Source organism: Pseudomonas pichavaramensis (assembly GCF_050473265.1).
Taxonomy (GTDB): domain Bacteria; phylum Pseudomonadota; class Gammaproteobacteria; order Pseudomonadales; family Pseudomonadaceae; genus Aquipseudomonas.
Genome location: NZ_JBJKFJ010000004.1, coordinates 280,670 through 368,110, shown reverse-complemented (window position 1 = coordinate 368,110; position 87,441 = coordinate 280,670). Strand labels below are relative to the sequence as shown.

The 87,441-nt window shown below is 61.8% G+C and carries 83 protein-coding genes and 4 tRNA genes; 44 read left to right on the top strand and 43 right to left on the bottom strand.

Going from position 1 to position 87,441, the window contains the following annotated elements; translation table 11 throughout:
- The 24 genes from ACJRW5_RS09455 to ACJRW5_RS09340 all read right to left on the bottom strand — a co-directional run.
- Positions 1 to 431, bottom strand: a 431-nt coding sequence (locus tag ACJRW5_RS09455; protein ID WP_484570256.1) for a terminase large subunit domain-containing protein, incomplete at its 3' end; no start/stop codon positions are given.
- Complete coding sequence (locus ACJRW5_RS09450) at positions 424 to 852, bottom strand: hypothetical protein (RefSeq protein WP_417703278.1); 429 nt, start codon at positions 850 to 852, stop codon at positions 424 to 426. The genes ACJRW5_RS09455 and ACJRW5_RS09450, both read right to left, overlap by 8 nt.
- Positions 852 to 1,478 (bottom strand): hypothetical protein, encoded by a 627-nt coding sequence (locus ACJRW5_RS09445; protein WP_484570255.1) that lies wholly within the window; start codon positions 1,476 to 1,478, stop codon positions 852 to 854. The genes ACJRW5_RS09450 and ACJRW5_RS09445 overlap by 1 nt, the downstream gene beginning before the upstream one ends.
- Positions 1,475 to 1,654, bottom strand: coding sequence for a hypothetical protein (locus ACJRW5_RS09440; protein ID WP_484570254.1), 180 nt, complete (start codon positions 1,652 to 1,654; stop codon positions 1,475 to 1,477). The genes ACJRW5_RS09445 and ACJRW5_RS09440 overlap by 4 nt, the downstream gene beginning before the upstream one ends.
- Before the next feature lie 45 nt (positions 1,655 to 1,699).
- Positions 1,700 to 2,095, bottom strand: a complete 396-nt coding sequence (locus ACJRW5_RS09435; protein ID WP_484570253.1) for a hypothetical protein — start codon at positions 2,093 to 2,095, stop codon at positions 1,700 to 1,702.
- Positions 2,096 to 2,105: 10 nt separating this feature from the next.
- The gene (locus tag ACJRW5_RS09430; protein ID WP_484570252.1) at positions 2,106 to 2,900 is read right to left on the bottom strand and encodes a hypothetical protein; all 795 of its coding nucleotides are present in this window, start codon (positions 2,898 to 2,900) and stop codon (positions 2,106 to 2,108) included.
- A 9-nt stretch (positions 2,901 to 2,909) separates the two neighbouring features.
- Positions 2,910 to 3,674: a hypothetical protein gene (locus tag ACJRW5_RS09425; RefSeq protein ID WP_484570251.1), complete on the bottom strand. Its 765-nt coding sequence runs from the start codon at positions 3,672 to 3,674 to the stop codon at positions 2,910 to 2,912.
- Complete coding sequence (locus tag ACJRW5_RS09420) at positions 3,674 to 3,841, bottom strand: hypothetical protein (RefSeq protein ID WP_484570250.1); 168 nt, start codon at positions 3,839 to 3,841, stop codon at positions 3,674 to 3,676. The genes ACJRW5_RS09425 and ACJRW5_RS09420 overlap by 1 nt, the downstream gene beginning before the upstream one ends.
- Before the next feature lie 96 nt (positions 3,842 to 3,937).
- A complete protein-coding gene (locus ACJRW5_RS09415; protein ID WP_396473836.1) occupies positions 3,938 to 4,228 on the bottom strand; it encodes a hypothetical protein in 291 nt (96 codons plus the stop codon).
- A complete protein-coding gene (locus ACJRW5_RS09410) occupies positions 4,228 to 5,400 on the bottom strand; it encodes an AAA family ATPase (protein WP_484570249.1) in 1,173 nt (390 codons plus the stop codon). Before ACJRW5_RS09410 ends, ACJRW5_RS09415 begins: the two co-directional genes overlap by 1 nt.
- Positions 5,401 to 5,462: 62 nt before the next feature.
- Positions 5,463 to 5,843 (bottom strand): virulence-associated protein E, encoded by a 381-nt coding sequence (locus tag ACJRW5_RS09405; protein WP_484570248.1) that lies wholly within the window; start codon positions 5,841 to 5,843, stop codon positions 5,463 to 5,465.
- The gene (locus ACJRW5_RS09400) at positions 5,827 to 6,108 is read right to left on the bottom strand and encodes a hypothetical protein (RefSeq protein WP_179527753.1); all 282 of its coding nucleotides are present in this window, start codon (positions 6,106 to 6,108) and stop codon (positions 5,827 to 5,829) included. The genes ACJRW5_RS09405 and ACJRW5_RS09400 overlap by 17 nt, the downstream gene beginning before the upstream one ends.
- 3 nt (positions 6,109 to 6,111) lie before the next feature.
- Positions 6,112 to 6,369, bottom strand: coding sequence for a hypothetical protein (locus tag ACJRW5_RS09395; RefSeq protein WP_484570247.1), 258 nt, complete (start codon positions 6,367 to 6,369; stop codon positions 6,112 to 6,114).
- On the bottom strand, positions 6,366 to 6,527 hold the full coding sequence (locus ACJRW5_RS09390) for a hypothetical protein (RefSeq protein ID WP_484570246.1): 162 nt from the start codon (positions 6,525 to 6,527) through the stop codon (positions 6,366 to 6,368). The genes ACJRW5_RS09395 and ACJRW5_RS09390 overlap by 4 nt, the downstream gene beginning before the upstream one ends.
- Before the next feature lie 281 nt (positions 6,528 to 6,808).
- Positions 6,809 to 7,030, bottom strand: coding sequence for a helix-turn-helix transcriptional regulator (locus ACJRW5_RS09385; protein ID WP_484570245.1), 222 nt, complete (start codon positions 7,028 to 7,030; stop codon positions 6,809 to 6,811).
- A gap of 85 nt (positions 7,031 to 7,115) precedes the next feature.
- On the bottom strand, positions 7,116 to 7,706 hold the full coding sequence (locus tag ACJRW5_RS09380; RefSeq protein WP_484570244.1) for a hypothetical protein: 591 nt from the start codon (positions 7,704 to 7,706) through the stop codon (positions 7,116 to 7,118).
- Positions 7,707 to 7,752: 46 nt separating this feature from the next.
- Positions 7,753 to 9,066: a tyrosine-type recombinase/integrase gene (locus ACJRW5_RS09375; RefSeq protein WP_484570243.1), complete on the bottom strand. Its 1,314-nt coding sequence runs from the start codon at positions 9,064 to 9,066 to the stop codon at positions 7,753 to 7,755.
- Positions 9,067 to 9,227: 161 nt separating this feature from the next.
- Positions 9,228 to 9,314, bottom strand: a tRNA-Leu gene (locus ACJRW5_RS09370).
- A 121-nt stretch (positions 9,315 to 9,435) separates the two neighbouring features.
- Positions 9,436 to 9,509 (bottom strand) — tRNA-Cys (locus ACJRW5_RS09365).
- Positions 9,510 to 9,547: 38 nt separating this feature from the next.
- Positions 9,548 to 9,623, bottom strand: a tRNA-Gly gene (locus ACJRW5_RS09360).
- Positions 9,624 to 9,690: 67 nt separating this feature from the next.
- The gene (gene pgsA / locus ACJRW5_RS09355) at positions 9,691 to 10,251 is read right to left on the bottom strand and encodes a CDP-diacylglycerol--glycerol-3-phosphate 3-phosphatidyltransferase (protein WP_484570242.1); all 561 of its coding nucleotides are present in this window, start codon (positions 10,249 to 10,251) and stop codon (positions 9,691 to 9,693) included.
- A 33-nt stretch (positions 10,252 to 10,284) separates the two neighbouring features.
- Positions 10,285 to 12,108, bottom strand: a complete 1,824-nt coding sequence (gene uvrC, locus ACJRW5_RS09350) for an excinuclease ABC subunit UvrC (protein ID WP_484570241.1) — start codon at positions 12,106 to 12,108, stop codon at positions 10,285 to 10,287.
- A gap of 2 nt (positions 12,109 to 12,110) precedes the next feature.
- A complete protein-coding gene (gene gacA / locus ACJRW5_RS09345; protein ID WP_484570240.1) occupies positions 12,111 to 12,755 on the bottom strand; it encodes a response regulator transcription factor GacA in 645 nt (214 codons plus the stop codon).
- A 162-nt stretch (positions 12,756 to 12,917) separates the two neighbouring features.
- Positions 12,918 to 13,005 (bottom strand) — tRNA-Ser (locus ACJRW5_RS09340).
- Positions 13,006 to 13,179: 174 nt separating this feature from the next.
- Here ACJRW5_RS09340 and ACJRW5_RS09335 point away from each other — a divergent pair.
- From ACJRW5_RS09335 to ACJRW5_RS09305, 7 genes are all read left to right on the top strand, one after another.
- Entirely contained in the window at positions 13,180 to 13,848 is a 669-nt protein-coding gene (locus ACJRW5_RS09335) for a Bax inhibitor-1/YccA family protein (RefSeq protein WP_484570239.1), read from the top strand.
- A 118-nt stretch (positions 13,849 to 13,966) separates the two neighbouring features.
- Entirely contained in the window at positions 13,967 to 14,359 is a 393-nt protein-coding gene (gene tusD, locus ACJRW5_RS09330; protein ID WP_484570238.1) for a sulfurtransferase complex subunit TusD, read from the top strand.
- A complete protein-coding gene (tusC, locus tag ACJRW5_RS09325; protein ID WP_484570237.1) occupies positions 14,360 to 14,719 on the top strand; it encodes a sulfurtransferase complex subunit TusC in 360 nt (119 codons plus the stop codon).
- Positions 14,719 to 15,018 carry a sulfurtransferase complex subunit TusB gene (gene tusB / locus ACJRW5_RS09320; protein WP_484570236.1) on the top strand — a complete coding sequence of 100 codons (300 nt, stop codon included), beginning with the start codon at positions 14,719 to 14,721 and terminating at the stop codon, positions 15,016 to 15,018. The genes tusC and tusB overlap by 1 nt, the downstream gene beginning before the upstream one ends.
- Positions 15,015 to 15,350 carry a TusE/DsrC/DsvC family sulfur relay protein gene (locus tag ACJRW5_RS09315; protein ID WP_484570235.1) on the top strand — a complete coding sequence of 112 codons (336 nt, stop codon included), beginning with the start codon at positions 15,015 to 15,017 and terminating at the stop codon, positions 15,348 to 15,350. Before tusB ends, ACJRW5_RS09315 begins: the two co-directional genes overlap by 4 nt.
- On the top strand, positions 15,347 to 16,342 hold the full coding sequence (locus ACJRW5_RS09310) for a glycosyl transferase family protein (protein ID WP_484570234.1): 996 nt from the start codon (positions 15,347 to 15,349) through the stop codon (positions 16,340 to 16,342). Before ACJRW5_RS09315 ends, ACJRW5_RS09310 begins: the two co-directional genes overlap by 4 nt.
- 73 nt (positions 16,343 to 16,415) lie before the next feature.
- Positions 16,416 to 17,417 carry a glutathione S-transferase family protein gene (locus ACJRW5_RS09305; protein WP_484570233.1) on the top strand — a complete coding sequence of 334 codons (1,002 nt, stop codon included), beginning with the start codon at positions 16,416 to 16,418 and terminating at the stop codon, positions 17,415 to 17,417.
- A 76-nt stretch (positions 17,418 to 17,493) separates the two neighbouring features.
- On the opposite strand, the gene cysG is transcribed toward ACJRW5_RS09305, so the two are convergent.
- The 6 genes from cysG to ftsK form a co-directional block, all read right to left on the bottom strand.
- On the bottom strand, positions 17,494 to 18,882 hold the full coding sequence (gene cysG / locus ACJRW5_RS09300) for a siroheme synthase CysG (RefSeq protein ID WP_484570232.1): 1,389 nt from the start codon (positions 18,880 to 18,882) through the stop codon (positions 17,494 to 17,496).
- A gap of 136 nt (positions 18,883 to 19,018) precedes the next feature.
- Positions 19,019 to 20,299, bottom strand: a complete 1,281-nt coding sequence (gene serS, locus ACJRW5_RS09295) for a serine--tRNA ligase (protein WP_484570231.1) — start codon at positions 20,297 to 20,299, stop codon at positions 19,019 to 19,021.
- 79 nt (positions 20,300 to 20,378) lie between these two features.
- Entirely contained in the window at positions 20,379 to 20,759 is a 381-nt protein-coding gene (gene crcB / locus ACJRW5_RS09290) for a fluoride efflux transporter CrcB (protein WP_484570230.1), read from the bottom strand.
- Positions 20,756 to 22,081 (bottom strand): replication-associated recombination protein A, encoded by a 1,326-nt coding sequence (locus ACJRW5_RS09285; protein WP_484570229.1) that lies wholly within the window; start codon positions 22,079 to 22,081, stop codon positions 20,756 to 20,758. The genes crcB and ACJRW5_RS09285 overlap by 4 nt, the downstream gene beginning before the upstream one ends.
- 3 nt (positions 22,082 to 22,084) lie before the next feature.
- Positions 22,085 to 22,711 carry an outer membrane lipoprotein periplasmic chaperone LolA gene (gene lolA, locus ACJRW5_RS09280; RefSeq protein WP_484570228.1) on the bottom strand — a complete coding sequence of 209 codons (627 nt, stop codon included), beginning with the start codon at positions 22,709 to 22,711 and terminating at the stop codon, positions 22,085 to 22,087.
- 124 nt (positions 22,712 to 22,835) lie between these two features.
- Positions 22,836 to 25,241 carry a DNA translocase FtsK gene (ftsK, locus tag ACJRW5_RS09275; protein ID WP_484570227.1) on the bottom strand — a complete coding sequence of 802 codons (2,406 nt, stop codon included), beginning with the start codon at positions 25,239 to 25,241 and terminating at the stop codon, positions 22,836 to 22,838.
- A gap of 194 nt (positions 25,242 to 25,435) precedes the next feature.
- On the opposite strand from ftsK, the gene trxB reads away from it, so the two are divergent.
- From trxB to infA, 4 genes are all read left to right on the top strand, one after another.
- Positions 25,436 to 26,386, top strand: a complete 951-nt coding sequence (trxB, locus tag ACJRW5_RS09270) for a thioredoxin-disulfide reductase (RefSeq protein WP_484570226.1) — start codon at positions 25,436 to 25,438, stop codon at positions 26,384 to 26,386.
- A gap of 57 nt (positions 26,387 to 26,443) precedes the next feature.
- The gene (gene aat / locus ACJRW5_RS09265) at positions 26,444 to 27,124 is read left to right on the top strand and encodes a leucyl/phenylalanyl-tRNA--protein transferase (RefSeq protein ID WP_484570225.1); all 681 of its coding nucleotides are present in this window, start codon (positions 26,444 to 26,446) and stop codon (positions 27,122 to 27,124) included.
- 54 nt (positions 27,125 to 27,178) lie between these two features.
- Entirely contained in the window at positions 27,179 to 27,886 is a 708-nt protein-coding gene (locus ACJRW5_RS09260) for an arginyltransferase (protein WP_484570224.1), read from the top strand.
- 137 nt (positions 27,887 to 28,023) lie between these two features.
- A complete protein-coding gene (gene infA / locus ACJRW5_RS09255) occupies positions 28,024 to 28,242 on the top strand; it encodes a translation initiation factor IF-1 (protein WP_002553999.1) in 219 nt (72 codons plus the stop codon).
- Positions 28,243 to 28,344: 102 nt separating this feature from the next.
- On the opposite strand, the gene clpA is transcribed toward infA, so the two are convergent.
- Both clpA and clpS read right to left on the bottom strand, forming a co-directional pair.
- The gene (gene clpA, locus ACJRW5_RS09250) at positions 28,345 to 30,615 is read right to left on the bottom strand and encodes an ATP-dependent Clp protease ATP-binding subunit ClpA (protein ID WP_484570223.1); all 2,271 of its coding nucleotides are present in this window, start codon (positions 30,613 to 30,615) and stop codon (positions 28,345 to 28,347) included.
- 29 nt (positions 30,616 to 30,644) lie between these two features.
- A complete protein-coding gene (gene clpS, locus ACJRW5_RS09245) occupies positions 30,645 to 31,007 on the bottom strand; it encodes an ATP-dependent Clp protease adapter ClpS (RefSeq protein WP_484570222.1) in 363 nt (120 codons plus the stop codon).
- A 231-nt stretch (positions 31,008 to 31,238) separates the two neighbouring features.
- Here clpS and cspD point away from each other — a divergent pair, with 231 nt between their 5' ends.
- Positions 31,239 to 31,508 (top strand): cold shock domain-containing protein CspD, encoded by a 270-nt coding sequence (cspD, locus tag ACJRW5_RS09240; protein ID WP_484570221.1) that lies wholly within the window; start codon positions 31,239 to 31,241, stop codon positions 31,506 to 31,508.
- Between the two features lie 75 nt (positions 31,509 to 31,583).
- Here the strand turns inward: cspD and icd are convergent, their stop codons facing one another.
- Positions 31,584 to 32,840 carry an NADP-dependent isocitrate dehydrogenase gene (icd, locus tag ACJRW5_RS09235; protein ID WP_484570220.1) on the bottom strand — a complete coding sequence of 419 codons (1,257 nt, stop codon included), beginning with the start codon at positions 32,838 to 32,840 and terminating at the stop codon, positions 31,584 to 31,586.
- A gap of 359 nt (positions 32,841 to 33,199) precedes the next feature.
- Between icd and ACJRW5_RS09230 the strand changes: the two genes are divergently transcribed.
- The 24 genes from ACJRW5_RS09230 (at position 33,200) to nuoN (ending at position 60,947) form a co-directional block, all read left to right on the top strand.
- The gene (locus ACJRW5_RS09230) at positions 33,200 to 35,428 is read left to right on the top strand and encodes an NADP-dependent isocitrate dehydrogenase (RefSeq protein ID WP_484570219.1); all 2,229 of its coding nucleotides are present in this window, start codon (positions 33,200 to 33,202) and stop codon (positions 35,426 to 35,428) included.
- Between the two features lie 73 nt (positions 35,429 to 35,501).
- On the top strand, positions 35,502 to 35,942 hold the full coding sequence (locus tag ACJRW5_RS09225) for an NUDIX hydrolase (protein ID WP_484570218.1): 441 nt from the start codon (positions 35,502 to 35,504) through the stop codon (positions 35,940 to 35,942).
- A gap of 186 nt (positions 35,943 to 36,128) precedes the next feature.
- Positions 36,129 to 37,241 (top strand): tRNA 2-thiouridine(34) synthase MnmA, encoded by a 1,113-nt coding sequence (gene mnmA / locus ACJRW5_RS09220; RefSeq protein WP_484570217.1) that lies wholly within the window; start codon positions 36,129 to 36,131, stop codon positions 37,239 to 37,241.
- On the top strand, positions 37,238 to 37,858 hold the full coding sequence (gene hflD, locus ACJRW5_RS09215) for a high frequency lysogenization protein HflD (RefSeq protein WP_484570216.1): 621 nt from the start codon (positions 37,238 to 37,240) through the stop codon (positions 37,856 to 37,858). The genes mnmA and hflD overlap by 4 nt, the downstream gene beginning before the upstream one ends.
- Positions 37,859 to 37,860: 2 nt before the next feature.
- On the top strand, positions 37,861 to 38,733 hold the full coding sequence (locus tag ACJRW5_RS09210; protein ID WP_484570215.1) for a DMT family transporter: 873 nt from the start codon (positions 37,861 to 37,863) through the stop codon (positions 38,731 to 38,733).
- Positions 38,734 to 38,883: 150 nt separating this feature from the next.
- The gene (purB, locus tag ACJRW5_RS09205) at positions 38,884 to 40,254 is read left to right on the top strand and encodes an adenylosuccinate lyase (RefSeq protein WP_484570214.1); all 1,371 of its coding nucleotides are present in this window, start codon (positions 38,884 to 38,886) and stop codon (positions 40,252 to 40,254) included.
- Between the two features lie 78 nt (positions 40,255 to 40,332).
- Complete coding sequence (locus ACJRW5_RS09200) at positions 40,333 to 41,499, top strand: ribosomal protein uL16 3-hydroxylase (protein WP_484570213.1); 1,167 nt, start codon at positions 40,333 to 40,335, stop codon at positions 41,497 to 41,499.
- Entirely contained in the window at positions 41,492 to 41,917 is a 426-nt protein-coding gene (locus tag ACJRW5_RS09195; RefSeq protein WP_484570212.1) for a GNAT family N-acetyltransferase, read from the top strand. Before ACJRW5_RS09200 ends, ACJRW5_RS09195 begins: the two co-directional genes overlap by 8 nt.
- A gap of 8 nt (positions 41,918 to 41,925) precedes the next feature.
- Positions 41,926 to 42,567 carry a DUF7931 domain-containing protein gene (locus tag ACJRW5_RS09190; RefSeq protein ID WP_484570211.1) on the top strand — a complete coding sequence of 214 codons (642 nt, stop codon included), beginning with the start codon at positions 41,926 to 41,928 and terminating at the stop codon, positions 42,565 to 42,567.
- Positions 42,564 to 43,373 (top strand): secretin N-terminal domain-containing protein, encoded by an 810-nt coding sequence (locus ACJRW5_RS09185; RefSeq protein ID WP_484570210.1) that lies wholly within the window; start codon positions 42,564 to 42,566, stop codon positions 43,371 to 43,373. Before ACJRW5_RS09190 ends, ACJRW5_RS09185 begins: the two co-directional genes overlap by 4 nt.
- Before the next feature lie 555 nt (positions 43,374 to 43,928).
- A complete protein-coding gene (locus ACJRW5_RS09180) occupies positions 43,929 to 45,524 on the top strand; it encodes an isocitrate lyase (protein WP_484570209.1) in 1,596 nt (531 codons plus the stop codon).
- 545 nt (positions 45,525 to 46,069) lie between these two features.
- Complete coding sequence (locus ACJRW5_RS09175) at positions 46,070 to 46,483, top strand: NADH-quinone oxidoreductase subunit A (RefSeq protein ID WP_484570208.1); 414 nt, start codon at positions 46,070 to 46,072, stop codon at positions 46,481 to 46,483.
- A gap of 10 nt (positions 46,484 to 46,493) precedes the next feature.
- A complete protein-coding gene (locus ACJRW5_RS09170) occupies positions 46,494 to 47,171 on the top strand; it encodes a NuoB/complex I 20 kDa subunit family protein (protein WP_037055875.1) in 678 nt (225 codons plus the stop codon).
- A 63-nt stretch (positions 47,172 to 47,234) separates the two neighbouring features.
- Positions 47,235 to 49,016 (top strand): NADH-quinone oxidoreductase subunit C/D, encoded by a 1,782-nt coding sequence (nuoC, locus tag ACJRW5_RS09165; RefSeq protein ID WP_484570207.1) that lies wholly within the window; start codon positions 47,235 to 47,237, stop codon positions 49,014 to 49,016.
- A gap of 1 nt (position 49,017) precedes the next feature.
- Complete coding sequence (gene nuoE, locus ACJRW5_RS09160; protein WP_484570206.1) at positions 49,018 to 49,512, top strand: NADH-quinone oxidoreductase subunit NuoE; 495 nt, start codon at positions 49,018 to 49,020, stop codon at positions 49,510 to 49,512.
- Entirely contained in the window at positions 49,509 to 50,855 is a 1,347-nt protein-coding gene (nuoF, locus tag ACJRW5_RS09155) for an NADH-quinone oxidoreductase subunit NuoF (RefSeq protein WP_484570205.1), read from the top strand. The genes nuoE and nuoF overlap by 4 nt, the downstream gene beginning before the upstream one ends.
- A gap of 58 nt (positions 50,856 to 50,913) precedes the next feature.
- Complete coding sequence (gene nuoG / locus ACJRW5_RS09150; RefSeq protein ID WP_484570204.1) at positions 50,914 to 53,622, top strand: NADH-quinone oxidoreductase subunit NuoG; 2,709 nt, start codon at positions 50,914 to 50,916, stop codon at positions 53,620 to 53,622.
- Positions 53,619 to 54,611, top strand: coding sequence for an NADH-quinone oxidoreductase subunit NuoH (nuoH, locus tag ACJRW5_RS09145; RefSeq protein ID WP_484570203.1), 993 nt, complete (start codon positions 53,619 to 53,621; stop codon positions 54,609 to 54,611). Before nuoG ends, nuoH begins: the two co-directional genes overlap by 4 nt.
- An 11-nt stretch (positions 54,612 to 54,622) precedes the next feature.
- The gene (gene nuoI / locus ACJRW5_RS09140; protein ID WP_484570202.1) at positions 54,623 to 55,171 is read left to right on the top strand and encodes an NADH-quinone oxidoreductase subunit NuoI; all 549 of its coding nucleotides are present in this window, start codon (positions 54,623 to 54,625) and stop codon (positions 55,169 to 55,171) included.
- 67 nt (positions 55,172 to 55,238) lie between these two features.
- Entirely contained in the window at positions 55,239 to 55,748 is a 510-nt protein-coding gene (nuoJ, locus tag ACJRW5_RS09135) for an NADH-quinone oxidoreductase subunit J (protein WP_125879260.1), read from the top strand.
- Positions 55,745 to 56,053 carry an NADH-quinone oxidoreductase subunit NuoK gene (gene nuoK, locus ACJRW5_RS09130; protein WP_003460477.1) on the top strand — a complete coding sequence of 103 codons (309 nt, stop codon included), beginning with the start codon at positions 55,745 to 55,747 and terminating at the stop codon, positions 56,051 to 56,053. Before nuoJ ends, nuoK begins: the two co-directional genes overlap by 4 nt.
- Positions 56,050 to 57,900 carry an NADH-quinone oxidoreductase subunit L gene (gene nuoL / locus ACJRW5_RS09125; RefSeq protein ID WP_484570201.1) on the top strand — a complete coding sequence of 617 codons (1,851 nt, stop codon included), beginning with the start codon at positions 56,050 to 56,052 and terminating at the stop codon, positions 57,898 to 57,900. The genes nuoK and nuoL overlap by 4 nt, the downstream gene beginning before the upstream one ends.
- 13 nt (positions 57,901 to 57,913) lie before the next feature.
- Positions 57,914 to 59,443, top strand: a complete 1,530-nt coding sequence (nuoM, locus tag ACJRW5_RS09120) for an NADH-quinone oxidoreductase subunit M (protein WP_484570200.1) — start codon at positions 57,914 to 57,916, stop codon at positions 59,441 to 59,443.
- 19 nt (positions 59,444 to 59,462) lie between these two features.
- Positions 59,463 to 60,947 carry an NADH-quinone oxidoreductase subunit NuoN gene (gene nuoN / locus ACJRW5_RS09115; protein ID WP_484570199.1) on the top strand — a complete coding sequence of 495 codons (1,485 nt, stop codon included), beginning with the start codon at positions 59,463 to 59,465 and terminating at the stop codon, positions 60,945 to 60,947.
- 129 nt (positions 60,948 to 61,076) lie between these two features.
- Here nuoN and tam read toward each other — a convergent pair whose 3' ends face one another.
- Positions 61,077 to 61,841: a trans-aconitate 2-methyltransferase gene (tam, locus tag ACJRW5_RS09110; protein ID WP_484570198.1), complete on the bottom strand. Its 765-nt coding sequence runs from the start codon at positions 61,839 to 61,841 to the stop codon at positions 61,077 to 61,079.
- 313 nt (positions 61,842 to 62,154) lie between these two features.
- On the opposite strand from tam, the gene ACJRW5_RS09105 reads away from it, so the two are divergent.
- On the top strand, positions 62,155 to 63,162 hold the full coding sequence (locus ACJRW5_RS09105) for a TRAP transporter substrate-binding protein (RefSeq protein ID WP_484570197.1): 1,008 nt from the start codon (positions 62,155 to 62,157) through the stop codon (positions 63,160 to 63,162).
- 48 nt (positions 63,163 to 63,210) lie between these two features.
- Here ACJRW5_RS09105 and ACJRW5_RS09100 read toward each other — a convergent pair whose 3' ends face one another.
- From ACJRW5_RS09100 to ACJRW5_RS09075, 6 genes are all read right to left on the bottom strand, one after another.
- Positions 63,211 to 64,719, bottom strand: a complete 1,509-nt coding sequence (locus ACJRW5_RS09100) for an efflux transporter outer membrane subunit (protein ID WP_484570196.1) — start codon at positions 64,717 to 64,719, stop codon at positions 63,211 to 63,213.
- On the bottom strand, positions 64,716 to 67,820 hold the full coding sequence (locus tag ACJRW5_RS09095) for a multidrug efflux RND transporter permease subunit (protein WP_484570195.1): 3,105 nt from the start codon (positions 67,818 to 67,820) through the stop codon (positions 64,716 to 64,718). The genes ACJRW5_RS09100 and ACJRW5_RS09095 overlap by 4 nt, the downstream gene beginning before the upstream one ends.
- Positions 67,821 to 67,953: 133 nt before the next feature.
- Complete coding sequence (locus ACJRW5_RS09090; RefSeq protein WP_484570194.1) at positions 67,954 to 71,046, bottom strand: MdtB/MuxB family multidrug efflux RND transporter permease subunit; 3,093 nt, start codon at positions 71,044 to 71,046, stop codon at positions 67,954 to 67,956.
- Positions 71,043 to 72,272: an MdtA/MuxA family multidrug efflux RND transporter periplasmic adaptor subunit gene (locus ACJRW5_RS09085; RefSeq protein WP_484570193.1), complete on the bottom strand. Its 1,230-nt coding sequence runs from the start codon at positions 72,270 to 72,272 to the stop codon at positions 71,043 to 71,045. The genes ACJRW5_RS09090 and ACJRW5_RS09085 overlap by 4 nt, the downstream gene beginning before the upstream one ends.
- Positions 72,273 to 72,434: 162 nt before the next feature.
- Positions 72,435 to 72,935, bottom strand: a complete 501-nt coding sequence (gene tpx / locus ACJRW5_RS09080) for a thiol peroxidase (RefSeq protein WP_484570192.1) — start codon at positions 72,933 to 72,935, stop codon at positions 72,435 to 72,437.
- Between the two features lie 98 nt (positions 72,936 to 73,033).
- Positions 73,034 to 73,924, bottom strand: coding sequence for a LysR family transcriptional regulator (locus ACJRW5_RS09075; RefSeq protein WP_484570191.1), 891 nt, complete (start codon positions 73,922 to 73,924; stop codon positions 73,034 to 73,036).
- Positions 73,925 to 74,058: 134 nt separating this feature from the next.
- Between ACJRW5_RS09075 and ACJRW5_RS09070 the strand changes: the two genes are divergently transcribed.
- From ACJRW5_RS09070 to ACJRW5_RS09060, 3 genes are read left to right on the top strand one after another with little or no spacing between them, the layout of a single operon-like run.
- Positions 74,059 to 75,261 carry an MFS transporter gene (locus tag ACJRW5_RS09070; protein ID WP_484570190.1) on the top strand — a complete coding sequence of 401 codons (1,203 nt, stop codon included), beginning with the start codon at positions 74,059 to 74,061 and terminating at the stop codon, positions 75,259 to 75,261.
- A 13-nt stretch (positions 75,262 to 75,274) separates the two neighbouring features.
- The gene (locus ACJRW5_RS09065; RefSeq protein ID WP_484570189.1) at positions 75,275 to 76,369 is read left to right on the top strand and encodes an alpha/beta hydrolase; all 1,095 of its coding nucleotides are present in this window, start codon (positions 75,275 to 75,277) and stop codon (positions 76,367 to 76,369) included.
- On the top strand, positions 76,366 to 76,818 hold the full coding sequence (locus tag ACJRW5_RS09060) for a cyclophilin-like fold protein (protein ID WP_484570188.1): 453 nt from the start codon (positions 76,366 to 76,368) through the stop codon (positions 76,816 to 76,818). The genes ACJRW5_RS09065 and ACJRW5_RS09060 overlap by 4 nt, the downstream gene beginning before the upstream one ends.
- Positions 76,819 to 76,822: 4 nt before the next feature.
- Here ACJRW5_RS09060 and ACJRW5_RS09055 read toward each other — a convergent pair whose 3' ends face one another.
- From ACJRW5_RS09055 to ACJRW5_RS09045, 3 genes are all read right to left on the bottom strand, one after another.
- A complete protein-coding gene (locus ACJRW5_RS09055; protein ID WP_484570187.1) occupies positions 76,823 to 80,503 on the bottom strand; it encodes a translocation/assembly module TamB domain-containing protein in 3,681 nt (1,226 codons plus the stop codon).
- Positions 80,500 to 82,227 (bottom strand): autotransporter assembly complex protein TamA, encoded by a 1,728-nt coding sequence (locus tag ACJRW5_RS09050; protein ID WP_484570186.1) that lies wholly within the window; start codon positions 82,225 to 82,227, stop codon positions 80,500 to 80,502. The genes ACJRW5_RS09055 and ACJRW5_RS09050 overlap by 4 nt, the downstream gene beginning before the upstream one ends.
- Positions 82,228 to 82,295: 68 nt before the next feature.
- Positions 82,296 to 82,940, bottom strand: a complete 645-nt coding sequence (locus ACJRW5_RS09045; protein WP_484570185.1) for a GNAT family N-acetyltransferase — start codon at positions 82,938 to 82,940, stop codon at positions 82,296 to 82,298.
- A gap of 121 nt (positions 82,941 to 83,061) precedes the next feature.
- Here ACJRW5_RS09045 and xthA point away from each other — a divergent pair, with 121 nt between their 5' ends.
- The 4 genes from xthA (at position 83,062) to ACJRW5_RS09025 (ending at position 86,692) form a co-directional block, all read left to right on the top strand.
- The gene (gene xthA, locus ACJRW5_RS09040) at positions 83,062 to 83,874 is read left to right on the top strand and encodes an exodeoxyribonuclease III (RefSeq protein ID WP_484570184.1); all 813 of its coding nucleotides are present in this window, start codon (positions 83,062 to 83,064) and stop codon (positions 83,872 to 83,874) included.
- A gap of 96 nt (positions 83,875 to 83,970) precedes the next feature.
- Entirely contained in the window at positions 83,971 to 85,353 is a 1,383-nt protein-coding gene (locus tag ACJRW5_RS09035) for a substrate-binding domain-containing protein (RefSeq protein WP_484570183.1), read from the top strand.
- 160 nt (positions 85,354 to 85,513) lie between these two features.
- Entirely contained in the window at positions 85,514 to 86,500 is a 987-nt protein-coding gene (locus tag ACJRW5_RS09030) for a TerC family protein (RefSeq protein ID WP_484570182.1), read from the top strand.
- A 12-nt stretch (positions 86,501 to 86,512) separates the two neighbouring features.
- Entirely contained in the window at positions 86,513 to 86,692 is a 180-nt protein-coding gene (locus ACJRW5_RS09025) for a hypothetical protein (protein ID WP_484570181.1), read from the top strand.
- The last annotated feature ends 749 nt before the right edge of the window (positions 86,693 to 87,441 follow it).

Sequence of the window (87,441 nt, the reverse complement as noted above, 5' to 3'; positions counted from 1 at the left end):
TTCGGGCCGCGCAGGTTCGAGCGCATCAGATCCAGCAAGTCAGGCGTCGGGTACTGGCCGGCCTCGTCCACCAAAAGCAGCGTGAACGATCGGCCCTGGTACTTGGTGTAGTCGGCGTGGCTTTCGAGCTGGCCAAGCTCCAGATAGCCGCCATTCGGGAAGCGCCAGACGTGCTCTGCTGCGTTGTAGCGAGCGGCAGTGCTGTAGACCGTCCCGAACAGCTCACGACAGACCAGCTCGAAGTCGGCCAGGCCCTTGTAGGTGCGTCGCAGATACAAGATCCGCGCCTTTTCATCGTACTGCTCAACGTGGCGTAAACACAGCAGCGCAAGCCCATAGGACTTGCCACCTCCCCGGCCGCCGCCGCAGAAAACGTCCAGCTCTTCAGGAAGCAGCATCAAGCGCTCTTGGAAGCCATTGAACTCAATCATGCCCAAGCTCCCCACCGCGAGGTGTTACGTCTTTCGTGAAGTCCTCCAGTTTCATGGCGCCGGGCATCTCGAACACCACGCTGACACGGTTGGCGATTTCCGCCTGGTCACCCTCGCGATAGCCGTGACGGGCCTTCAGCAGGAATATCGCCGCAGCGACATTTCCGCCCTTGGTGGCACTGTCGAACAGAGCGGTGAACAGCGCGTTGTGCTCACGCTCCCTCCCCTCATCTATGGCCTGCTTCAGCTCAGGATAGAGTTCTAGCCATTTGTTCAGGGTTTCAACCGTGGTGCCCAGCCGATAGGCCAGTCCCTTCTTGTTGTACCCGGCCGCAGCCAGTTCTAGAAGCTTCTCGGCAGCATCACGTGGCGGTTTCTTACGGGTTCCCGTGTACCCGCGAAGGTCTTTCTTCTCGCTCATCAGCCCACCTTTTCAGGTCGTGGCGGGAACTCGAAAGCCTGTTCTATGCGGGTGCTGTTGCATCTGGCCTCAGCGATGAAGAAGCGGCCGCCACACGCAAAGTCAGTTGGCCTCTCCTCTCGCGCCTTCCGGCACTGCTCCTTAGCCAAGACTTCCATCCCTTTCCGATCAGCACAGATGCCAAGAGACTTGAGGTGATCATCTCCCCAGTAAGGCGCATAGAACTGAGGAATAGAGCGGTGATGCTCAATCGGCTGCGTGTGCTGCGTCCGCTGATAGGCATGCAGCGTCATCGCGCCGGAGGACTCAGAAAAGCCCGCAAGCACGATGTCCGTGATTAGCTGCTCTTTGGGCTGGCCATGAGCGTTAATGCAATGTTCCTCGCACAGGCGCATCAGCTCGGGGACGTATTCGGCCAAAGCATCGAATGTGCCCTTCCAACCCGAGAAGACAGGCGCCGCAGCCATGTGCATCAGATCCAATCCACGGAAACCAACGACTGCGCTTAGCACCGGATTGACGACGATCTTGCATACCTGCTGAAGGTCGCCGTTAGGAAGCATCGCCTCGGTGTCGACCCCGATCAAGGCGAGGTCAGGCGTTACGAATGCGTTAAGGATGCTCATTGCGCCCCCTCCATGTCGTCACCTTCGTCCAAGGTTTCATCACTGCTGGCACTGAGAAGGTTGCTGACTCCACCGGCCAGCTCTGCGCTTGCATATGCCCCTTGGGGCGTCCAAGTGACGAGGAAGCCAACTACAGCCCCAACAACACCACCAATGATCTGACCATTGCTGCTCATGTCTCGTACTCCTGATGCGAATCGCTTCGCTCGAAATTGGTTGTTTCAGACTCGGAATTTCGCAACAGCCTGATCGACTATGCGGCGGACTCTGGCGAGGTTACGGCGCACCATGCCGGCTGGAGATTGCATCGACCGCCCGTTCTCAAGGCCCTCGATATAGGGCAGTGAGTTGGACAAGAAGACCTCACGCCCTGCCAGCTCGGGCGTTTCGGAGATGACCTCTGCAATAGCCAAGGAACCATCTGGATCTTCTCGCTCGATCACGCCCTGAGCTGGTGTGTCCACCTGGGTGACCCAGTTGCCCCTGGCGCGCCCGGTATCCACCGGAGTGTCGCGAATGGTGCCGCTGAACAGGTCAATCGTCGCAGTGCGCACGATCTTGTCGTGCCCCTCGATAATGCGGCGTGTGGCCGCTTTCATTTCATCTTCGAAGCTCATGGCTTGGCACCTAGCGTCTTTGCTCTTTCGCCATGCGGTCGCGCATCAGCGCTACCTGCTTGGAGTCGAAGCCGAAAATGTCGAAGCCATGGGCGACGGGCTCAAATGGCGACTTGATCAGGGTCTGCAGTATCGTTTCGGCCTTCCAGCCAGACACACGCCCGGCGATACCGGCAACATGCGCCAGGCCACGACGCGACGTTTCGACCAAGCGCCGGTCGTTGTCGATGGTATGGGCGGTGACAGGATCTGCAGCGCGCTTTGCCTCTTTCCACGTCTCGGCTACGAACTTGGTTTGCCAGTCCAGCAGGGCGAGCGGCGCGGGCACACGCATTAGGGCGATCATCAGGCGCTCATGCTTCACCGGATCGGCCCTTACCTCATCCAGCATCTTGCGCTGCTCCGGAACCTCCATTGAGCGCCACCAGTCGCGAATCTCGCGGTCTTCAATGGCAGCAACGGCATTGCCAGGATCGATGGTAGGGAAGGCGTAAAGCCGCGCCTCCATGTTCGCTATGTTTCCTTCGAAAATCCGCACCTGGCCGGCTGCCGCAGCCACTCGGCTGACCATCTCAGCCTTGACCGGGTCAGACTTCTGCTCGATGCCGAGCGGCGACAGGGTGCGGTCATCGGCAATGCTCTTGAGGCCCGACATAGCGTTCGCCAGTAACGGCAGAGAGTTGCTGAAGATCTGGATCGGGTAGGTATTCAGGTCATCGTCGGAGATAACCGGCAGGTCGAAGCGTGAGCCGCCTGGCAGGCTTACGGATGTTCCATTTTCGTTGCGCTCAATCTCAAAGCTCATGACGCCCCCTTATGCCACGCCGTAGCGTTCAGCCATTGCGTTCATGACCTTGTCCGAGCCTTCCTTGACGTAGGACTGCCAGGCATCTTTGCCAAGGGCTTGCATGCGCTCCTGAATGGTCAGGGCAGACGCGCCGACTATGCGGTCATACACGCGACGCATGATGAATTGAGCCAGGTTGACCCCTTCGCTCAGCTCGCGAAACTCGGCCACAGCACCGGGGTTTTTACGCTGCAACGCAGAGTTGCCTACCGCGATACGGGTCTCTTCGTTCAGGCCGAACAGGGAGGCCGGGAGACGCAGCGCGGCGTCTATCTCGCGCTCATACTCCCCGGAAATCATGCGGCTAATGAACTTGCCGCGATCATCGCCGGTAAGGGTGCGGAAATGGCGGGCGATTTCGCAGTCGATCACCGCATCAGCAGCAGCCGTCGAACCGCCGTAGGGCGTTACTGCCGCCAGTTTCATGAACTCGGTATTGAACCTGTTTACAGCGCCCAGCAAAGCCCGTTGGCTCTGCCCCAAGTCTTCCAGGGCGGCCACTACGGCGGCCTTGCTGTCCTCGCTTTGAGCGATCTCAGAAAGGCGGGCATCTGCCTTGATCGCGTCCAGCTTCTTGAGCAGCAGCGACAGAGTGCTGCGCGAGCTGTTCGCCGCATTCCACAGCGGGGCGAAATTGCCGTCACGCGGAAAACGCCAGCTAGCCAGCAGGATTCGGTGGTTGCCCTGCAGGACTTCCACAGCGTTAGGGTCGAAGTTAGTCGATTCGGTCATTAGCGAGCCTCCAGGGCTGATAAAAGCGGTTTGTTTTCGGCGAGCGCCACCAGCAAGGCCGTGGCCTGGATATCGCCTTGATCAGCAGCGGCACGTAGGCGTACCCAGGCTGCTTCCAGTTCGCGACGGGTTGGCCGGCATTGGCGCCCGCGTTGCGGTTTGTTCATCGTCGATATCTCCACTCGTGAAGATGGTGTTTCTGCCATATTTGGCCAAATTAGCCTTAATTAGGCCTAATATGTATATCCATACAGTATTTGTCACTACCGTACGTCGGAATCAGGCCAGCGCCATTGGGCGGCCTCCAAGGCTTCTTGGCGGCTCATGGGTTCACCGATCATCACGCAGATGACCTTCCCCTCCAGAAGCACGCGCCAGTTACTCGAGCGCATCTGGCCGTCATTGGCGGCCAGCTCTGCGAGCAGCTCCAGGCGGTGCAACTTGATGTATTGGCGGTCGTCTTCAGTCAGCTTGCTGGCCGGGGAAACGATCAGGCGCTTGCCGGATACGCGGGCGGAAAACCCGTGTTCGGTGAGGTAATCGATGGCAGCCATCACACTGCCTCCGAGTCAGATTCGTTGAAGCTCGATAGATGGCCAATTCCCCATTCGTGCCCTTTTCCATCATTCGTGCCCTCTTCCAAGGGTGGGCACGAATGGGAACCCGAGGGCACGAATGCAGACAGCGACCAGTAGGACTTAATGTCCTTGCCGAAGCCCTCGCGCGTGGTGACGACTCCAAGCTTTTCGCGTGCAGTACGAATCTGTTTTTGCGTATAGCCGTTGTCAGTCATCAACCGTTTAGCGTCCTTTCCGGACAAAGGTCCTGTACTGAGGATGCGGCGCAGTGCCTCGGCAGGATCATCGTCATCAGACTGATCGTCCCCTTCGATACGCTCCACCTCGGCCAGGATCTCTCGCGCGCTACCTTCGATCCTGTCGCCCCACAGCACTCTAGTCGTCTCGATACCATCACCGACGGTACAAGGCTCGATCACATACCCCACGCCGCCCTGATCGTCGGCGATGTTGGATTTCGCCCGGGCCAGGACGCGAACATCAGAGTCCTCCTGCTTGGCAGCGACCAGCACCGCACGAGCCAGGGCGCCAAACGCCTGGCTACCGATCACCCGATCTGCTGGTGAAGAAGCGCCGCTGCCCTTGCTGAAGCCGCTGCCCTTGCTGAAGTGGCTGATACCCAGCACGGCGCATTGATGCGCCTCGGCGAAATCGACCACCGACTGTAGGGAGCGGCGAACCTCATTGGCGCGGTGCATGTCGCCCTTGACCACGTTCACAACCGGGTCAAGCAGCAGCAGAGAGGCGCCGCCGATCTGCTCCACGGCATCACGCAACAGGTCGAAGTCTGCGGCCGGGTCGAAGGGCTCACGCTCACCGGCAGAGTTCACACGCCCCTCGATGATATGGACGCGGGCAAGGTCGGCACCCGCTGCCATCAGCCGCGGCACCAGGGTGTCAGCCGGATCATCCTCGGACGACCAGATCAGGGCATTTCCTGGCTCTGAGCAGTTCTCACCGTCAGGCCAACGGCCGCAGTTGGTCACCGTGCCGATCAAGCCAATCGCCAAGGTCGTTTTGCCGCTACCACCAGCACCGGCCAGGACGGTCAGCTTTCCTCGTGCGACCCAGCCAGGCCAGAGCCAGCGAATGGCAACCGGCCTGATGGTCGATGCTGGTGTCAGCTCAGCCCGCCAGAGCCGTTTCATGGGTTCCGGTACCGGGAGGGTTGCAACCCCCTCCCACTCTTTGGCAAATCGATCACCTCCACTCATGCAGTCACCCCCAAGCGCTGCTTGGCCAGCTCGAAGCGGGCCTGATCGTCAGCGCTGAGCCGGCTGCCGCTCTGCTGCATCGACAGACCGATCTGGTAAACGGTGTGCTCATGCTCAACCGCTGCCTTGCTTGGCCCTCGGCGAGTGGTCTTTTCACCAGGGAACAGGTCACGCAGCGCAAGGCCAATGGCGGCGGTGATATCTGTGGAGCTGCAGCCGGCCCAGCAGTGCAACAGCACCTTGCCGTCCTCAGCCTCGCGGATACTCAGGCTCGGGTCTTTGTCATCATGGGCCGGGCAGCAAGCTTTCCACTTGTTGGTACCTGCAGGCCGCACCTTGTCGAGTCGAGGCAATAGCTGATCAATTGGATTGGCCATCTTCAGCCTCCAGCTGCTCGCGCAGGGTCGTCGTGACGTGAACGATTTCCTTGTTCTGCTCGTGGTACGCCTCGGCATCGATCAGGCCACTCAACAGCAGTGCATCCGCGCAGCCGGCGCCGACGTAGGCGGCAAGAACCAGGTCATCGAGCGTCTTCGCAGCGCCAATCTGTTTCAGGCTGCGGCTGAAGATCTGGTTTGGAGTAAGCACTTTCTTAGGGCCGAGTTTGGCCACCGGCGCATTGGCGCCGTTTTTCGTAGTCATGGTTTAAGCCCTCAGTTGTGCGAGGCGATGACGCGCTTTGGCGTTATCCAGAGAAAGCGCTTTGCCACAGTCGCCCATCCAGCCACCTTGCTCGGTGTGGAAATGGGAGGTTGGGAAAGCAGCGATCACCCGAGTCATAGCTCGCTGCGCCTCTTCGGCAGTGGCGAAAGGGCCACATACTCCATAGGGATACCGAGGGCTGCTGTCTTCCTGAACGTAGTGGAATAGCGTGAAGCCGTGATGCTTAGAGAAGTTCTTCATGGCCGTACCTCCTGGGCTTCCAGGGCACGAGCGCGCTGCATGGCTTCGTTGTAGCGAGCCAGGCGGACAGACAGGGAGGAATTGCCGCGCAAAGCAGCGAAGGCACGAGCCTTCCAGGCAGCGGCATGAGACGCAGACGGATTGAGGGCGTGTTTCATAGGTGGAGCTCCTAGAGTTGAGGAGCCATCACCGCTTGCGGCCAAGCAAGAAATGGTGACAGCTGTACGCGGGTTGGCCGACCGGGACTCTAGGCACCCGGCACACCCGAAGGTGTCCCACGCACAGCCGCCATAACACGATGCTGCGGGCACAAAAAAAGCGCCTGCAATCGGATGGTGGGCGCTTGTGCGCCTAGAGGTTCTCGACCGGCCAAGGTCGGCCACGGGACTTACCGTGACACGCAAACCATAGCCCTGAGTGAGACGAAGTGCAAGCGCGATCATGCTGCATCCCTCGCCTGAATCTTGGACTGAAGCCAGGCGTCTACCTCGGCAGCGACATAGTAGGCCGCAGCCTGGCGTGCCTCGCCATCCTTGATGGGTTTGGGAAACGTGGGGTCTTTCTTGCGAAGCTTGGCGAGCCCGGAGCGGGTCAGGTCGAGCCGTTCACAAAGGGTAGTCTGGCGAATCAGTGACTTGCCGGTGGTGGTGTCTGTACGCATTTGGGCGCCTCCGTATTGGTGACGCCCCTAAGCTATTGTCCAGAAGCCAAACTAGGAGGAGAAAAAATCAAATCCATTTTTTCGCCTAGAACCTGGCATTTCCGACAAGGTCAGGAGGGCACGCAGGTATTGCGTCCGAAATTTCCTGCCACTGGCGATCCCAATCGGGCTGGGGATCCCTTTCCATTGACCTGATTAGATCTTGCTCAAGCCCCGACTTTCTGACTCTTTTGGAGTAGTAGCCCTCAAGGGTAGAGGCCTTTTTGCGTTTGAGATGCGGGTATCTGAGGCTGTAGAAGGAAGCTGCCATTCGAGAAGCTTCAGCACAGGTAGCGCCGCGGATAACCAAGTTGGCCATAAACAGGAGCGCAGCCCACTCGGCACCTTCGTTCTGTATGTTTTCGGCAGTACCGCTAGGGGAGCCATAGAACCTGGCCGTACGCGCCGCGAGATCTTCTTGAAGCATGGTTTCGGTGGGCTGCCCACCGAGGCTGGAAAGCATCATGAACGCTAGGTCAACGTAGTACGGATTCCTTGTCGCTTTCCAACTTCCAACGTATGCAGCAATAGCCAGAGCATGGTGCCTGGCGATGGGCACACCCATCATTTCATCGCATATTGCCTGGTAGACCTTCTGGCTCTCAGATACAGGTTTTCCAAGTTCTTCCGCGATCATCCAACAGCGCTGGGTCAACTCACTAGCAGCCACAAGAAGCTCCTTCCTAAGCCCGCTTCATGCCGATCACATTCACGCCCTTCTCTTCCGGGTGAGCGAAGTCATACGGAGTAACGTGGTGCTCCCGGTTGGCATCAAGATAATCGGCCCACCACTGCACCATCAGCCGGCGCTCTTCCAGGTGTTCCGCCTTGTGAATGTAGGCGGCACGCACGCTGTTGCGCTCCTGGTGGCTCATTTGCCGTTCAACGGCCTCCCGACTCCACAAACCTGACTCGACCAGCGCAGAGCACGCCATAGCGCGGAAACCATGGCCACACACCTCGGTTTTAGTGTCATAGCCCATGCGGCGCAGTGCAGCGTTTACGGTGTTCTCGCTCATTGGCTTGTGGTGGTAGTGATCACCTGGGAACAGCAGCTCATAGCGGCCGGACAGCTGATCGACTTGGGCCAGCAGATCCAGGGCCTGACGGCTCAGGGGCACGAGGTGCGGGGTACGCATCTTGGCGCCGCGGCTGGAGTGCTTCACGCCGTCGATAGCCTCACGCTCGGCCGGGATTGTCCAGAGGCTGTTGCGCGAGTCGACCTCTTGGCGGCGAGCAAAGCGCAGCTCACTGGAGCGGATGAAGACCAGCAGCGTGAGCCCTACGGCCAGCCGAGTCAGCGGGCGCCCCTTATAGTCGTCGATCCGTTGCAGCAGCTCGGGCAAGCGCTCCAGGGGCAATGCGGGCCTGTGTGCCGCCTTACGCGTGGCAGTGACGCCCTGTAGGTCACGGGCTGGGTTGCTATCGATGTGCCCGTGCTGGACGGCATAGCGCATGATGCCGTCGATGTACTGACGCAGCCGGCCGGCCAGCTCGAGGTGGTCATTCTTCTCAGCGGTCTTCAGGGGCTGGATCAGATCACGAACCTTCAGGTCAGCTACAGAGCGATCACCCAGCACCGGGAACAGGTGCTGCTCCAGGCGGGTCAGCACCTTGGCAGCGTGATCCTTCGACCACTTGCGGGCGCCTGCTGCGTGCCACTCCAAGCCCACCACCTTGAATGTGTTGGTGGTTGCAGCGACTACTGCCGCCCTCACCTGCCTGGCGTTCTCGATTGGGTCTACGCCATTGGCCAACAGCTCCAGCGCCTCAGCACGGCGCACCCGGGCAGCCTTCAGGCTCAAGGCTGGATAACTGCCAAAGGTGGCCAGCCCGCCCTTCCCGCTCGGTCTGGTGAACTTGAAGCGCCAGACCTTGCTGCCGTTGGCCTTTACCAGCAGGTACAGGCCCTGGCCATCGAACAGGGTGTAATCCTTCTCGCGCGGCTTAGCTGCCTCGCACTTGGCGTCAGAGAGCGGAGTAACGGTGCGTGCCATGGGTATACGATCCTCAATCGAACCGACGTATACCCAAACGTATACCTAAAATAGGTATATGTACAGACGCATGCGGGAACATACGGGCACAAAAAAACCGGCTACAGAGGCCGGTTTACTTGGATTTCAGAGTCATGTGGGAACATCTGAAAACATGTCATTGGTGCCCGAAGCCGGACTCGAACCGGCACGCCATTGCTGGCGAGAGATTTTAAGTCTCCTGCGTCTACCGATTTCGCCATTCGGGCGGTAGCGCTGTGCGAAGGGGAGGAATATATACAGCCCTCCGCTTCCCCGCAAGGCGCGCAAAAGCATACCTTCGGGAATGAAAAAGGCCTCGTAAATCGTTGATCTACGAGGCCTTTAGATTGGAGGCTGAGGTCGGAATCGAACCGGCGTTCACGGATTTGCAATCCGGTGCATAACCACTCTGCAACTCAGCCTTAAATCAAACGAGCCGCCTGGGCGACTCGTGTAAAACTGGAGCGGGAAACGAGACTCGAACTCGCGACCCCGACCTTGGCAAGGTCGTGCTCTACCAACTGAGCTATTCCCGCTTGTCTTGTCGACGGGCGCCATTCTATAGATTCGAATCGCGGCGTCAACCCTTTGATTCAAAAAAACTTATTTCTTCTCCACGGTGGTGCTGAGGTGCGGCCAGGCGGCCAACAGGTACTGCAGCATCGACCACAACGTCAGCACCGCGGCAACGATCAGCAGGATATAACCGAGCACGACCCAGAAGGTAAATTGTGGTGGATTACCTAACAGGATGACCAATGCCAACATCTGTGCAGCGGTTTTCCATTTGCCCAGGTTGGAGACCGCAACATGGGCCCGGGCACCCAGCTCAGCCATCCACTCGCGCAGAGCAGAAACCACGATCTCACGACCAATGATCGTGGCCGCGGCCAGTGTCAGCCAAAGGTTGGAGTGCTCAGCTACAAGCAGCACCAAGGCGACAGCCACCATCAGTTTGTCCGCAACTGGGTCTAGGAACGCGCCGAACGGCGTGCCCTGCTCCCAGCGTCGCGCCAGATAGCCATCGAGCCAGTCGGTCACGGCGGCGATCGCGAAGACGCCGCTGGCAGCCCAGTAACTCCAGGAGAACGGTAAATAGAACAGCAGGATGAAGACCGGAATCAGCGCGACCCGGAGCACGGTAAGCAAGTTGGGGATATTCATCGGCACAACTGAGCTGCGAGGTGAGCGGGCATTCTACTCGCTGTGCAGAGTCGCATAAATCAACTCAGCGAGCTTTTTGCTGATTCCAGGCGCTTTGGCGATTTCCTCGGCACTGGCACGCGTGAGCTCCTGCAGACCACCGAAATGATTGAGCAGTTCGCGACGCCGCTTGGGACCAATACCTGCAACCTCCTCAAGGGTAGAGGTACGTCGCGCCTTGCCTCGCCGTGCGCGATGGCCGGTGATGGCAAACCGGTGAGACTCGTCACGGATCTGCTGGATCAGGTGCAGCGCTGGCGAATTGCCTGGCAAGGTGAACTCGTGGGCTGCGTCGTTCAGATACAGCACCTCCAGCCCCGGCTTGCGCGTCGTCCCCTTGGCCACGCCCAGAAGAATCAGATCTAGCACCGCGAGTTCCTGCAGCACCTCGCGTGCCATGGCCAGTTGCCCCTTGCCGCCATCGACCAGCAGGACATCCGGCAGCTTGCCTTCGCCATCCTTGATCTTGCTGAAGCGCCGAGTCAGTGCTTGATGCATTGCCGCGTAGTCGTCACCCGCAGTGACGCCTTCGATGTTGAAGCGACGGTAGTCGGACTTCAACGGCCCCTCCGGCCCGAACACCACACAGGAGGCGACCGTTGCCTCGCCGCTGGAGTGACTGATGTCGAAGCACTCCATGCGCTGCGGCGGCTCATCCATCTCCAGCACGGCTGCCAGCGCTTCGAAGCGTTCGGCCATATGCTCGCGATTTGCCAGGCGTGCCGTCAGCGCTTGCTCGGCGTTGGTAACCGCCAGTTGCTGCCAACGCGCACGGGTACCGCGTACCCGGTGGCTGATCATGAGGCTACGCCCTCTAATCGAGTCGATAGCCTCGACCAGCGTATTGAAGTCTTCGTGCTGCACGTTGACGATCAACTCGCTCGGCAGATCGCGCTCCGCATTACCCAGGTAGTACTGAGCGAGGAAGGCCATCAGTACATCGCCGCCCTCCTCTTCAATGGCCACCTGCGGGAAGAAATTCTTGCTGCCCAGCACACGGCCGCCACGCACGCTGATCAGGTGCACGCACGCGCCGCCCGGATTGAGCATGACCGCGACGACGTCGACGTCGCCCGTGCCGCCCTCCATGCTCTGCTGGTCCTGCACACGACGAAGCATGGCAACCTGATCACGCAGTTCGGCAGCCCGCTCGAATTCCAGCGCCATGGAGGCTTTCTCCATGCTGGCGGACAGTTCCTCGCTCAGCGCATTGCTGCGTCCATCCAGAAACATCACCGAGTGACGTACGTCCTCTGCATATTCTTCCGGGGAAACCAGGCCTACGCAGGGGCCTTTGCAGCGCTTGATCTGATACTGCAAGCACGGGCGTGTCCGGTTCTTGTAGTAACTGTCCTCGCATTGACGCACGAGAAAAGTCTTCTGCAGCAGGCTGAGGCTCTCACGGATGGCCAGTGCACTTGGATAGGGACCGAAATAACGCCCCTTGGCCTTCTTGGCGCCGCGATGAATACCCAGGCGCGGAAAATCACCATCGGACAGAAATACGTAAGGGTAGGACTTATCGTCGCGCAGCAGGATGTTGTACGGCGGCCGCCATTCCTTGATCAAGGTCTGCTCGAGTAGCAGCGCCTCGGTCTCGTTGGCGGTGATGGTGGTCTCGATCTGCGCGATACGGGCTACCAGGGCGGCAGTCTTGGGCGCCTGACCGGTCTTGCGGAAATAGCTGGCGAGACGCTTCTTGAGGTTCTTGGCCTTGCCTACGTACAGCAGCCGCGCCTCGCCATCGAACATGCGATAGACGCCTGGGCGACCGCTGCAGGTCGCCAGGAAAGCACTCGAATCGAACGGGTTGGACATCTTCAGCTGACGGCGTCGACCATGCCGTGGCGCACCGCAAGCAATGCCAGCTCTACGTCGCTGGTGATGGAGAGCTTCTCGAAGATCCGGTAACGGTAAGTATTGACCGTCTTGGGCGACAGGCAGAGCTTGTCCGAGATGTTCTGCACCTTGTGGCAGTTGGCGATCATCAGCGCGATCTGGATTTCACGCTCGGACAACAGGTCGAACGGCGAGCCATTGTTCTGTGGCTGGAAGGACTTCAAGGCCAGTTGCTGAGCGATTTGCGGGTCAATGTAGCGTTGACCGGCGAATACCAGGCGAATGGCCTGAACCATCTCCTCGAGCGCCGCCCCTTTGGTCAGGTAACCGGCAGCACCGGCCTGCAACAGGCGAGTCGGGAACGGATCTTCTTCGCAGACGGTGACGGCGACGACCTTGATGTCGGGATGACTGCGCATCAGCTTACGTGTGGCTTCCAGACCACCGATGCCCGGCATCTTGACGTCCATCAGCACCACATCCGGCTTGAGCTCGCGCACTTTGAGCAAGGCTTCTTCACCGGTGCAGGCCTCGCCCACTACCAGCAAGCCGTCAATGTCGGCGAGCATGCGCGAGATTCCCGTGCGCACCAGATCGTGATCGTCGACCACCAGCACCTTAATCAATCGCCACCTCGTTGCACCTTGTCAGCCACCGCATATTGGCGGTGAGGTTAGACTTGCCGGCCACCTTAGCAAAAAGCCAAGGTCTGACCTAGCTTGGCGCACGCAAGTCAAAAAGCAAGCGCCAGATTAAGATCGGGAATTGCGCGGGGCAATATAGAGAAATGGCGGAAGCGGTGAGATTCGAACTCACGGATAGTTGCCCATCGACGGTTTTCAAGACCGTTGCCTTAAACCACTCGGCCACGCTTCCAAATTCTTTCTGCGGAGGGGATCAAGACTGCTGCCTTGAACCTCCGCGTCAGTGCGGGCGGCAATCTTACCGGAACGCAACACACTGTCAAACTCTCTGTCTTGGCACATGGACCTGCTCTGCTATGATCCGGGCATTCGAATACCGGAATCCTTGTGCCACAGGAGCGTCGCCATGCAAGAACGAGACTACGTCATCAACCATTCGCAGGCCGACCAGCAGGAAGTCAGCAAGGTGCTGCGCAACACCTATGGCCTGCTGGCAATCACCCTGGCATTCAGTGGCCTGGTGGCTTTCCTCAGCCAGCGCGCCAACCTGCCCTACCCGAACTTCTTCGTCGTGCTGATCGGCTTCTACGGCCTGTTCTTCCTCACCTACAAACTGCGTGATTCGGCCTGGGGCCTGGTTTCCACCCTCGCTCTGACCGGCTTCATGGGCTACACCCTCGGCCCAATCCTTAACCTCTATCTGGGCATGGCCAATGGCGCTGAGGTAATCAGCTCGGCGTTCTCCATGACCGCCCTGGTGTTCTTCGGTCTGTCCGCCTACGTGCTGACCACCCGCAAGGACATGAGCTTCCTCAGCGGCTTCATCACCGCCGGCTTCTTCGTGCTGCTCGCGGCTGTACTGGCCAGCATCTTCTTCCAGATCAGCGGCCTGCAACTGGCCATCAGCGCCGGCTTCGTGCTGTTCTCCTCGGCCTGCATCCTGTTCCAGACCAGTGCCATCATCCACGGTGGCGAGCGCAACTACATCATGGCTACCATCAGCCTCTATGTATCGATCTATAACCTGTTCGTCAGCCTGCTGCAGATCTTCGGCGTGATGGGCGGCGACGACTGATAGGGTTTCGTCCCCTTCAAGCCCGCTTCGGCGGGCTTTTCTTTTTTATCTGCCTGACTTTGTGCGCCGCAGGCCGCTGGCCTTATCATTGCGGCTGTTTTACCTCGCCGGACGTCCCATGAAGTTTGCCATCGCCCTGTTCGCCGCCCCTCACCTGCCCGCCTCGCGGCGTGCGCTGCGCTTCGCTCAGGCCGTGCTGGCCGGCGGCCACGAGATCGTCCGCCTGTTCTTCTATCAGGACGGCGTGCACAGTGCCGCCAGTAACGTCGTCAGCCCGCAGGACGAACTGGATTTGCCCACAGAATGGCGCGAGTTCGTCACCGAACACCAGCTGGACGCTGTGGTGTGCATCGCCGCCGCACTGCGCCGCGGCGTGCTGAACGCCGAAGAAGCACAGCGCTATGCACGCCCCGCCGCCAACCTGGAGGCGCCCTGGGAACTGTCTGGCCTCGGCCAGTTGCATGAAGCAGCGCAGCAGGCCGATCGCCTGATCTGCTTCGGAGGCCAGTGAATGAGTAAATCCCTGTTGATCATCAGCCGTCAGGCGCCCTGGAGTGGCCCTGGTGCACGCGAGGCGCTAGATATCGCCCTGGCCGGCGGGGCGTTCGACCTGCCAATCGGCATGCTGTTTCTCGACGATGGCGTATTCCAGCTGAGCAAAGCCCAGCAGCCGAGCACACTGCAACAGAAGGACCTAGGCGCCAATCTGCAGGCGCTGCCGATGTTCGGTGTGGAAGACCTCTATGCCAGCGCGCGCAGCCTGGCCGAGCGCGGCCTGAGCGAGGCTGAACTGAATCTGCCCGTGCAGACCCTGGATGACAGCGCACTGACAACCCTCCTCGATCGTTATGACCAGGTGATCACCCTCTGATGGCCACCCTGCACATTCTCTCCCACTCGCCATTCGCCGACAGCCGCCTGGGCAGCTGCCTGCGCCTGCTCGGCGCCGAAGACGCGTTGCTGCTCAGCGGCGATGCGGTCTATGCGCTGCAGCCCGGCACCGCCAACCTACAAGCGCTGAAGCTGATGCCGACCAGCGTTGCACTGTATGCCCTCGACGAAGACCTGAGTGCACGCGGCCTACAAGCCCCCGAACGCGCTCAGGCCCTGGACTACCCGGATTTCGTCGAACTCTGCACCCGCTACGCCAAGGTCAACAGCTGGCTATGAACGCACTGAACGTTGCCGGGCAGCACATCGCCCTGGACAAAGATGGTTACCTCACCGAGCTGCAAGACTGGTCGCGTCCGGTCGCCGAAGCGCTAGCCGCGACCGAAGACCTGCAGCTGAGCGCCGAGCACTGGGAAATTCTCGAACTGCTGCGCGCCTTCTACAACGAGTTCCAGCTGTCGCCAGCCAATCGCCCGCTGATCAAGTATGTAGCCCTGAAACTGGGCCCGGAGAAAGGCAACAGCCTACACCTCAACCGCCTCTTCAAGGGCACGCCCGCCAAATTGGCGGCCAAGCTCGCTGGCCTGCCGAAACCGACCAATTGCCTATGAACCTGATCACGCCTACCGAACACCCTTTCGCGCAGTTCGTGCGCATTCTCGGCAAGGGCAAGCGCGGCGCTCGTGGCCTGACCCGAGAGGAAGCCCGTGATGCCATGGGCATGCTGCTCGACGGCAAAGTCGAGGACACCCAGCTGGGCGCCTTTCTCATGCTGCTGCGGCACAAGGAAGAAAGTGCCGAAGAACTTGCCGGTTTTACCGAAGCGATTCGCGCAAGGCTGTCCGCTCCCACAACCCTGGTCGATCTGGACTGGCCCAGCTATGCAGGCAAGAAGCGCCATCTGCCCTGGTACCTGCTGGCGGCCAAAGCCTTGGCAGCCAGCGGCGTGCGTATATTCATGCACGGCGGCGGTGCGCATACCGCAGGCCGGCTGTATACCGAACAACTGCTGAAGCAGCTGGAGATTCCTCACTGCCGCGACTGGCAGGCAGTCGCGAGCGCACTCGACCAGCACGGCCTGGCCTACAGCTACCTGGGCGACTGGATGCCGCCCCTGCAACGCATGATCGATCTACGCAACACACTCGGCCTGCGTTCACCGATTCACTCCCTGGCCCGCGTGATCAATCCGCTGGGCGCCCGCTGTGGCCTGCAAAGCATCTTCCATCCCGGCTACCAGGCCGTCCACCGCGAGGCCAGCCGCCTGCTCGGTGACAGCGCCATCGTGATCAAGGGCGAAGGCGGCGAAATCGAGGTCAACCCGGACGCCACCTGCCACCTTTACGGCACGCGCAGTGGCGAAGACTGGGACGAAGAATGGCCAGCGCTTTCGCCGCAGCGCCACGTCAAACCTGAGCAGCTCACCCCGGCCTTGCTGAACGACTTCTGGCAGGGCGAGCATGAAGATGCCTACGGCCGACTGGCAGTGATCGCCACGATTGCGATGGCTCTGCGAGGACTGGGCCTGCCCCGTGACCAAGCCTTTGCGCAGGCGCAACAGTGCTGGGACAGTCGATTGACATCTACAAACCCGATTGATTGAGCCAGGTTTTTCCACTATTTAATCGATTGGATAACGCTAGACTCCAGGTTCATTCAAAACGGAGGCAAGCGATATGGGCCTGTTAATCGATGGGCGCTGGCACGACCAGTGGTATGACACCGGCAAAGGTGGCCGCTTCCAGCGTGAGAGCGCACAGCGCCGTAACTGGGTCACAGCCGATGGCAGCGCCGGCCCTAGCGGTGATACAGGCTTCAAGGCCGAAGCCGGCCGCTATCACCTGTACGTATCTCTGGCCTGCCCTTGGGCCCATCGCACCCTGATTCTGCGCAAGCTCAAGGGACTTGAATCCTTGATCGATGTATCGGTGGTCAGCTGGTTGATGCGCGAGCAAGGCTGGACCTTCGATCGCGATTTTGGCTCCAGCGGCGACCGCCTCGACAATCTGACCTACATGCACCAGCGCTACACCGCTGACGATCGAAATTACAGCGGGCGCGTAACCGTACCCGTGCTGTGGGACAAGCAGACCGGCGGTATCGTCAGCAATGAGTCGGCGGAAATCATCCGCATGTTCAACAGCGCTTTCGATGGACTGACCGGCAACGACCTGGATTTTTACCCGGAACCGCTGCGCGAACGCATCGATCAGCTCAACGAGCGCATCTACCCGGCGGTGAACAACGGTGTCTACCGCGCGGGTTTCGCTACGACGCAAGAAGCTTACGAGGAAGCCTTCGACGAGCTGTTCGCCATGCTCGATGAGCTGGAGGGGCTGCTCGATAAGCACCGCTATCTGGCAGGGGAATACCTGACCGAGGCCGATATCCGCCTGCTCACCACGCTGATCCGTTTCGACGCGGTCTATCACGGCCACTTCAAGTGCAACCTGAAACGCATCGAGGACTACCCGAACCTCTCCAACTGGCTACGCGAGCTCTATCAGTGGCCGGGGATTGCCGAGACGGTGGATTTCACCCATATCAAGTCGCACTACTACGCCAGCCACGCCACCATCAACCCGACGGGCGTGATCCCCAAGGGCCCGCAGCAGGACTTCACGGGCGAGCACGACCGCCAGCGCCTGCCAGGCAAGGGCGTGTGGCAAGAAAGCTGAGCGCCAGGCCGTAGGGTGGATGAGACTTTTTTCATCCACCGATAGCCAGTCGACGAAGCGCAATCCACCCCAGGTATCAGACGCTGCCCTGCGCACCCTCGAACCAGGCGAGCTTGTCGCGTAGCGTCACCACCTCACCGACTATTACCAGTGTTGGCGCATGCACTTCATGCTCGGCAACCAACTGCGGCAGCGTGTCCAGAGTACCGGTGAATACACGTTGGTTGTGCGTGGTGCCTTGCTGCACCAATGCCGCCGGCGTCGCACCGGAACGGCCGTGGGCAATCAGCTGCTCGCAGATGCCAGGCAGCCCCACGAGCCCCATGTAGAACACCAGCGTCTGCCCTGACGCCACCAGATCCTTCCACGGTAGATCGCTGCTGCCATCCTTGAGATGCCCGGTCACGAAGCGCACCGACTGCGCGTAATCGCGATGGGTCAGCGGAATACCGGCATAAGCGGCGCAACCCGAAGCCGCAGTGATACCCGGCACCACCTGGAAGGGAATATCCTCGGCGGCCAGTTGCTCGATCTCCTCACCACCGCGGCCAAAGATGAACGGATCGCCACCTTTTAAACGCAGCACGCGCTTGCCCTGGCGCGCCAGGTCGATCAGCAGCTGATTGATCTGCTCCTGCGGTACCGCGTGATCGGCGCGGCGCTTGCCGACGTAGATGCGTTCGGCATCGCGCCGGCATAGCTCGATGATCGCAGGCGCCACCAGACGGTCGTACAGCACCACATCGGCTTGCTGCATCAGGCGCAAGGCGCGGAAAGTCAGCAAGTCCGGGTCGCCAGGCCCGGCACCAACCAGATAGACCTCACCCAAAGCGCGCGGCGCGGCACCGGCCAGACGCTCTTCGAGCAGACGCTCGCCCTCCTCCGGCTTGCCGGCAAACACGCTCTCGGCAATTGGTCCCTGAAACACGTCTTCCCAGAACACCCGGCGCTGCTGCACATCGGGGAACAGCTGTTTGACCCGTTCACGGAAGCGCTTGCCCAGGTTGGCCAGTTGGCCGTATGAAGCCGGAATCCAGGTTTCGATCTTGGCGCGGATCAGCCGCGCCAGCACCGGCGCATCACCGCCGCTGCTGACCGCCACGATCAGCGGCGAGCGATCGACGATGGCCGGGAATATCACGCTGCACAGCGCAGGCGCATCGACCACATTGACAGGGATACCCAAGGCTTGCGCCTCGGCAGAAATTTGCGCATTGAGCGGTACGTCATCGGTTGCAGCGATAACCAAGCCGACACCCTGCAGGTCGCTATTGGCGTAGCCCCGCAGGAAAACGCCATCCGCACCGGCCAATTCCTGCAGCTCGCTACGCACCTCTGGCGCCACGACTCGCAAACGAGCCCCTGCATCACTGAGCAGGCGTGCCTTGCGCAGCGCGACCTCGCCACCGCCGATCACCAGTACCGGGCGATCCTGCAGCTTGTGGAACAACGGAAGAAATTGCATCAGATCAGCCTCACCAGAGGTCGCTTGGCAGGGTGCGCTGTACGCACCAACCTATGATGGAGGGTCGGCATACCTATCCCCCAATCAAAAACGGGGCAGCTGTGGCCGCCCCGCTCTTTACATCGAAGTGACCCGCTCAGCCGATTACTTCGATACCACCCATGTATGGCTTCAGTACCTCAGGCACGCGGATGCTGCCGTCGGCCTGCTGGTAGTTCTCCAGCACCGCCACCAGGGTACGACCAACCGCCAGGCCGGAACCATTGAGCGTGTGCAGCAGCTCGGGCTTGCCGGTTTCCGGGTTGCGGTAGCGCGCCTGCATGCGGCGCGCCTGGAAGTCACCGCAGTTGGAGCAGGAAGAAATCTCGCGGTACTTGTCCTGGCTCGGCACCCAGACTTCCAGGTCGTAGGTCTTAACGGCCGAGAACCCCATATCGCCGGTGCACAAGGCCAGCTTGCGGTATGGCAGCTCAAGCAGCTGCAGCACGCGCTCGGCGTTGGCGGTCATACCTTCCAGCGCCTCGAAGGAGGTCGAAGGCTCCACCACCTGCACCATCTCGACCTTGTCGAACTGGTGCTGGCGGATCATGCCGCGCGTATCGCGACCGGAAGCCCCCGCTTCGCTGCGGAAGCAGGGTGTGTGGGCGACGAACTTCAGCGGCAGTTGCTTGGCATCGAGAATTTCACCGGCAACGATGTTGGTCAGCGACACTTCGGCAGTCGGGATCAGGTACAGATCAGCCTGATCCTCACGGCGGACCTTGAACAGATCTTCCTCGAACTTGGGCAACTGGCCAGTACCCTGCAACGCCGGAGCCTGCACCAGATAAGGGGTGTAGGCCTCTTCGTAGCCGTGCTCGCCGGTGTGCAGGTTGATCATGAACTGCGCCAGGGCACGATGCAGACGGGCAATCGGGCCGCGCAGCAGAGCAAAACGCGCGCCGGAGAGCTTGGCGGCGGTTTCGAAGTCCAGCCAGCCGTGTTGTTCACCCAGAGCAACGTGATCCTTGATCTCGAAATCGAAGCTGCGCGGCGTACCCCAACGAGCGACTTCGACGTTTTCATCTTCATCGGCGCCGACCGGCACGGACTCGTGCGGCAGGTTGGGGATGTTCAGCAGCAGGTTGTCCAGCTCGCCCTGGATCGCGTCCAGCTCACGCTTGCCGGCTTCCAGGTCGCTGCCCATCTGGTCCACTTCCGCCAGCAGCGGCGCGATGTCTTCGCCGCGCGCCTTGGCCTGGCCGATGGACTTGGAACGACTGTTACGCTCGGCCTGCAGTTGTTCGGTGCGCACCTGCACCGACTTGCGCTGACTCTCCAGGGCCTCGAAGCGGGCGACGTCAAGAGCGAAGCCACGGGTGGCGAGGCGCTCGGCGATTTCGGTGAGTTGCGTGCGGACGAGTTTGGAGTCGAGCATGTTCGGGTCTCAATACATCATCGAAAAGGTGGATCGCCAGCAAACTGGCGCGGGTGGTGGAGTGTAAAGCCTTAGCGGGTCAGGATGCCAATCGGGCCAGACTCAGGCCGGCCCAGGCCGCCAACAGACCGCCAAGTATGCTGAAGGCCAGATAGCCGAGTGCTTCGGTCGCGCGCCCGCCTTCCATCAGCTTCATGATCTCCAGGCTGAAGGAGGAAAACGTGGTGAAGCCGCCCAGCACGCCGGTAATCAGACCGGTGCGCAGCTCCAGTGGTAAATCAGTACGGGTGAGAAAAAGCCCGGAAAGCAGCCCGATAAGCAGGCATCCGAGCACGTTCACCGCGAAGGTAGCCAGATAGAAATGCCTCGGCCAGTTACCCGCAACCCAGCTGGCGACCAGAAAGCGCATCAGCGAACCGACCGCCCCCCCCGCTGCCACGGCAAGCGCCACACGAATCATCTCTTTCTCCTCTGCCGGGTACTGCTGGCATCCAGGCTGCGCAGATGCTTGAGCTTCTCGCGAATCTTCGACTCCAGGCCTCGCGGCACAGGCTGGTAGTACTCGCGCGGTTCCATCTCATCGGGAAAGTACACCTCGCCGGCGGCGTAGGCGTTGGGCTCATCATGGGCGTAGCGATATTCCTCGCCATAACCGAGTTGCTGCATCAGCTTGGTTGGCGCATTGCGCAGATGCAGTGGCACATCCAACGAACCGAACTCGGCGACATCGCGCTTGGCGGCAGCAATGCCCAGGTACACGGCATTGCTCTTGGCCGCACAAGCCAGATAGGTCACCGCCTGCGCCAGCGCCAGATCACCCTCGGGACTGCCCAGACGCTTGACCGCATCCCAGGCTGCCAGACACAACGGCAGCGCGCGCGGATCGGCATTGCCGATGTCCTCGCTGGCCATGGCGACGATACGCCGGCAGATGTAGGACGGGTCGCAACCGCCGTCTAGCATCCGCGCCAGCCAATACAGTGCACCGTCGGGGTTGGAGCCACGGACGGACTTGTGCAGCGCACTGATCTGGTCGTAGAAGGCCTCGCCGCCCTTGTCGAAACGCCGGCGGGTATCGCCCAGCAGGTTGTGCAGCGACTCGACGGCGATCTCGCCGCCGTCTTCGGCCAGGTCAGCGGCATTTTCCAGAAAGTTGAGCAGGCGCCGACCATCACCATCGGCGGCGGCCATGAGCATCGCGAAGCTTTCCTCAGGCAGGCGCAGATGGCGTTCGCCGAGGCCTTTCGGATCAGTCAGCGCGCGTGTGACCAGCTTGCGCATGGCCGCTTCGTCGAGGCTCTTGAGCACATAGACACGGGCGCGCGACAGCAGCGCGTTGTTCAGCTCGAACGAGGGGTTCTCGGTGGTGGCACCGATGAAGATCAGCGTGCCGTCTTCCACGTAGGGCAGAAAGGCGTCCTGCTGGCTCTTGTTGAAACGGTGCACCTCATCGACGAAGAGGATGGTACGGCGACCGTACTGGGCGGCATGCTGCTGCGCCACCTCGACCGCCTGGCGAATCTCCTTGACCCCGGACAGCACCGCCGAAATGGTCTCGAAATGCGCATCGCTGACCTTGGCCAGCAAGCGCGCCAGCGTGGTCTTGCCCACGCCTGGCGGTCCCCAGAAGATCATCGAATGCAGAGCGCCCTGCTCTAGCGCCTCACGCAGTGGTTTGCCGGCCCCCAGCACATGCTCCTGGCCAACGTACTCATCCAGGCTGGTAGCACGCAAACGCGCAGCCAGAGGCTGCGCGACAGGTTGGCGAGCAAACAGATCCACCACTTACTCCTGGATAACGTCCGCGCCTTCGGGAATGTCGAAACTGAACTGGCCATCGTCGACGGGCTCGTTCATCTTCACATTGAGGAACAGAATGTTGGTGCGCTGGCCAATGCTGTCGATCAGTTGCATGTCATTCAGCACACGATTGCGGAACGACAGGCGCAGGCTATCGAACAGGCTGTCCTTGGCCTTGGGCTTGAGAATGAAGTCGACCACATTGCCGCCTTCCTTGTAGTCGATCTCGAAGTTATCGCGAATTTGCGATACATCACCGGACAGCAGCAGAGCCGGGGTGTGGGTCAGGCGCTGATCAAGCGTCTGGATAGTCACCTGTTCCAGGTCCGGGTCGTACAACCAGACCTTCTCGCCATTGGAGACCAGCAGTTGCTCCATCGGCTCGTCGGTGTGCCAGCGAAACAGTCCTGGGCGCTTCAGCACCAACTGCCCGGCAGTTTCCTGCAGCTGGGTGCCACTGGCATCCAGGGTCAGCTGAGAGAAGCGCGCACTGATGGTCTGCGCCTGGTTGAGCAGCTCGGTCAGGCGCTTGGTGGCTGCCTCTTCGTCTGCGTGGGCGGTCAGCAGGGTAAAGCTCAGAACAGCCAGCGTCAGCAGGCGAATAAAACGCATAGAAACCCCTTGATTCCGTGTGAGGATGGCGAGATGAGTCCGCACCTCGCATTGCCCAGCCACGCTTGAGTGGCCGTGATTCTGTAGACCGCGATTAGGACGTTTTATCCGCGATCGCGCGAAGTCAGTCGCGAGACGGGCCCGGCGCCAGGACTTCGCGCGAACCATTGGTGTTCATCGAGCTGACCACCCCTGCCATTTCCATCGCCTCGATCATCCGCGCGGCGCGGTTGTATCCAATTTTCAACTTGCGCTGAACGGCAGAGATGGACGCGCGACGACTCTCCAGGACGAAATTGACGGCCTCATCGTATAGCGGATCTTCCTCGCTGCCCTCACTGCCTTCGCCGCCACCGCCTTCGAAGCTGCCACCACCCTCTTCGACTCCGGCGAGAATGTCTTCGATATAGTCCGGCGATCCGCGCTGTTTCCAGGCCTCGACCACTCGATGCACTTCGTCATCGGAAACGAAGGCGCCATGCACGCGAATCGGCAAGCCGGTGCCCGGTGGCAGATAGAGCATGTCACCATGGCCCAGCAACTGCTCGGCGCCACCCTGGTCGAGAATCGTGCGTGAGTCGATCTTGCTCGAGACCTGGAACGCCATACGCGTCGGGATGTTGGCCTTGATCAGACCGGTGATCACGTCCACCGACGGCCGCTGAGTCGCCAGGATCAGGTGAATCCCCGCCGCACGCGCCTTCTGCGCGATACGCGCGATCAGCTCTTCGACCTTCTTGCCGACGATCATCATCATGTCGGCGAATTCGTCGACCACCACCACGATGGTCGGCAGCGGCTTGAGCAGCGGCGCCTCGTCGTCCATGTTCTCGCGACGGAACAGCGGGTCGGTCAGCGGTGTGCCCGCCTCGATGGCGTCCTTGACCTTGCGATTGAAGCCGGCCAGGTTGCGCACGCCCATGGCCGCCATCAGCTTGTAACGGCGTTCCATCTCGGCGACCGACCAACGCAGCGAGTTGGCGGCTTCCTTCATGTCGGTCACCACCGGGCACAGCAGGTGCGGAATGCCTTCGTAGATCGACAGTTCGAGCATCTTCGGGTCGATCATGATCATCCGCGCCTCTTCCGGCGTGGACTTGAACAAGATCGACAGGATCATCGCGTTGACCCCCACCGACTTACCGGAACCGGTGGTACCGGCCACCAGCAGGTGCGGCATCTTGGCCAGGTCGGCGATCACCGGACGGCCACCGATATCGTGGCCCAGCGCCAGGGTCACCGGCGACTTGGCATCGTCATACTCGCTCGACGACAGCACTTCGGAGAAGCGCACGATCTGCCGGTCTTCGTTGGGAATCTCGATGCCCACGGTGGTCTTGCCGGGAATCACCTCGACCACGCGCACACTGACCATGGCCATCGAGCGGGCCAGATCCTTGGCCAGGTTGGAAATACGGCTGACCTTGACGCCGGCAGCAGGCTGAATCTCAAAGCGGGTAATGACCGGCCCCGGATGTACGGACTCGACCACGACCTCGACGCCAAACTCCTTGAGTTTGATTTCCAGCAGCCGCGACATGGCCTCGAGCGACTCGGGGGAATACTGCTTCTGCTTCTTCTCGGCCACATCGAGGATGGAAATGGGCGGCAGACTGCCTTCAATGGCCGTATCGACGAACAACGGCGCCTGCTTTTCCTTGAGAACGCGCTTGCTCGGTTCAGCAGCCTTGGGCGGCGCAGGCGGCGTGATTACTGGTGCAGGGCGCTTGTCGCGCTCGCTCATGTGCTTGCTCAACGATTCCTCGCGTTCGAGCAGACGCTCCTTGACCTTGGCCTGTTCGCGACGATCCGCAACCACAGGCGCTGCCACCTCGGTGACGCGGTCATCGAACTCGCGCAGCTGCGCGACCATCTGCTTGCGTTCGCTGCGGGCATTCCACCAGCCCGTGATGGCACCGTGGATCAGTTCGATCAGATCGAGGGTGATCTTGCCCGTCAGGTCCATTACCCGGAACCAGGACAGATCGGTAAAGACGGTCAGGCCAAACAGGAACAGGGCCAGGAAGATCAGCGTGCTGCCCTGCACGTTCAACGCATGCACGGCCAGATCACCGAGGCTGGCGCCGAGCATGCCGCCACCGGAACCCTGCATACCGGCAGCCGCGGCGAAATGAATGTCGCCCAGAGCCGCGCCGGAGAGAATCAGGAATACCAGACCGATGCTGTGCCAGGAAAACAGCCAGCCGTTCCAGTGCCAGGGCTGATTACGGGTACGAAACACCTGCCAGGTCTTGGCTCCCAGCAAAAGCGGGAAGATGTAGGCGAAATAACCTAGAGCACCGAACAGTGCACTGGAGAGCCATGCGCCGATGCTGCCGCCGGCATTGATGATGCGCTCGACCTGCACACTGTTGTCCCAGGCCGGATCGGCGGCGTTGTAGGTCAACAATGCCATCAGCAGATACAGGCACATAGCGCCCAGGGCGATCAACGCGCCTTCCTTCAGTCGATACTGAAGCTTCTGACGCCAATCGATAGTCTGGGTGGGAGAATTCTTCAAAACAGCCATTTCCTGCGCACTGGGCGCGTCCATCTGATGGTTGATCGCACAAGCGCGCTATTGTAGGGCCAGGCTGGCGCGCAGGCCAATTGCCAAGCTCCCGCACTTGCCCTGCTTCGGTGTAGCATAGCCGCCAGCAGCTTCCATGCGGCTCAATTGGAGCACGCATTCTCTTTTGTGACAAAGGCTTATGGGGTTTTTTTATGAGCGAAGTCAAGCATTCACGCCTGATCATCCTGGGTTCCGGCCCTGCCGGTTATAGCGCCGCTGTTTACGCCGCACGCGCCAACCTCAAACCCGTGGTCATTACCGGCATCCAGCCTGGTGGTCAGCTCACCACCACCACCGAAGTGGACAACTGGCCGGGTGACGTCGAAGGCCTCACTGGCCCGGCGCTGATGGAACGCATGCAAAAGCACGCGGAACGCTTCGACACCGAGATCCTCTACGACCATATCCACACCGCAGAGTTGCAGAGTCGCCCCTTCGTGCTCAAGGGCGACAGCGGCACCTATAGCTGCGACGCACTGATCATCGCCACCGGCGCCAGCGCCCAGTACCTCGGTCTGCCTTCGGAAGAAGCCTTTTCTGGCAAGGGCGTCTCCGCCTGCGCCACCTGCGACGGCTTCTTCTATCGCAACCAGGTGGTCGCGGTAATCGGCGGCGGCAATACCGCTGTTGAAGAGGCACTGTACCTGTCCAACATCGCCAAGGAAGTGCACCTGGTGCACCGCCGCGACAAGCTGCGCTCAGAGAAGATTCTGCAAGACAAGCTGTTCGACAAGGTCGAGAACGGCAACATGCGCCTGCACTGGAACCACACCCTGGACGAAGTGCTGGGCGACCAGACCGGCGTGACCGGTGTACGCCTGAAGAGCACCGCAGACGGCAGCACCAAGGAACTGGACCTGGCCGGCGTGTTCATCGCCATCGGTCACAAACCCAACACCGAGCTGTTCGTCGGCCAACTTGACATGCATGACGGCTACCTGAAGATCAAAGGCGGCAGCGAAGGCAACGCCACGGCCACTAGCATCGAAGGCGTATTCGCCGCCGGCGATGTCGCGGACCACGTCTACCGCCAGGCCATCACTTCGGCCGGCGCTGGCTGCATGGCCGCACTGGACGTCGAGAAGTTCCTCGACAGCAACTGACCGGCAGTCAGGGCGAGCTCGCTACTCGCCCTCCCCTGCCCCGCTGGACGGACACGCATGCTGACCTGGCTGCAACGTGACTCCCTGCAGTTCCCGCCGCTGGCAAAGGCCATGCGCGAACCCAACGGCCTACTGGCTGCTGGTGGCGACCTCAGCGCCGAACGCCTGATCAGCGCCTATCGCCACGGTTGCTTCCCCTGGTTCGACGACAGCCAGCCGATTCTCTGGTGGTCGCCCGACCCACGCACCGTACTCTTCCCTGACGAGCTGCATGTATCACGCAGCCTTGCCAAACTGCTGCGCCAGCAGCGCTATCGAGTCACATTCGACCAGAACTTTGCAGCCGTCATACATGCCTGCGCCGAACCACGCGCTTACGCCGACGGCACCTGGATCACTCAGGACATGCAGGATGCCTACCTGCAACTGCATCAACGCGGCATCGCCCACTCGGTCGAAGTCTGGCTTAATGACCAGTTGGTCGGCGGCCTCTATGGCCTGGCCATGGGTCAGCTGTTCTTCGGCGAATCCATGTTCAGTCGCGCCGACAATGCCTCGAAAGTCGGCTTCGCCACGCTGGTCGGCAAACTGCATGAATGGGGCTTCATCCTCATCGACTGCCAGATGCCCACCCAGCACCTGCACAGCTTTGGCGCCAGGGCCATCCCCCGCAGTTCCTTCGCCGACTATCTCGCCCGCCATCTCGACCAGCCCAGCACTGCCAACTGGCTCGCCTAGTCGAGTGGCCAACCCTGACATACACTCATAGTCAGGTTTTACCGAGATACCGCCATGACCGAGCTGGCCCGCCTGAAGTTCTATGCCACTCAGCCACATCCATGCAGCTATCTGCCGGAAGAGCAGGCCACCACCCTGTTCCTCGACCCCAGCCAGCCCATGGATGTGCTCGTCTATGCCGAACTGTCGGAGATGGGTTTTCGCCGTAGCGGCGACCATCTCTACCGCCCCCACTGTCAGCAATGCACGGCCTGCATCCCTGCACGCATTCCCGCTGCGCTCTTCACCCCGAACCGCCAACAGCGGCGGATTCTCAAGCGCAATGACGACATCAGCGTTCGTTCGGTACGCCCTGCATTCACCGAAGAGTATTACGCGCTCTATGTACGCTACATCGAGCAGCGTCATGCCGATGGCGATATGTATCCGCCTAGTCGTGATCAGTTCTCGACCTTTCTCGTTCGTGACCTGCCATTCTCTCGCTTCTATGAATTTCGCCTGCGCGGCAGGTTGGTGGCCATTGCCGTCACTGATGTTCTGCCAAACGGTCTTTCAGCGGTTTACACCTTCTATGATCCGAGCGAAGAGCGTCGCAGCTTGGGGCGATTCGCCATCCTCTGGCAGGTAGGGGAAACAGCACGCCTTGGCCTGGAGGCGGTGTATCTGGGCTACTGGATCAAGAACTGCCGCAAGATGAACTACAAGACCCAATACCGTCCGATCGAGCTGTTCATCAATCAGCGCTGGACGCAGCTAACCTGACACCGTCCATCTCTTTAAAACCAGGGCAAAAAACCAAGCCACTTGGCGCAGCCCCCTGTTTTCGGGCACAATGCACGCCGCTTTTGCCTGGGGCCAGTCGCGCCGGGCCATTTCCTGGATACCGAGGGCTTTACTGCATGTCGAAAGAAGACAGCTTCGAAATGGAAGGCACTGTCGTCGACACCCTGCCCAACACCATGTTCCGCGTGGAGTTGGAAAACGGGCACGTCGTTACCGCGCACATCTCCGGCAAGATGCGCAAGAACTACATCCGCATTCTCACTGGTGACAAGGTGCGCGTTGAGCTGACGCCTTATGACTTGAGCAAGGGCCGCATTACCTACCGCGCCCGTTAAGCCAAGCACCAAACGAAAACGCCCGGCAATCGCCGGGCGTTTTCGTTTGCATATGTAGCGCAACCGGCTACGGGCATCCTTGCCGCAGCCAGCCCATCCAGATCAGGCGACCTCCGCCGCCGTCTCGAACTCGAAGCTTGGCTCGCCATCCGCAATGTCGATGTGCACCACGCCGCCGTGCTCAGCCAACTCGCCAAACAGAATCTCTTCCGCCAGCGGACGCTTGATCTTGTCCTGGATCAGGCGCGCCATCGGCCTTGCCCCCATCATCACGTCGTAACCACGCTCGGCCAGCCAGCTGCGCGCAGCGTCGCTGACTTCCAACGTGACACGCTTGTCTTCCAGCTGCGCCTGCAGTTCGGTAAGGAACTTGTCGACGATGCTCTTGATGACTTCGTGACTGAGGCGACCGAACTGGATAATGGTATCCAGGCGATTGCGGAACTCCGGGGTGAAGCTCTTCTTGATCACTTCCATGGCATCGGTGGAGTGATCCTGCTGAGTGAAGCCGATCGACGCACGCGATGCGGTTTCTGCACCGGCATTGGTGGTCATGATCAGAATCACGTTGCGGAAGTCAGCCTTGCGCCCGTTGTTGTCGGTCAGGGTGCCGTGATCCATCACCTGCAGCAGCAGGTTGAAGACCTCCGGATGCGCCTTCTCGATCTCATCAAGCAACAGCACGCAATGCGGCTGCTTGGTGATGGCCTCAGTCAGCAGGCCGCCCTGGTCGAAACCGACATAGCCGGGCGGCGCACCAATCAGGCGCGACACGGTATGCCGCTCCATGTACTCGGACATATCGAAGCGTACCAGCTCGATTCCCATCGCCTTGGCCAGCTGCCGCGCGGCCTCGGTCTTGCCCACCCCGGTAGGACCGGCGAACAGGAAGGAACCGACAGGTTTGTCCGGCGCCTTGAGCCCAGCCCGGGACAGCTTGATCGCGGTAGACAGCGAGTCGATCGCGGCATCCTGGCCGAACACGGTGAGCTTGAGGTCGCGCTCCAGGTTGCGCAGCAGCTCCTTGTCGGAACTGGAGACATGCTTTGGCGGAATCCGTGCGATTTTGGCGACGATATCCTCGACCTGCGCCACTTCGATACGCGCTACACGCTTGTCTTCCGGCTGCAAGCGCTGATAGGCGCCCGCTTCATCGATCACATCGATGGCCTTGTCCGGCATGTGACGGTCATTGATATAGCGCGCAGCCAGCTCAGCCGCGGCACGCAGCGCCTCATCGCTGTATTCGATGTGGTGATGCTGTTCGAAACGAGCCTTGAGCCCCTTGAGGATGCCGTAGGTGTCATCCACCGAAGGCTCGACCACGTCGACTTTCTGGAAGCGACGCGCCAGCGCGCGGTCCTTCTCGAAGATGCCACGGAACTCCTGGAATGTCGTCGAGCCGATGCAGCGAATCTCGCCGGAGGACAACAACGGCTTGAGCAGGTTGGAGGCATCCATCACCCCGCCGGACGCCGCACCGGCGCCGATGATGGTGTGGATTTCATCGATGAACAGGATCGCGTGTGGGCGCTTGCGCAGTTCATTGAGCAGCGACTTGAAGCGTTTTTCGAAATCGCCGCGGTATTTGGTTCCGGCCAGCAATGCGCCGAGATCCAGCGAATAGACCACGCTGTCGGCCAGCAGGTCAGGCACCTGCTCATCGACAATGCGCTTGGCCAGACCTTCGGCGATAGCGGTCTTGCCGACGCCCGCCTCACCGACCAGCAACGGGTTGTTCTTGCGACGACGCGCGAGGATCTGCGCTACGCGCTCGACCTCATGCTCGCGACCAACAAGCGGATCGATCCGCCCTTGACGCGCGAGCTCATTGAGATTGCTGGCATAGGCATCGAGCGGATTACCGGAGGTGGCGGAATCACCTCCCTCCTCATCCTGCATGTCCTGATCGCTTTCGTGGTGATCACCATGCCCTGGCACCTTGGAGATGCCATGGGCGATATAGTTGACCACGTCGATCCGCGCCACGCTCTGCTGCTTGAGCAGGAACACGGCCTGGCTTTCCTGCTCGCTGAAAATCGCCACCAGCACATTGGCGCCGGTCACTTCGCGCTTGCCGGAGCTCTGCACGTGGAACACTGCACGCTGCAGGACACGCTGGAAGCCCAGGGTCGGCTGGGTCTCACGATCCTCGTCATGCTGGGGAATCAACGGCGTGGTGGAATCGATGAATTCCTGCAGATCATGGCGCAGCTTGTCGAGGCTGGCCCCGCAGGCCCTCAAAACACTGGCCGCTGCCTCATTATCCAGCAAGGCCAGTAGCAGGTGCTCGACCGTCATGAACTCATGACGCTTGGCACGGGCCTCCTTGAAAGCCAGATTGAGGGTGACTTCGAGCTCTCGATTCAACATAGCTTCACCTCATACCCAAGTGGCCGGCGTTAACCGTCCTTCTCTATTTCACAGAGTAGCGGATGCTGGCTCTCCCGCGCATATTGGTTGACCTGCATTGCCTTGGTCTCCGCAATGTCGCGGGTGTAAACCCCACATACCGCACGTCCTTCTGTATGGACGGCCAGCATGATCTTGGTTGCCAGCTCCCGATTCATGCTGAAAAAGGTTTCAAGTACTTCGACGACGAAATCCATAGGTGTGTAGTCGTCATTGAATAGGACCACCTTGTACATCGGTGGTGCCTGCAGTGCTGGCTTGGATTCCTCGACAGCGATACCAGAGGAGACATCCTCATGCTCTGCCGGGTGATCCTGATTGAATGTTAGTCGAATCTGGCTACTTGCATGCATGCTGAATTCAGAGGTTCAAGGCTGGACGAACAGGGATGCTAGGGGGAGTTTGACTAAGTTCTCAGCCATCCGCCGTATAGCCTTGACTATCGGCAAAAGGGTGTTACAACCAAAGAATACCCGTTAACGGGTATCAGGGGTTCCACGCTTTCGCCCAGCCTGGTCGGTTATCGCGCGGAATCGAAGTGGATGATACTCCAGAGATGGAGTCCTTTGCAGAGGGATATCAGCATGCTCAGCGGTAAGGTCAAGTGGTTCAACAACGCCAAAGGCTACGGATTCATCCTGGCCGACGGCCGAGATGAGGACCTGTTCGCCCATTACTCGGCCATCCAGATGGAAGGTTATAAAACGCTCAAGGCCGGCCAGCCGGTCCGCTTCGAGATCGTGCAAGGCCCTAAAGGACTGCATGCCGTCAACATCAGCGCGGCTACCGCCAACCAGGACGCACCAGTGTCCACTCCCCAGACGCAGGCCGTCGCAAGCACTGTCGAAGTCTGAGCATCCTGGCAAATCGCCACGAAAAGGCCGGTCATGTGACCGGCCTTTTTTTCACCTGGGCGTGAGATCTTTCAACTACATATGACTGATCATCGCATCGCCGAACTCGGAGCATGACATCAGTTTCGCGCCCTCCATCAGGCGCTCGAAGTCATAGGTCACGGTCTTGGCTGCAATGGCGCCATTGGTGCCCTTGATGATCAGATCAGCCGCCTCGGCCCAACCCATGTGGCGCAGCATCATCTCGGCAGAGAGAATGACCGACCCCGGATTGACCTTGTCCTGGCCTGCGTACTTGGGCGCCGTGCCATGCGTGGCCTCGAACATGGCGACCGAGTCCGACAGGTTGGCGCCCGGCGCGATGCCGATACCACCCACTTCTGCCGCCAGGGCGTCGGACAGGTAGTCCCCATTGAGGTTGAGCGTGGCGATCACGTCATACTCGGCTGGGCGCAACAAGATCTGCTGCAGCATGGCGTCGGCGATCACGTCCTTGACCACGATGTTCTTGCCGGTACGCGGGTTCTTGAACTGCATCCATGGGCCACCATCGAGCAGCTCAGCACCGAACTCCTCACGGGCAATCTCGTAGCCCCATTCCTTGAAGGCACCCTCGGTGAACTTCATGATGTTGCCCTTGTGCACCAAGGTCACCGAGCCGCGATCATTGTCCACCGCGTATTGCAGAGCCTTGCGCACCAGGCGCTTGGTGCCCGCCTCGGACACCGGTTTGATGCCGATCCCGCACATGTCGGTGAAACGGATCTTCTTGACGCCCATCTCCTCGGTGAGGAACTTGATGACCTTTTCCGCCTCGGGACTGCCAGCCTTCCACTCGACGCCGGCATAGATGTCTTCGGAGTTCTCGCGGAAGATCACCATGTCCACGTCTCCCGGCTTCTTCACCGGGCTGGGTACACCTTCGAACCAGCGCACCGGGCGCAGACAGACATAAAGGTCGAGCTCCTGGCGCAGAGCCACGTTGAGCGAACGAATACCACCACCTACTGGTGTGGTCAGCGGCCCCTTGATCGAGACCACATAATCACGCACGGCCTCAAGGGTTTCTTTCGGCAGCCAGGTGTCCTGATCGTAAACCTGGGTGGCTTTCTCGCCGGCATAAACTTCCATCCAGGAGATCTTGCGGGTGCCGCCGTAGGCTTTTTCTACTGCGGCGTCGACGACCTTGATCATCACCGGAGAAATATCGACGCCAATGCCATCACCCTCGATAAACGGAATGATGGGGTTGTTCGGTACATTCAGTGACATATCGGCGTTGACGGTGATTTTGTCACCGCTGGCTGGCACCTGGATCTTTTGGTATCCCATGCTGGACTCCATCTTGTGGTTAGACAGTGTGCATTCCCGAGAGTAGCGCAAAGCGCTTGGCGAGACATATGTGCGAAGGTCTTATTCAACAGGGCATTCTGCGGCGCGGTGCCGCAGTGGTATACTGCTTAGGTGACTAACGAGTCATAAGGGGCGACCTGACTGGAACCAGACAGCAGCCTCTTGCAATCGGTAGACGGCCACACTGCCTATCGGTTCGAAATGCTCGACACTCTACGGGTGCATCCAACATCACCGCGGCGAGTCCTCGGCCCAGCCTCACCATCATGGGGCTCAAGCGCCTACCCGCGCAGGTCGAGTTTCTATGCGCGCTCAGCAAAGAAGAGAGTTAACCCTAAATGTCCACCCCTTCGAAGATCATCTACACCTTCACCGACGAAGCTCCGGCCCTCGCTACCTATTCGCTTCTGCCCATTGTAGAAGCCTTTGCCGCCTCGGCTGACATCTCCGTTGAAACCCGCGACATCTCTCTTGCTGGACGGATCCTGGCAAGCTTTGCCGACCGCCTGGACGCCGACAAGCGCATCGATGACGACCTGGCCAAACTGGCTGAACTGACTCTGCAGGCCGATGCCAACATCATCAAACTGCCGAACATCAGTGCCTCGGTACCGCAGCTCAAGGCCGCTATCACCGAACTGCAGGCTCAGGGCTTCAACATCCCGAACTTCCCGGAAGATCCGCAGAGCGACGAGGACAAAGAAGTCCGCTCGCGTTACGCCAAGGTTCTCGGCTCGGCCGTAAACCCGGTTCTGCGTGAAGGCAACTCCGACCGCCGCGCCCCGGCCGCCGTAAAGGCTTACGCGCGCAAGCATCCGCACAGCATGGGCAAGTGGAGCATGGCTTCGCAGTCCCACGCCGACTACATGCGCGGCGGTGACTTCTTCTCCAGCGAACAGTCGATCACCATGGCCAAGGCCGGTGACGTACGCATCGAATTCGTCGGCAAAGACGGCAAGGTCGAGGTCAAGAAACAACTCGCCCTGCAGGAAGGCGAAGTCTTCGACAGCATGTTCATGAGCTGCAACAAACTGCGTGCCTTCTTCGAGAAGACCCTGCAGGACTGCAAGGACACCGGCGTCATGTGGTCCCTGCACGTCAAGGCGACCATGATGAAGGTCTCCCACCCGATCGTCTTCGGTCACGCCGTCAGCGTTTACTACAAGGACGTGTTCGACAAGTACGGCGACCTGTTCAAGGAACTGGGCGTCAACCCGAACAACGGCATCAGCAGCGTCTATGACAAGATCAAGACCCTGCCGGCCTCGCAGCAGGAAGAAATCCTCCACGACATCCACGAGGTCTACAGCCATCGCCCGGAAATGGCCATGGTCGACTCGGTCAAGGGCATCACCAACCTGCATATCCCGAGCGACGTCATCGTTGACGCCTCGATGCCGGCGATGATCCGTAACTCCGGTCAGATGTGGGGCAAGGACGGCAAGCAGAAAGACACCAAAGCGGTCATGCCGGAGAGCACCTACGCGCGCATCTACCAGGAGATGATCAACTTCTGCAAAACCAACGGCGCATTCGACCCAACCACCATGGGCACCGTGCCGAACGTTGGCCTGATGGCGCAGAAAGCCGAGGAATACGGCTCTCACGACAAGACCTTCGAAATGACTGCCGATGGCACCATGCGCGTGGTCGCGGCCGACGGCACCGTGCTGATGCAACACGAAGTGGAAGCCGGCGACATCTGGCGCGCCTGCCAGACCAAGGACGCGCCGATCCGCGACTGGGTCAAGCTGGCCGTTACCCGCGCCCGCCAATCCGACACCCCGGCGATTTTCTGGCTGGACCCGGAGCGCGCTCACGATCGCGAACTGCAGAAGAAGGTCGAGCTGTACCTGAAGGATCACGACCTGACTGGTCTGGATATCCGCATGATGGGCTACAACGAAGCCATCCGCGTTTCCATGGAGCGCATGATCCGCGGCCAGGACACCATCTCGGTGACCGGCAACGTACTGCGTGACTACCTGACCGACCTGTTCCCGATCATGGAACTGGGCACCTCGGCCAAGATGCTGTCCATTGTCCCGCTGATGGCTGGCGGCGGCATGTACGAAACCGGCGCCGGCGGCTCGGCTCCGAAGCACGTTCAACAGTTGGTCGAAGAGAACTACCTGCGCTGGGATTCGCTCGGCGAGTTCCTGGCCCTGGCCGTCTCCCTGGAAGAAACCGGCATCAAGACCAGCAACGCCAAGGCCAAGGTTCTGGGCAAGACCCTGGACCAAGCCACCGGCAAACTGCTGGACAACAACAAGTCCCCGGCGCGCAAGGTCGGCGAAATCGACAACCGTGGCAGCCACTTCTACCTGGCCCTGTACTGGGCCCAGGCTCTGGCCGCTCAGGACGAAGACGCCGCACTGAAAGCCCACTTCGCACCGCTGGCCAAGCAGCTCACCGAGCAGGAAGCGACCATCGTTGCCGAACTGGCTGCCGTACAGGGCAAGCCGGCCGAAATCGGCGGCTACTACCGCTCCAACCCGGAGCTGACCAGCAAGGTCATGCGCCCCAGCGCCACCTTCAACGCTGCCCTGGCCGCGCTGAACGCCTGATAAGGCAACGCTGACAAGAACCCCGGCCAATGCCGGGGTTCTTTTTTTCATCCCCGACAAAAGGACCCCACCGATGCAATGGCAACCGCACATCACCGTGGCCACGGTGATCGAAGATCAGGGCCGTTTTTTGTTCGTCGAGGAACTGAAGGCCGGAAAAATGGTGCTCAACCAGCCTGCCGGCCACCTGGAAGCCAACGAATCGCTGCGCCAGGCCGCACTCCGCGAAACCCTCGAAGAAACCGCCTGGGAAGTCGAGCTGACTGGCCTGCTGGGCATCTATCTATATGTCGCGCCGAGTAACGGCGTCACCTACCAGCGCGTATGCTTTATCGCCCGCCCACTGCGCCATGACCCCGAACGCGCCCTGGATAGCGATATCAGCGGCATCACCTGGCTGACCCGCGACGAGCTGGCCGCCCAGCCCGAGCGCTGGCGCAGCGAGCTGGTTCTGCGCTGCGTCGATGATTACCTGGCCGGCATCAGCGGGCCGCTGGAGCTGGTACGCGATTGATCGTCAGCGCACGCCTTCGCGTAGGGTGCGCTGCGCGCACCACGAAACAGCGCGTGCTTGCTCGGTGCACACGGCACACCCTAGGCACAAGGACACCCGCCTCGATCGTCGCGGATTTCATCCGGGCTACGGGAGTAGGCTTTCTGGTAGACTCGGCAGTTTTTCAGGCTTCACTCGCAGACTCCCATGCAAGCACCTAGCACCCAACGCGTGATCGTCGGCATGTCCGGCGGTGTCGATTCGTCCGTTTCCGCCCTGCTACTGATGGAACAGGGCTATCAGGTCGAAGGCCTGTTCATGAAGAACTGGGACGAAGACGACGGCACCGAATATTGCACCGCCATGGATGACCTGGCCGACGCCCAGGCCGTATGCGATCGCATTGGCATCAAGCTGCACACTGCCAATTTCGCCGCCGAGTACTGGGACAACGTGTTCGAGCACTTCCTCGCCGAATACAAGGCCGGGCGCACGCCAAACCCGGACATCCTGTGCAACCGCGAGATCAAGTTCAAAGCCTTCCTCGACTACGCCCTGAGCCTGGGCGCCGACCTGATCGCCACCGGCCACTATGTTCGTCGCCGCGACATCGACGGCCGCACCGAACTACTCAAGGGGCTGGACCCGAACAAGGACCAGAGCTACTTCCTCCACGCTGTCGGCGGCGAGCAGATCGCCAAGACCCTGTTCCCGGTCGGCGAACTGGAAAAGCCGCAGGTACGCGCCATTGCCGAGAAGTACGAGCTGGCCACGGCGAAGAAGAAGGATTCCACCGGTATCTGCTTCATTGGCGAGCGTCGCTTCAGCGACTTTCTCAAGCAATACCTGCCGGCGCAGCCGGGCGACATCGAGACCATCGACGGCCAGGTCATTGGCCGCCACCACGGCTTGATGTACCACACTATCGGCCAGCGCCAGGGTCTGGGCATCGGCGGCCTCAAGGACGCCAGCGATGATCCCTGGTATGTATTGCGCAAGGACCTGACGCGCAACGTACTGATCGTCGGCCAAGGCAACGAGCATCCCTGGCTGTTCTCCCGAGCCCTGCTCACCTCGGACATCTACTGGGTCAACCCGTTGGATCTGAGCAGCCCGCGCCGACTGACCGCCAAGGTGCGCTATCGCCAGAGCGACCAGAGCTGCACCCTGGAACAGACCGCCAGCGGCTATCGCGCCGTGTTCGACGAACCGCAGCGCGCTGTTACCCCTGGCCAGTCCGTGGTGTTCTACGACGGCGAGGTGTGCCTCGGCGGTGGCGTGATCGAAACCGCAGAAGCCTGGTACGAGGACGCCCGATGACCCCGCTTCAGGAGCAACTGGTCGCGCTCGGCGCCGTATTCGAAGCGGCCGTGCTGGCGGACAAGATCGCCCGCACTGGCCAGGTCAGCGAAGCCTCGATGAGCTGCATGCTCGGCAGCCTGCTGGTGCGCGACCCGAAAGGCACGCTGGACGTGTATGGCGGCGACGACCTCAACCTGCGTGACGGCTATCGCGCCCTGATCAGCTCGCTGGAGCGCAACCCATCCGCTCTGCAACGCGAGCCGCTGCGCTACTCGCTGGCCCTTATCGGCCTGGAGCGGCAACTCGACAAGCGTGATGACATGCTGCAGATCATGGGCAGCCGCCTGGATCAGATTCAGCAGCAGGTCGAACATTTCGGTCTGGTCCACGACAATGTCATCGCCGCCTGCGGCGGCCTGTACCAGGACACCATCAGCACCTTCCGCCAGCGCATCCAAGTGCATGGCGACATGCGCTTTCTGCAGCAACCGAACAACGCGGCGAAGATCCGCGCCCTGCTGTTGGCCGGCATCCGCTCGGCGCGCCTGTGGCGGCAGCTGGGAGGGCACCGCTGGCAGCTGGTATTCAGCCGCGGCAAGCTGCTCAAAGAACTCTACGAATTGATGCGTAACTAGCCGTGACTGCAGCCAGCCGTAGTGTCAAACCTCTGCAAGGTGCCCTACTGCTGGCCCTCTCCGCACTGCTCTTCGCCCTCATGGGCGTTGGCATCCGGCAGATATCCAGTAGCGTCAACAACGAGTCGGTAGTGTTCTTTCGCAACCTGGTCGGCGTACTGTTCTTCCTGCCGCTGATACTCATGCGCGGTATCCGGCCGTTGCGCACCACTCGCCTGAAATCCCACCTGTGGCGCACCAGCTACGGCCTGGCGGCGATGTACTGCTTCTTCTACGCCATCGCTCACCTGCCGCTGGCCGACGCCATGCTGTTCACCTATTCGGCACCGGTGTTCACCCCACTGATCGCACACTTCTGGCTCAAGGAGCCGCTGACCAAACGCATGCTGCTGACCAGCCTGGCCGGGCTGGCCGGGCTGTGCGGCGTACTGATGGTGGCCAAGCCCAGCGCCGCGCTGCTCGATGCCCAGGCCCTGGTCGGGCTTGCCGCCAGCCTGATGGCGGCGTTCGCCTTCGTCTCCATCCGCGAGATGAGCGATACCGAGCCAGCCACCCGCATCGTTTTCTACTTCTCCCTGTTCAGCGCCCTGATCTCGGCGATCCCGCTGAGCTGGAGCTGGCAGCCGCTCGTCGGCCTGCAACTAAGCTGGCTACTGGGGATCGGCCTGCTGGCCACCGCCAGCCAGATCATCATGTCGCGCGCCTACGGCCTGGCGCCGCCCGGGCTGATCGGACCCGTCGCGTACCTCGCAATCGTCTTCGCCGGCATTATCGCCTGGCTGCTCTGGGGCGAAACACCCGACAGCCTGTCGCTGTTCGGCGCGGCGCTGATTTTCACCGCCAGTCTGTTATCGGTCGCCAGACGCAGCGCATAGACGGCCAAGCGTTCGTTTTCATGTATGATATGCGCCCTTTTCTTTAGAGGTCGTCCTGGCGCACGAGCCAAGGCCCGCTCTACCCGAGCAAGCCCGACGCAACGCAGCATCCGGACGACTTGATCAGCCCGACAGCCCGAGAACGCCTACATGCAGCTTTCCTCGCTCACCGCGGTTTCCCCCGTCGACGGCCGCTACGCCGGCAAAACCAGCGCTCTGCGCCCCATTTTCAGCGAATACGGCCTGATCCGTAGCCGCGTACTGGTCGAAGTACGCTGGTTACAGCGCCTCGCCGCGCACGAAAGCATCCCGGAAGTGGCGCCCTTCTCCGCCGAAGCCAACGCCCTGCTCAATGAACTGGCGGAGAACTTCGCCGTCGAGCACGCCGAGCGCGTCAAGGAAATCGAGCGCACCACCAACCACGACGTCAAAGCCGTGGAGTACCTGCTCAAGGAGCAGGCCGCCAAGCTGCCGGAACTGGACAAGGTCAGCGAGTTCATCCACTTCGCCTGCACCAGCGAGGACATCAACAACCTATCCCACGCACTGATGCTGCGCGAAGGCCGCGACGACGTGCTGCTGCCACTGATGAAGCAGCTGGCCGGCGCCATTCGCGAACTGTCGGTGAAGTTCGCCGACGTGCCGATGCTGTCGCGCACCCACGGTCAGCCGGCCTCGCCGACCACCCTGGGCAAGGAACTGGCCAACGTCGTCTACCGCCTGGAGCGTCAGATCGCTCAGGTCGCCGCCGTGCCGCTGCTGGGCAAGATCAACGGCGCCGTGGGCAACTACAACGCCCACCTGTCGGCCTACCCGAGCATCGACTGGGAAGCCAACGCGCGCCAGTTCATCGAAGGTGACCTGGGTCTGACCTGGAACCCCTACACCACGCAGATCGAACCGCACGACTACATTGCCGAGCTGTTCGACGCCATCGCCCGCTTCAACACCATCCTGATCGACTTCGACCGCGACGTGTGGGGCTACATCTCCCTCGGTTACTTCAAGCAGAAGACCGTGGCCGGTGAAATCGGCTCCTCAACCATGCCGCACAAGGTCAACCCGATCGACTTCGAGAACTCCGAAGGCAACTTAGGGATAGCCAACGCGATCTTCCAGCACCTGGCCAGCAAGCTGCCGATCTCGCGCTGGCAGCGTGACCTGACCGACTCCACCGTGCTGCGCAACCTTGGCGTCGGTTTCGCCCACAGCGTCATCGCCTACGAAGCAAGCCTCAAGGGAATCAGCAAGTTGGAGCTCAATGCTCAGCGCATTGCTGAAGATCTGGATGCCTGCTGGGAAGTGCTCGCCGAGCCGATCCAGACCGTGATGCGTCGCTACGCCATCGAGAACCCCTACGAGAAGCTCAAAGAGCTGACCCGCGGCAAGGGCATCAGTCCCGAGGCCCTGCTGGCCTTCATCGATGGCCTGGACATGCCGACCGCTGCCAAGGAAGAGCTCAAGCAACTGACCCCGGCGCGCTACATCGGTAACGCCGTGGCCCAGGCCAAACGCATCTGAGCGACACCAGCCTCGAGGACGCCCGGCTGAGCCGGGCGTTTTTGTTTAAAGGTTTTTATCTATTTCAAGGGCTTACCGATGAATCCTGATACTCCGCTGCAATTGCTGGGCGGCCTCACAGCCCGTGAATTTCTGCGCGACTACTGGCAGAAGAAACCCCTGCTGGTACGCCAGGCCGTTGCGGACTTCGAAAGCCCGATCAGCCCGGACGAACTGGCCGGCCTGGCACTGGAAGAGGAAGTCGAATCGCGCCTGGTGATCGAGCATGGCGAGCGTCCCTGGGAGCTGCAGCGCGGCCCGTTCAACGAAGACACCTTCCAGGCGTTGCCCGAGCGCGAATGGACCCTACTGGTACAGGCGGTCGACCAATTCGTGCCGGAAGTGGCCGAACTGCTGGAGGACTTCAAGTTCCTGCCCAAGTGGCGCATCGACGACCTGATGATCAGCTTCGCCGCTCCGGGCGGCGGTGTTGGTCCGCATTTCGACAATTACGACGTTTTTCTGCTGCAGGCTCACGGTCATCGTCGCTGGCAAGTTGGCCAGATGTGCGATTCCGACAGCCCGCTGCTACCCCACGCCGATCTGAAGATCCTGGCCGAATTCGAACCAACTGATGAGTGGGTACTGGAGCCCGGCGATATGCTCTATCTGCCGCCGTGCCTGGCCCACAACGGCATTGCCGAGGATGATTGCATGACCTATTCCGTGGGCTTCCGCGCGCCGAGCGCCGCCGAAGTACTGACCCATTTCACCGATTTCCTCGGCCAGTTCCTGCCGGATGAGCAGCGCTACAGCGACGCGGACATCCAGCCAAGCGAGGATCCTAATCAGATCCAGCGCGACGCATTGGAGCGCCTCAAGGCCCTGCTCAACGAGCACATGAGTGACGAGCGCCTGCTGATGACCTGGTTCGGCCAGTTCATGACCGAGCCCAAGTACCCGGAACTGGTCGCCGGTATAGACATCGAGGAAGAAGACTTCCTCGGTGCCCTGGAAGATGGCGCCATCGTCATCCGCAACCCCAGCGCACGCATGGCCTGGTCAGAGGTCGGTGAAGACCTAGTGCTGTTCGCCAGCGGCCAGAGCCGCCTGGTCACGGTACGCCTGCGCGAACTGTTGAAGCTGATCTGCAGCGCCGATGCGTTGCATATCGAAAACCTTGGCGCCTGGCTGGCCGATGACGAAGGGCGTACCCTGCTCTGGGAACTGGTCAAACAGGGCAGCCTGGGATTTGCCGATGAGTGACATCAGCGTCCGCGTCGCGGACTGGCACAAGGACAATGCCGAACTGCGGCGCATCCGCGACAGCGTGTTCGTCGCCGAGCAATCCGTTCCACCAGAACTGGAATGGGATGCAGAGGACGCCGATGCCGTGCACTTTCTCGTCGAGGAAGGTGACTATGCAGTGGGTACGGCACGCCTGCTGCCCGACGGCCATATCGGCCGCGTGTCGGTGCTCAAGGACTGGCGCGGCCTCAAAGTTGGCGAAACCCTGATGCAGGCGGTAATTGCCGAAGCGGAAAAGCGCGGGCTGCGTCAGCAAATGCTCACGGCTCAGGTGCACGCCACACCATTCTATGAAAGGCTAGGCTTCAGGATTGTCAGCGACGAGTATCTCGACGCTGGTATCCCGCACGTGGATATGGTGCGCACCAGCCAGTAGAGGACGCGATGGACAACGAAAACGCCCCGATCGAACCGAGCGATGAGCAAACACCAAGCGAGTTGGCAGCTATCGAATTCGAGTCGCCGGGGCGTTTTGCCGTGCACAATCCCGAGCCCATCATGCCAGACGCCGCGCGATGGGAGCCGGCCCCTTTTACGCTTGGCGAGCATGACCGCCTGGAGCGGTTCAGCCAGCCGAAGGACGCTCGCGCCCACGTGCTGGCACTGATCCAGCAGGCCCGGCGCAACCTGTGCCTGTACAGCGATGATCTCGAGCCCTGGCTCTATCACCACAGCAGCGTACAACAGGCCTGCACGCGCTTTCTGCTGTCCAGCCCACGGGCAAGATTGCGCATTCTCGTGCGCGATCCGACCCGCGCGGTAAAAGAGGGACATCGCCTGCTGACCCTGTCGCGGCGACTGTCCTCCAACCTGAGCATCCGCAAGCTCAACCCCGACTATCCCGGCGAAGAACTGGCTTACCTGATTGCCGACGACAGCGGTCTGCTGCTGCGCCCGGAACTCGACCAGCAGGCCGGCTATGCGCTTTATGCCGATCCCGCCCGCGTACGCCAGCGACAGGCCCAATTCGACCAGGCCTGGGACACCAGCATTACCGACCCTGACCTGCGGAGCTTTCTGCTATGACCCTTCGCGCACTGCTTGCCACCTTGCTGCTTGGCCTGTGCCTGCCTCTGCAGGCCGCAACGGAAGTGATACCGCTGAACTACCGCACGGCCGACGACGTAATCGGCGTGGTGCAGTCCATGCTGGGCAATGAGGGCAAGGTCAGCGCCTACGGCAACCAGTTGATCGTCAACGCATCACCGGCGAAGATCGGCGAAATCCGGGTATTGCTGCAGCAACTCGACACCCAACCACGGCGCCTGCTGATCACTGTGGAAAGCACTGACAGCAACTACCAGAATGATCGCGGCTATCGCGTCGACGGCACGCTCAGCGCCGGCAATGCGGAAGTACAGGTAGGCCGTGGTGAAGTGAATGGCCGCGATCAGGTGCGCATCATTCGCCGCAGCACCGACAGTCGTGGTGGTGGCACCCAGCAGGTGCAAGCCACCGAGGGTTATCCGGCGCTGATTCAGGTCGGCCAGAGCGTGCCGCTCACCAGCACCGGGACCGGCCCTTACGGCCAGATTTATCAGGACACCCAGTATCGCGACGTGACACGCGGTTTCTACGTGACAGCCAGCCTGTCCGGCGAACGGGTGCACGTGACCATCAGCAGCCAGCGCGACCGCGTCAACCGCGGCAACCCCAACGTGATCGACGTACAGAGCACCGACACCCGCGTCAGTGGACGCCTGGGTGAATGGATCACGCTCGGGGGTGTCAGCGAGGAAACCAGCTCCAGCGGGCGTGATGTACTGCGTCGCCACACCACTCAGGGCCGTGACGACATGTCGCTGCGCCTGAAAGTAGAGTCCCTCGACTGACCCCCGACCAAAGTCGCATACCCTCATATCCGAAGAAGCATGGACAGGCCGCGCACCCCGCGAATTCCCTGAAACGCCCGCGCCATGGGGCGTCAAGCGTGACCAGCCAGTCGCAGACTGAATATGTAGTAGTCTTAAAAAACCACTACAAAACGTTTGACGAAGCATTTCACCAGAGGCATGATGGCCTCGCTCCCGCTAGCCAGGGGTCCTGAAAAGGATCTCCAGACCGCCCGCGAAGTACTTCGCGCCGGTCCGTGTCCCAACAGCCCAAAAGGCCGTACGACGAGGTTGCGACTGGAACGAAGTTGTCCTGAGGGACGGGGAAGCGTTTAGCGTCAGACAGATCGAAGACCCAGCAAATGCCCAAGGTTTCCACGAGCCGGCCGGCCAAGCGAAGTTGTCGAGCTGTTAGCCACATCCCCCTCCTCCTGCGTCACCCTCGCCCCAGCCGTCCTCTCGCCGTCAAGCGGAAGCCTCCCGCATTCACTGCACTCGTCATGTGCGTTGAGTCGGTAGCCAGTGCTCAACCATCATTTTCTGGAAGGATTGACCATGTCCGCATATCAAAACGACATCAAGGCTGTGGCCGCGCTGAAAGAGCAATTCGGCAACAGCTGGAGCGCTATCAACCCTGAGTCCGTCGCCCGTATGCGCGCTCAGAACCGTTTCAAGACCGGTCTGGAAATCGCTCAGTACACTGCTGACATCATGCGCAAGGACATGGCCGAGTACGACGCTGACGCCTCCGTCTACACCCAGTCCCTGGGTTGCTGGCACGGCTTCATCGGTCAGCAGAAGCTGATCTCGATCAAGAAGCACCTGAAGACCACCAACAAGAAGTACCTCTACCTGTCCGGCTGGATGGTTGCGGCCCTGCGTTCCGACTTCGGCCCACTGCCGGACCAGTCGATGCACGAGAAGACGGCCGTCTCCGACCTGATCGAAGAGCTGTACACCTTCCTGCGCCAGGCCGACAGCCGCGAACTGGATCTGCTGTTCACCGCCCTGGACGCCGCTCGTGAGGCTGGCGACCATGCCAAGGCCGCTGAGATTCAGCAGCAGGTCGACAACTTCGAAACCCATATCGTGCCGATCATCGCCGATATCGATGCCGGCTTCGGCAACCCGGAAGCCACCTACCTGCTGGCCAAGCGCATGATCGAAGCGGGTGCCTGCTGCATCCAGATCGAGAACCAGGTTTCCGACGAGAAGCAGTGCGGCCACCAGGACGGCAAAGTAACCGTTCCGCACGCTGACTTCCTCGCCAAGATCGCTGCCGTTCGCTACGCGTTCCTCGAACTAGGCATCGACAACGGCGTGATCGTTGCGCGTACCGACTCCCTGGGCGCCGGCCTGACCAAGCAGATCGCCGTGACCAAAGAGCCGGGCGACCTGGGTGACCTGTACAACTCCTTCCTCGACTGCGAAGAAGTGTCCGCTGCCGAGCTGGGCAATGGCGACGTAGTAATCAACCGCGGTGGCAAGCTGCTGCGTCCGAAGCGTCTGCCGTCCAACCTGTTCCAGTTCCGCAAGGGCACCGGTGAAGACCGCTGCGTACTGGACTGCATCACCAGCCTGCAGAACGGCGCAGACATGCTGTGGATCGAAACCGAGAAGCCGCACGTTGGCCAGATCAAGGCCATGGTTGACCGTATCCGCGACGTCATCCCGAATGCCAAGCTGGTCTACAACAACAGCCCGTCCTTCAACTGGACCCTGAACTTCCGCCAGCAGGTGTTCGACGCCATGGCCGCCGAAGGCAAGGACGTTTCCGCCTACGACCGCGCCAAGCTGATGAGCGTGGAGTACGACGAGACCGAACTGGCCAAGCTCGCCGACGAGAAGATCCGCACCTTCCAGCGCGATGGCTCCGCCCAGGCTGGCATCTTCCACCACCTGATCACCCTGCCGACCTACCACACCGCCGCGCTGTCCACCGACAACCTGGCCAAGGGCTACTTCGCCGACGAGGGCATGCTGGCCTACGTGAAGGGCGTTCAGCGTCAGGAACTGCGTCAGGGTATCGCCTGCGTCAAGCACCAGAACATGGCTGGCTCCGACATCGGCGACAACCACAAGGAGTACTTCGCCGGCGAAGCTGCTCTGAAGGCAAGCGGTAAAGACAACACCATGAACCAGTTCCACTAAGAAGGACGGTTCTCTGCTGCGGACCACGCATCCGCAGCAGCTTTTTGCCTAATCCGCCCCGGCCAAACCGGGGCTCTTTTTTTGTGCTTTGCCATCCCAGGCGGCCACCCCTGGGGTTATCGCAGAGCGACGTCAAAAATCGCTCACGGCGATGTATTGCGGTCTATCTTCGCCCCAACAAGTGCTGCCTCCTGCTTTCGCCGCAGCACCAAAGTCTCAGTGAAATACTTATCTCGCTGAGTCTCTCCAGAGGCGCAAATGAGGCAAATTGGCTAGGTGAATCAAATGCATGATTTGTTATCTGCCGGTTGCCAGCTAGAGTTGCAAGAGTACTGGCCTAGACGGCCTGAGCACTCAGCGTGATCGTGCCGAGTCAATCAGAAGCACGACAGAAAAGATCAAAGTGCAAGAATATTTTTTTCACTGAAAAATTTACTTACAGTTATCTTGCTCATAGTATTGTGTACACACTTTGCGTCAGCGCCCTCGATGGCGTTTGGCGACTACTAAATTAAAAGCCGTTCCTTACTTCAAGGAGTACCGGCATGCCTGATGCGGTAACGAACATGTCCCAGAACTGGGCTTTCGCTGTTTTCTTGCTGGGTGTCTGTGGGCTCATAGCCTTCATGCTCGGCGTTTCCAGCCTGCTTGGCAGCAAGGCGTGGGGGCGCAGCAAGAACGAGCCGTTCGAGTCGGGCATGCTCCCCACCGGCAGCGCGCGTCTGCGCCTGTCAGCCAAGTTCTATCTGGTCGCGATGCTCTTCGTGATCTTCGACGTTGAAGCCCTCTATCTCTTCGCTTGGGCTGTCTCGGTGCGCGAAAGCGGCTGGGCGGGCCTGATCGAAGCTACAGTTTTCATAGCAATTCTGTTGGCAGGTCTTGTCTATCTTTGGCGAATCGGCGCGCTCGATTGGGCACCGCAGGGACGTCGTGAACGGCAGGCGAAGCTAAAACAATGAGGCTTTGGCGATGCAATACAAACTTACTCGGGTCGACCCGGATGCGCCCAATGAGGCGTACCCGATCGGCCAGCGGGAGGTCGTCTCCGACCCGCTGCTAGAGGATCAGGTTCACAAGAACATCTACATGGGCAAGCTCTCTGACGTGCTGAACGGCGCGGTCAACTGGGGGCGCAAGAATTCCCTGTGGCCATACAACTTCGGCCTCTCTTGCTGCTATGTGGAAATGACCACCGCCTTCACCGCCCCGCACGACGTTGCGCGCTTCGGTGCTGAAGTCATTCGTGCATCACCACGCCAGGCTGACTTCATGGTCATCGCCGGCACCTGCTTCATCAAGATGGCGCCGGTCATCCAGCGTCTCTATGAGCAGATGCTGGAGCCCAAGTGGGTCATCTCCATGGGTTCATGCGCCAACTCCGGTGGTATGTACGACATCTACTCGGTCGTTCAGGGCGTGGACAAGTTCCTCCCCGTCGACGTCTACATTCCCGGCTGCCCGCCCCGCCCCGAGGCGTTCCTGCAAGGCTTGATGCTGCTGCAGGAATCCATCGGCCAGGAGCGCCGCCCGCTATCCTGGGTCGTAGGCGACCAAGGCATCTACCGTGCCGAAATGCCTTCGCAAAAGGAACAGCGCCGCGAGCAGCGAATCGCCGTTACCAACCTGCGTAGCCCCGACGAAGTCTGAGCCGATGCTTGCCCGCGCAAGCGTCACGCCCACTTTCTACGTTGTTCGATAGCGACCGAGACCATGACTCAAGACACCGTTGTGTCCATACCGCCTTACAAGGCTGACGACCAGGACGTCGTCGCCGAACTGCGCGCCCAATTCGGCGACGACAGCTTCACCCTGCAAAGCACCCGCACCGGCATGCCCGTTCTCTGGGTCGCCCGTGAGCGCCTGATCGAAGTGCTCACTTACTTGCGCAAGCTGCCGCGCCCCTATGTGATGCTCTACGACCTGCACGGCGTCGACGAGCGCCTGCGCACCCAGCGTCGCGGCCTACCGGATGCCGACTTCACGGTGTTCTACCACCTGATGTCGCTGGAGCGTAATAGTGACGTAATGATCAAGGTCGCCTTGTCCGAGCGCGACCTCAACCTGCCCACCGCCACCAGTATCTGGCCCAACGCCAACTGGTACGAGCGCGAAGTCTGGGATCTGTACGGCATCACCTTCACCGGCCACCCGCACCTGAGCCGCATCATGATGCCGCCGACCTGGGAAGGTCATCCGCTGCGCAAGGATTACCCGGCGCGCGCCACCGAATTCGATCCGTTCAGCCTGACCCTGGCCAAGCAGCAGCTTGAGGAAGAGGCTGCGCGCTTCCGCCCCGAAGACTGGGGCATGAAGCGCGGCGGCGAGCATGAGGACTACATGTTCCTCAACCTCGGCCCCAACCACCCTTCTGCCCACGGCGCCTTCCGCATCATCCTGCAGCTCGACGGCGAAGAAATCGTCGATTGCGTGCCGGAGATCGGCTACCACCACCGTGGCGCCGAGAAGATGGCCGAGCGGCAGAGCTGGCACAGCTTCATCCCCTACACCGACCGCATCGACTACCTAGGCGGGGTGATGAATAACCTGCCCTACGTGCTCTCGGTGGAAAAGCTCGCCGGCATCAAGGTGCCGGCCCGTGTCGACTTCATCCGCGTGATGCTCGCCGAGTTCTTCCGCATCACCAGTCACCTGCTGTTCCTCGGTACCTACATCCAGGACGTCGGTGCGATGACGCCGGTGTTCTTCACCTTCACCGACCGCCAGCGCGCCTACAAGGTGATCGAAGCCATCACCGGCTTCCGCCTGCACCCGGCCTGGTATCGCATCGGCGGCGTCGCCCACGACCTGCCGCGCGGCTGGGACAAACTGGTCAAGGAGTTCGTCGACTGGCTGCCCAAGCGCCTCGACGAATACGAGAAGGCCGCACTGAAGAACAGCATCCTCAAGGCCCGCACCATCGGCGTGGCACAGTACAACACCAAGGAAGCGCTGGAATGGGGCACCACCGGCGCCGGCCTGCGTGCCACCGGTTGCGACTTCGACCTGCGCAAGGCGCGCCCCTATTCCGGTTACGACAACTTCGAGTTCGAGGTGCCGCTGGCCGCCAATGGCGACGCCTATGACCGTTGCATGGTCCGCGTGGAAGAGATGCGCCAGAGCATCCGCATCATCGACCAGTGCCTGCGCAACATGCCGGAAGGCCCATACAAGGCCGATCACCCGCTGACCACACCGCCGCCGAAAGAGCGCACGCTGCAGCACATCGAAACCCTGATCACCCACTTCCTGCAGGTTTCCTGGGGCCCGGTCATGCCGGCCAACGAAGCCTTCCAGATGATCGAGGCGACCAAGGGCATCAACAGCTACTACCTGACCAGCGACGGCAGCACCATGAGCTACCGCACCCGGATTCGCACCCCCAGCTTCGCCCACCTGCAGCAGATCCCTGCTGTTATTCGCGGCAGCATGGTGGCGGATCTGATCGCCTATCTGGGCAGTATCGACTTCGTCATGGCCGACGTGGACCGCTGATATGAACACGCTAATCCAGACAGACCGCTTCACCCTCAGCGAAACCGAGCGCTCGGCCATCGAGCACGAAATGCATCACTACGAAGACCCACGCGCCGCCAGCATCGAAGCGCTGAAGATCGTCCAGAAGCAGCGCGGCTGGGTGCCGGACGGCGCCGCTGACGCCATTGGCGCAATCCTCGGCATTCCCGCCAGCGACGTCGAAGGCGTGGCCACCTTCTATAGCCAGATTTTCCGCCAGCCGGTGGGTCGCCATGTGATCCGCGTGTGCGACAGCATGACCTGCTACATCGGCGGCCACGAGTCGGTGGTCGGTGAGATGCAGAAACAACTTGGCATCGGCCTCGGCCAGACCACTACCGACGAGCGTTTCACCCTCCTGCCGGTGTGCTGCCTGGGCAATTGCGACAAGGCTCCGGCGCTGATGATCGACGACGACACCTTTGGCGACGTTCGACCCGACGGTGTCGCCAAGCTGCTGGAGGCCTACAAATGAAAACCTTGACCTCCATCGGCCCGGCCAACCGCATCACTCGCAGCGAAGAAACCCATCCGCTGACCTGGCGCCTGCGTGACGACGCCCAGCCGGTATGGCTCGACGAGTACCAGCAGAAGAACGGCTATGTGGCCGCACGCAAGGCACTCAGCGAAATGGCCCAGGCCGACATCGTGCAGACCGTCAAGGAATCCGGCCTCAAGGGCCGTGGCGGTGCAGGCTTCCCCACGGGCGTGAAGTGGGGCCTGATGCCGGCCGACGAATCCATGAACATCCGCTACCTGCTGTGCAATGCGGATGAAATGGAGCCCAACACCTGGAAAGACCGCATGCTCATGGAGCAGCTGCCCCACCTGTTGGTGGAAGGCATGCTGATCTCCGCGCGCGCGCTCAAGGCCTATCGCGGCTATATCTTCCTGCGCGGCGAGTACGTCGACGCCGCGGCCAACCTCAACCGCGCCATCGACGAAGCCAAGGCTGCCGGCCTGCTCGGCAAGAACATTTTCGGCTCGGGCTTCGATTTCGAGCTGTTCGTACATACGGGCGCCGGGCGCTACATCTGCGGCGAAGAAACCGCGCTGATCAACTCACTGGAAGGCCGCCGCGCCAACCCGCGCGCCAAGCCGCCCTTCCCAGCCGCCGTCGGCGTGTGGGGCAAGCCGACCTGCGTCAACAACGTCGAAACCCTGTGCAACGTGCCGGCCATCATTGGTCAGGGCGTGGACTGGTACAAATCCCTCGCCCGCCCCGGTAGCGAAGACCACGGCACCAAGCTGATGGGCTTCTCCGGCAAGGTGAAAAACCCCGGTCTGTGGGAGCTGCCGTTCGGCGTCACTGCCCGCGAGCTGTTCGAGGACTACGCCGGCGGCATGCGCGACGGCTACACCCTCAAGTGCTGGCAGCCCGGCGGCGCTGGTACCGGCTTCCTCCTGCCCGAGCACCTCGAAGCGCAGATGTACGCCGGCGGTATCGGCAAAGTCGGCACGCGCATGGGCACCGGCCTGGCGCTGGCGGTGGACGACTCGATCAACATGGTCTCCCTGCTGCGCAACATGGAAGAGTTCTTCGCCCGCGAGTCCTGCGGCTGGTGTACGCCGTGCCGCGACGGCCTGCCCTGGAGCGTGAAGATCCTCCGCGCCCTGGAGCGCAAGCAAGGCACCGCCGAAGACATCCAGACCCTGCTCGGCCTGGTCAATTTCCTCGGCCCCGGCAAGACCTTCTGCGCGCATGCGCCAGGCGCCGTGGAGCCGTTGGGCAGTGCCATCAAGTATTTCCGTGAAGAGTTCGAGGCCGGTGTGGCCCAGGTGGCGACTACGCCCCGCACGCCAGCGACCGCGAGCTGAACAGACGAATTCCCTTAGCCAGCCGCTTTAACCAGCGGGTAAACGAAGACTTAAAGAAATGGCCACTATCCACGTAGACGGCAAAGATTTCGAAGTCGATGGTGCAGACAACCTCCTGCAGGCCTGCCTGTCCCTCGGACTCGATATCCCCTACTTCTGCTGGCACCCCGCGCTGGGAAGCGTCGGGGCCTGCCGGCAGTGCGCGGTCAAGCAGTACAACGACGAGAACGACACCCGTGGTCGTATCGTCATGTCCTGCATGACGCCTGCCACCGACAACACCTGGATCAGCATCGATGACGAGGAATCCAAGGCGTTCCGCGCCAGCGTCGTCGAATGGCTGATGACCAACCACCCGCACGACTGCCCGGTGTGCGAGGAAGGTGGTCACTGCCACCTGCAGGACATGACGGTGATGACCGGGCACAACGCCCGCCGCTACCGTTTCACCAAGCGCACCCACCAGAACCAGGAGCTTGGCCCGTTCATCGCCCACGAGATGAACCGCTGCATCGCCTGCTACCGCTGCGTGCGCTACTACAAGGACTACGCCGGCGGCAGCGATCTGGGCGTCTACGGCGCGCACGACAACGTCTACTTCGGCCGCGTCGAAGATGGCACCCTGGAAAGCGAGTTCTCCGGCAACCTGGTCGAGGTCTGCCCGACCGGCGTGTTCACCGACAAGACCCATTCCGAGCGCTACAACCGAAAGTGGGACATGCAGTTCGCCCCGAGCATCTGCCATGGCTGCTCCAGCGGCTGCAACATCAGCCCCGGTGAACGCTACGGCGAACTGCGCCGCATCGAGAACCGCTTCAACGGCTCGGTGAACCAGTACTTCCTCTGCGACCGTGGCCGCTTCGGCTATGGCTACGTCAACAACGCGGATCGCCCGCGCCAGCCACTGCTGGCTGGCCAGGCCATCGGCATCGATGCCGCGCTGGACAAGGCCGCCGAGCTGCTCAAGGGCAAGCGTGTGATCGGCATTGGCTCGCCGCGCGCCAGCCTGGAAGCCAACTTCGCCCTGCGTGAGCTGGTGGGCGCTGAGCACTTCTACAGCGGCATCGCCGCTGGCGAACTGGCCAATATCCGCCTGATCCGCGACATCCTGCAAAACGGCCCGCTGCCAACGCCGACCCTGCGCGATGTCGAGCTGCACGACGCCATCTTCGTCCTCGGCGAAGACCTGACCCAGACCGCCGCACGCATGGCCCTGGCCCTGCGCCAGGCGGTCAAGGGCAAGGCCACCGAGATCGCTGCCGGTGCGCGGATTCAGGATTGGCACATGGCAGCCGTGCAGAACGTCGCCCAGCACGCCCGCCATCCGCTGTTTATCGCCAGCGTCGCGGAAACTCGCCTGGATGATGTGGCCGCCGAAAGCGTGCACGCTGCCCCGGCGGATCTGGCCCGTATCGGTTTCGCCGTGGCCCACGCCATCGACCCGAGCGCTCCGACCGTCGACGGCTTGGAAGCCGAAGCGCAAGCGCTGGTACAACGCATCGCCGACGCCCTGCTCGCGGCCAAGCGCCCGCTGATCGTCTCCGGCGCCTCGCTGGGCGACAAAGCCCTGATCGAAGCCGCTGCCAATATCGCCAGCGCGCTGAAGAACCGTGAGAAGAACGGCTCGCTGAGTCTGGTGGTGCCCGAAGCCAACAGCCTGGGCTTGGCTCTGCTCGGCGGCGAGTCGGTCGATGCTGCGCTGGACGCCCTGAGCAGCGGCCAGGCCGATGCCGTCATCGTGCTGGAAAACGACCTGTACCGCCGCGCCGATGCCGCCAAGGTCGATGCAGCGCTCAGCGCCGCACAGACAGTGATCGTCGCCGATCACCAGCGCACCGCCACCAGCGAACGCGCCCACCTGCTGCTGCCGGTGGCGAGCTTCGCCGAAGGCGACGGCACCCTGGTCAGCCTCGAAGGCCGTGCCCAGCGTTTCTTCCAGGTCTATGAACCGAGCTACTACGACGCCGGCATTCTGATCCGCGAAGGCTGGCGCTGGCTGCACGCGCTGCACAGCACCCTGCAAGGTAAGGCCGTGGACTGGACGCAACTGGATCAGGTAACAGAAGCCTGCGCTGCCAGCAATCCGCTGCTGGCCGGGATCAAGGATGCCGCGCCGAGCGCCGCGTTCCGCATCAAGGGCCTCAAGCTGGCGCGCGAGCCGCACCGCTACAGCGGTCGCACCGCCATGCGCGCCAATATCAGCGTGCATGAGCCGCGTCAGCCGCAGGATCAGGACAGCGCCTTTGCCTTCTCCATGGAAGGCTACGCCGGCAGCAAGGAAGACCGGCAGCAGATTCCGTTCGCCTGGTCGCCGGGCTGGAACTCGCCGCAGGCCTGGAACAAGTTCCAGGACGAGGTCGGCGGTCATCTGCGTGCCGGCGACCCCGGCGTGCGCCTGCTCGAAGCTGCTGGCAATGCCCTGCCCTGGTTCGCCGTCAGTGCTGCGTTCAACCCGGCAGCCGGCACCTGGCAGGTGGCACCGCTGCACCACCTGTTCGGCAGCGAGGAAAACTCCGCGCGCGCCAAGCCGATTCAGCAGCGCATGCCCGAGCCCTATGTGGCCCTGGCCCGTGATGAAGCGGCACGCCTGGGCGTGAACGACGGCGCGCTGCTGGCCCTGCGCGTCAACGGCCAGGCACTGCGCCTGCCGTTACAGGTGCGCGATGACCTAGCCGTCGGCCTGGTCGGTCTGCCGCTTGGCTTGCCGGGCATTCCCGCAGCAGTCGCTGGTGCCAGCGTGACCCTGCTACAGGAGGCCGCGCAATGAACTGGTTGACGCCCGAACTGATCGAGATCGTCATCGCGGTACTCAAGGCCATCGTCATTCTGCTGGTGGTGGTGGTCTGCGGCGCGCTGCTGAGCTTCATCGAGCGCCGTCTGCTCGGTTGGTGGCAGGATCGCTACGGCCCTAACCGTGTGGGGCCGTTCGGCATGTTTCAGATCGCCGCCGACATGATCAAGATGTTCTTCAAGGAGGACTGGACGCCGCCGTTCGCCGACAAGTTCATCTTCACCCTGGCGCCGATGATCGCTTTCGCCGCGATGCTGATGGCCTTCGCCATCATCCCCATCACCCCGAACTGGGGCGTGGCGGATCTGAACATCGGCATCCTGTTCTTCTTCGCCATGGCCGGGCTTTCGGTCTATGCGGTGCTGTTCGCCGGCTGGTCGAGCAACAACAAGTTCGCCCTGCTCGGCAGCCTGCGTGCCTCGGCCCAGACCATCTCCTACGAGGTGTTCCTGGCCCTGGCGCTGATGGGCGTGGTGGCGCAGGTTGGCTCGTTCAACATGCGCGACATCGTCGATTACCAGGCGCAGAACCTGTGGTTCATCATTCCGCAGTTCTTCGGCTTCTGTACCTTCTTCATCGCTGCCGTCGCGGTGACCCACCGTCACCCGTTCGACCAGCCGGAGGCCGAGCAGGAGCTGGCCGACGGCTACCACATCGAATACGCCGGGATGAAATGGGGCATGTTCTTCGTTGGCGAATACGTGGCCATCGTCACCGTCTCGGCGCTGCTGGTAACCCTGTTCTTCGGTGGCTGGCACGGCCCGTTCGGCATCCTGCCGCAGATCCCGTTCTTCTGGTTCGCGCTGAAAACGGCCTTTTTCATCATGATCTTCATTCTGCTGCGCGCGTCGATCCCACGCCCGCGCTATGACCAGGTCATGGCCTTCAGCTGGAAGTTCTGCTTGCCGCTGACCCTGATCAACCTGCTGGTGACTGGCGCCCTGGTGCTGGCTACGGCCCAGTAAGGAGAAACGCAATGTTCAAATACATCTGGGACATCCTGGTTGGCACCGCCACCCAACTGCGCAGCCTGGCCATGGTGTTCAGCCATGGCTTTCGCAAGCGCGACACCCTGCAATATCCGGAAGAGCCGGTCTACCTGCCGCCGCGCTACCGTGGCCGCATCGTCCTGACCCGCGACCCCGACGGCGAAGAACGCTGCGTGGCCTGCAACCTGTGCGCGGTGGCCTGCCCGGTGGGCTGCATCTCGCTGCAGAAGGCCGAGACCGATGACGGTCGCTGGTACCCGGAGTTCTTCCGCATCAACTTCTCGCGCTGCATCTTCTGCGGCCTGTGCGAGGAAGCCTGCCCGACCACCGCGATCCAGCTCACCCCCGATTTCGAGATGGGCGAGTTCAAGCGTCAGGATCTGGTGTACGAGAAGGAAGACCTGCTGATCAGCGGCCCCGGCAAGAACCCGGACTACAACTTCTACCGCGTTGCCGGTATGGCCATCGCCGGCAAGCCCAAAGGCGCCGCGCAGAACGAGGCCGAGCCGATCAACGTCAAGAGCCTGCTGCCATGACTCGTTCTTACCCTCTCCCCCAGCCCCTCTCCCGCAAGCGGGAGAGGGGTGCAATGAGGAGCTTCTGATGGAATTCGCGTTCTACTTCGCCGCCGGTGTGGCGGTGGCATCGACGGTGGGGGTAGTCACCAACACCAATCCGGTGCATGCCCTGCTCTACCTGATCGTCTCGCTGCTGGCCGTGTCGATGGTGTTCTTCGCCCTCGGCGCGCCCTTTGCCGGCGCGCTGGAAATCATCGTCTACGCCGGCGCCATCATGGTGCTGTTCGTCTTCGTGGTGATGATGCTCAACCTCGGCCCGGCTGCCGCCGAGCAGGAGCGCAAGTGGCTGACACCCGGCATCTGGGTAGGCCCGGCGATTCTCAGCGCCCTGCTGCTCGGCCAGTTGCTCTATGTGCTGCTCAACCACGTCAGCGACGCCCATATCGGCCACACCACAGTGGAAGCCAAGGCCGTCGGTATCAGCCTGTTCGGCCCCTACCTGCTGGCCGTGGAGCTGGCCTCGATGCTGCTGCTCGCCGCACTGGTCGCCGCCTACCACCTGGGCCGCCATGACGCCAAGGAGCCCACCGTATGACCGGCATCCCACTCGAACACGGCCTGGCCCTGGCCGGCGTACTGTTCTGCATCGGCCTGGTCGGGCTGATGGTACGGCGCAACATCCTGTTCATCCTGATGAGCCTGGAAGTGATGATGAACGCCGCTGCACTGGCCTTTGTGGTTGCCGGCGCCCGTTGGGGCGCGGCTGATGGCCAGGTGATGTTCATTCTGGTGATCACCCTGGCCGCCGCCGAGGCCAGCATCGGCCTGGCGATCCTGCTGCAGTTGTATCGCCGCTTCAACACCCTGGATATCGACGCTGCCAGCGAGATGCGCGGATGAACCTTCTAGCCCTGACTCTATTCTTCCCGCTGCTCGGCTGGCTGCTGCTGGCCTTCTCGCGCGGACGCTTCTCGGAAAACACCAGCGCGGTGATCGGTGTCGGCTCCATCGGCCTGGCGGCGGCCAGCGCGGTCTGCGTGATCGCGCGGTTTCTCACCGAAGTCCCGGTTGGTGGCTCGTACAGCCTGACCTTGTGGCAGTGGCTGAACGTCGAAGGCCTGGCGCCGAGCTTCACCCTGCATCTGGATGGCCTGTCAGCCACCATGCTCGGCGTGGTCACGGGCGTGGGTTTCCTGATTCACCTGTTCGCCAGTTGGTACATGCGCGGCGAGGAAGGCTATTCGCGCTTCTTCGCCTACACCAACCTGTTCATCTTCAGCATGTTGCTGCTGGTGCTGGGCGACAACCTGCTGGTGCTGTTCTTCGGCTGGGAAGGCGTGGGCCTGTGCTCGTACCTGCTGATCGGCTTCTACTACAAGCACGTGCCCAACGGTAACGCCGCGCTCAAGGCCTTCATCGTCACCCGCATCGGCGATGTGTTCCTGATGATCGGCATGTTCCTGCTGTTCCTCAACCTCGGCACCCTGAACATCCAGGAGCTGATGGTACGGGCACCGCAGCAGTACGTGGCCGGTGACGCCTGGCTGTGGTTTGCCACCCTGATGCTGCTCGGCGGCGCGGTGGGTAAATCCGCCCAGTTGCCGTTGCAGACCTGGCTGGCCGACGCCATGGCTGGCCCGACCCCGGTGTCGGCGCTGATCCACGCGGCGACCATGGTCACCGCAGGCGTGTACCTGATCGCCCGTACCCACGGCCTGTTCCTGCTGACCCCGGAGATTCTCGAACTGGTCGGCGTCGTCGGTGGTGTCACCCTGGTGCTGGCCGGTTTTGCCGCGCTGGTGCAGACCGACATCAAGCGCATCCTCGCCTACTCGACCATGAGCCAGATCGGCTACATGTTCCTCGCCCTGGGTGTTGGCGCCTGGGACGCGGCGATCTTCCACCTGATGACCCACGCTTTCTTCAAGGCCCTGCTGTTCCTCGCCTCCGGCGCGGTGATCCATGCCTGCCACCACGAGCAGAACATCTTCAAGATGGGCGGCCTGTGGAAGAAACTGCCGCTGGCTTACGCCAGCTTCGTCGTCGGTGGCGCGGCACTGGCTGCGCTGCCGCTGCTGACCGCCGGCTTTTATTCCAAAGATGAAATTCTCTGGGAAGCCTTCGCCAGCGGCCACAGCGAACTGCTCTACGCGGGGCTGGTCGGTGCCTTCCTGACCTCGATCTACACCTTCCGCCTGATCTTCATTGCCTTCCACGGCGAACAGAAGACCGAAGCCCATGCCGGCCATGGCATCGCCCACAACCTGCCACTGCTGGTGCTGATCGTGCTGTCGACCTTTATCGGCGCCTGGATCACTCCACCGCTGGCCGGCGTGTTGCCGGAAAGTGCCGGGCATGCCGGCGGCGAGGCCAAGCACAGCCTGGAACTGCTGTCGGGTCTGGTCGCGGTCAGCGGTATCGTCATCGCCGCCCTGCTCTTCCTCGGCCAACGCCGCGTTGCCTCCGCCGTGGCACAGAGTGCGCCGGGCCACCTGCTGAGCGCGCTGTGGTTCGCCGCCTGGGGCTTCGACTGGCTCTACGACAAGCTGTTCGTGCGCCCTTATCTGCTGCTCTGCCACCTGCTGCGCCGCGACCCCATCGACCGCAGCATCGGCCTGATCCCGCTGCTTGCGCGCGGTGGCAACGCCGCATTGGTGCGCAGTGAGACCGGTCAGGTGCGCTGGTACGCCGCTTCGATCGCCGGGGGCGCCGTGCTGGTGCTCGCCGTCATCCTCTTTTTGAGTTAAGGAAAACAGCCTGATGATTCTGCCCTGGCTAATCCTGATCCCCTTCATCGGCGGCATGCTGTGCTGGCAAGGCGAGCGCTTCGGCCACGTCCTGCCGCGCTGGATCGCCCTGATCACCATGACCCTGCTGTTCGGCCTGAGCCTGTGGCTGTGGGTCAGCGGTGATTTCACCCTGGCGCCAGCCCCGGACGGCGGCCCGCGCTGGGCCCACGAGTTCGTCATCGACTGGATTCCGCGTCTGGGTATCACCATTCACCTGGCGATGGACGGCCTGTCGGTGCTGATGGTGGTGCTCACCGGCCTGCTCGGTGTGCTCTCGGTGCTCTGCTCGTGGAACGAAATCCAGCACCGTGTGGGCTTCTTCCATCTCAACCTGATGTGGATTCTTGGTGGCGTGGTCGGCGTGTTCCTCGCCGTCGACCTGTTCCTGTTCTTCTTCTTCTGGGAAATGATGCTGGTGCCGATGTACTTCCTCATCGCGCTCTGGGGTCACAGCGGCAGCGACGGCCGCACCCGCATCACCGCCGCCACCAAGTTCTTCATCTTCACCCAGGCCAGCGGCCTGGTCATGCTGGTGTCGATCCTGGCTCTGGTGTTCGTCCACTTCAACCAGACCGGCGTGCTCAGCTTCAACTACGCCGACCTGCTGAAAACCCAACTGGCGCCAGGCACCGAATACCTGCTGATGCTGGGCTTCTTCGTCGCCTTCGCGGTGAAGTTCCCGGTGGTGCCGGTGCACTCCTGGCTGCCGGATGCCCACGCTCAGGCGCCCACCGCCGGCTCGGTGGATCTGGCTGGCATCCTGCTGAAAACCGCCGCCTACGGCTTGCTGCGCTTCGCCCTGCCGCTGTTTCCCAATGCCTCGGCGGAGTTCGCCCCCATCGCTCAGTGGCTCGGCGTGTTCGCCATCGTCTACGGCGCGCTGTTGTCGTTCGCGCAGACCGACATCAAGCGCCTGGTGGCCTACTCCAGCGTGTCGCACATGGGCTTCGTGCTGATCGCTATCTACTCCGGCAGTCAGATTGCCCTGCAGGGCGCGGTGATGCAGATGGTCGCTCACGGCCTGTCAGCCGCCGCGCTGTTCATCCTCTGCGGCCAGCTCTACGAGCGCCTGCACACCCGCGACCTGCGCCAGATGGGCGGAATCTGGGCGCGCATGCCCTGGCTGCCGGCCATCAGCCTGTTCTTCGCCGCCGCCGCGCTGGGCCTACCGGGCACCGGCAACTTCGTCGGTGAGTTTCTCATTCTGATCGGCAGTTTCCCGGGCGCGCCCTGGGTCGTGGTGTTGGCCGCCTGCGGCCTGGTGCTAGGCTCGGTGTACGCCCTGGCGATGATCCACCGCGCCTACTTCGGCCCGGTAAAACAGGACGTACCGCTGCCCGGCCTGAAAGCCCGCGAACTGGCCATGGTGCTCGGTCTCGGCGTACTGCTGATTCTGCTTGGCGTCTACCCGCAACCGGTGCTCGACACCTCCGCTGCCAGCATGCATGGCGTGCAGCAGTGGATGGCTGGCGCCCTCGATCAATTCGCCTCGGGCCGGTAAGGGTAAGGATTAGAGACTCATGGAACATCACGCTGTCGACTTCACCCTGCAACACCTGATTGCCCTGCTGCCGCTACTGGTGACCGGCCTCACCGCCGTGGTGGTGATGCTGGCCATCGCCGCTAAGCGCAATCACACCCTGACCTTCATCCTCTCCGTGGTCGGTCTGAACCTGGCGCTGCTGTCGCTGATTCCGAGCCTGGAAGTGGCGCCGCAAGTGGTCACGCCCTTGCTGCTGATCGACCAATTCGCCTGCTACTACATGGCCCTGGTGCTGGCTGCCAGCCTGGCCTGCATCACGCTGATCCACGCCTACCTGGGCGGTGATTCGGGCAAGGGTTATCCGGGCAACCGCGAGGAGCTGTACCTGCTGGTGCTGCTCTCCGCTGCCGGCGGTCTGGTGCTGGTCAGCGCGCAGCATCTGGCCGGGCTGTTCATCGGTCTGGAACTGCTGTCGGTGCCGACCTACGGCATGATCGCCTACGCCTTTTTCAACAAGCGCTCGCTGGAAGCCGGGATCAAGTACATGGTGCTGTCGGCCGCAGGCAGTGCCTTCCTGCTGTTCGGCATGGCGCTGCTGTACGCCGAGTCCGGCAACCTGGCCTTTGCCGATCTCGGCGTCAGCCTGGCGCGGGAAAGCACACAGCTGGTGCAGATTGGTATCGGCATGATGCTCATCGCTCTGGCGTTCAAGCTGTCGCTGGTGCCCTTCCACCTGTGGACGCCGGACGTCTACGAAGGCGCCCCTGCGCCGGTGGCGGCGTTTCTCGCCACCGCCAGCAAGGTGGCGGTGTTCGCCGTGCTGCTGCGTCTGTACCAGATTTCTCCGGCCATGAGCGGCGGCTGGCTTAACGAGCTGCTAACGCTGATCGCCATCGCCTCGATCCTGTTCGGCAACCTGCTGGCGCTGCTGCAGAACAACCTCAAACGCCTGCTGGGTTATTCCTCCATCGCTCACTTCGGCTATCTGCTGGTGGCGTTGATCGCCAGCAAGGGGCTGGCCGTGGAAGCCGTGGGCGTGTACCTGGCCACCTACGTGCTGACCAGCCTCGGCGCCTTCGGAGTGATCACCCTGATGTCGACGCCCTACAGCGGCCGCGATGCCGATGCGCTGTACGAATACCGCGGCCTGTTCTGGCGCCGCCCGTACCTGACTGCCGTGCTCACGGTGATGATGCTGTCGCTAGCGGGCATTCCGCTGACAGCCGGCTTTATCGGCAAGTTCTACGTGATTGCAGCCGGTGTCGAGGCGCAGCTCTGGTGGCTGCTCGGCACCATGGTGCTGGGTAGCGCCATCGGCGTGTTCTACTACCTGCGGGTGATGGTCACGCTGTTCATGCGCGAACCCAACCTGCATCGCCACGATGCGCCCTTCGACTGGGGCCAGCGCGCCGGCGGCATCATGTTGCTGGTGGTCGCCTTGCTCGCCTTCTTCCTCGGCGTGTACCCACAGCCGTTGCTGGAACTGGTGCAACAGGCCGGGCTAGTCGCCCTGGCGCACTAACCAGAAGCCCGGCAAAGGAAAAGGCCTCCGCAGATGCGGGGGCCTTCTTTTGAGGGTCGCGGCTGAAGCCCCTCCCACAGTCTTCACTGCAATCTGTGGGAGGGGCTTCAGCCGCGATAAATTGTTGCGCTAACGCCGCGCCACCAGGAACAGACGCGGGAACGGTAACAACACGCGGCCATCAGCCTGCGCCGGGTAGGCCTCGGCAATTGCCGCCTGGTAACGCGCCAAGAATGCAGACTGCTGCTCCGCATCCAACGGTTGCAGGAACGGCCGCAGCGCAGTGGACTTGAACCACTCAACCACCGCCTTGGCGTCGTCCAGCACATGGAAATAGGTGGTGCGCCAGATATCCAGCTCGCTGGCATGCGCGCCGAGAATGTCGTAGTAGGCCTGCGCGCTGTGCCGCTCGTTGTGACGCACATGGCCGATACGCGCAGCCCAGGGGCCGTCAGCTGCCACTTCACAGGCCAGGCGATGCGCTGGCTCCTGCAGGTTATCCGGCGTCTGGATCGCCAGCCAGCCGCCCGGCGCCAGCTGCGCCAGCAGACGCGGGTAGAGTTGCGCGTGATCCTCCAGCCACTGCAGCGAGGCGTTCGCCAGAATCAGCTGCGGCGCGATGTCGGCCTGCCAGTGCTGGATATCCGCCAGCTGCACGCTGACCTGCGGCAGCCGTTCACGCGCCGCGCGCAACATGTCCTCGCTGCTGTCGATGGCGACGATACGTGCCTGCGGGGCATGCGCCTGCAACACTGCGGTGGAATTGCCAGGGCCGCAGCCCAGGTCGATGGCCAGTTCAATGCCCTCACGTGGCACCGCTGCTAGTAAGTCGTGGACCGGGCGGGTGCGCTGGCGTTCGAACAGGGAATACTGCTGGGCGGACCAACTACTCATCAGGAAACTCCTAGGATTCATCGACCGGCACAGAATAACAGGCAGCTGATCGCTCACACGCACCGGCAATTTTCCGCTGCACGCAGCGTCACGCCTGGCGGATATCCGCCACCCACTGTGCGCCAGATCACAGGCTTTCTACCAACCCTGGCAGCTTGGCGGATATTCGCCACACTGGCATAACCCTTGCGATACAGGGGCCAGCTCTGAACTGTCTGGGGTTCTGCCCATATTCCCCGCAACAGAACAGCGGAGCGACCAACACAAGGCCGCCATCAAGGCGCCGCTACCGACAAGAAGAAAAGGAAGCAGTATGTTCAATCCAGTCCGCGCCATGGCCGCTTGCGCCCTGGCGTTAGCCGCTTTCAGTGCCAATACGGTACTGGCCGATGAACCTATCCTGATCAAGTTTTCCCACGTCGTTGCCGATGGCACGCCCAAAGGCCAGGGCGCACTGCTGTTCAAGCAACTGGTCGAGGAACGCCTGGCCGGTAAGGTCAAGGTCGAGGTCTACCCCAACTCCAGCCTCTATGGCGATGCCAACGAACTGGAAGCGCTACGCAACGACGAGGTGCAATTGCTGGCACCCTCGCTGGCCAAGTTCGAGCAATACACCAAGCAGCTGCAAGTCTTCGACCTGCCTTTCCTGTTCGATGACATCGAGGCGGTCAACCGCTTCCAGAAGCGTTCCAAGGGCCGCCAGTTGCTACGTTCCATGGAAGATCACAACATCGTCGGCCTGGCCTATTGGCACAACGGCATGAAACAGCTCTCGGCAACTCGTGCGCTGCATACACCGGGAGACGCCAACGGCCTGGGCTTCCGTATCCAGTCGTCAGCAGTACTGGAGGCGCAATTCCGCCAAGTGGGGGCCAATACGCAAAAGCTGCCGTTTGCTGAAGTCTTCAAGGCGCTGCAGAGCGGCCAGGTTCAGGGGGCGGAAAATCCCTGGTCGAACATCTACAGCCAGAAGCTACACGAGGTGCAGCCTTACATCAGCGAGACCAACCACGGCGTGCTGGACTACATGCTGGTGAGCAACTCGCGCTTCTGGTACGGCATTCCGCATCAGATCCGCATGGAACTGGAAGGCATCATCGACGAAGTCACCTATGCAGTGAACAAACAGGCCGAAGCCGCCAACCAGGCCGACCGCCAGCGCATCATCGATTCCGGACGCAGTCAGGTGCTCACCCTGACGCCGGAGGAGCGCGAAGCCTGGCGCAATGCCATGCGCCCCGTCTGGCAACAGTTCGAAGCCGATATTGGCGCCGACGTGATCAAGGCCGCACAGACAGTCAACCGCAAGCAGCGCAACTGAATTGCGCCAACGGCATGGCGGGAAACCGCCATGCCGGTCATTGCCCTCTCAATCTGACTGAGACACCTGCTCTTGCAGTCGCTCGGTCTGCCATCCCCCACCCAGCGCAGCGATCAGTTGCACGCTGGCGGCCAGACGACTGCCCAGCAGGGTCAGACTGGAACGCTCGTTATTCAACGCCGTGGCCTGTACGGTCACCACGCTGCTGTAGTCGACGGTGCCGGCACGGTACTGGTTGTCGATCAGACGCAGTGACTCACGCGCGGCCTCCAGCGCTTCCTGCTGAATCCCGCTCTCCTGCTCCAGCACCCGTAGTTGCACCAGGTAATCTTCCACTTCGCGGAAGCTGTCCAGCACCGCCTGGCGATACTCGGCCACGGTCTGGTCATAGGCGGCCTCACTGCGCGAGAGCTCCGCGCTGCGTGCGCCACCATCGAACAGGGTCATCGCCAATTGCGGGCCAATCGACCAGAAGCGATTGGGCAGATCGATCCAGTCGGCGTAGTTGCTGCCGCGATAACCGCCACTCGCCGACAAGGTCAGATCAGGGAACCATGCGGCCTCCGCCACCCCGATACGGGCATTGGCGGCCATCACCCGGCGCTCGGCAGCGGCCACATCGGGACGGCGCTCTAGCAGTTGCGACGGCACCTGTGCAGGGATGCTCGGCAGCATCGGTACCGACTCGCGCGCGGCGATCTGCAGCTCGGCCGGGCTGACGCCCACCAGCACGGCGATGGCATGTTCCAGCTGAGCACGCTGCCAATCGAGGTCGATCGACTGCGCCTGGGTGCTCTTGAGCTGGGTGGTGGCCTGAGTTACGTCGGACTTAGGCACGATGCCGGCGCGGTACTGGTTTTCGCTCAGGCGCAGCGAGCGCGCATAAGCGGTGACGGTAGCGTCGAGCAGGCGCTTCTGTTCATCGAGCACACGCAGTTGCAGGTAGTTCTGTACCAGCTCGCTCTGCAGGCTCAGGCGTGCGGCGGCAAGGTCGGCAGCGCTGGCCTGGAAGTCGGCGCGGCTGGCCTCCAGGTCACGGCGCAGGCGCCCCCAGATATCCAGTTCCCAGCCAACGTTCAGGCTCAGGTCATAGCTCTTGCTGATACCACTGCTGCCGTTGCTCGACAGGCTGCCGCTGCTACTGCTGCCGGTACCCTGGCCGCTGCGGGTCATCCCGGCACTGCCGGACAGGGTCGGGAACAGGCTGGCGCGCGAGCTGCGCACCAGCGCACGGGCCTGGCGGAATTGTGCTTCGCTGGCAGCGAGGTTCTGGTTGGACACCTGCAGGCGCTCGACCAGAGCGTTGAGCTCGGCATCGCCATACAGCTCCCACCAGGCGCCACGCGCCAGAGCGTCTGCCGGGGCAGCCGGTTTCCAGCCCTCGACCTGACGAAACTGCGCCGGCACATCGAGCGCGGGTCGTTGATAATCCGGGCCGAGCGTGCAGCCACCAAGCAGGCCGAGCAGCACCAGCAGGCTGTAGCGACGAGCCCAGCTCGCAGGCGTTTTGCAGTCAAGAATGTCGCGAGCAGCGCTCGCTCCAACACGCATAGTCATAGCGAATTTTCCAACGAAGCATCGGTGCGCACGCCGCGCCAACGATTGACGCGATGGCGCAGGCGGTCGAAATAGAGGTAAACAACCGGTGTGGTGTAAAGGGTCAGCAACTGACTGAGCACCAGACCACCGACGATGGTGATGCCCAGCGGCTGGCGCATCTCCGAGCCTTCGGCACTGCCCAGCACCAGTGGCAAGGCGCCGAGAATGGCAGCGAGCGTGGTCATCAGGATCGGCCGGAAGCGCAACAGGCAGGCCTGGCGAATGGATTCCTGTGGGCTGAGACGCTCACCACGCTCCAGCTGCAGGGCCAGGTCGACCATCAGAATGGCGTTCTTCTTGACGATACCGATCAACAGGAACAGCCCCAGCAGCGAGATCAGGCTGAATTCCATCCCAACCAGTTGCAAGGCCAGCAATGCGCCGACTCCCGCCGAGGGCAGCGTGGACAGAATGGTCAGCGGATGCACGTAGCTCTCGTAGAGCACGCCGAGCACGATGTAGACCACGACCAGCGCCAGCAGGATCATCAGCGGCTGATTGTCCTGAGTCTGCTGGAATGCTGCGCCGGTACCGCCCATGGTGCCCTGCACCTCGGTCGGCAGGCCGACCCGCGCCACTGCGTCGTCAATCGCCCGACTGGCCTGGTCCAGGCTCACACCTTCAGCCAGCGAAAAACCGATGTTCTCCGCTGCGAACTGGCCCTGGTGCTGCACGCGATCCTCTTCCAGGCTGCGCTCCCAATGGGCGAAGGTAGACAAAGGCACCCGGGCGCCATCAGCGGTGATCAACTGGACCTGGTCCAGCGCCTCGGGGTGCTGGGCGTAACGCGGGTCGATCTCCATCACCACGCTGTACTGGTTCAGTGCCTGGTAAATGGTCGACACCTGGCGCTGGCTGAAGGCGTTGTTGAGCACCGCGGTAATCATGCTCATGTCCACGCCAAGGCGCTGCGCCGCTTCACGATCGACTACCAGCCTTATCTGCTGCGCGCCTTCGTTTTCCTTGGCATCGATATCCGTCAGCTCGGGCAGTGCGCGCAGCGCTTCACGAACTCTGGGCAGCCATTCACGCAGGGCGTCGAGATCCCCGGAAAGCAGCATGTATTCGTTCTCCGAGCTGCGCCCCTCGCGACCACCGATCTGCAGGTCCTGATCCGGCATGAGGAACATGCGCCCGCCCGGCACCTTCGGCACACTGGCACGCAGGCGATTGATCACCTCCTGCGAGGACAGCCGACGCTGTTCGATAGGTTTCAGACGCACGATCATGAAGGCGTTGTTGATGCCGCCATTGCCGCCGATGAAGCCGGCCACGCTATCGACTGCCGGATCGGCCAGCACCGCCTTGCGGAACACTTCCATCTTCGGCTGCATGACCTGGAACGAAAGGCCGTCATCGCCGCGAATGAAACCGATCAGCTGCCCGGTGTCCTGCTGCGGCATGAACGTCTTGGGAATGCTGACGAACAGATAGACGTTCAGGGCAATGGTCGCCAGAAAACTCAGCAGCATCAGCAGCGCATGTCGCAGCGCCCAGTCCAGCGAGCGCCCGTAAACGGCCAGTACCCGGCTCTGCAGACGATCGCCCCACTGCTGCAGACGTCCGCGAGAGGTTTCATCCTCGGGGCGCAGCCAGCGCGCGCAGAGCATTGGCGTCAGCGTCAGTGACACCAGCAGCGAGATGATCACTGCCACGGCCAAGGTGATGGAGAACTCGCGAAACAGACGTTCGACGATACCGCCCATGAACAAAATGGAAATGAACACGGCCACCAGCGACAGGTTCATCGACAACAGGGTGAAACCTACCTCTCGCGTACCCTTCAAAGCCGCTGCCATGGGCTTTTCGCCGCTGTGGATGTGCCGGGCGATGTTCTCCAGCACGACGATGGCGTCGTCCACGACCAGGCCGGTAGCGATGATCAACGCCATCAGCGACAGGTTGTTGAGCGAGAAGCCGAGCATGTACATGGCGGCGAAGCTGCCGATCAGCGATACCGGCACGGCCAGTGCCGGGATCAGCGCCGCTCGCCAGCGCCCGAGGAACGCCAGCACCACCAGGATCACCAGGCCCACGGCGATCAGCAGGGTCTGTTCCGCCTCGTGCAACGTGGCGCGAATCACCGGCGAGCGATCCATCGCCACTTGCAGTTCGACACTGGCCGGAATGACTTCGCGCAGCGCCGGCAGCTCCGCACGAATGTCGCTGATGGTCTGCAGGATGTTCGCCCCGCTCTGCCGGTTGATCACCAGCAACACCGATTCCTTGTCGTTGTAGAAACCGCTGTTGTAGCGATCCTCGACGCCATCGGTGACGGTGGCCACATCGCCGAGACGCACCGCAGCGCCATCCTGATAGCGAATGATCATCGGGATGTAGTCGGCAGCCTTGGCCAACTGATCGCTGGCCTGCACCTGCCAGCGGCGCTGCTCGTCCTCGACCGCCCCCTTGGGCCGCAGGGCATTGCTCGCGGCGATGGTCTGGCGCACTTCATCCAGAGCAATGCCGTAATGATCGAGCAGGCGCGGCTCCAGGGAAACACGTACGGCAGGCAGGGAGCTACCACCGACCTGGACCTCGCCCACCCCGCTCACCTGCGACAGTTTCTGCGCCAGAATGGTCGAAGCGACGTCGTACAGTTGCCCCTTGTTGAGATTGGGGCTGGTCAGCGACAGGACCATGATCGGCGCCTGCGACGGGTTGATCTTGCGGTAGCTGGGCATGGTGCGCATGCCGCTGGGCAGCAGCTCGCGCGCCGCATTGATCGCCGCCTGCACTTCGCGCGCAGCGGTGTTGATGTCCTTGTCCAGATCGAACTGCACCATGATCCGCGTGCTGCCCTGGCTGCTGCGGCTGTTCATCTGACTGATGCCGGAAATACTGCCAAGCGAGCGTTCCAGCGGTGTGGCCACGGTAGATGCCATGATCTGCGGGCTGGCACCAGGCAGACTGGCCTGCACGGTGATGGTGGGGAAATCCATCTGCGGCAGCGGCGCCACTGGCAACAGGCCGAAGCTGACACCACCAAGCAGCATGATCGCCAGGCTCAGCAGCAGCGTTGCCACCGGGCGGCGGATGAAGGGGGCCGAGAGGTTCATGCGCGCATACCCTGCTCCCTCTCCCATTTATGGGAGAGGGTTGGGGAGAGGGCCGATGGCACAGCACGACGCCCGCCCTCTCCCCCGGCCCCTCTCCCGCATGCGGGAGAGGGGAGGAAAAGCCGCGCCCCAGTCATACCGCCACCCCTGCTGCGCTACGTCCCGTCGCCCGACGCGACATACGATCGAACCACAGGTAGATCACCGGCGTGGTGAACAGCGTCAGTACCTGGCTGACCAGCAGGCCGCCGACCATTACCAGGCCCAGCGGCTGACGCAGCTCGGCGCCGGAACCCGAGGCCAGCATCAGTGGGATGGCGCCGAAAAGCGCAGCCAATGTGGTCATCAGAATCGGCCGGAAGCGCAGCAACGCCGCCTGGTAAATCGCCTCCTGCGGCGCCATGCCCTGGTTGCGCTCAGCCTCCAGAGCGAAATCGATCATCATGATCGCGTTCTTCTTGACGATCCCGATCAGCAGGATGATGCCGATGATGGCGATCAGGCCCAGGTCGTTACCCGTCAGCAGCAGCGCCAGCAAGGCACCGACACCGGCTGAAGGCAGTGTGGAGAGAATGGTGATCGGATGGATGTAGCTCTCGTAGAGCACACCGAGCACGATGTACATGGTGACGATGGCCGCCAGGATCAGCAGCAAAGTGGATGACAGCGAAGCACGAAATGCTTCTGCAGCACCCTGGAACTGCGTATTGATGCCACCTGGCAGGCCGATTTCCTGCTCGACCTGTTCGATCACGGCCACCGCCTCGCCCAGAGAAACGCCCGGAGCCAGGTTGAATGACAGGGTCACTGCGGGGAACTGACCGATGTGGTTGATCAGCAGACTGGCCGGGCGCTCTTCGATGTGCGCCAGAGACGACAGCGGTACCTGCGCCCCTTCGCTGGTCGAGACATGGATCTGGCGCAGTGCAGCCAGGCCGATGCGCCCACCGTCACGGCTTTCCAGCACCACGCGGTACTGGCTGGCCTGGGTGTAGATGGTGCTGATCTGGCGCTGGCCGAAGGCATCGTACAGCGCATCGTCGATATCGCCGACGCTGATACCCAGGCGTGCGGCGGCGTCGCGGTCGATATCCAGGTACACCTGCAAACCGCGGTTCTGCAGGTCACTGGCGACATCGGTCAGTTCCGGCTGCTCGCGCAGCGCTTCGACCAGGCGCGGCGTCCAGGTTTCCAGCAGTTCGTTATCCGGCGACTCGAGGGTGAACTGGAACTGGGTACGGCTGATGCGATCTTCGATGGTCAGGTCCTGCACCGGCTGCATGTACAGCTCGATACCGGGAATCTGCGCCAGTTCCGGCCGCAGTCGCTCGATCACCTGGCTGGCCGTGACGTCGCGCTCGGCATGGGTTTTCAGGTTGATCAGCAGCCGGCCGCTGTTGAGCGTCGGGTTGTCGCCATCGACGCCAATGGACGACGACAGGCTGGCCACCGCCGGATCACGCAGGATGACATCGGCCAGGCGTTGCTGACGCTCGCTCATGGCGCTGAAGGAAACCGACTGCGGCGCCTCGGAAATGCCCTGGATCACGCCGGTGTCCTGCACCGGGAAGAACCCCTTGGGCACTGCCAGATAGAGCAGCACGGTCAAACCCAGGGTGGCGACCGCTATCAGGAGGGTCAACGGCTGATGGCGCAACACCCACTGCAGACCGACGCCATAGCGCTCGATCATGACGTCGATGAAGCCGCCAGCCAGATGGTAGAAGCGCCCTTCCTGCTCGGGCTTTTCCGCCTTGAGCAGGCGGGCGCACATCATCGGCGTCAGGGTCAGCGACACCACCAGGGAAATCAGGATGGCCACCGCCAGGGTAATGGCGAATTCGCGGAACAACCGCCCTACCACATCGGCCATGAATAGCAGCGGGATCAGCACGGCGATCAGCGACAGGGTCAGCGAGACCAGCGTGAAACCGATCTGCCTGGCGCCCTTGAGCGCTGCATTGAGCGGTGTCTCGCCCTCCTCCAGGTGACGGGCGATGTTCTCCAGCATGACGATGGCATCGTCGACCACGAAGCCGGTGGCGATGGTCAGCGCCATCAACGTCAGGTTGTTGATGGTGAATCCGGCCAGGTACATCACGCCGAAGGTACCGATCAGCGACAGCGGCACGACAATGGAAGGGATTATGGTTGCCGACAGTTTGCGCAGAAAAAGGAAGGTCACCATCACCACCAGCACGATGGCCAGCAGCAGTTCATGCTGTACGTCACGTACAGCGGCACGGATGGTCTGCGTGCGGTCGGTGAGCACCTTGACCTCGACACTCGCCGGCAGCCCTTCGGTCAGGTGCGGCAACAGCGTCTGGATGCGGTCGACCACGTCGATCACGTTGGCGCCCGGCTGACGCTGCACATTGACCAGCACCGCCTGGTTGCGGTTGGCCCAGGCGGCCAGACGCTCGTTCTCGGCACCATCGATGATCTCGGCGACGTCCTTCAGGCGCAGCGCGGCACCGTCCTGATAGCTGAGGATCAGCTCGCGGTATTCGTCCACCGACTTCAGCTGGTCGTTGGCGTCGAGCTGCGACACCCGCGTCGGCCCGTCGAAGTTGCCCTTGGGCTGATTGACGTTGCTCGCAGTGATCAGGCTGCGTACGTCGGCCAGGCTCAGGCCGTAGGCCGCCAGTGCCTCCGGGTTGACGCGAATGCGCACCGCCGGGCGTTGACCGCCAGCCAGGGTAACCAGGCCCACACCGCTGGTCTGCGCCAGTTTCTGCGCGAGACGCGTATCGACCAGGTCGTTGACCTGCGGCAGCGGCAAGGTCGCCGAGCTGACCGCCAGCGTCAGCACCGGCGTGTCCGCCGGATTGACCTTGTTGTACACCGGTGGCGACGGCAGATCGCCCGGCAGCAGGTTGCTTGCCGCATTGATCGCCGCCTGCACCTCCTGCTCGGCAACCGCCAGGGAGACGTCGAGGTTGAAGCGCAGGATGATCACCGACGCACCACCGGAGCTGGTCGAAGACATCTGCTTCAAGCCCGCCATCTGGCCGAACTGGCGCTCCAGCGGCGCGGTGACTGCACTGGTCATCACATCCGGGCTCGCCCCCGGATACAGCGTCATCACGCGGATGGTCGGGTAATCCACCTCCGGCAGCGCCGACACGGGCAAAAGGCGATAGGCGATCAAACCACTGAGGAAGATCGCCACCATCAACAGCGTGGTGGCGACCGGCCGCAGGATGAAGGGGCGCGAGATATTCATGCGTCGTTCCGCGGCTGCGCCTTGCCGGGTGCATCAGCGCGGGACGCGCCAGCCGCCTGCGCAGCTTGCGGATCGATCACCTCGACCGGGCTGCCATCGCGTAAACGGTCGGTGCCTTCCAGCACCAGGCGCTCGCCCGGCTGAACGCCGCCGGACACCAGACTGCGCTCGGCGTCGGCGGCAGCGATGGTGACCTGACGCACGCTCACCTTGTTATCACTGTCGACCACATAGACGAAGGTGCCCTGGGTACCGAACTGCACCGCTGCCGACGGGATGATGGTAGCGGCCTCGCGGGTTTCCACGCGCAGACGCACGTTGACGAACTGATTGGGGAAGAGCATCTGCTCGGCATTCTCGAAGCGGGCCTTGAGCTTGACCGTACCGGTGGCCGTATCGATCTGGTTGTCCAGGCTCTCCAGCACACCTTCGGCCAGCTTCAGACGCTCGCCGCGGTCCCAGGCCTCGACCACCAGCGCAGCGTCTTCACGGCGGCGCTGTAGCACGGCTGGGAGATCGCCTTCAGGAATGGTGAAGATCACCGCAATCGGATTGGCCTGGGTGATCACCACCAGCGGTGTGGTATCGCCGCCACTGACCAGGTTGCCGATATCCAGCTGACGCAAACCCAGGCGGCCGCCGATAGGTGCACGAATCTGGGTGAAGTCCAGGTTCAGTTTGGCCGTGGCCACATCCGCCTGATTGCTCTGCAGGCTGCCGCGGTACTGGTTGACCAGCGCCTGCTGGGTATCCAGGGTCTGCTTGGCGATGCTGTCTTCGGCGTAGAGCCCCTTGTAGCGCTGCAGATCCAGCTCGGCATTCTTCAGTTGCGCCTGGTTTTCCTGCAATGCCCCTTGCGCCTGCTGCAAGGCCACCTGGTAAGGACGCGGGTCGATCACCGCCAGCAGATCGCCGGCCTTGACCTGCTGCCCCTCCTCGAAGAGCACCTTGACCAGCTCGCCATCCACCCGTGAACGCACGTTGACGGTGTTGTAAGACGTCACAGTGCCAAGCGCCTTGAGCTCGATGGCGAAGTCGCCCTGCTCCACCGGTGCCACACGCACCGGCACCGGCCCCATGTCACCGAAACGGGCACGCCCCATTTGCTGGCCCTGTGGTTCGCTCGGCCAGAACCACCAGAGCAGTACCAACAGTACGGCGAGCAGGGCCAGGCCGATCAGCCATTGGCGGGAGAGATTCGAAGGGGACCGGGAAGCATTTGACATGGCAGGCGAGAAATCACTTTTGGTGGGAGTCGGAACGATAAGCACTGGCCCGCGTCAAGCAAAGCCTATTTACCCGCTTTTTACGCTCCCCTTACGTTACTAACTGTTTGAGGCATAAATAAAAACGGCCTGCAAGGCAGGCCGTTCGGCAATCCGCCGCGCTTATTTCAGCGCCGCGAGAGCAGCCGCATAGTCAGGCTCATTGGCGATCTCGGCGACCAGTTCGCTGTGCAGTACCTTGTCGTTCTCGTCCAGCACCACTACAGCACGGGCGGCCAGGCCAGTCAGCGGGCCGCTGGCGATGGCGACGCCATACTCCTTGAGGAAATCGGCGCCGCGCAGGGTGGACAGGTTGACCACGCTCTCCAGACCTTCTGCGCCGCAGAAACGTGCCTGGGCGAACGGCAGGTCGGCAGAGATGCACAGCACCACGGTGTTGGCCAGTTGGCCGGCTTCGGCGTTGAACTTGCGCACGGAGGCGGCACAGGTCGGCGTGTCTACGCTCGGGAAGATGTTCAGCACCTTGCGCTTGCCGGACAGGCTGGCCAGGGTGACGTCGCTCAGATCGCCTGCGACCAGGCTAAAGGCCGGCCCCTGCTGACCGGTCTGAGGCAGCTCGCCGTTCACTTGTACAGGGTTGCCCTTGAGAGTGACTTGGGCCATGCGAATATTCCTTCTGTTGGTGAGGTGAGGCAGTACGCCGGACACGCAGGATAGCCGTTGCGCGACGGAAATTGCAGCGCTGTTGCATGAGAATCGCCTTATCCCTCCCGCAGCGCATTGAGCACCAGCGAAAACGCCGGCGACGGTTGGCGCCGGCTGGGGTAGTACAGGTAATAACCCGGGAAGGGCTCACACCATTCATCCAGCACCCGCAGCAGGCGACCCTGTTCGATATGTGGGCCGAACTCCAGCTCAGGCAGGAAAGCGACGCCCAAACCCGCCAGCGCTGCATCGACGATATGGGTACTGGTGTTGAACACCAGTTGGCCGTCCACTCGCACGTTCTGCTGATGCCCGTCGCGGTCGAACTCCCAGACGTACAAGCCCCCCGCACTCTGCATGCGCATATTGATGCAGGTATGCCCAAGCAGATCCTGCGGTTTGCTCGGTTTCGGCCGCGTGGCGAAGTATTCCGGCGAAGCCACAGCCGCCATGCGCAACTGCGGCCCGATGGGCACGGCGATCATGTCCTTGTCGATGGTATCGCCCAGGCGCACGCCCGCATCGAAGCGGTCGGCGACGATATCGCGGAAACCGTAGTTGATATCGAACTCCAACTTGATATCGGGATACTCCCGGAGCAGCGGTGCCAGCTTGGGCAGCAGCGTCGAGCTGAGGATATGGTCGCCACAGGTGATGCGTACCGTACCGGCGGGCTTGTCGCGCAGCTCGGTCAGATCATCCAGCTCCGCCTCGATCTCGTCGAAACGGTGGCCAATGGCGTTGAGCAGTCGCTCCCCTGCTGCGGTGGGGGAAACGCTGCGTGTGGTGCGGGTCAGCAGGCGAATATCCAGGCGCGCCTCGAGCCCGCTGAGCGCCTGGCTCAGCGCCGACTGGGTAACACCCAATAGCGATGCCGCCCGGGTGAAACTGCCCTCACGGGCGATGGTAACGAAGTACAGGAGTTCGTTGAGGTTGTTTCTGGCCATGGCCAACTGTCTCACGGAACATTAATTAGCTGATCTTATAACCTTTTTAAGAATTGATTAGCTAATCAAAACGCCTGACAGCAGCGAAGATAGTACCGCCAAAACGGCATTCTTTTCGTTGTTCCGGATTGACGATGACTACCAGCACCACCTTCTCCCAGGCCCAGGAAAATTCTGGTTCCTGGAGCGGCGTATTTGCCCTGGCGGTATGCGCCTTTGCCTTGATCGCCTCAGAATTTCTACCCGTCAGCCTGCTGACTCCAATCGCCAGCGATTTGCAGGTCAGTGAAGGCATGGCCGGCCAGGGCCTCGCCATCTCCGGCGCCTTCGCCGTGCTTACCAGCCTGTTCATCAGCACACTGGCCGGCAACCTGGACCGCAAGTTACTGCTGCTTGGGCTGACTGCGGCCATGGGCCTTTCCGGGGCAATCGTCGCGCTGGCACCGGACTACTTCACCTACATGCTGGGCAGAGCCCTGATCGGCGTGGTGGTTGGCGGTTTCTGGTCCATGTCGGCCGCCACCGCCATGCGCCTGGTGCCCAAACAGGACGTGCCGCGCGCACTGGCCATCGTCAATGGCGGCAATGCCCTGGCCACAGTGCTGGCCGCACCACTGGGCGCCTGGTTGGGCACCGTCATTGGTTGGCGTGGCGCCTTCCTCTGTCTGGTGCCGATCGCATTGCTGGCTCTGGCCTGGCAGTGGCTCACACTGCCAGCGATGCCGGCAGTGAACAGTTCCCAAGGCAGGCGGAGTGCATTTCGTGTGTTCACCCTGCTCGGCCGCCCCGGCGTCTGGGCGGGGCTGCTCGCCAGCAGCCTGCTGTTCATGGGTCAATTCTCACTGTTCACCTACGTTCGCCCATTTCTCGAGTCTGTGACCGGTTTGCACGGCACGAGCATTTCGCTGGTGCTGCTGGTCATCGGCGTTGCCGGATTCATCGGCACACTGCTGATCGGCGGCCTGCTGCAACGGCGTTTCTATCCAACGCTGATTGCCGCCCCGCTGCTGATGGCGTCGATCGCCGCAGCCCTGGTGAGTTTCGGCGGCTGGGTCGCCATCGTGGTAGCGCTATTGGGCCTCTGGGGGCTGACAGCAACTTCGGCGCCAGTGGGCTGGTGGTCCTGGATCGCCAGAACCTTCCCGGACGACGCCGAAGCAGGTGGCGGCCTGTTCGTTGCCGTGGTGCAGCTTTCCATCGCCTTCGGGTCGACCCTCGGCGGCCTGCTGTTCGACCACAGCGGCTACCAGGTCACCTTCTTCGTCAGCGCTGCACTGCTGGTGGCGTGCGCCCTGCTCACGGTGCTGACGGCTCGCAAGCACAACGATTCCCCATAGAAACGGAGGTCACATGAGCGAAACCAGCAAGCCAACCGATAACTCCCGCCGCGAATTCATCCAGAGCGCAGCCCTTGCCGGCTCGGCAGCACTACTTGCCGGGCATTCGAGCCTGGCGCTGGCCACTACCAACGAGGAAACCGTCATGCAACTCACGCAGGAATGGGACAAGACCTTCCCCCTTAGCGAAAAAGTCAGCCATCGCAAAGTCACTTTCAGCAACCGCTACGGCATTACCCTGGCTGCCGACCTGTATGCGCCGAAGACATCCGGCGAGCAACGCTTGCCGGCTATCGTCGTCAGCGGCCCGTTCGGCGCAGTCAAGGAACAGTCCTCCGGTCTGTATGCGCAGACCCTGGCCGAACGCGGTTTCGTCACCCTGGCCTTTGATCCTTCCTACACTGGCGAAAGCAGCGGCGAACCGCGCAACATCGCCTCGCCGGACATCAACACCGAGGACTTCAGCGCTGCAGTGGACTTCATCGGCCTGTTGCCGCAGGTCGACCGCGAGCGCATCGGCGTCATCGGTATCTGCGGTTGGGGCGGCATGGCCCTGAATGCCGTCGCCGCGGACAAGCGCGTCAAGGCCGTGGTGGCCAGCACCATGTACGACATGACTCGTGTCATGTCCAAGGGCTACAACGACAGCGTGACGCTCGAACAGCGCACCCAGACCCTGGAGCAGCTGAGCCAGCAACGCTGGCAAGACGCGCAGAACGGCACACCGGCCTACGGCCCGGTATCGCTGGAGCTCAAAGGTGGTGAGCCGCAGTTCGTGGTGGAATATGCCGGGTACTACAAGACCCCGCGCGGCTTCCACCCGCGTGCAGTCAACTCCAACGGCGCATGGACGCTGACTACCCCGCTGTCGTTCATGAACATGCCGATCCTGAGCTATATCGAGGAAATCTCCCCACGCCCGGTACTGTTCGTCCATGGTGAAAATGCCCATTCACGCTACTTCAGCGAGACTGCCTACGCCGCCGCTGCCGAACCCAAGGAGCTGTTGATCGTCCCGGGCGCCAATCACGTTGACCTGTACGATCAAATGGACAAGATTCCCTTCGAGCGCATTAGCGGTTTCTTCAGCGAACACTTGCAGAAATGAAGACGTTTCGCACAACGGGCAGGCAACTGCCCTTTCTCAACGCAGTCCTGGCGCTGATCATCAGCGCCACGGCCCAAGGCAGCGAAGACGAACAGACCATGCACAACATCCGCATCACGCTTGGCGATCAGATCGTCGCCATCAGCCTCGACGACAGCCCGGCCAGTCGCGATTTTCTCGCCCAGCTGCCGCTTAACCTGGACCTCGAGGACTACTCCGCGACCGAGAAGATCGCCTACCTGCCGAAGAAGCTTTCCACCAGCGAGGCACCCGCCGGCATCACGCCGAAAGTCGGTGACGTCACTTATTACGCACCTTGGGGCAACCTCGCCATCTTCTACAAAGACTTCAGTTACTCACGCGGCCTGATCAAGCTCGGGCAGATCACCAGCGGCCTGGAACATCTGCGCTATCCAGGGGCAAAGCAGGCGCTGATCGAGCGCGACTGATCATCTAGAAATCCCGCCGATAGAACAGATCCAGCGAGCTGGCCAGGCCGCTGGCTGCCTCGAGATACAGACGACGGGTCAGCTCGTAGCGTAGAGCGATGGTGTTAGCTGGCTCGAATACTCCAACCCCGTAGCGCAGGCTGAGTCGATCCGTGATATTGCCGGTAGCCACTACGCTGGTGGTCACGCCACTGCCTTCGGTATCCAGTTGGAAATCCTGAATACCCAGACTGCTGGCCAAGCTGGTGGTCAGTGAACTGCTGCCGGCCAGGCCGAGCGCCAGAGCAGCCTGGCCGAGCATATTGTTGTCACCACTGCCTTGCCCCAGTGGCCGCCCCAGCACCAGGTAGGACAATGCCTGCTCCTGACTCATGGCCGGCTCGGCGAATACCGTGGTACTCGGTTGCTCGGCATTGCCGGACAGGCGAATCCCGGCGACGACGTTGTCCACACGGCGAATCGCCTCGACATCCAGGAAGGGTTGATCGATCGGTCCGGTGAACAGCAGGCGTGCACGGCGGATGGTCAGGCGCTGTCCGTAAGCACGATAGCGGCCGTTGACCAGATCCAGCTCGCCACGAGTGTCCATGTCATCGCCTATGTGCACGCGCCCACGCAGGTCGGCAGTCAGGCCAAAGCCGCTGAAAGCGAGTTTGTCCTGCCCGACCTCGACATCGATATCCATGGCGATGCCCATGCCCTGCTCGACTTCGGGCTCCTCGCGACCGACCACTCGGGCATCACCAGAAAGTTTCACCGTCGACGGCGGCAGCTCACGCACGCTGATCAAGCCGCGCGGCACACCGACCTTACCGCTGACGGCCAGTCGCTCTGCGCTCAAGCGGACTTGCAGATCGGGCTCGACCTCCAGCTCGGCATAAGGCTCCACGTTGACCGGTAAACGCCGCCCCTGCAGGGCAAGGTCGGCGCTCAGCCCGTCGGTCCAGTTCAACTGTCCGTTCAGGCTGCCGGTACCCTGCTCGCCGCTACGCCAGTCTGCGGATATCCGCAGCTGTTCGCCGGCGATCAATGCCTGCAGCTGCAAGTCCTCCAGGCTTACCGGCAGCTCGCTGCCGGACAGCTCGCCGCCATCCAGACGTAACTGGCCATTGATCTGTGGCGCCAGCAGATCACCGGACAGACTGCCGCCGCCCTGCAGTTTGCCTTCGAGCTTTTCGGCCATGGGCACGAAGGGGCGCAGCACCGCCAGATCGAAACCGCTCAGACGAAACTCGCCATCGACCGGCTTGCGCTGCCCTCGTGGGTCGATACGCGCCTGCAGCGACAGCTCACCGAGGCTGCTGCTGGAGAAAAGCAGTTGGTTGTCCACCCGCTGAGGTCGCAGGCTGCTCTGCAGGCGCAGACTGTCATAGGGGAAGTCCAGCCATTGCTCCTGCTCAGGCTGACGAATACGCAGGGTGCCGGCGCCAGCATCGAGGACGATCTGGCCGCTGGGACCGCTATCGGGTAACTCGACCTTCAACTCACCGCTAAGACTGCCCTGCCAGGCAAAGTCATCGGGCAACCAGGGTTGCAGGCTGGCCAGCGGGAAATTTTGCAGACGCCAGTCCAGGCTGGGCTGCGGCATGAGTCGCTGTTGCCCCCCGCAAAGACTGGCTTCAGCAGATTGCCAGCAATGCGCGCCCAGGTTCAGCCGGCCGCTGGCCAGACGCTCCAGGCTCGCGGCCTGTTGCAACTGCCAATCCTGCCCGCCGCTGCGAATGCGACCGCTGGCAATACGCCCGCGCCAGTCACCCTGCTCGCCCAGGTTGCCGTCCAATGCCAGCGCCAGTTGCAGCAGCGGGCCCTGCAGGTCGATATCCAGCGCCTGCTGACGCTGGTCACCCCGGCCCTCGGCCTGCAGGCGACCGATATAGGTATCACCAATGCGGATACCGCGCAGGTTCAGATCAAGGCGTGCCTGCTGGCGGGCATCCAGTGTCGCGTCCAGCTGCAGACGACGCAGGCTGGGGTCGCCGAAAGCCAGGCGCTCACCGCTCAAGGCCAATTGCCCCTGCGGCGCCTGCAGGCTGCCAGCCAGCGATAGCTGGCCTTGCATCTGGCCCTGCAAGCCTGGCCAGAGTTGCCCCAGCCGTGGCAAGGCCAGTTCCAACTGACCGCGCAACTGCTGATCCAGCGCGCCCTGGCCGCTGACCCGATTGTCGCCAAGGCGCACCAGCAACCGCTGCAACTGCCATTGTTCGCCAGCACCGCTGCCCTGCACCTGCAACTGCGCCGGTTGGCCACGCAGGCGGCCGCTGAGATCGATATCGGCCTCGGCCTGCAGTGCGCCCGCGTTGAGACTGCCGGAAGTGTTCAGCGGCCCCGCCAGGTTGCCCGGCATTTCCGCCAGCCAGTAGCCTGGGTCGAGGGCGCTGAGCTGCAGCATTGCCCGCCAGTCGATCCCCTCGGCGAAGCCGAGCTTGAGCACACCTTCGGCCCGCCCCTGGCCTGCGACCAGCTGCAGCTGCGGCAGGCTGACCTGGCCGAGGTCGCCGCTGACCGGGCTGCTCAGGCTGAACGCACCGGCAGGCCCCCGCAGCTCTGCGGCGAAATTGCCCAAATAGTTGCCGCCGCTGTAGCTGACTTCCGCCTGCATCCTGTCCAGCGCAACCGGCAGCGGCTCTTCCAGCGGATAGAGCCGCTGCCAGGGAAAATCCTGCCAATCCAGTTGCGCATCGGCGCTGAAGGTTTCGCTCCAGGCCAGTTTGCCCGTCATCTGCAGGTGCTGCTCTTCGGCCTGGATGCGCAGCAAATCGATATCCGCGCCGACTGCATCGACGCGCCCACTCAACTGCAGCGGCATCGCTGCCTGCTCGGCAGGCAGCGTGGCGCTGCCTTCGACACGATAGCCGGCAGCGAGGTCGCCACTGGCGTGCAGTTGCACATCCTGCAGATGCAGGGTTTCGGGCAGCGCGCTGCTGGCCTGGAAATCGCGGCTGCTAAGACGCAGTTCGGCCGGCACATGTTCGGCCAAGGCCTGCACCTTGCCTTGCAGGCGCGCATTCAGATAACCACTGCTATCGGCCTGGAGCTCCAGGCTGCGCTGCAGCTCACCGCCGACCTGCAGCGCCACTTGCCAGGGTTTTCCATCGACTTCCGGCAACTGCAGACGCCCGCTCAGTGCCAGCGGCCAGTCGCCCTGTGGTGTCAGCCGGCCGCTGACGTCCAGTCGCAGATCATCACGCTGCAGCGCCAGGCGCTGCAGATCCACCCCCTGCTCGTTCCAGCTGGCGATCAGTTGCAGGTCACTCAATTGCGCCTGGCCGTCCAGCGTCAGTCCACCCAGACGGATGTCGCCCAACTGCAGGCGCAGCGGCAGTTGTAAGCCTGGCAGCGTGAGGGGCTCATCGCCAGCGGCCTCGCTGTCAGGCAACGTCAGTGCGGCCTGAGTGACATGTACACGATCGAGACACAAGGTCAGGCGCAGCAGACAGGACGGCGACCAGGCCATGCTTGCCTGCTGCAGCTCAAGGTCCAGTCCGTCCTGTTGCCAGCGCAGTGCATCGGCTTGCCAGGTGCTCCCGAGACGGCCGCTGAAGTTATCCACCTGCAGGCCCGGCACCTGCGCCAGCAACCAACGACTACCCGCTTGAGTGCCGAGCAGGCCCGACAACGCAAGGCCGATCATCAGCACCAGGCTCAGCAACGCAAGTACGAGCCGTTGCAACGAGCGCCGGATCATAGTTCAGGCCCCATGGAGAAATGCAGGCGCACCCCGCCGTCATCATCCAGCGCATGGGCCAGGTCCAGGCGCAACGGCCCTACCGGCGAAACCCAGCGCACACCAAAGCCGACGCCGGTCTTGAGCGAGGGGAATTCCAGCGAGTTGAACGAGTTGCCCTGATCGATGAAGGTTGCCAGCCGCCACTTATCGGTAAGGCTGTACTGATACTCGACACTCGCGGCGAGCAGATAACGCCCACCGATCTTGTCGCCCTGGTTGTTTTCCGGCGACAGGGTCTGATAGTCGTAACCCCGTACGCTCTGATCACCACCGGCGAAGAAGCGCAGTGATGGCGGCACCGCCGAGAAGCCGTTGGTTTCGGTACCGCCGAACTGCACGCGGCCGAGCAGACGGTGATTATCGAATACAGTGGTCAGCCCCTTGAGCATGACGTTGCCGTGCAACACATTGGCATCGGAAAGCACGCCGTCGACGGCGCCACGCAGATCGAACTGCACACGGTAGCCTTGATTGGGATCGAGCCGATTGTCGCTGCGCAGCAGTGAATAGCTGACGCCCGGCATCAGCAAGGTACTCAGGCCGGAGTCGTCGCCCAGACGATACTCCTCGCGCTGCCACTTGACCGAAAGCACGCGCTGCCAGCCGCCCGCACGCTGGCTGTGCCACTCGGGGCCGACGGTGAGCAGACGGCTGAGGCTGTCGTTGCTGGCCAACTCTTCGTACTGATAGCCGCCAGCCAGGCGCAGCTTGTCGGTCAGCGGCGGGTCGCCGGGAATGTCGTACCACAGGCCAACGTTTTGCCGTGGAGCGGACAGCTCGCTTTCGATCCCGTAACTATGCCCTTGCGGATTACGCCAGTGGCGCGTCCAGTTGGCACGCAGACGTGGCCCCACATCGGTGGAGAACCCAAGCCCTAGGCCCATGGTCCGCGGTTTTCGAGCCTGCAGGGCGACAGACACAGGAATGCGTTGCCGATCGGCCTGCGTGGGGATGGCATCGACCCGTACCGACTCGAAATAGCCACTGGACTGCAGCGCCTGGTAGAGCTCAGCGATCAGCTCGGAGTCATAAGGCGTGTCCGCCTTGAAGGGTGCCATGCGCCGCAGCAGATCGTCGTCGAACGGAAAATCACCATTGAAGCTGATGTCGCCCAGGCTGTAGCGCGGCCCACTGACATAGACCAGTTCGATATCGGCCACTCCGGCGGCCGGGTCGATTTCCAGTCGCTGGCGGGAGAAACGCCCGTCGAAGAAACCGTAGCGCGATGCCTGATTCTGGATCAGGCGCTTGGCATCTTCGTAGCGACCATGATTGAGCACAGCCCCGCTCTGCAGGCGACTGCTGCTGGGCACACGAAATGCGGCCAGTTCGCTGGCAGGGCCCTCGATACGGATATCGACGTTACGCAGCCGCACCCGCTCGCCAGGCTCGACCTCGAGGACCAAGCGCGGCGTTTCGCCCTCCTCGAGATGGCTACGTATGCGGGCCTGATAGTAGCCAAGCGCCTGCGCGGCCTTGTCGGCCTCGGACTCGGCGATACGCCGCAAGCGTCTTAACGACTGGATATCCTGCCCATCGAGACTGCCGACATAGCCTTCGATATTGGCCTTGAGAGCCGAATTATTCGGGGTGACTCTTACCTCCAGCTCGTTCGCGGCAAAAGCCCCCGAGCTGATCAGCAGCAGCGCCAGGCCGCGCCGAATATGTCCATATACACTCATGGCGGAGGATGCTACCACGGAGCAGAGCCTCCACCAGAGCAGTCGCGTGGCCGACAGACAGCTGGAGTTCAGGCGCTGACACGCACCACGGGCTGCGGATTGGGATGAAAGAATACGTGCTCGACCAGCGGGCCGATCGCCAGTTCACCGATCTCCTCGTAACCCTGGCGCTGGTAGAACTGCAGATGCCGGGCATTGCCGGTATCCAGCACCACCCCCTGTGAACCGCTGTCCTGGGCACACCAGTCGTGCAGTGCCTCGAGCAGTTGCTCACCGAGATGCTGGCCCTGGAACTCCGGATGAATCCCCATCAGCGGCAGCACATGGTAGGGGCCCGGGGGCAGGCAGGCGAGGACGGCGTCGTGGTAGTCGAGGTAGCGCCGGGTACAGCTGAAGCCGGTCGTCAGCAACATGCGCAGGCGCCAGGCCCAGCTTTCGGTGATATCGAGACGGCGCTGCGGCGGTGCGATCAGTGCTGCGCCGATCAGGCGGTCGTCGATCAACAGACCGATCGCCGGCAGGTCCTCGGCGAAATGCTGCTGCACCAGCTCGCGAATCGTCGCCCTTACGCGCTGGTCGAAGCCCGGTCGATCAGCTTCGAACAAATAGCCAAAGGTCGGCTCGTGACGATAGACATGATAGAGCAGCGAGCGAACCTCTCGGGCGTAACCACCATCGAGCATGCGCACTTCTGCGGGAGCGTTATGGGGCATGGCGGACCTCTGTGATTGGTGCGTCACAGGCAACTTAGCACCGCCCCGGAATGCACGCCAGGCGCTGGCCGCACGTGCAAGGGATCGGCTAGCATCACCTTTTGCCCAGGACTCGCTGCCCATGAAAATCGTTTCCTTCAATATCAATGGCCTGCGTGCGCGCCCTCATCAACTGCAAGCGCTGATCGAAAAACACCAGCCGGATGTGATCGGCCTGCAAGAAACCAAGGTCTCCGATGAGCAGTTCCCGGAAGCCGAAATCCGTCAGCTGGGCTACCACGTGCACTATCACGGGCAGAAAGGCCATTACGGTGTCGCCCTGCTCTCGCGCCAGGAGCCGTTGAGCCTGCACAAGGGCTTTCCCGGTGATGACGAGGAGGCTCAGCGTCGCTTCATCTATGGCACCTTTGCCGATGCCAACGGCAACCCCGTTACAGTGATGAACGGCTACTTTCCTCAAGGAGAAAGCCGCGACCATCCGGTCAAGTTCCCCGCCAAGCAGCGCTTTTACGCCGACCTGCAGCAGCTTCTGACGGAGCGTTTCGACCCGCAGCAGGCGCTGGTGGTGATGGGCGACATCAACATCAGCCCCGAGGACTGCGACATTGGCATCGGCGAGCCGAACCGTTTGCGCTGGCTGAAAACCGGCAAGTGCAGCTTCCTGCCGGAAGAGCGCGAGTGGTTGGCGACCTTGAAGAGCTGGGGATTGGTCGACAGCTTCCGCCAGTTGCACCCTGAAGTGAATGACCGCTTCAGCTGGTTCGACTACCGCAGCCGCGGCTTCGAGGACGAGCCCAAGCGCGGCCTGCGCATCGATGTGATCCTGGCCAGTCAGCCGCTGCAGGCACGCCTGAAGGAAGCCGGCATCGATTACGACCTGCGCGGCATGGAGAAACCTTCCGACCACGCCCCCATCTGGCTGGAGCTGGCCTGACATCGGTACAGCTGACGACCGCCATCGTCACATGACTGCAACCTTACTGACTTAATCTGCGCGGCACTTTCCCACCCACTAGAAGGTGCCTGCCGCATGCCGCGCGCCCTGTCTCAACTCGATCGCGACCTCTGGGGTCGCACACTGTCCCTGCTGCTCATCGGTTTCATCTGCTACGCCCTGCCCCTGTCGGTTTTCGCCGCGCTGCCTGCCTCTCAGGGCAATCAGCCGGTGCTGCGCATCCAGGGTTCCAACACCATTGGCGCGAAACTCGGCCCGGAGCTGGTCAAGGGCCTGTTCGAAGCCCAGGGACTGCGCGATATTCGTAGCGAATCCGGTGCCCGGGAGAACGAGCAGCGCGTAGTCGGTCGCCAGGCCGATGGTCGTAGCGTGATCGTCGAAGTGGCCGCTCACGGCTCAGGCACCGGCTTCGCCTCTCTGCAAAACGGCAGCACCGACCTGGCTGCTTCCTCGCGCCCGATCAAGGACGGCGAAGCGAGCAGCCTGGCCAATCTCGGCGATCTGCGCAGCCCGCAAAGCGAGCAGATCATCGCCATCGACGGTCTGGCGATCATCGTCCACCCAGCGAACCCGATCAGCGCCCTCAGTGTGGATCAGATCGCCCAACTGTTCTCCGGCGAAATCAGCGACTGGGCCGCCCTGGGCGGCAAGCCCGGCAAGGTGCAAGCGTACGCACGCGATGACAACTCCGGTACTTACGACACCTTCAAGGAGCTGGTCCTGGCACCGGGTGGGCGCGCACTGGCCGCGAACGCTCAGCGCTTCGAGTCCAGTAACGAACTGTCCGATCTGGTCAGCAAGGACCCCAACGGTATCGGTTTCATTGGCCTGCCCTACATTCGCCAAGCCAAGGCAGTCGCGGTGGCCGCAGGAAACTCTCAGCCAATGCTGCCAAGCACCACCCTGATCGCCACCGAGGATTACCCGCTGGCGCGCCGGCTGTTCATCTACAACGACCCGCACCTGGAGAACCCCTGGGCACGTGCCCTCATCGACTTCGCGCAAAGCCCCCGTGGCCAGGCGATCGTGGACGGCAGCGGTTTCATCGCACAAACCGTTCAGGCCGTGAAGGTCGCCCCGGACATGCAGATGCCCAGCAACTACCGCCAGCTCGCTGAGCAAGCCCAGCGCCTGTCGGTAAACTTTCGTTTTCAGGAAGGCAGCGCGACCCTGGACAACAAGGCCTATCGCGACCTGCAGCGGGTGCTGGATTACCTCAAGCAGCATGACAAGCTGAAAGACAAAGTCGTGCTGGTGGGCTTCGGCGACCCCAAGAGCGACCCGGAGCGCGCGGAGCTGCTGTCCAAGCTGCGGGCGATGGCCGTGCGCCGGGAACTGGCCAAACAGGGTGTGATGTTCCGTGAGATCACCGGTCTGGGAAGCGAGCTGCCGGTGGCGGCCAACGACCAGGACAGCGGCCGTATTCGCAATCGCCGCGTCGAGGTCTGGGTCTACTGACGACGAAAATAATCCTCGCCAGGGGGCTTGGCAGTTTCTCCGCGCGGCGTTAGCCTTTGCTCCGCGTGACGCCGGGCCCCTCTGGCGGTGAGTTCCTCACCGTGATGTCGGAGTCACTGAGTCGATTTCTTTCAACTCAGGCAGACATTAGGGAGGGCTCATGGACGCTCTACTTGCCTCTTTTTCATCCCCCATCTTCGGTACACCCGGCTGGTTCTGGCTGGCCTTTCTGCTACTGATCATCTTCCTGCTGGTACTCGACCTCGGCGTGCTGCATCGCGATCAACACGAGATCGAGATGCGCGAAAGCCTGCTGCTGTATTGCGGTTACTTCAGTATCGGTGTCGCCTTCGGCGGCTGGATCTGGTGGCAGCTCGGCGGCACCAAGGCCATGGAGTACTACACCGGTTTCCTCGTAGAGCAATCGCTGTCGATGGACAACGTCTTCGTCATGGCGATGATCCTCGGCTACTTCAACATCCCGCGTAAATACCAGCACCGCGTGCTGTTCTGGGGCATTCTCGGGGTCATCGTGCTGCGCGCGATCATGATCGGTCTGGGCACGGCACTGGTGCAGCAGTTCGACTGGATCCTCTACCTTTTCGGTGCCTTCCTTTTGTTCAGCGGCATCAAGATGCTGCGCAGCAACGACGAAGAAGCTCACCCGGACCTGGCGCAGAACCCGGTCATCCGTTTCGTGCGCAAGCACATTCGCGTCACCGACGACCTGCACGAAGGCCGTTTTCTGGTACGCATCAAGGATCAGCTCAGTGGCAAACCGCTGCTGTATGCCACGCCGCTGCTGCTGGCCCTGGTACTGATCGAGCTGGCGGATCTGGTATTTGCCGTCGACAGCGTGCCAGCGGTACTGGCCATCTCGCAGGATCCGTTTATCGTCTACACCTCGAACATCTTCGCCATTCTCGGCCTGCGTGCACTGTATTTCGCCCTGGCCGCGCTGATGCACCGCTTCATCTACCTCAAGTACGCCCTGGCGCTGGTGCTGATGTATATCGGTGGCAAGATCTTCCTGCATGACCTGATCAAGGTTCCCGCCCTGCTCTCGCTTGGCGTAACCTTGGCCCTGCTGGCCGGCGGTGTGGTGCTTTCCCTGCTCAAGACGCGCGACCAGAAGGCCATCGAATAAGCAGGAGTCGTGATGCCCGAAGTCTGCATAGAAGTCATCGAACGTCAGGGCCAGCGGCTCTGGCAAGTGAAACTCGGACGACGCGCATTGAACTTTCAGCAGGAGTCGGCTGCACGTGCCTTCGCCGCCCTGTTACATATGCGCCTGGGCTGGCTGGGCCAGGAGCAGCGCTCGGACGACAGACTGCCCTGATCTTGCAGGCATGAAAGAAGACTCTTCGTATTCTCGCGGGGAGGATACGCTTGACACCGGACTGGCAATTAAGTGTGAGCTGCCGGTATTGGAACCATCCGTTAGCGCGTCGTCTGATCTGAAGGGTTTCGCCCCTTACGGGCGAGTCACTTTCTCTTGCTTGCCCAAGAGAAAGTAACCAAAGAGAAGGGCACCCCGCCATCCGGCCCCGGCTACGCCGGGGTTCCCTCGTTCCATCAACGCTCCAGGGGCGCGCCACGAAGGGCCATCCCTGGCCCATCGTGGCTCTCGCGACATCCATGTCGCTCAACCCCTTCCACGGTGATTCCACTCGGCCTCCTGAAGGGGACTTGGGCGTCGCCTGCGTGATCGCTACCTAAAAACAGACGCCGCCGAGCTTAAGCCTGTGGAAATCTTGCAAGCTCGCGTCCCGGTCCCCTTCAGGAGGCCGAGCAGAGGTGTTGCGTAGGGGAGTGAGCCGCATGGATGCGGCGAAAGGCTTAATGGGCCATGGATGGCCCATGTAAGCCGCCCCCCGGAGCAGCGCCGGAGCGAGGGAAGTTTCGCGCAGCGAAACCCGAATGTCGGGGTGCCCTTCTTTGGCACACCTTTCTTGGGCAAGCAAGAAAGGTGTGGCGCCCGTAAGGGGCGCAACCCAAGCGCTCAGCGCACGCGGTAACGAATAGTGCTAAGCCAGTAAGCGACACGCACACAAACTTGCCAGTCCGGTCTCAACCCGCACTTTCCCC

Bases quoted from the DNA above. Each gene is read 5' to 3' on its own strand.
- ACJRW5_RS09375 (WP_484570243.1), bottom strand. From the start codon at position 9,066: ATGGCACGCACCGTTACTCCGCTCTCTGACGCCAAGTGCGAGGCAGCT.
- ACJRW5_RS09415 (WP_396473836.1), bottom strand. From the start codon at position 4,228: ATGGCTGCCATCGATTACCTCACCGAACACGGGTTTTCCGCCCGCGTA.
- tpx (WP_484570192.1), bottom strand. From the start codon at position 72,935: ATGGCCCAAGTCACTCTCAAGGGCAACCCTGTACAAGTGAACGGCGAG.
- lolA (WP_484570228.1), bottom strand. From the start codon at position 22,711: ATGCGTTTTATTCGCCTGCTGACGCTGGCTGTTCTGAGCTTTACCCTG.
- ACJRW5_RS09170 (WP_037055875.1), top strand. From the start codon at position 46,494: ATGCAATACAAACTTACTCGGGTCGACCCGGATGCGCCCAATGAGGCG.
- nuoJ (WP_125879260.1), top strand. From the start codon at position 55,239: ATGGAATTCGCGTTCTACTTCGCCGCCGGTGTGGCGGTGGCATCGACG.
- icd (WP_484570220.1), bottom strand. From the start codon at position 32,840: ATGGGATACCAAAAGATCCAGGTGCCAGCCAGCGGTGACAAAATCACC.
- nuoI (WP_484570202.1), top strand. From the start codon at position 54,623: ATGTTCAAATACATCTGGGACATCCTGGTTGGCACCGCCACCCAACTG.
- ACJRW5_RS09435 (WP_484570253.1), bottom strand. From the start codon at position 2,095: ATGAGCTTCGAAGATGAAATGAAAGCGGCCACACGCCGCATTATCGAG.
- ACJRW5_RS09430 (WP_484570252.1), bottom strand. From the start codon at position 2,900: ATGAGCTTTGAGATTGAGCGCAACGAAAATGGAACATCCGTAAGCCTG.
- ACJRW5_RS09025 (WP_484570181.1), top strand. From the start codon at position 86,513: ATGCCCGAAGTCTGCATAGAAGTCATCGAACGTCAGGGCCAGCGGCTC.
- ACJRW5_RS09395 (WP_484570247.1), bottom strand. From the start codon at position 6,369: ATGAAGAACTTCTCTAAGCATCACGGCTTCACGCTATTCCACTACGTT.
- ACJRW5_RS09380 (WP_484570244.1), bottom strand. From the start codon at position 7,706: ATGATCGCGGAAGAACTTGGAAAACCTGTATCTGAGAGCCAGAAGGTC.
- nuoC (WP_484570207.1), top strand. From the start codon at position 47,235: ATGACTCAAGACACCGTTGTGTCCATACCGCCTTACAAGGCTGACGAC.
- ACJRW5_RS09225 (WP_484570218.1), top strand. From the start codon at position 35,502: ATGCAATGGCAACCGCACATCACCGTGGCCACGGTGATCGAAGATCAG.
- tusC (WP_484570237.1), top strand. From the start codon at position 14,360: ATGAGTAAATCCCTGTTGATCATCAGCCGTCAGGCGCCCTGGAGTGGC.
- hflD (WP_484570216.1), top strand. From the start codon at position 37,238: ATGACCCCGCTTCAGGAGCAACTGGTCGCGCTCGGCGCCGTATTCGAA.
- nuoE (WP_484570206.1), top strand. From the start codon at position 49,018: ATGAACACGCTAATCCAGACAGACCGCTTCACCCTCAGCGAAACCGAG.
- aat (WP_484570225.1), top strand. From the start codon at position 26,444: ATGCTGACCTGGCTGCAACGTGACTCCCTGCAGTTCCCGCCGCTGGCA.
- pgsA (WP_484570242.1), bottom strand. From the start codon at position 10,251: ATGAATATCCCCAACTTGCTTACCGTGCTCCGGGTCGCGCTGATTCCG.
- serS (WP_484570231.1), bottom strand. From the start codon at position 20,299: ATGCTCGACTCCAAACTCGTCCGCACGCAACTCACCGAAATCGCCGAG.
- ACJRW5_RS09310 (WP_484570234.1), top strand. From the start codon at position 15,347: ATGAACCTGATCACGCCTACCGAACACCCTTTCGCGCAGTTCGTGCGC.
- ACJRW5_RS09230 (WP_484570219.1), top strand. From the start codon at position 33,200: ATGTCCACCCCTTCGAAGATCATCTACACCTTCACCGACGAAGCTCCG.
- ACJRW5_RS09315 (WP_484570235.1), top strand. From the start codon at position 15,015: ATGAACGCACTGAACGTTGCCGGGCAGCACATCGCCCTGGACAAAGAT.
- ACJRW5_RS09410 (WP_484570249.1), bottom strand. From the start codon at position 5,400: ATGAAACGGCTCTGGCGGGCTGAGCTGACACCAGCATCGACCATCAGG.
- ACJRW5_RS09100 (WP_484570196.1), bottom strand. From the start codon at position 64,719: ATGACTATGCGTGTTGGAGCGAGCGCTGCTCGCGACATTCTTGACTGC.
- ACJRW5_RS09075 (WP_484570191.1), bottom strand. From the start codon at position 73,924: ATGGCCAGAAACAACCTCAACGAACTCCTGTACTTCGTTACCATCGCC.
- ACJRW5_RS09390 (WP_484570246.1), bottom strand. From the start codon at position 6,527: ATGAAACACGCCCTCAATCCGTCTGCGTCTCATGCCGCTGCCTGGAAG.
- ACJRW5_RS09065 (WP_484570189.1), top strand. From the start codon at position 75,275: ATGAGCGAAACCAGCAAGCCAACCGATAACTCCCGCCGCGAATTCATC.
- cspD (WP_484570221.1), top strand. From the start codon at position 31,239: ATGCTCAGCGGTAAGGTCAAGTGGTTCAACAACGCCAAAGGCTACGGA.
- ACJRW5_RS09400 (WP_179527753.1), bottom strand. From the start codon at position 6,108: ATGACTACGAAAAACGGCGCCAATGCGCCGGTGGCCAAACTCGGCCCT.
- ACJRW5_RS09175 (WP_484570208.1), top strand. From the start codon at position 46,070: ATGCCTGATGCGGTAACGAACATGTCCCAGAACTGGGCTTTCGCTGTT.
- ACJRW5_RS09095 (WP_484570195.1), bottom strand. From the start codon at position 67,820: ATGAACCTCTCGGCCCCCTTCATCCGCCGCCCGGTGGCAACGCTGCTG.
- nuoG (WP_484570204.1), top strand. From the start codon at position 50,914: ATGGCCACTATCCACGTAGACGGCAAAGATTTCGAAGTCGATGGTGCA.
- ACJRW5_RS09420 (WP_484570250.1), bottom strand. From the start codon at position 3,841: ATGAACAAACCGCAACGCGGGCGCCAATGCCGGCCAACCCGTCGCGAA.
- ACJRW5_RS09260 (WP_484570224.1), top strand. From the start codon at position 27,179: ATGACCGAGCTGGCCCGCCTGAAGTTCTATGCCACTCAGCCACATCCA.
- ACJRW5_RS09190 (WP_484570211.1), top strand. From the start codon at position 41,926: ATGGACAACGAAAACGCCCCGATCGAACCGAGCGATGAGCAAACACCA.
- ACJRW5_RS09405 (WP_484570248.1), bottom strand. From the start codon at position 5,843: ATGGCCAATCCAATTGATCAGCTATTGCCTCGACTCGACAAGGTGCGG.
- ACJRW5_RS09060 (WP_484570188.1), top strand. From the start codon at position 76,366: ATGAAGACGTTTCGCACAACGGGCAGGCAACTGCCCTTTCTCAACGCA.
- purB (WP_484570214.1), top strand. From the start codon at position 38,884: ATGCAGCTTTCCTCGCTCACCGCGGTTTCCCCCGTCGACGGCCGCTAC.
- clpS (WP_484570222.1), bottom strand. From the start codon at position 31,007: ATGCATGCAAGTAGCCAGATTCGACTAACATTCAATCAGGATCACCCG.
- ACJRW5_RS09070 (WP_484570190.1), top strand. From the start codon at position 74,059: ATGACTACCAGCACCACCTTCTCCCAGGCCCAGGAAAATTCTGGTTCC.
- nuoF (WP_484570205.1), top strand. From the start codon at position 49,509: ATGAAAACCTTGACCTCCATCGGCCCGGCCAACCGCATCACTCGCAGC.
- ftsK (WP_484570227.1), bottom strand. From the start codon at position 25,241: ATGGCTGTTTTGAAGAATTCTCCCACCCAGACTATCGATTGGCGTCAG.
- ACJRW5_RS09445 (WP_484570255.1), bottom strand. From the start codon at position 1,478: ATGAGCATCCTTAACGCATTCGTAACGCCTGACCTCGCCTTGATCGGG.
- ACJRW5_RS09085 (WP_484570193.1), bottom strand. From the start codon at position 72,272: ATGTCAAATGCTTCCCGGTCCCCTTCGAATCTCTCCCGCCAATGGCTG.
- ACJRW5_RS09105 (WP_484570197.1), top strand. From the start codon at position 62,155: ATGTTCAATCCAGTCCGCGCCATGGCCGCTTGCGCCCTGGCGTTAGCC.
- ACJRW5_RS09180 (WP_484570209.1), top strand. From the start codon at position 43,929: ATGTCCGCATATCAAAACGACATCAAGGCTGTGGCCGCGCTGAAAGAG.
- ACJRW5_RS09440 (WP_484570254.1), bottom strand. From the start codon at position 1,654: ATGAGCAGCAATGGTCAGATCATTGGTGGTGTTGTTGGGGCTGTAGTT.
- ACJRW5_RS09305 (WP_484570233.1), top strand. From the start codon at position 16,416: ATGGGCCTGTTAATCGATGGGCGCTGGCACGACCAGTGGTATGACACC.
- infA (WP_002553999.1), top strand. From the start codon at position 28,024: ATGTCGAAAGAAGACAGCTTCGAAATGGAAGGCACTGTCGTCGACACC.
- ACJRW5_RS09185 (WP_484570210.1), top strand. From the start codon at position 42,564: ATGACCCTTCGCGCACTGCTTGCCACCTTGCTGCTTGGCCTGTGCCTG.
- nuoN (WP_484570199.1), top strand. From the start codon at position 59,463: ATGGAACATCACGCTGTCGACTTCACCCTGCAACACCTGATTGCCCTG.
- nuoM (WP_484570200.1), top strand. From the start codon at position 57,914: ATGATTCTGCCCTGGCTAATCCTGATCCCCTTCATCGGCGGCATGCTG.
- tam (WP_484570198.1), bottom strand. From the start codon at position 61,841: ATGAGTAGTTGGTCCGCCCAGCAGTATTCCCTGTTCGAACGCCAGCGC.
- clpA (WP_484570223.1), bottom strand. From the start codon at position 30,615: ATGTTGAATCGAGAGCTCGAAGTCACCCTCAATCTGGCTTTCAAGGAG.
- ACJRW5_RS09045 (WP_484570185.1), bottom strand. From the start codon at position 82,940: ATGCCCCATAACGCTCCCGCAGAAGTGCGCATGCTCGATGGTGGTTAC.
- ACJRW5_RS09050 (WP_484570186.1), bottom strand. From the start codon at position 82,227: ATGAGTGTATATGGACATATTCGGCGCGGCCTGGCGCTGCTGCTGATC.
- mnmA (WP_484570217.1), top strand. From the start codon at position 36,129: ATGCAAGCACCTAGCACCCAACGCGTGATCGTCGGCATGTCCGGCGGT.
- ACJRW5_RS09035 (WP_484570183.1), top strand. From the start codon at position 83,971: ATGCCGCGCGCCCTGTCTCAACTCGATCGCGACCTCTGGGGTCGCACA.
- ACJRW5_RS09030 (WP_484570182.1), top strand. From the start codon at position 85,514: ATGGACGCTCTACTTGCCTCTTTTTCATCCCCCATCTTCGGTACACCC.
- uvrC (WP_484570241.1), bottom strand. From the start codon at position 12,108: ATGTCCAACCCGTTCGATTCGAGTGCTTTCCTGGCGACCTGCAGCGGT.
- ACJRW5_RS09200 (WP_484570213.1), top strand. From the start codon at position 40,333: ATGAATCCTGATACTCCGCTGCAATTGCTGGGCGGCCTCACAGCCCGT.
- crcB (WP_484570230.1), bottom strand. From the start codon at position 20,759: ATGATTCGTGTGGCGCTTGCCGTGGCAGCGGGGGGGGCGGTCGGTTCG.
- xthA (WP_484570184.1), top strand. From the start codon at position 83,062: ATGAAAATCGTTTCCTTCAATATCAATGGCCTGCGTGCGCGCCCTCAT.
- nuoK (WP_003460477.1), top strand. From the start codon at position 55,745: ATGACCGGCATCCCACTCGAACACGGCCTGGCCCTGGCCGGCGTACTG.
- tusD (WP_484570238.1), top strand. From the start codon at position 13,967: ATGAAGTTTGCCATCGCCCTGTTCGCCGCCCCTCACCTGCCCGCCTCG.
- ACJRW5_RS09385 (WP_484570245.1), bottom strand. From the start codon at position 7,030: ATGCGTACAGACACCACCACCGGCAAGTCACTGATTCGCCAGACTACC.
- ACJRW5_RS09450 (WP_417703278.1), bottom strand. From the start codon at position 852: ATGAGCGAGAAGAAAGACCTTCGCGGGTACACGGGAACCCGTAAGAAA.
- ACJRW5_RS09055 (WP_484570187.1), bottom strand. From the start codon at position 80,503: ATGATCCGGCGCTCGTTGCAACGGCTCGTACTTGCGTTGCTGAGCCTG.
- cysG (WP_484570232.1), bottom strand. From the start codon at position 18,882: ATGCAATTTCTTCCGTTGTTCCACAAGCTGCAGGATCGCCCGGTACTG.
- trxB (WP_484570226.1), top strand. From the start codon at position 25,436: ATGAGCGAAGTCAAGCATTCACGCCTGATCATCCTGGGTTCCGGCCCT.
- ACJRW5_RS09090 (WP_484570194.1), bottom strand. From the start codon at position 71,046: ATGAATATCTCGCGCCCCTTCATCCTGCGGCCGGTCGCCACCACGCTG.
- nuoH (WP_484570203.1), top strand. From the start codon at position 53,619: ATGAACTGGTTGACGCCCGAACTGATCGAGATCGTCATCGCGGTACTC.
- ACJRW5_RS09335 (WP_484570239.1), top strand. From the start codon at position 13,180: ATGCAAGAACGAGACTACGTCATCAACCATTCGCAGGCCGACCAGCAG.
- ACJRW5_RS09195 (WP_484570212.1), top strand. From the start codon at position 41,492: ATGAGTGACATCAGCGTCCGCGTCGCGGACTGGCACAAGGACAATGCC.
- ACJRW5_RS09425 (WP_484570251.1), bottom strand. From the start codon at position 3,674: ATGACCGAATCGACTAACTTCGACCCTAACGCTGTGGAAGTCCTGCAG.
- nuoL (WP_484570201.1), top strand. From the start codon at position 56,050: ATGAACCTTCTAGCCCTGACTCTATTCTTCCCGCTGCTCGGCTGGCTG.
- tusB (WP_484570236.1), top strand. From the start codon at position 14,719: ATGGCCACCCTGCACATTCTCTCCCACTCGCCATTCGCCGACAGCCGC.